109 protein-coding genes (2 of these 109 only partly in view) are annotated in these 112,184 nt (G+C 74.1%); 68 read left to right on the top strand and 41 right to left on the bottom strand.

The genetic code is table 11. From position 1 onward, the window contains the following. Both JQX11_RS09565 and JQX11_RS09560 read left to right on the top strand, forming a co-directional pair. A protein-coding gene (locus tag JQX11_RS09565) for a non-ribosomal peptide synthetase (protein ID WP_204924608.1) crosses the window boundary here: on the top strand, positions 1–2,400 show its 3' portion. Its footprint begins 726 nt before the window's first position; 2,400 of the gene's 3,126 nt are visible here — the last part of the coding sequence; the start codon falls outside the window, past its left edge; its stop codon occupies positions 2,398–2,400. Further along, positions 2,397–7,913: a non-ribosomal peptide synthetase/MFS transporter gene (locus tag JQX11_RS09560; protein ID WP_204924607.1), complete on the top strand. Its 5,517-nt coding sequence runs from the start codon at positions 2,397–2,399 to the stop codon at positions 7,911–7,913. The genes JQX11_RS09565 and JQX11_RS09560 overlap by 4 nt, the downstream gene beginning before the upstream one ends. 170 nt (positions 7,914–8,083) lie before the next feature. Here the strand turns inward: JQX11_RS09560 and JQX11_RS09555 are convergent, their stop codons facing one another. Together JQX11_RS09555 and JQX11_RS09550 are read right to left on the bottom strand one after the other, a co-directional pair. Continuing rightward, a complete protein-coding gene (locus JQX11_RS09555; protein WP_204924606.1) occupies positions 8,084–9,514 on the bottom strand; it encodes a hypothetical protein in 1,431 nt (476 codons plus the stop codon). A gap of 41 nt (positions 9,515–9,555) precedes the next feature. Further along, the gene (locus JQX11_RS09550; RefSeq protein WP_204924605.1) at positions 9,556–10,071 is read right to left on the bottom strand and encodes an NUDIX hydrolase; all 516 of its coding nucleotides are present in this window, start codon (positions 10,069–10,071) and stop codon (positions 9,556–9,558) included. 54 nt (positions 10,072–10,125) lie between these two features. On the opposite strand from JQX11_RS09550, the gene JQX11_RS09545 reads away from it, so the two are divergent. The 4 genes from JQX11_RS09545 to JQX11_RS09530 all read left to right on the top strand — a co-directional run bounded on the left by JQX11_RS09545 (position 10,126) and on the right by JQX11_RS09530 (position 13,231). After that, on the top strand, positions 10,126–10,914 hold the full coding sequence (locus JQX11_RS09545; protein ID WP_204924604.1) for a class I SAM-dependent methyltransferase: 789 nt from the start codon (positions 10,126–10,128) through the stop codon (positions 10,912–10,914). Positions 10,915–11,009: 95 nt separating this feature from the next. Beyond that, positions 11,010–11,429 (top strand): YciI family protein, encoded by a 420-nt coding sequence (locus JQX11_RS09540; protein ID WP_204924603.1) that lies wholly within the window; start codon positions 11,010–11,012, stop codon positions 11,427–11,429. Beyond that, complete coding sequence (locus JQX11_RS09535) at positions 11,402–12,715, top strand: RNA polymerase sigma factor (protein WP_443673935.1); 1,314 nt, start codon at positions 11,402–11,404, stop codon at positions 12,713–12,715. The genes JQX11_RS09540 and JQX11_RS09535 overlap by 28 nt, the downstream gene beginning before the upstream one ends. Positions 12,716–12,745: 30 nt before the next feature. Next, positions 12,746–13,231 carry a type II toxin-antitoxin system PemK/MazF family toxin gene (locus JQX11_RS09530; protein ID WP_088645295.1) on the top strand — a complete coding sequence of 162 codons (486 nt, stop codon included), beginning with the start codon at positions 12,746–12,748 and terminating at the stop codon, positions 13,229–13,231. 48 nt (positions 13,232–13,279) lie between these two features. Here JQX11_RS09530 and JQX11_RS09525 read toward each other — a convergent pair whose 3' ends face one another. Further along, entirely contained in the window at positions 13,280–13,930 is a 651-nt protein-coding gene (locus JQX11_RS09525) for a GGDEF domain-containing protein (protein ID WP_204924602.1), read from the bottom strand. Between the two features lie 265 nt (positions 13,931–14,195). On the opposite strand from JQX11_RS09525, the gene JQX11_RS09520 reads away from it, so the two are divergent. The 3 genes from JQX11_RS09520 to JQX11_RS09510 all read left to right on the top strand — a co-directional run bounded on the left by JQX11_RS09520 (position 14,196) and on the right by JQX11_RS09510 (position 16,417). Further along, positions 14,196–14,435 (top strand): DUF397 domain-containing protein, encoded by a 240-nt coding sequence (locus JQX11_RS09520; protein ID WP_204924601.1) that lies wholly within the window; start codon positions 14,196–14,198, stop codon positions 14,433–14,435. A gap of 148 nt (positions 14,436–14,583) precedes the next feature. After that, the gene (locus tag JQX11_RS09515; RefSeq protein ID WP_232377614.1) at positions 14,584–15,465 is read left to right on the top strand and encodes a Sco1979 family transcriptional regulator; all 882 of its coding nucleotides are present in this window, start codon (positions 14,584–14,586) and stop codon (positions 15,463–15,465) included. Between the two features lie 97 nt (positions 15,466–15,562). Beyond that, a complete protein-coding gene (locus JQX11_RS09510) occupies positions 15,563–16,417 on the top strand; it encodes an SAM-dependent methyltransferase (protein ID WP_204924599.1) in 855 nt (284 codons plus the stop codon). A gap of 46 nt (positions 16,418–16,463) precedes the next feature. Here the strand turns inward: JQX11_RS09510 and JQX11_RS09505 are convergent, their stop codons facing one another. Continuing rightward, positions 16,464–17,282, bottom strand: a complete 819-nt coding sequence (locus tag JQX11_RS09505) for an MOSC domain-containing protein (RefSeq protein WP_307826130.1) — start codon at positions 17,280–17,282, stop codon at positions 16,464–16,466. Positions 17,283–17,352: 70 nt separating this feature from the next. Here JQX11_RS09505 and JQX11_RS09500 point away from each other — a divergent pair, with 70 nt between their 5' ends. The 3 genes from JQX11_RS09500 (at position 17,353) to JQX11_RS09490 (ending at position 20,196) form a co-directional block, all read left to right on the top strand. Further along, positions 17,353–18,159, top strand: coding sequence for a DedA family protein (locus JQX11_RS09500; protein ID WP_204924598.1), 807 nt, complete (start codon positions 17,353–17,355; stop codon positions 18,157–18,159). Between the two features lie 98 nt (positions 18,160–18,257). Next, positions 18,258–19,172, top strand: coding sequence for a cell wall-active antibiotics response protein (locus tag JQX11_RS09495; RefSeq protein ID WP_232377479.1), 915 nt, complete (start codon positions 18,258–18,260; stop codon positions 19,170–19,172). A gap of 49 nt (positions 19,173–19,221) precedes the next feature. Further along, on the top strand, positions 19,222–20,196 hold the full coding sequence (locus JQX11_RS09490) for a pirin family protein (protein ID WP_204924597.1): 975 nt from the start codon (positions 19,222–19,224) through the stop codon (positions 20,194–20,196). A 185-nt stretch (positions 20,197–20,381) separates the two neighbouring features. On the opposite strand, the gene JQX11_RS09485 is transcribed toward JQX11_RS09490, so the two are convergent. Continuing rightward, the gene (locus JQX11_RS09485) at positions 20,382–20,654 is read right to left on the bottom strand and encodes a DUF2795 domain-containing protein (protein WP_204924596.1); all 273 of its coding nucleotides are present in this window, start codon (positions 20,652–20,654) and stop codon (positions 20,382–20,384) included. A gap of 160 nt (positions 20,655–20,814) precedes the next feature. Here JQX11_RS09485 and JQX11_RS09480 point away from each other — a divergent pair, with 160 nt between their 5' ends. From JQX11_RS09480 to JQX11_RS09460, 5 genes are all read left to right on the top strand, one after another. Next, a complete protein-coding gene (locus JQX11_RS09480; RefSeq protein ID WP_204924595.1) occupies positions 20,815–21,228 on the top strand; it encodes a DUF2267 domain-containing protein in 414 nt (137 codons plus the stop codon). Positions 21,229–21,480: 252 nt separating this feature from the next. Beyond that, a complete protein-coding gene (locus JQX11_RS09475; RefSeq protein WP_204924594.1) occupies positions 21,481–22,500 on the top strand; it encodes a TerC/Alx family metal homeostasis membrane protein in 1,020 nt (339 codons plus the stop codon). Between the two features lie 111 nt (positions 22,501–22,611). Beyond that, the gene (locus tag JQX11_RS09470) at positions 22,612–23,202 is read left to right on the top strand and encodes a sulfite oxidase-like oxidoreductase (RefSeq protein WP_435822401.1); all 591 of its coding nucleotides are present in this window, start codon (positions 22,612–22,614) and stop codon (positions 23,200–23,202) included. Position 23,203: 1 nt separating this feature from the next. Beyond that, a complete protein-coding gene (locus JQX11_RS09465; RefSeq protein WP_204924592.1) occupies positions 23,204–23,959 on the top strand; it encodes a ferredoxin reductase in 756 nt (251 codons plus the stop codon). A gap of 16 nt (positions 23,960–23,975) precedes the next feature. Further along, positions 23,976–24,266 (top strand): DUF6510 family protein, encoded by a 291-nt coding sequence (locus JQX11_RS09460; RefSeq protein ID WP_204924591.1) that lies wholly within the window; start codon positions 23,976–23,978, stop codon positions 24,264–24,266. Here the strand turns inward: JQX11_RS09460 and JQX11_RS09455 are convergent, their stop codons facing one another. Both JQX11_RS09455 and JQX11_RS09450 read right to left on the bottom strand, forming a co-directional pair. Further along, the gene (locus JQX11_RS09455; RefSeq protein ID WP_204924590.1) at positions 24,267–25,298 is read right to left on the bottom strand and encodes a LacI family DNA-binding transcriptional regulator; all 1,032 of its coding nucleotides are present in this window, start codon (positions 25,296–25,298) and stop codon (positions 24,267–24,269) included. Positions 25,299–25,501: 203 nt separating this feature from the next. After that, on the bottom strand, positions 25,502–26,587 hold the full coding sequence (locus tag JQX11_RS09450) for a hypothetical protein (protein ID WP_204924589.1): 1,086 nt from the start codon (positions 26,585–26,587) through the stop codon (positions 25,502–25,504). Positions 26,588–26,791: 204 nt separating this feature from the next. Between JQX11_RS09450 and JQX11_RS09445 the strand changes: the two genes are divergently transcribed. Beyond that, positions 26,792–28,093 carry an NAD(P)/FAD-dependent oxidoreductase gene (locus tag JQX11_RS09445; RefSeq protein ID WP_204924588.1) on the top strand — a complete coding sequence of 434 codons (1,302 nt, stop codon included), beginning with the start codon at positions 26,792–26,794 and terminating at the stop codon, positions 28,091–28,093. Positions 28,094–28,257: 164 nt separating this feature from the next. Then, a complete protein-coding gene (locus JQX11_RS09440) occupies positions 28,258–28,593 on the top strand; it encodes a hypothetical protein (RefSeq protein ID WP_232377478.1) in 336 nt (111 codons plus the stop codon). Positions 28,594–28,671: 78 nt separating this feature from the next. Here the strand turns inward: JQX11_RS09440 and JQX11_RS09435 are convergent, their stop codons facing one another. Next, positions 28,672–29,028, bottom strand: coding sequence for an STAS domain-containing protein (locus JQX11_RS09435; RefSeq protein ID WP_204924587.1), 357 nt, complete (start codon positions 29,026–29,028; stop codon positions 28,672–28,674). A gap of 79 nt (positions 29,029–29,107) precedes the next feature. Next, entirely contained in the window at positions 29,108–29,494 is a 387-nt protein-coding gene (locus JQX11_RS09430) for an STAS domain-containing protein (RefSeq protein WP_307826129.1), read from the bottom strand. A 212-nt stretch (positions 29,495–29,706) separates the two neighbouring features. Here JQX11_RS09430 and JQX11_RS09425 point away from each other — a divergent pair, with 212 nt between their 5' ends. The 5 genes from JQX11_RS09425 to JQX11_RS09405 all read left to right on the top strand — a co-directional run bounded on the left by JQX11_RS09425 (position 29,707) and on the right by JQX11_RS09405 (position 34,242). Continuing rightward, the gene (locus JQX11_RS09425) at positions 29,707–31,494 is read left to right on the top strand and encodes a PP2C family protein-serine/threonine phosphatase (RefSeq protein WP_204924586.1); all 1,788 of its coding nucleotides are present in this window, start codon (positions 29,707–29,709) and stop codon (positions 31,492–31,494) included. Continuing rightward, a complete protein-coding gene (locus tag JQX11_RS09420; protein ID WP_204924585.1) occupies positions 31,491–32,537 on the top strand; it encodes a cobalamin B12-binding domain-containing protein in 1,047 nt (348 codons plus the stop codon). The genes JQX11_RS09425 and JQX11_RS09420 overlap by 4 nt, the downstream gene beginning before the upstream one ends. Before the next feature lie 61 nt (positions 32,538–32,598). Further along, a complete protein-coding gene (locus JQX11_RS09415) occupies positions 32,599–32,970 on the top strand; it encodes an STAS domain-containing protein (protein ID WP_307826128.1) in 372 nt (123 codons plus the stop codon). A gap of 128 nt (positions 32,971–33,098) precedes the next feature. Next, complete coding sequence (locus JQX11_RS09410) at positions 33,099–33,545, top strand: response regulator (RefSeq protein WP_088645276.1); 447 nt, start codon at positions 33,099–33,101, stop codon at positions 33,543–33,545. A gap of 169 nt (positions 33,546–33,714) precedes the next feature. Then, positions 33,715–34,242 carry an ATPase gene (locus tag JQX11_RS09405; RefSeq protein ID WP_204924584.1) on the top strand — a complete coding sequence of 176 codons (528 nt, stop codon included), beginning with the start codon at positions 33,715–33,717 and terminating at the stop codon, positions 34,240–34,242. A 66-nt stretch (positions 34,243–34,308) separates the two neighbouring features. Here JQX11_RS09405 and JQX11_RS09400 read toward each other — a convergent pair whose 3' ends face one another. From JQX11_RS09400 to JQX11_RS09390, 3 genes are all read right to left on the bottom strand, one after another. Then, entirely contained in the window at positions 34,309–35,139 is an 831-nt protein-coding gene (locus JQX11_RS09400; RefSeq protein WP_204924583.1) for a hypothetical protein, read from the bottom strand. A gap of 269 nt (positions 35,140–35,408) precedes the next feature. Continuing rightward, a complete protein-coding gene (locus tag JQX11_RS09395) occupies positions 35,409–35,834 on the bottom strand; it encodes an OsmC family protein (protein ID WP_204924582.1) in 426 nt (141 codons plus the stop codon). A 79-nt stretch (positions 35,835–35,913) separates the two neighbouring features. Further along, on the bottom strand, positions 35,914–36,864 hold the full coding sequence (locus JQX11_RS09390; RefSeq protein WP_204924581.1) for a serine/threonine-protein kinase: 951 nt from the start codon (positions 36,862–36,864) through the stop codon (positions 35,914–35,916). Between the two features lie 213 nt (positions 36,865–37,077). On the opposite strand from JQX11_RS09390, the gene JQX11_RS09385 reads away from it, so the two are divergent. The 5 genes from JQX11_RS09385 (at position 37,078) to JQX11_RS09365 (ending at position 43,479) form a co-directional block, all read left to right on the top strand. After that, on the top strand, positions 37,078–37,311 hold the full coding sequence (locus JQX11_RS09385) for a DUF8847 domain-containing protein (protein ID WP_204924580.1): 234 nt from the start codon (positions 37,078–37,080) through the stop codon (positions 37,309–37,311). A gap of 154 nt (positions 37,312–37,465) precedes the next feature. After that, on the top strand, positions 37,466–38,212 hold the full coding sequence (locus JQX11_RS09380) for a response regulator transcription factor (RefSeq protein ID WP_204924579.1): 747 nt from the start codon (positions 37,466–37,468) through the stop codon (positions 38,210–38,212). A 52-nt stretch (positions 38,213–38,264) separates the two neighbouring features. Continuing rightward, positions 38,265–39,797: a sensor histidine kinase gene (locus JQX11_RS09375; protein ID WP_232377607.1), complete on the top strand. Its 1,533-nt coding sequence runs from the start codon at positions 38,265–38,267 to the stop codon at positions 39,795–39,797. Between the two features lie 44 nt (positions 39,798–39,841). Further along, the gene (locus JQX11_RS09370) at positions 39,842–42,256 is read left to right on the top strand and encodes a glycosyltransferase family 39 protein (RefSeq protein WP_204924577.1); all 2,415 of its coding nucleotides are present in this window, start codon (positions 39,842–39,844) and stop codon (positions 42,254–42,256) included. After that, positions 42,253–43,479: a bifunctional glycosyltransferase family 2/GtrA family protein gene (locus JQX11_RS09365; RefSeq protein ID WP_204924576.1), complete on the top strand. Its 1,227-nt coding sequence runs from the start codon at positions 42,253–42,255 to the stop codon at positions 43,477–43,479. The genes JQX11_RS09370 and JQX11_RS09365 overlap by 4 nt, the downstream gene beginning before the upstream one ends. 135 nt (positions 43,480–43,614) lie before the next feature. On the opposite strand, the gene JQX11_RS09360 is transcribed toward JQX11_RS09365, so the two are convergent. Genes JQX11_RS09360 through JQX11_RS09315 form a run of 10 tightly spaced genes read right to left on the bottom strand, consistent with a single transcriptional unit; the run spans position 43,615 to position 53,314 of the window. Continuing rightward, positions 43,615–44,718 carry a LacI family DNA-binding transcriptional regulator gene (locus tag JQX11_RS09360; RefSeq protein ID WP_204924575.1) on the bottom strand — a complete coding sequence of 368 codons (1,104 nt, stop codon included), beginning with the start codon at positions 44,716–44,718 and terminating at the stop codon, positions 43,615–43,617. Between the two features lie 39 nt (positions 44,719–44,757). Further along, positions 44,758–45,420 (bottom strand): SDR family NAD(P)-dependent oxidoreductase, encoded by a 663-nt coding sequence (locus JQX11_RS09355; protein ID WP_204924574.1) that lies wholly within the window; start codon positions 45,418–45,420, stop codon positions 44,758–44,760. Next, positions 45,417–46,199 carry an HpcH/HpaI aldolase family protein gene (locus tag JQX11_RS09350; RefSeq protein ID WP_204924573.1) on the bottom strand — a complete coding sequence of 261 codons (783 nt, stop codon included), beginning with the start codon at positions 46,197–46,199 and terminating at the stop codon, positions 45,417–45,419. Before JQX11_RS09350 ends, JQX11_RS09355 begins: the two co-directional genes overlap by 4 nt. Beyond that, positions 46,199–47,296 (bottom strand): ABC transporter substrate-binding protein, encoded by a 1,098-nt coding sequence (locus JQX11_RS09345; protein ID WP_204924572.1) that lies wholly within the window; start codon positions 47,294–47,296, stop codon positions 46,199–46,201. The genes JQX11_RS09350 and JQX11_RS09345 overlap by 1 nt, the downstream gene beginning before the upstream one ends. Beyond that, positions 47,293–48,153 carry an ABC transporter permease gene (locus tag JQX11_RS09340; RefSeq protein ID WP_204924571.1) on the bottom strand — a complete coding sequence of 287 codons (861 nt, stop codon included), beginning with the start codon at positions 48,151–48,153 and terminating at the stop codon, positions 47,293–47,295. Before JQX11_RS09340 ends, JQX11_RS09345 begins: the two co-directional genes overlap by 4 nt. Continuing rightward, positions 48,150–48,941, bottom strand: a complete 792-nt coding sequence (locus JQX11_RS09335) for an ABC transporter ATP-binding protein (protein WP_232377477.1) — start codon at positions 48,939–48,941, stop codon at positions 48,150–48,152. The genes JQX11_RS09340 and JQX11_RS09335 overlap by 4 nt, the downstream gene beginning before the upstream one ends. 2 nt (positions 48,942–48,943) lie before the next feature. Beyond that, positions 48,944–49,882, bottom strand: a complete 939-nt coding sequence (locus JQX11_RS09330; RefSeq protein WP_204924569.1) for a polysaccharide deacetylase family protein — start codon at positions 49,880–49,882, stop codon at positions 48,944–48,946. Further along, positions 49,876–51,312: an MmgE/PrpD family protein gene (locus JQX11_RS09325; protein WP_204924568.1), complete on the bottom strand. Its 1,437-nt coding sequence runs from the start codon at positions 51,310–51,312 to the stop codon at positions 49,876–49,878. The genes JQX11_RS09330 and JQX11_RS09325 overlap by 7 nt, the downstream gene beginning before the upstream one ends. Next, positions 51,309–52,340 (bottom strand): quinone oxidoreductase family protein, encoded by a 1,032-nt coding sequence (locus JQX11_RS09320; protein WP_204924567.1) that lies wholly within the window; start codon positions 52,338–52,340, stop codon positions 51,309–51,311. Before JQX11_RS09320 ends, JQX11_RS09325 begins: the two co-directional genes overlap by 4 nt. Then, complete coding sequence (locus JQX11_RS09315; RefSeq protein ID WP_204924566.1) at positions 52,337–53,314, bottom strand: asparaginase; 978 nt, start codon at positions 53,312–53,314, stop codon at positions 52,337–52,339. The genes JQX11_RS09320 and JQX11_RS09315 overlap by 4 nt, the downstream gene beginning before the upstream one ends. 231 nt (positions 53,315–53,545) lie before the next feature. Here JQX11_RS09315 and JQX11_RS09310 point away from each other — a divergent pair, with 231 nt between their 5' ends. Further along, complete coding sequence (locus tag JQX11_RS09310) at positions 53,546–54,235, top strand: helix-turn-helix domain-containing protein (protein ID WP_307826127.1); 690 nt, start codon at positions 53,546–53,548, stop codon at positions 54,233–54,235. 489 nt (positions 54,236–54,724) lie between these two features. On the opposite strand, the gene JQX11_RS09305 is transcribed toward JQX11_RS09310, so the two are convergent. Next, positions 54,725–55,180 carry a VOC family protein gene (locus tag JQX11_RS09305; protein WP_204924564.1) on the bottom strand — a complete coding sequence of 152 codons (456 nt, stop codon included), beginning with the start codon at positions 55,178–55,180 and terminating at the stop codon, positions 54,725–54,727. Between the two features lie 190 nt (positions 55,181–55,370). Between JQX11_RS09305 and JQX11_RS09300 the strand changes: the two genes are divergently transcribed. From JQX11_RS09300 to JQX11_RS09285, 4 genes are all read left to right on the top strand, one after another. Then, on the top strand, positions 55,371–55,685 hold the full coding sequence (locus JQX11_RS09300) for a hypothetical protein (RefSeq protein WP_204924667.1): 315 nt from the start codon (positions 55,371–55,373) through the stop codon (positions 55,683–55,685). 14 nt (positions 55,686–55,699) lie between these two features. Next, the gene (locus JQX11_RS09295) at positions 55,700–57,118 is read left to right on the top strand and encodes a methyltransferase (RefSeq protein ID WP_204924563.1); all 1,419 of its coding nucleotides are present in this window, start codon (positions 55,700–55,702) and stop codon (positions 57,116–57,118) included. After that, entirely contained in the window at positions 57,111–59,174 is a 2,064-nt protein-coding gene (locus JQX11_RS09290; RefSeq protein ID WP_204924562.1) for a sulfatase-like hydrolase/transferase, read from the top strand. Before JQX11_RS09295 ends, JQX11_RS09290 begins: the two co-directional genes overlap by 8 nt. A gap of 214 nt (positions 59,175–59,388) precedes the next feature. Beyond that, a complete protein-coding gene (locus JQX11_RS09285) occupies positions 59,389–60,672 on the top strand; it encodes a citrate synthase (RefSeq protein WP_204924561.1) in 1,284 nt (427 codons plus the stop codon). A 68-nt stretch (positions 60,673–60,740) separates the two neighbouring features. Here the strand turns inward: JQX11_RS09285 and JQX11_RS09280 are convergent, their stop codons facing one another. Beyond that, positions 60,741–62,147 carry a glycosyltransferase family 4 protein gene (locus JQX11_RS09280; RefSeq protein ID WP_204924560.1) on the bottom strand — a complete coding sequence of 469 codons (1,407 nt, stop codon included), beginning with the start codon at positions 62,145–62,147 and terminating at the stop codon, positions 60,741–60,743. A 324-nt stretch (positions 62,148–62,471) separates the two neighbouring features. On the opposite strand from JQX11_RS09280, the gene glgX reads away from it, so the two are divergent. Genes glgX through treZ form a run of 3 tightly spaced genes read left to right on the top strand, consistent with a single transcriptional unit; the run spans position 62,472 to position 68,666 of the window. After that, on the top strand, positions 62,472–64,592 hold the full coding sequence (gene glgX, locus JQX11_RS09275) for a glycogen debranching protein GlgX (RefSeq protein WP_204924559.1): 2,121 nt from the start codon (positions 62,472–62,474) through the stop codon (positions 64,590–64,592). Between the two features lies 1 nt (position 64,593). After that, positions 64,594–66,936 carry a malto-oligosyltrehalose synthase gene (treY, locus tag JQX11_RS09270; protein WP_204924558.1) on the top strand — a complete coding sequence of 781 codons (2,343 nt, stop codon included), beginning with the start codon at positions 64,594–64,596 and terminating at the stop codon, positions 66,934–66,936. Beyond that, a complete protein-coding gene (gene treZ / locus JQX11_RS09265) occupies positions 66,933–68,666 on the top strand; it encodes a malto-oligosyltrehalose trehalohydrolase (RefSeq protein WP_204924557.1) in 1,734 nt (577 codons plus the stop codon). Before treY ends, treZ begins: the two co-directional genes overlap by 4 nt. A gap of 243 nt (positions 68,667–68,909) precedes the next feature. On the opposite strand, the gene JQX11_RS09260 is transcribed toward treZ, so the two are convergent. Continuing rightward, the gene (locus JQX11_RS09260; RefSeq protein WP_204924556.1) at positions 68,910–69,146 is read right to left on the bottom strand and encodes a GntR family transcriptional regulator; all 237 of its coding nucleotides are present in this window, start codon (positions 69,144–69,146) and stop codon (positions 68,910–68,912) included. Continuing rightward, positions 69,143–69,376, bottom strand: a complete 234-nt coding sequence (locus JQX11_RS09255) for a GntR family transcriptional regulator (RefSeq protein ID WP_204924555.1) — start codon at positions 69,374–69,376, stop codon at positions 69,143–69,145. Before JQX11_RS09255 ends, JQX11_RS09260 begins: the two co-directional genes overlap by 4 nt. Before the next feature lie 131 nt (positions 69,377–69,507). Here JQX11_RS09255 and JQX11_RS32260 point away from each other — a divergent pair, with 131 nt between their 5' ends. Together JQX11_RS32260 and JQX11_RS09250 are read left to right on the top strand one after the other, a co-directional pair. Next, complete coding sequence (locus JQX11_RS32260; RefSeq protein ID WP_232377476.1) at positions 69,508–69,708, top strand: hypothetical protein; 201 nt, start codon at positions 69,508–69,510, stop codon at positions 69,706–69,708. 49 nt (positions 69,709–69,757) lie between these two features. Beyond that, the gene (locus tag JQX11_RS09250; protein WP_232377600.1) at positions 69,758–70,882 is read left to right on the top strand and encodes a helix-turn-helix domain-containing protein; all 1,125 of its coding nucleotides are present in this window, start codon (positions 69,758–69,760) and stop codon (positions 70,880–70,882) included. A 67-nt stretch (positions 70,883–70,949) separates the two neighbouring features. On the opposite strand, the gene JQX11_RS09245 is transcribed toward JQX11_RS09250, so the two are convergent. Beyond that, positions 70,950–72,581, bottom strand: a complete 1,632-nt coding sequence (locus JQX11_RS09245; RefSeq protein ID WP_204924554.1) for a cellulose-binding domain-containing protein — start codon at positions 72,579–72,581, stop codon at positions 70,950–70,952. A 365-nt stretch (positions 72,582–72,946) separates the two neighbouring features. On the opposite strand from JQX11_RS09245, the gene JQX11_RS09240 reads away from it, so the two are divergent. From JQX11_RS09240 to JQX11_RS09225, 4 genes are all read left to right on the top strand, one after another. Next, positions 72,947–73,876 (top strand): hypothetical protein, encoded by a 930-nt coding sequence (locus tag JQX11_RS09240; RefSeq protein WP_204924553.1) that lies wholly within the window; start codon positions 72,947–72,949, stop codon positions 73,874–73,876. A 54-nt stretch (positions 73,877–73,930) separates the two neighbouring features. Then, the gene (locus tag JQX11_RS09235) at positions 73,931–75,199 is read left to right on the top strand and encodes a sensor histidine kinase (RefSeq protein ID WP_204924552.1); all 1,269 of its coding nucleotides are present in this window, start codon (positions 73,931–73,933) and stop codon (positions 75,197–75,199) included. After that, positions 75,196–75,822, top strand: coding sequence for a response regulator transcription factor (locus JQX11_RS09230; RefSeq protein WP_204924551.1), 627 nt, complete (start codon positions 75,196–75,198; stop codon positions 75,820–75,822). Before JQX11_RS09235 ends, JQX11_RS09230 begins: the two co-directional genes overlap by 4 nt. 124 nt (positions 75,823–75,946) lie before the next feature. After that, a complete protein-coding gene (locus JQX11_RS09225; protein WP_204924550.1) occupies positions 75,947–77,494 on the top strand; it encodes a pentapeptide repeat-containing protein in 1,548 nt (515 codons plus the stop codon). 65 nt (positions 77,495–77,559) lie between these two features. On the opposite strand, the gene JQX11_RS09220 is transcribed toward JQX11_RS09225, so the two are convergent. Next, positions 77,560–78,051: an FBP domain-containing protein gene (locus JQX11_RS09220; RefSeq protein ID WP_204924549.1), complete on the bottom strand. Its 492-nt coding sequence runs from the start codon at positions 78,049–78,051 to the stop codon at positions 77,560–77,562. A 65-nt stretch (positions 78,052–78,116) separates the two neighbouring features. Between JQX11_RS09220 and JQX11_RS09215 the strand changes: the two genes are divergently transcribed. Further along, complete coding sequence (locus tag JQX11_RS09215; protein ID WP_232377475.1) at positions 78,117–78,671, top strand: TetR/AcrR family transcriptional regulator; 555 nt, start codon at positions 78,117–78,119, stop codon at positions 78,669–78,671. 9 nt (positions 78,672–78,680) lie between these two features. Here the strand turns inward: JQX11_RS09215 and JQX11_RS09210 are convergent, their stop codons facing one another. From JQX11_RS09210 to JQX11_RS09195, 4 genes are read right to left on the bottom strand one after another with little or no spacing between them, the layout of a single operon-like run. Continuing rightward, positions 78,681–78,845 (bottom strand): hypothetical protein, encoded by a 165-nt coding sequence (locus tag JQX11_RS09210; RefSeq protein WP_204924547.1) that lies wholly within the window; start codon positions 78,843–78,845, stop codon positions 78,681–78,683. Continuing rightward, complete coding sequence (locus tag JQX11_RS09205; RefSeq protein ID WP_088645242.1) at positions 78,842–79,063, bottom strand: helix-turn-helix domain-containing protein; 222 nt, start codon at positions 79,061–79,063, stop codon at positions 78,842–78,844. Before JQX11_RS09205 ends, JQX11_RS09210 begins: the two co-directional genes overlap by 4 nt. Further along, positions 79,063–79,542, bottom strand: a complete 480-nt coding sequence (locus JQX11_RS09200) for a DUF2975 domain-containing protein (protein WP_204924546.1) — start codon at positions 79,540–79,542, stop codon at positions 79,063–79,065. The genes JQX11_RS09205 and JQX11_RS09200 overlap by 1 nt, the downstream gene beginning before the upstream one ends. A gap of 31 nt (positions 79,543–79,573) precedes the next feature. Further along, positions 79,574–81,055, bottom strand: a complete 1,482-nt coding sequence (locus JQX11_RS09195) for a glutamate-cysteine ligase family protein (protein ID WP_204924545.1) — start codon at positions 81,053–81,055, stop codon at positions 79,574–79,576. Positions 81,056–81,218: 163 nt separating this feature from the next. Here JQX11_RS09195 and JQX11_RS09190 point away from each other — a divergent pair, with 163 nt between their 5' ends. Then, positions 81,219–81,554: a DUF3817 domain-containing protein gene (locus JQX11_RS09190; protein WP_204924544.1), complete on the top strand. Its 336-nt coding sequence runs from the start codon at positions 81,219–81,221 to the stop codon at positions 81,552–81,554. A gap of 79 nt (positions 81,555–81,633) precedes the next feature. Here the strand turns inward: JQX11_RS09190 and JQX11_RS09185 are convergent, their stop codons facing one another. After that, positions 81,634–82,176 (bottom strand): hypothetical protein, encoded by a 543-nt coding sequence (locus JQX11_RS09185; protein WP_204924659.1) that lies wholly within the window; start codon positions 82,174–82,176, stop codon positions 81,634–81,636. A gap of 145 nt (positions 82,177–82,321) precedes the next feature. Between JQX11_RS09185 and JQX11_RS09180 the strand changes: the two genes are divergently transcribed. From JQX11_RS09180 to JQX11_RS09170, 3 genes are read left to right on the top strand one after another with little or no spacing between them, the layout of a single operon-like run. Beyond that, positions 82,322–83,440 carry a baeRF2 domain-containing protein gene (locus tag JQX11_RS09180; RefSeq protein WP_204924543.1) on the top strand — a complete coding sequence of 373 codons (1,119 nt, stop codon included), beginning with the start codon at positions 82,322–82,324 and terminating at the stop codon, positions 83,438–83,440. After that, on the top strand, positions 83,433–85,196 hold the full coding sequence (locus JQX11_RS09175) for a thiamine pyrophosphate-binding protein (protein ID WP_204924542.1): 1,764 nt from the start codon (positions 83,433–83,435) through the stop codon (positions 85,194–85,196). The genes JQX11_RS09180 and JQX11_RS09175 overlap by 8 nt, the downstream gene beginning before the upstream one ends. A gap of 50 nt (positions 85,197–85,246) precedes the next feature. Continuing rightward, positions 85,247–86,353: an iron-containing redox enzyme family protein gene (locus JQX11_RS09170; RefSeq protein ID WP_204924541.1), complete on the top strand. Its 1,107-nt coding sequence runs from the start codon at positions 85,247–85,249 to the stop codon at positions 86,351–86,353. Here JQX11_RS09170 and JQX11_RS09165 read toward each other — a convergent pair. Then, on the bottom strand, positions 86,273–86,494 hold the full coding sequence (locus JQX11_RS09165; protein WP_204924540.1) for a CDGSH iron-sulfur domain-containing protein: 222 nt from the start codon (positions 86,492–86,494) through the stop codon (positions 86,273–86,275). The two genes, JQX11_RS09170 and JQX11_RS09165, sit on opposite strands and share 81 nt — an antisense overlap. A gap of 194 nt (positions 86,495–86,688) precedes the next feature. Here JQX11_RS09165 and JQX11_RS09160 point away from each other — a divergent pair, with 194 nt between their 5' ends. Together JQX11_RS09160 and JQX11_RS09155 are read left to right on the top strand one after the other, a co-directional pair. Further along, on the top strand, positions 86,689–88,071 hold the full coding sequence (locus JQX11_RS09160) for a hypothetical protein (protein ID WP_204924658.1): 1,383 nt from the start codon (positions 86,689–86,691) through the stop codon (positions 88,069–88,071). A 320-nt stretch (positions 88,072–88,391) separates the two neighbouring features. Further along, positions 88,392–89,531 carry a SigB/SigF/SigG family RNA polymerase sigma factor gene (locus tag JQX11_RS09155; RefSeq protein WP_204924539.1) on the top strand — a complete coding sequence of 380 codons (1,140 nt, stop codon included), beginning with the start codon at positions 88,392–88,394 and terminating at the stop codon, positions 89,529–89,531. A 79-nt stretch (positions 89,532–89,610) separates the two neighbouring features. Here JQX11_RS09155 and ctaD read toward each other — a convergent pair whose 3' ends face one another. The 4 genes from ctaD to JQX11_RS09135 form a co-directional block, all read right to left on the bottom strand. Then, positions 89,611–91,617: an aa3-type cytochrome oxidase subunit I gene (gene ctaD, locus JQX11_RS09150; protein WP_204924538.1), complete on the bottom strand. Its 2,007-nt coding sequence runs from the start codon at positions 91,615–91,617 to the stop codon at positions 89,611–89,613. An 88-nt stretch (positions 91,618–91,705) separates the two neighbouring features. Further along, a complete protein-coding gene (locus tag JQX11_RS09145) occupies positions 91,706–92,434 on the bottom strand; it encodes an ATP-binding protein (RefSeq protein WP_204924537.1) in 729 nt (242 codons plus the stop codon). Between the two features lie 129 nt (positions 92,435–92,563). Continuing rightward, a complete protein-coding gene (locus JQX11_RS09140) occupies positions 92,564–93,721 on the bottom strand; it encodes a glycosyltransferase (RefSeq protein ID WP_204924536.1) in 1,158 nt (385 codons plus the stop codon). 88 nt (positions 93,722–93,809) lie between these two features. Further along, complete coding sequence (locus tag JQX11_RS09135; RefSeq protein ID WP_307826132.1) at positions 93,810–94,790, bottom strand: glucosyl-3-phosphoglycerate synthase; 981 nt, start codon at positions 94,788–94,790, stop codon at positions 93,810–93,812. A gap of 252 nt (positions 94,791–95,042) precedes the next feature. Between JQX11_RS09135 and JQX11_RS09130 the strand changes: the two genes are divergently transcribed. Both JQX11_RS09130 and JQX11_RS09125 read left to right on the top strand, forming a co-directional pair. Beyond that, positions 95,043–96,077, top strand: a complete 1,035-nt coding sequence (locus JQX11_RS09130; protein ID WP_204924534.1) for a Gfo/Idh/MocA family protein — start codon at positions 95,043–95,045, stop codon at positions 96,075–96,077. Next, positions 96,070–97,158, top strand: coding sequence for a zinc-dependent alcohol dehydrogenase (locus JQX11_RS09125; protein WP_204924533.1), 1,089 nt, complete (start codon positions 96,070–96,072; stop codon positions 97,156–97,158). Before JQX11_RS09130 ends, JQX11_RS09125 begins: the two co-directional genes overlap by 8 nt. A gap of 110 nt (positions 97,159–97,268) precedes the next feature. Here the strand turns inward: JQX11_RS09125 and JQX11_RS09120 are convergent, their stop codons facing one another. Continuing rightward, on the bottom strand, positions 97,269–97,535 hold the full coding sequence (locus JQX11_RS09120; RefSeq protein WP_204924532.1) for a hypothetical protein: 267 nt from the start codon (positions 97,533–97,535) through the stop codon (positions 97,269–97,271). 778 nt (positions 97,536–98,313) lie between these two features. On the opposite strand from JQX11_RS09120, the gene JQX11_RS09115 reads away from it, so the two are divergent. From JQX11_RS09115 to JQX11_RS09090, 6 genes are all read left to right on the top strand, one after another. Further along, a complete protein-coding gene (locus JQX11_RS09115) occupies positions 98,314–99,081 on the top strand; it encodes a DUF5753 domain-containing protein (protein WP_204924531.1) in 768 nt (255 codons plus the stop codon). Continuing rightward, positions 99,072–99,281: a DUF397 domain-containing protein gene (locus JQX11_RS09110; RefSeq protein WP_204924530.1), complete on the top strand. Its 210-nt coding sequence runs from the start codon at positions 99,072–99,074 to the stop codon at positions 99,279–99,281. Before JQX11_RS09115 ends, JQX11_RS09110 begins: the two co-directional genes overlap by 10 nt. Before the next feature lie 310 nt (positions 99,282–99,591). Continuing rightward, complete coding sequence (gene secA2 / locus JQX11_RS09105) at positions 99,592–101,883, top strand: accessory Sec system translocase SecA2 (RefSeq protein ID WP_204924529.1); 2,292 nt, start codon at positions 99,592–99,594, stop codon at positions 101,881–101,883. A 176-nt stretch (positions 101,884–102,059) separates the two neighbouring features. Further along, a complete protein-coding gene (locus tag JQX11_RS09100; RefSeq protein WP_204924528.1) occupies positions 102,060–102,800 on the top strand; it encodes a GAF and ANTAR domain-containing protein in 741 nt (246 codons plus the stop codon). A 217-nt stretch (positions 102,801–103,017) separates the two neighbouring features. Then, complete coding sequence (locus JQX11_RS09095) at positions 103,018–103,521, top strand: DUF2231 domain-containing protein (RefSeq protein ID WP_204924527.1); 504 nt, start codon at positions 103,018–103,020, stop codon at positions 103,519–103,521. Between the two features lie 109 nt (positions 103,522–103,630). After that, entirely contained in the window at positions 103,631–104,401 is a 771-nt protein-coding gene (locus JQX11_RS09090; protein ID WP_204924526.1) for a class I SAM-dependent methyltransferase, read from the top strand. Positions 104,402–104,475: 74 nt separating this feature from the next. On the opposite strand, the gene JQX11_RS09085 is transcribed toward JQX11_RS09090, so the two are convergent. Next, on the bottom strand, positions 104,476–104,874 hold the full coding sequence (locus JQX11_RS09085; RefSeq protein WP_204924525.1) for an ankyrin repeat domain-containing protein: 399 nt from the start codon (positions 104,872–104,874) through the stop codon (positions 104,476–104,478). Positions 104,875–105,018: 144 nt separating this feature from the next. On the opposite strand from JQX11_RS09085, the gene JQX11_RS09080 reads away from it, so the two are divergent. The 10 genes from JQX11_RS09080 (at position 105,019) to JQX11_RS09035 (ending at position 111,796) form a co-directional block, all read left to right on the top strand. After that, positions 105,019–105,471 (top strand): cysteine dioxygenase, encoded by a 453-nt coding sequence (locus JQX11_RS09080; RefSeq protein ID WP_204924524.1) that lies wholly within the window; start codon positions 105,019–105,021, stop codon positions 105,469–105,471. Positions 105,472–105,524: 53 nt separating this feature from the next. Then, on the top strand, positions 105,525–106,016 hold the full coding sequence (locus JQX11_RS09075; protein ID WP_204924523.1) for a rhodanese-like domain-containing protein: 492 nt from the start codon (positions 105,525–105,527) through the stop codon (positions 106,014–106,016). A gap of 51 nt (positions 106,017–106,067) precedes the next feature. After that, on the top strand, positions 106,068–106,658 hold the full coding sequence (locus JQX11_RS09070; protein ID WP_204924522.1) for a winged helix-turn-helix domain-containing protein: 591 nt from the start codon (positions 106,068–106,070) through the stop codon (positions 106,656–106,658). Positions 106,659–106,943: 285 nt separating this feature from the next. Then, a complete protein-coding gene (locus tag JQX11_RS09065; protein WP_204924521.1) occupies positions 106,944–107,552 on the top strand; it encodes a winged helix-turn-helix domain-containing protein in 609 nt (202 codons plus the stop codon). A gap of 319 nt (positions 107,553–107,871) precedes the next feature. Beyond that, entirely contained in the window at positions 107,872–108,540 is a 669-nt protein-coding gene (locus JQX11_RS09060; protein ID WP_204924520.1) for a nucleoside/nucleotide kinase family protein, read from the top strand. Positions 108,541–108,748: 208 nt separating this feature from the next. After that, entirely contained in the window at positions 108,749–109,147 is a 399-nt protein-coding gene (locus JQX11_RS09055) for a TraR/DksA family transcriptional regulator (protein ID WP_088647439.1), read from the top strand. Between the two features lie 270 nt (positions 109,148–109,417). After that, a complete protein-coding gene (locus tag JQX11_RS09050) occupies positions 109,418–109,609 on the top strand; it encodes a hypothetical protein (protein ID WP_204924519.1) in 192 nt (63 codons plus the stop codon). Between the two features lie 5 nt (positions 109,610–109,614). After that, a complete protein-coding gene (locus JQX11_RS09045) occupies positions 109,615–110,043 on the top strand; it encodes a DUF2267 domain-containing protein (RefSeq protein WP_204924518.1) in 429 nt (142 codons plus the stop codon). 166 nt (positions 110,044–110,209) lie between these two features. Then, positions 110,210–110,515 carry a hypothetical protein gene (locus tag JQX11_RS09040; RefSeq protein WP_204924517.1) on the top strand — a complete coding sequence of 102 codons (306 nt, stop codon included), beginning with the start codon at positions 110,210–110,212 and terminating at the stop codon, positions 110,513–110,515. 9 nt (positions 110,516–110,524) lie between these two features. Further along, entirely contained in the window at positions 110,525–111,796 is a 1,272-nt protein-coding gene (locus JQX11_RS09035; RefSeq protein WP_204924516.1) for a cupin domain-containing protein, read from the top strand. 107 nt (positions 111,797–111,903) lie between these two features. Here the strand turns inward: JQX11_RS09035 and JQX11_RS09030 are convergent, their stop codons facing one another. Further along, positions 111,904–112,184, bottom strand: the 3' end of a protein-coding gene (locus JQX11_RS09030) for a hypothetical protein (protein WP_204924515.1). The gene runs 379 nt beyond the window's last position; only the last 281 of its 660 coding nucleotides appear in the window; its start codon lies off the right edge, out of view; the stop codon is at positions 111,904–111,906.

Raw genomic sequence — 112,184 nt, 5'->3', positions numbered from 1 at the left:
CGGCTGGCCGCCGGGTCGGCGGTCACCCCGTACATGGTGCTGCTTGCCGGTTTCGCGGCGCTGTTGTCGCGGATCTCCGGCGACACCGACGTGGTGGTCGGGGTCTCCACCGCCGGCCGGGAGACCGCCGAGCTGACCCCGCTGATCGGCATGTTCGTCAATCCGGTGGCGCTGCGCTGCGACGTCGGCGGCGACCCGCGCTTCACCGACCTGCTCGGCCGGGTCCGCGACGGGCTGGTCGACGCCCTGGAGCACGGGCAGACCCCGTTCCAGGCGATCGTCGAGGCGGTCGCCCCGGAGCGGGACCCGTCGGTGCAGCCGATCTTCCAGACCGCGCTGAACTTCATCCCCGACTCGGGGCTGGACCCGGTGGAGCTGGGCACCACCAAGGACGACCTGGCCTTCGACATCACCACCGGCGAGAGCCGGCTGGTCTACCGGACCGACCTGTTCGACAGGTCCACCGCCGAGGCGGTCGTGGCCCGCTACGTCCGGCTGCTCGACGCGGCGGTGGCCGACCCGCGCCAGCCGGTCTCCGCGCTGCCGCTGCTCGCCGACGCCGAACGGGACCTGGTGCTCGGCGGCTGGGCCGGGACGGCCACGGCCGGACCGTCGGCCACGGTCGTCGACGAGGTGCAGCGGCAGGTGGCGGCCACCCCGGCCGCCACCGCGCTGGTCTGCGAGGACGTCACGCTGACGTACGCGCAGCTCAACGCCGCCGCGAACCGGCTGGCCCGGGTGCTGGTGGGCCGGGGTGTCGGCCCGGAGTCCCGGGTGGCGTTGGCCCTGCCGCGCGGCCCGGAGCTGCTGGTGGCGATCCTCGCCGTGCTCAAGGCGGGGGGCGCGTACGTGCCGGTGGACACCGGCTATCCGGCGGGCCGGATCGGCTACCTGCTCGCCGACGCCGCGCCGGCGCTGGTGCTGGCCGTGGCGGAGACCGCCACCCTGGTGCCGGGAGACGCGCTGCTGGTCGACGGTGCGGCCGGGCCCGCCGACGACGCCGACGGGGCGGACCTCACCGACGCCGACCGGATCGCCCCGTTGCGCCCGGAGCACCCCGGCTACGTGCTCTACACCTCCGGCTCGACCGGCCGCCCCAAGGGCGTGGTGGTGGAGCACCGGGCGATCGTCGCGTACCTGGCCTGGGCCCGGGACACCTACCCGGGGCTGTCCGGCACCGCCCTGCTGCACTCGCCTGTCTCGTTCGACCTGACGGTGACCGGGCTGCTCGGCCCGCTCACCGCCGGGGGCACCGTCCGGCTGGCCGGGATCGACTCCCCGGCGGCCCGGGTGGGTGGACGGCCGACGTTCCTCAAGGTCACCCCGAGCCACCTGCCGCTGCTGGAGGAGGCGCTGTCGCCCACCACCGACATGGTGATCGGCGGCGAGGCGCTCACCGGGGAGCAGCTCGCCGACTGGCGGGCCGCGCACCCGGAGGCGGCGGTGGTCAACGAGTACGGCCCCACCGAGGCCACCGTCGGCTGTGTCGCCGCCCGGCTCGCCCCCGGGCAGCCGGTGCCCGCCGGCCCGGTGTCGATCGGCCGGCCCACCGCCACCAGCCGGGTGTACCTGCTCGACGCCGCGTTCCAGCCGGTCCCGCCGGGGGTGGTCGGTGAGCTGTACGTCGCCGGCGACCAGCTCGCCCGGGGCTACCTGGGCCGGCCCGGCCTGACCGCCGAGCGGTTCCTGCCCTGCCCGTACGGCCCGCCGGGGCAGCGGATGTACCGCACCGGTGACCTGGCCCGGTGGCGGGCCGACGGCACCCTGGACTACCTGGGTCGCCGCGACGACCAGGTGAAGGTGCGGGGGATGCGCATCGAGCTGGGCGAGATCGAGGCGGCGATGCGGGAGCACCCCGAAGTGCACCAGGCGGCGGTGGCCGTGCGCACCGACTCGGGGGAGCCGACCCTGGTCGGTTACCACGTCGGCACCGCCGAGGAGGCGCACCTCGCCGCCGAGCTGGCCCGGGAGCTGCCGGCGCACCTGGTGCCGGCCGCGTTCGTCCGGCTCGACGCGTTGCCGTTGACCCCGAACGGCAAGCTGGACCGGGCCGCGCTGCCCGCACCGCCGGAGTCCGTGGCCGGCGACGGCTACGTCCCGCCCCGCACCGACGCCGAGACCCTGGTCGCCGAGGTGTACGCCGACATCCTCCAGGTGGAGAAGGTCGGCGCGCTCGATGACTTCTTCGCCCTCGGCGGCAACTCGTTGCGCGGCATGCGGGCGATGGCCCGGATCCGGGCCGAGGTGGACGTCGACCTGCCGATGCGGGCGCTGTTCGGCAGCCCCGTGGTGGCCGACCTGGCCGCCCAGATCGAGGCGCAGATCGCCGCCGAACTGGACGACCTTTCCGAGACCGAGGTCGCCGCGTTGCTGGCGGCGGAGAAGGACACCCCCGCATGACGGACCTGAAGGATTCCCGGGAGGCCGCCCGGGCGGCGTTGATCGCCCAACGGTTGCGCCGACGGCAGGCCACCCCCGCCGCCCGCATCACGCCGCGGCCCGAGGGCGTCGAGGTGCCGCTGTCGTACGCCCAGGAGCGGGTCTGGTTCATGGATCAGCTCGCGCCGGGCGAGGCGGCGTACCACATCGCGGTGCCGTTGCGGGTGCGCGGCCCGCTCGACGTCACGGCGCTGCGCGCCGCCCTGACCGCGCTGACCGCCCGGCACGAGTCGCTGCGCAGCCGGTTCCCCGCCGACGCCGACGGCAAGCCGACCGTGGTGATCGCCGACGCGGTCGAGGTGCCGTTGACCGTGGTCGACGCCCCGGACGAGCGGGCCGCGCAGGAACTGGTGGAGGCGGCCTCGCGCGCGCCGTTCGACCTGGCGGCCGGGCCGCTGCTGCGGGCGTTGCTGATCCGGCTGGCCGCCGACGACCACGTGCTGTTCCTCAGCAAGCACCACATCGTCGGTGACGGCTGGTCGGTCGACGTGCTGCTGCGCGACCTGATCACCGCCTACCGGGGCGGCGAGCTGCCCACCCTGCCGGTGCAGTACGGCGACTTCGCCGTCTGGGAGGCGCAGGAGCTTGGCGGCCCGGCGGCCCGGTCGCACCTGGACTGGTGGAAGTCCCGGCTGGCCGGGATCACCCCGCTGGAGCTGCCGCTGGACCGGCCCCGCCCGGCCACCCAGACCTACCGGGGCGACTTCGTCGAGTTCCGGCTCGACCCGGCGGAGACGGGACGCCTGACGGCGCTGACCCGGGAGTCCGGCGGCACCCTGTTCATGACGCTGCTCGCCGCCTACCAGGTCTTCCTGGCCCGGCACGCCGGCCAGGAGGACTTCGCGGTCGGCGCGTCGGTGGCCGGCCGGTCCGCCCCGGAGCTGGAGAACATCGTCGGCATGTTCATCAACATGCTGCCGTTGCGCGCCGAGCTGGCCGGTGACCCGACCTTCACCGAGCTGCTGGAACGCACCCGGCGCAGCGTGCTGGACGGCTTCGAGCACGCCGAGGTGCCGTTCGCGAAGGTGGTCCACGAACTGGGCCTGCCCCGCGACGTCAGCCGCTCGCCGGTGTTCCAGGCGATGTTCGTGCTGCAGAACTACGAGATGGGCCGGTTCACCGGGGTCTCCGACGCCACCGACGTGACGTTCGACTGGACCCCGATGGAGCTGCGGGCCACCCGGTTCGACTTCGAGCTGCACGCCGTGGAGACCGTCGACGGGCTCTGGGGCAAGCTGGTCTTCAACACCGACCTGTTCGACCGGGACACGGTGACCCGGATGGCCGACCGCTGGTGCGCCCTGCTGCGCGCGGTCGTGGCCACCCCGGACGTGGCGGTCTCGGCGCTGGACCTGCTCCCCGCCGGGGAGCGGGCGCTGCTGGCGTCCTGGAACGACACCACCGCCGACTTCCCGGCCGCCGAGACGCTGCACGGCCCGATCGAGGCGGCAGCGGCGGCGACCCCGGACGCGGTGGCGGTCACCATCGAGGGCGTCTCGACGACGTACGCGCAGCTCAACGCTGCGGCGAACCGGGTGGCGCACCGGCTGCGGGCGGCCGGTGTCGGCCCGGAGACCCTGGTCGGAGTCTGCGCGGAACGCTCCGTGGAGCTGGTCGCCGGCCTGCTCGGGGTGCTCAAGGCCGGTGGGGCGTACCTGCCGCTGGACCCGGAGTACCCGGCCGACCGGTTGGCCTTCATGCTGACCGACGCCGCCGCACCGGTGGTGCTGGTGCAGGAGAGCCTGCGCGACGTCCTGCCGACGGTCGAGGCGACGGTGCTGGCCCTGGACGACCCGGCGGTCTGGGCCGACCAGCCCACCACCGACCCGACCCCGCTGGCCGGCCCGGAACACCTGGCGTACGTGATCTACACCTCCGGGTCGACGGGTCGCCCGAAGGGGGTGCCGAACACCCACCGGGGCATCGTCAACCGGCTCGACTGGATGCAGAAGACCTACCGGCTCGACGCCGACGACGCGGTGCTGCAGAAGACCCCGGCCAGCTTCGACGTGTCGGTGTGGGAGTTCTTCTGGCCGCTGCGTACCGGTGCCCGGCTGGTGCTGGCCAAGCCCGGCGGCCACAAGGACGCCGGCTACCTGCGCGACGTGCTGGTGGCCGAGCGGGTCACCACCGCCCACTTCGTCCCGTCGATGCTGACGGTGTTCCTGGCCGAGGAGGGGGTGGAGGCGGCCACCGCGCTGCGGCGGGTGATCTGCTCCGGCGAGGAGCTGCCGCTGGCCTCGGCGGTCGACTTCACCGCCCGGCTGCCGCACTGCGCACTGCACAACCTGTACGGCCCGACCGAGGCGGCGATCGACGTCAGCGCCTGGCACTGCGACCCGGCGCTGCTGGCCGGGCTGAGCGGCGTGCCGATCGGTGGACCGATCGCCAACCTGCGGCTGCACGTGCTCGACCCGGCCGGTCGGGAGTGCCCGGTCGGGGTGGCCGGTGAGCTGCACATCGGCGGGGTGGGGTTGGCCCGTGGCTACCACCTGCGGCCGGCGCTGACCGCCGAACGCTTCGTGCCGGACCCGTTCTCCGGTGAGCCGGGCGCCCGGCTGTACCGCACCGGTGACCTGGCCCGTTGGGTGCCCGACCCGGCGGGGACGACGACGGGGGCGGACCCGGCCGGGGTGATCGAGTTCCTGGGCCGGATCGACCACCAGGTCAAGCTGCGCGGCCTGCGCATCGAGCTGGGTGAGATCGAGAGCGCCCTGCGCGAGCAGCCCGGGGTGGCCGAGGCGGCGGTGATCGTCCGCGAGGACAGCCCCGGCGACAAGCGGCTCACCGCCTACCTGGTGGGCGCGGCCGAGCACGCCGCGCTGAAGACGGCGCTGAAGGAGACCCTGCCGGAGTACATGGTGCCGGCCGCGTTCGTCACCCTGGACGCGTTGCCGCTGACCCCGAACGGCAAGCTCGACCGCAAGGCGCTGCCCGCGCCGGTGGTCACCCGCGAGGCGTCGGTGGCCCTGGTGGAGCCGCGCGACGACACCGAGCGGTTGCTCGCCGGGATCTGGTCGGAGGTGCTGGGCGTGCCGACGCTCGGCATCGACGACGACTTCTTCGACCTGGGCGGGCACTCGATGCTCGCCACCCAGGTGGTGGCGAAGATCCGCCGGGCCGAGCACGGCGGCCGGGCGGTCGGCGTGATGGACCTGTTCCAGCAGCGCACCATCCGCGAGCTGGCCGCGTTCATGACCGGTGACGCCGAGGCGGCCGGCCCGCGTCGGCTGCTCTACGAGCTGACCAAGCCGATCCCGGCCGGCAAGCGGGTGCTCAGCTACGTCTGCGTCCCGTACGGTGGCGGCAGCGCCATCGTCTACCAGCCGCTGGCCGATGCGCTGCCCGCCGGGCACGCGCTGTGGTCGCTGGCCATCCCCGGCCACGACGTCGGGCTGACCGAGGACGCCCTGCCGTTCGACGAGCTGACCAGCCGGGTGGCCGACGAGATCGTGGAGCGGATCGAGGGTCCGCTGGCCCTCTACGGTCACTGCGGGGTCGGCAGCGCGATCATCGCCGAGGTGGCCCGCAAGGTGGAGGCGGCCGGGCGGGAGCTGGAGGTCGTCTACATCGGGGCGATGTTCCCGTTCGCCCGGCCGAAGGGCGCCTTCGCGGCGTTGCGTAACCGGCTGGAGCAGTTGAGCAGCAACCGGCACTACGCGAGCTGGCTCAAGAGCATGGGGGTGGACACCGACGAGCTGGAGCCGGAGCAGGCCGACCGGATCATCAGCAACATGCGGGCCGACTCCCGCGCGTCGGAGGAGTACTTCACCGGGCTGCTCGACCGGGGCGCGGCGAAGCTGCGTGCGCCGATCGTCTCGGTGGTCGGCTCCGAGGACCCGGTGACCGACTACCACTCCGAGCGGTACGCGGAGTGGCAGTTCCTCAGCGACACCCTCGGCCTGGTGGTGCTCGACCAGGCCGGGCACTTCTTCCTCAAGTACCGGGCCGACGAGCTGGCCGAGATCGTCACCCAGGTGCACCCGGCCGTGCGGGCCGGGGACGTGACGGCGCTCGGCCCGGCGGCCCGGGGTGAGGACGCCGGCTGGGTGGTCGCCGACCACCTGCGCGTCGGCGACGCCGACCGGCCGGCCCCGGCGGTGGTGAAGCCGAGCATGGCCCGCTTCGTCGCGGTCACCGCCGGGCAGCTCGTCTCCACCACCGGCTCGGCGCTGACCGCGTTCGCCCTGCCGATCTGGCTGTTCACCCGGACCGGGTCGGTGGCCGACCTGGGCCTGCTGTGGGCGTTGGCGCTGATCTGCGGGGTGCTGATGCTACCGGTGGCCGGCGCGCTCACCGACCGGGTCAGCAGGCGACGGATCATGATGATCGCGAGCTGCGTGTCGGGCTCCATCCAGCTCGTGCTGGCCGCCCTGCTCTGGACCGACAACCTCGCCCTGTGGCACATCTACGGGCTGGTGGCGCTGAGCCAGGTGGCCGGGTCGTTCCAGCGGATCGCCTTCCAGTCGGCGGTGCCGCAGTTGGTGCCGAAGCGCTACCTGGGGCACGCGATGGGCATCACCCAGCTCTCCAGCGGTTTCGCGATGCTCCTGATGCCGGTCTTCGCGGCCGGTCTGCTCGCCGCGATCGGCCTCAAGGGCATCCTGCTGATCGACGTGGCGAGCTACCTGGTGGCGGTGCTGACGCTGGCCGTGGTCCGCTTCCCCGACCTGCTCGGTTGGCGGCCCCGGGAACGGCTGCTGGTGGCGATCGCCAACGGCCTGCGCTACTCGTGGCGGCACAAGGGCTTCCGGCTGATGCTCGGCTACTTCGCGCTGGGCAACGTCTTCCTCGCCCCGGCGCTGGTGCTCACCACCCCGCTGGTGCTGTCGTTCGGCACCGCCACCCAGGTGGCGCAGGTGGCGCTGGCCGAGGCGATCGGCGCGGTGGCCGGCGGCGTGCTGATGTCGCTGTGGGGCGGGCCCCGGCAGCGGCGGATGATCGGGGTGCTGATCGGCAACCTGGGCACCGCCGTCGGCTGTGTGCTGATCGGCCTGGACGCCTCCGTCGTCATGATCGCCTTCGGGGCGTTCTGGCTGGCCATGGCGATGACCACCGCCCAGTCGATCTACGCCACGATCGTCCAGGTGAAGGTGCCGCAGCGGTTCCACGGCCGGGTGTTCAGCCTGAACCAGACGATCTCCTGGTCGACCCTGCCGATCGGCTTCGCGCTGCTCGCCCCGGGCGCGACCGCGCTGTTCGAGCCGATGCTCGCCGACGGCGGGACGCTCGCCGGTTCGGTGGGCGCGGTGATCGGCACCGGTCCGGGTCGGGGCATCGGCTTCGCGTACGTCTGCTTCGGGCTGGCCCTGGTGCTGATCACGCTCGGCGGGTTCGCGATCCGGATGCTGCGCCGGTTCGACGTCGAGGTGCCCGACTCGCTCCCCGACGACCTGATCGGGGCGCAGGAGCGGCAGCGGCGGCTCGCCGAGCGGGCGAAGGCCCGCCCGGAGCCGGCGTCGGTGGCCGGCTGAACACCCGCGCGGGCACGGCGACACCCGTCGTGCCCGCGCGAGCGCGGGACCCCCGACCGCGGCGGGTCCCCCGGGGACGGTGCCGCCTCGGGGGCGAACGTCGCGGTCGGGCCTGGTCGCCGCCGCCGGACCTCGGCAGCGCGACGCCGGTCAGGGCCGGTCGACCCCGGTCACCAGGACTCGACCGGGTCGACGAGGTCGGTGTCCACCGGTTCCCGGGGCTCGGCCACCCAGGCGGAGAAGACCGGCAGCCCGTGCCACGGCCCGGGTTCGCCGCCCCGGCGGTCGGTGGCCACCGCCAGCACCGCGTACGGGTGCCCGAACCGCAACTCGGCGCTACGGCGTACGCCCTCCGGCGGAAGGCTGGTCAGGGCGAACGCCCCGGTCACGGCGGTGGCCTCGAAGCCGTACCGGCCGTACTGCGCCACCGTCGCCTGCCGGGCCTCGACGCCCACGTCGACGCCGAGCAGCCCACCCAGCGCCCGCCCCACCGCCGCGAACCCCAGCCCGGGGGCGGTCAGGTCGTGCTCGTCGTGGGCCGACCAGCAGGGCAGCACCGCCCGGTGGCGTTCCTCCCGGCCGCCTCGGGCGGCGGTGCGCACCGGCTCCTCGCGCAGCGTGCCGAGGGGACCCGGGCCCAGCGGCAGGTCGAACAGCGACCGGCGGGCCGGCTCGCCGTCCACCGCCGCACCGGCCAGCGCGTAGCCGGCGGCGAGCACGTCGGCCGCAGGGACCGCCGGGTCGGCGAGCACCGAGAGCACCACCAGCCCGGCCCCGTCGCGCTCCACCGCCGCAGCGGCGTGCACGGCGACGTCGCCGGCCGGGCCGGTGGCCGCGATCCAGGCCCGGTGCCCGTGTTCCGGGCTGCGCAACACGCGGGACAGCCGCCCCGCCCAGCCGCCGCCCGACCCGTGCTCCTGGTCCGGCCCCCGTCCCTGGTCCGGCCCCCGTCCCTGGTCCGGCCCCCGTCCCTGGTCCGGCCCCCGTCCCTGGTCCGGCCCCCGTCCCTGGTCCGGCCCCCGTCCCTGGTCCGGTCCGTGCCCCGCGCCCGGCGGGTGGGCGGGTCCGTCGTCCGGTCGGCTCGCGTCGTGCGGGTCGTCGGGGCCGAGCGCCGCGCCGGACACCAGGTCGAACGGGGTGGCCCAGGAGATCCGGGTGGCCAGGGCACTCGCCAGCGCCAGCAGCACCCGGGGGGAGACGGTCAGCGGGAACCGGTCGACCAGCCCGAGGGTGTGCTCACGGGCCCAGGCGTCCAGGCCCGCCCGGTCGGGCAGCGGGCCGGTGGCGGTGCTCCGGGGCAGCCCGTCCCACCAGCCGGCCAGCCGGTCGGGGTCGGTGCCGGGCCGGTGCCAGACGGCGGTGGCCGACGGCACGAGCGGGTGCGGCCGGTCCAGCAGCGCGGTGGCGGCCGCCGCCGCGGTCTCCCCGTCGACACCGAGCACCTCGGCCAGTTCGTCCCGGACCGCGCCGGTGGCGGCCGGCGCGGCGAGCGCCAGCAGCAGCCAGGCCCCGAGCGGGGAGGCGACGTGGTGCCGGTCGCCGAGGTCGGCGTGCAGCCGGGCGGCGTACCGGGTCAGCGGGTCGTACGGGATCGTCGTCATGCCCTCCACTGTGCCCACCGCGCGGGCCGGTGGCACCCCGGTCAGGACCAGAGTTCGAACGGTTCGTCGATCTGCTCGCCGGCCAGGAACGCGGTGAGCAGCGCGGGCAGCCGACCCGGGTAGAACCGGGCGGTGCTGGTCACGATCTCCTCGACCGGCCACCAGCGGAACCCGAAGTAGTCCTCCACCTCGTAGTCGAGGCGGTCCGCGCCGTCGACGTCCGGCGCGGCGGCGTCGAGGCGTACGGTCAGCACCACCTCGTCCTGGACGTGGCGCAACCGGCGGTGGATGAAACTGGCCCGCCGTCGCCAGGTCGGCGGGCCGAGCTGCGCGGCGGTGACCACGAAGCCGGTCTCCTCGCGCAGTTCCCGCAGGGCGGTCTGCGGGTACGTCTCACCGGGGTCGACGCCCCCGCCGGGCAGCTCCCACCAGGTGCCCAGCCGGGGGTGTTCCGGGTCGCGGGTGTGGAACAGCAGGATCAGGCCGTCGGTGTCGCGGACCACCAGCCGCACGGCGGTGCGTTCGATCACCGGCAGGTCCCGGGGCAGTTCGGTCATGGGCCTCCCTCGACGGGGCACCGCCGGGGCGGCGGCGGTGCGACGATGGCGATCATGGTGGAGCTCTTCGGTGAGGTGGCGGACGACTACGACGAGGTCCGACCGGGCTATCCGGCCGCCCTCGCCGACACCATCCTCGCCTATCACGGTGGGCCCCCCGCCCGGCTGGTCGAGGTCGGCGCGGGCACCGGCCTGGCCACCGCGCTGCTGCGTGACCTCGCCCACGCCGACGGGCCGTCCCACCCGCGTCCGGCGGCGGCCGGCACCGTCCCGGCGCGGGTGACCTGCGTCGAGCCGGACGCGCGGATGGCGGCGGTGCTGGCCGCCCGGTTCCCCGACGTCGAGGTGGTGGTCGCCCGGTTCGAGCAGTGGTCGCCGCCGACGGCCGGGGTGCCCCTGCTGGCCTGCGCGTTGGCCTGGCACTGGCTCGATCCGGCCACCCGCGACCGGCGGGCCCACGACGCGCTGACCCCCGGCGGCACCCTGGCCGTCTTCGCCCACCGGTACGACTACGTCGACACGGCCCACTCGGCGGCGATCCGGGCGGCGTTCGAGTCGGTCGACCCGGTGCCGCACCACGACCAGCCGGAGGACTGGTTCCACGCCGACATCACCGGCAGCGGGCTGTTCACCGACGTCCGGTCGTCGGCGTTCCGCCGGTCGGTGCCGCTGACCACGGCGCGGTACCAGCGCCTCGTCGGCACCTTCTCGCCGCAGCTGCGCCGCCCACCGCAGCAGCGGGAGCGGGTCCTCGCGGCGATCGGGGCCGCCGTCGACGGCTTCGGCGGCACCGTCACCCTCGACCTGCGGACCACCCTGGTGCTGGCCCGGCGACCGGCCTGACGAAAATTCACCGGACGGTCGTGTCGATCCGGCCCGGTCCCCGTTCGACCAGAGGGTGAGCGGGTCGAACGGCGACCCGACGACGAGGAGCGACGATGGCCAAGTACATGCTGATCATGCGGAACACGGACGAATCCCTGGCGACGATGATGAAGATCCCCCTCGAGGAGATGCTGGAGACGATGGGGCGGTTCAACGACGAGTTGATCCGCGCGGGCGTGCTGGTGGCCGCCGAGGGCCTGGAGGACCCGGCGCAGGGGGTGGTGGTCGACTACAGCGGGGAGACCCCGGTCGTCACCGACGGCCCGTACGGCGAGACGAAGGAGCTGTTCGGCGGCTTCTACCTGCTCGACGTGGCGTCGAAGGAGGAGGCCGTCGAGTGGGCCCGGCGGATGCCGGCGCTGCCCGGCAGCAGGTGCGAGGTGCGCCGGGTCCCCGGCATCGACGAGTTCCCGCAGGACAACGAGTTCATCGTCAGGGAGCGGGAGTGGCGCGAGCGGACCGGCCAGCTCTGAGCACGGTGCCCACCGACGGCCCGCCGGGCGCCGAGTCGGCCCGGCGGGCCGTCGAGGCGCTCTGGCGCATCGAGTCGGCCCGGATCGTCGGCGCGCTGGCCCGGTACACCGGCGACTTCGCGCTCGCCGAGGACGTCGCCCAGGAGGCGGTGGCGCAGGCCCTGGTCGGTTGGGCGCGCGACGGGGTGCCGGCGAACCCGGTGGGCTGGCTGCTCACCGCCGCCCGGCGGCGGGCGGTCGACGCGTTCCGCCGCCGGGCCGCGCTCGACGACCGCTACGCGGTGCTCGCCGGCCAGCTCGCCGGGCCGGCCGGCGGGTCCGGGGACGGGGACCTGCCGTGGGACCCGGACCGGGTCGACGACGACGTGCTGGCATTGATGTTCGTGGCCTGTCATCCCGTGCTCCCGCCGCCGGCCCGGCTGGCGTTGACGCTGCGGGTGGTCGGCGGCCTGTCCAGCGAGGAGATCGCGCGGGCGCTGCTGGTGCCGGTGCCCACCGTGCAGGCACGGATCACCCGGGCCAAGAAGACGATCGCCGCCGCCCGGGTGCCGTTCGCCCTGCCGGAGCCACCCCAGCGGCGGGAACGCCTCGGCGCGGTGCTGGGCGTGCTCTATGTGATCTTCACCGAGGGGTCGACGGCGACGGCCGGCACCGACCTGCTCCGCCCCGACCTGGCGTACGAGGCGATCCGGTTGGCCCGGACGCTGGCCGCGCTGCTGCCCGCCGAGCCGGAGGTGCACGGCCTGCTCGCCCTGTGTGAGCTGACCGCCGCGCGGTTCCCGGCCCGGGTCGACGCCGACGGCGAGGCGGTGCTGCTGGCGGACCAGGACCGGCGGCGGTGGGACCGGTCGGCGATCCGCCGGGGGACGGCGGCACTGCGCCGGGCCGTGGCGGCGGGGCGCGGCCTCGGGCCGTACGGGTTGCAGGCGTCGATCGCCGCCTGCCACGCCGGTGCCCCGTCGGTGGCGGAGACCGACTGGTCCCGGGTGGTGCTGCTCTACGAGGCGCTCGGCCGGGTGGCGCCGTCGCCGGTCGTCGAGCTGAACCGGGCCGTGGCCGTGGCGATGGCGGACGGTCCGCAGCCGGCGCTGGCCGTGGTGGACGAGGTCGCCGCCACCGGCCGCCTCGCCGGGTCGCACCTGCTGCCGAGCGTCCGTGGTGAGCTGCTCGCCCGGCTCGGCCGGACCGCCGAGGCGCGCGCCGAGCTGGAGGTCGCCGCCAGGCTGTGCCGCAACGTGCGGGAACGGGCGGTGCTGCTGCGCCGGGCTGGCGACCTCGACGGGTGAGCCGGCCCGGCTGGCGGTAGGCTGCCCGCCGTGGCAGGTCTGTTGAGGAACGTGGCGTCCCGGCTCGGCCGGGTGACCGGCGCGCAGCGCGCCACCCCCGGTCCGATCCCGGCGCAGCTGGCCCGGCGGCGTCAGGTCAGTGCCCTGCAACGGCGGGAGCTGTCGTACGCCCCGGAGCCGGACGGTCAGGCCGACCCGGGCGAGATCGTCTGGACCTGGGTGCCCTACGAGGACGACCCGAAGCAGGGCAAGGACCGTCCGGTGCTGGTGGTCGGCCGGTCCAGCCGCACCCTGTTCGGGTTGATGCTGTCCAGCCAGAGCGAGCGGGACGGCCAGCGGCACTGGCTGGCGCTGGGCCCGGGGGAGTGGGACCGTGAGTCCCGTCCGAGCTGGGTTCGGCTGGACCGGGTGCTCACCATGCGCGAGGACGGCATCCGCCGGGAGGGCGCGGTGCTGGACCGGGGGCGCTTCGACCGGGTCGGGCAGGCGCTGCGGGCCGGTTACGGCTGGCGCTGATCCGTCGCACCATCGTCGGGTGGTGCCGCCCCGGCCGGGGCGCGCGGCTCAGCACTCGGCGAGGCGGGCGGCGTCGAGCAGTTGCCGGGGTGACTGCCGGCTGGTGACACCCTTCGCCCGGTACATCGCGGCGTCGGCCCGGCAGAGCGCGTCGGCGAGCTGGGTGGGGCCGGTGACCGGGGCGAGCCCGACCGAGGCGGTGACCCGGACGCTGCACGCGCCCAGCGGGATGGGTGCGGCCATCGCCTCGCAGAGCCGCCGGGTGGCGTGGTCGATCCAGCGCCGGTCGACCGAGGGGCTGGCCAGTAGGCCGGCGAACTCGTCGCCGCCGAGCCGGGCGACCAGGTTGTCGCCGGCGAAGGCGGCCAGCCGTTGGGCGACGCTGATCAGCACCTGGTCGCCGGCGGCGTGCCCGTAGCGGTCGTTGACCTGCTTGAAGTCGTTGAGGTCGAGGACCACCGCGATGAGGGGCTGCCCGCCGGCGTCGGTGAGGAGCGTGGCGGCCAGCCGGTAGAAGGCCCGTCGGTTGGGCAGCCCGGTGAGTGGGTCGTGGCTGGCGGCGTGCCGTTCCGCGGCCAGTTCGGCCTGTAGCTGCTCCAGTTCCGCCTCGGCCTGCAGGGCCCGGCGGCGTAGCTGCCACACCGAGACCAGGGCTCCGGCCGCGGATACGCCGGACGCGACGGTCAACGGATCCGGCACGGGTCCTCCCTCGCAGTGTCGGCGCACGACCCGTGCGGCGGCGCCGTCGTGCCCCGCCGGGTCGTCGTTTGCCCAGGTGAAGCCCTGAGCCTGGTAACCCAAAGTGAACGGATAAGTACCGTCCACGTGCGTTATCATGCTCGCTGTCCGAAGCAGATAATAGCAGATGCACGTGCAGCACGGCCGGATCTGATGTCGCACCGCTCCTTCGACACCGCAACGTCCTCTCGCGACAGTGGTTCCGCACCCCGACAGAAAGACATCCATGCAGCAGCCTGAGAACGGCGTCCCTGTCACCCAGTTGCCTCCGCTGAGGTGGGAGAAGAGCCGCCGCAGCAACCCCAGCGGCAACTGTGTCGAGTTGGCCGAACTGCCCGGCGGGGCCGGCATCGCCGTGCGCAACTCGCGTCATCCCGAGGGGCCCGCCCTGATCTACACGGTGGACGAGATAACGGCCTTCGTCCTCGGTGCCCGCGACGGTGACTTCGACCATCTGATCGGCTGACGCCCGCCGGTCCCGCCCACGGGACCGTATCCGTCCGGAGGATGTTCACCTCACCGTCGGTTCATGGCATGCTTACTCGTCGGTCGGGCGGGGGCCAGGGACCGCGATCGGATACAGGGGCATGCGCGGAGGGGCGGGGCACGTGACGATGGTTGCCGCCGAGGGGGGACCGGCCACCGGCCCCACGGTGTTGCGGATGCTGCTCGGCGCGCAGTTGCGCCGGCTGCGGGAGGCCAAGGGTGTCACGCGGGAGGGCGCAGGCTGGGAGATCCGCTCCTCGGAGTCGAAGATCAGCCGGATGGAGCTGGGCCGGGTCGGCTTCAAGGAACGCGACGTCGCCGACCTGCTCACCCTCTACGGGGTGACCGACGTGCAGGAACGCGACGCGCTGCTCAAGCTGGCCCGCGACGCCAACAGCCCCGGCTGGTGGCACCGCTACGGCGACGTCCTGCCCGGCTGGTTCCAGTCCTACCTGGGCCTGGAGGCCGCCGCCGCGCTGATCCGCAGCTACGAGGTGCAGTTCGTGCCCGGCCTGCTCCAGACCCCGGAGTACGCCCGGTCGGTGGTCCTGCTCGGACACCGGGGCGCCGCCGTCGAGGAGGTCGACCGGCGGGTGGAGCTGCGCATCCAGCGCCAGCAGGTGCTGGACCGGGCCGACCCGCCGCAGCTGTGGGCGGTGATCGACGAGGCCGCCCTGCGCCGGCCGATCGGCGGCCCGCAGGTGATGCACGGGCAGTTGACCGCGCTGATCGAGGCGACCCGCTCGTCGCACGTCCGGTTGCAGATCATCCCGTTCGACGCCGGTGGCCACGCCGCCGCCGGCGGGGCCTTCACCATCCTGCGCTTCGGCGACGACGACCTGCCCGACATCGTCTACATCGAGCAGTTGACCAGCGCCCTCTACCTCGACAAGCGGGAGGACCTGGACTACTACGCCGCCGCGATGGAGCGGCTCTGCGTCGAGGCCACCCCGCCGGAGCAGACCCCCGAGGTGCTCACCCGACTGCGTGACGAGCTGTACCCGCGGTGACGGCCGCACCGGGTCGCCGGCCCCACCAGGGCGGCCACTACGATGACCGACCGGAGACAGTGGACGGACGCCATCGACGACCGGATGGCGCGGAGTCATGGAGGACCCTGTGACCGCCGATGCCCCGACGGGCGCCGCCCCGCACCCCAGTGACCGGATCGACACCTCGGTCGCCCACCCGGCCCGCCGCTACAACTACTGGCTGGGTGGCAAGGACAACTTCCAGGCCGACCGGGAATCCGGCGACGCGATGGCGGCGGCCTTCCCGACCGTGCGTACCGCCGCCCTGGAGAACCGCCGGTTCCTGCGACGCGCGGTCGCCTACCTGGCCGGCGAGGCCGGTGTACGGCAGTTCCTGGACATCGGCACCGGCATCCCCACGGCCGACAACACCCACGACGTGGCCCAGGCGATCACCCCGCAGGCCCGGGTGGTCTACGTCGACAACGACCCGATCGTGCTGGCCCACGCCCGGGCGCTGCTGACCAGCTCGGCCGAGGGCGCCACCGCCTACATCGACGCCGACCTGCGAGACCCCGAGAAGATCCTGCACCACCCCGAACTACGCCGCACCCTCGACCTGGAGCAGCCGGTCGCCCTGATGCTGGTGGCCATCCTGCACTTCGTGACCGACAGGGAGGACCCGTACGGGGTGGTCGGCCGGTTGCTCGCGGCGCTGCCGCCGGGCAGCTACCTGGCCGCGTCGCACGCCACCTACGACTACCTGCCACCCGCCGTGGCCGAGGAGGCCCGGGCGGGCAACCGTAACGGCACCCCACCCGGCATGATCAACCTGCGCAGTCGGGACGAGTTCGCCCGCTTCTTCGACGGCCTCGACCTCGTCGCCCCCGGCATCGCCTCGGTGGCGCAGTGGCGGGCCGAGGCCGAACCGCAGCCCCGGCCCACGGTCGACGAGGTCAGCGTGTACGGCGCGGTCGGCCGCCTGCCCTGAGGCGGAGCCCGGCCGTCCGTGCGCGGCCGGGCACCCGTGCGCGCGGTCAGGCCGGCTCCACCCGGTCCCCGACAGCCACCCGGCCGCCCCGCACCACCACCGCGTACGCCCCGACACAGGGCTGTGGCCCCAGGCCCGGCAGCGGGACCACCCGGTTGCGTTCCGCCGGCCGGCGCAGCGCCTGCGGGGCACGGGGGAGCGGGCCGTGGGCCAGGGTGGGCACCGCGCAACGGGGGGTCGGCGCGAGCACCCGCAGCACCACCTCCGCGCCGATCCGCAGTTCCCGACCCACCCAGTCGTTCTCCACGAAACCCCGGGCGTCGGTCGCGACCACCAGGTTGGGCCGGTAGCGCGGGACCGCGTCCCGGGGCAGGTCGAGCGCGTCCAGGCTGGCCGTGGTGAGCAGGTGCAGCGGCGCGAAGTCGACCAGGCTGCCCGGCGGGGCGACGCCACCGAGCGGGTTGCCGGTCACCGGCACGTCCGCGTCGGCCCCCTCGGCCAGCACCGCGTCCGGGTCGGCCCGGTCCAGCAGGGCGTCGGCGGGCACCGCGTCGGTCAGCGTGACGTCCCGGCCGAGCAGCCGGGACAGTGCGGCGTCCAGGCCGGCGTCGGGATGGTCGAGGACGGTGCCGTCGGGGAGGGCGAGGCGTACCCGGTCGGGGGCGTCGCCGGTGGCGCGGACGCCGAGCAGGGCCGCCCACCGTCGGGGCCGCTTCGCGCTGCCCACCCGGCCGGTGTCGTGGTCGAGCACGGCGAGCCGGCGGTCCCCGGCCACGCCCCGACCGTCCACCGTGGCGTCGGACAGCGCTTCCCCCAGCATCGACTTGACCGGATACCGCCACAGTTCGGTCAGTCGTCCGGGCACCGGCCCAGCGTACCGGCGGATGTCGCCGCCGCGCGTGGTCGATTCGTCGTCCGGCTCGTAACTTTGTCGGATGATCCCACGCTCCCTGGCGCTCAGCCCCCGCACGGTCGTCTCCGCCGAGCCCCCCTCGGACGGGCCGGTGGGGTTCGTCACCGGTCTGGTGGAGCGGCTCGGCGGGCCCGGCGCGGGGCTGGCGGTGGCGCTGGAGAACCTCTTCCCGCCGATCCCCAGCGAGGTGATCCTGCCGCTGGCCGGCTTCGCCGCCGCCCAGGGGCGGATCAGCCTGGTCTCGGCGATCCTCTGGACGACCCTCGGGTCCGTGGTCGGCGCGTGGGTGCTCTACGGCATCGGCGCGGCGCTGGGACGCGACCGGATGCGGGCCATCGCGGCCCGCCTGCCGCTGGTGAAGCTGAGCGACGTGGACCGCACCGAGGCGTGGTTCCTCAAGCACGGCGTCAAGGCGGTGTTCTTCGGCCGGATGATCCCCATCTTCCGCAGCCTGATCTCCATCCCGGCGGGGGTGGAGCGGATGCCGATCATGACGTTCCTGCTCTACACCACGCTGGGCAGCCTGATCTGGAACACCACCTTCGTGATGGCGGGGTTCCTCCTCGGCGACAACTGGCACGTCGTCGAGGAGTACGTCGGGTCGTTCCAGAAGGTCGTCATCGTGGTCTGCGTCGCCGCCGCCGGCTGGTTCGTGGTGAGCCGGGTCCGCCGGGCGCGTGCCGCCCGCGCCGCCGCCCCGACCACCGACGCCTGGTCCGCCGACGCCGCACCCGGGGGTGACGTCGCGGGGCAGCCGGACGTCGCCGACGGCGCGCCCTACCGGGGGACCGTCTACCGGGGCGGACTCTGGGGACGCGACACCGACTGACGGTGCCCCGGGCCCGGCGCGGTCCCGGTCCGGCCGGAATGATCCGTTGCGGCGGCCGGGCCGTACTGCTGTGCGGGGACCGGGACAGGGGAGGCGCGATGGTGGAGCCGGGGCAGGAGCACCGTCCGACGACGGAGGAACGGCGACCGGTCTTCGAGCCGGTGATCGAGGTGACCGGGGAACCGGTCGAGGCGACGGGGGAACCGGAGTACCGCTCCCCCTGGCCCCGCGGCGCGCGGCTGCTGGCGGCCGCCGCGGTGCTGGTGGTCGCGCTCGGTGCGATCGCGGTGGTGGTGACCATGGCGAACCCTGAGCGGCTGGGGATCGTCTCCTCCGGTGACCGCGCCGCGCCCCCGGCGTCGGCGACCGCCGATCCCGGCGGCGCGGGTGCCGCCGAGGCCGCCGGGCGGACCCTGACCGCGCCGGTCGACGGGCTGCGCCGGGCCACCTTCGAGCTGCTGGACGGGGTGACCTCGTTCCGGCTGCGCACCGACGACCTCGGCGCCGACCTGTACCGGATCAGCAGCCCGGCCGACGCCGGACTCACCCCCCGGCCCGAGGTGTCCGGCGAGCGGGTGCAGCTACGGGTGACCCGCCGGGACCGACCCGGCCGGGGCGTCGTCGATGTGACGCTCAACGCACGGCTGACCTGGCGGCTGCGGCTGGTCGGCGGGGTCAGCGAACACGTTCTCGACCTCACCGGCGCGCGGCTGTCCGGGGTGGAGCTGATCGGCGGCGCGGCCCGGATCGACCTGCGGCTGCCGCCGACCACCGGCACCCGCACCGTCCGGATGACCGGTGGGGTCAACCAGTTCGTCGTCCACGCGCCCGACGGCCCCCCGGTCCGGGTCCGCGCCGCTTCCGGCGCGGGCAGCGTCGTCTGGTACGGCGACCGGCGCGACGGGTTGGCCCGGGGCGCGACGGTGGGCTCGCCGAACTGGGACCGGTCACCCGACCGGCTCTACCTCGACCTGGTCGCCGGGGCGAACACGGTCACCGTCGTCGAGGACTGAACCGTCCGGGGCCGGACCGGTGGCGGGCCGGCCGGCATAGAGTCGGGTGGTGGACCGTACCGAATCGTTGCCGGCGCAGACCCGACCACCCGGCGTCGCCGCCGAGGACCCGGGCAGCGTGCTGCTGCCCGGCCACGACGTGCCGCTGGGCCGGTACACCACCGTGCGCCGGCTGCTGCCGCAGCGGGCCCGCCGGATGGTCGGGGCGTGGTGCTTCGTCGACCACTTCGGCCCGGACGACGTGGCGCAGCGTCCCGGCATGGAGGTGCCCCCGCACCCGCACACCGGCCTGCAGACGGTGACCTGGCTGCTCGACGGCGAGATCGTGCACCGGGACAGCCTCGGCAACGTCCAGCCGATCCGCCCCGGCCAGCTCAACGTGATGACCTCCGGGCACGGCATCGCCCACTCCGAGCGGTCCCCGGCCACCCGTCCGCCGCTGATGCACGGGTTGCAGCTGTGGGTGGCGCTGCCCGACCCGGCGCGCGCCGGTGCCGCCGGCTTCGCCCACCACGCCGACCTGCCCCGCTGGCGGTCCGGCGACTGGGAGCACACCCTGCTCGTCGGCGAGCTGGCGGGCGAGGCGTCCCCGGCGGTGGTGCACACCCCGCTGCTCGGCGTGCAACTGGCGGCGCACGGCCCGGCCCCGGCGACGCCGCGGCTGCGACCCCGCTTCGAGTACGCGCTGCTGGCGATGTCCGGCCGGGCCCGGGTGGACGGTGTGTCGCTGGAGCCCGGTGCCCTGCTCTACCTCGGCACCGGGCGGGACGGGGTGGAGCTGACCGCCGAGCCGGGTAGCCGGCTGATGCTGCTCGGCGGCGAGCCGTTCGACGAGCCCCTGGTCATGTGGTGGAACTTCGTCGGCCGCTCGCACGAGGAGGTGGCCGCCGCCCGGGCGGACTGGATGGCCGGCCTGGACCGGTTCGGGCGGGTCACCGACGACCCGGCCCCGCCGCTGCCCGCCCCGCAACTGCCGACCGTCCGGTTGAAGGCCCGGGACCGGCGGGGTGACCTGCACGGTTGACCCGCCCCGTGGTGTGCTCGCCCACAGTATTACCAAAATCAGCCGTACGGGTGATGGCGTGGCCTACGATGATCGTGGCAGCGATGCCCACCCGGTTCGGGTGGCCGCCCGGCGGTTCGCCGGTGAACAGGCACGCGTGCGCCCCAGGTCGCGGTTCGCGACCCGGGGCGCCCGCCTGTCCGGGGTCAGATGCTCCGCAGGTGCTGTGCGACCCGCTGGTGCTGTTTCTCCCTCGCCTGCTGCGCCCGCCGGGTGGGGTCGACCTCGGGGGCGGGGTCGATCCGGGCCGAGCGGGCCACCTCCGCGTCGTTGGCGTAGTCCACCGGCGGCAGCGCCCGCAACGCCCGCAGCACGTCCGGCGGAGCGCCCTCCCGCTCGGCCTGACGCACCACGGCGTCCTTCGCCGCCGGGTAGTCCAGGCTGGACAGGTACCGCAGGACTTCGGTCCGACTGGCCATCGGTGGGCCTCCTCGCCGCCTCGATCCGGTCACGATCGGCGGCGGTTACCCGTCCGGCGGCCGGTCACGCGCAGCCGGCGCGGAAAAGCGGGGCGGGCGGCGTCGTTTCCGGGGCGTCCCGGCGGGTAACCGGGCCGCCTCATGTCGAAGGGAGCCCCGCATGAACTACGACACCTTCGTCGACCAGGTGGCCCGGCGGGTCCGTACCGATCCGGAGCGGGCGGTGGTGCTGGTCCACGCGACGCTGTCGACCCTCGCCGAACGGTTGACCGGGGGTGAGGTGCTCGACCTGGCGACGCAGTTGCCCGCGCCGTTGCGGCTGGCGCTGCGTCCCGGCCCCGGCTCGGAGGCGGCCGAGCAGTTCGGCGCGGCCGAGTTCGTCGCCCGGGTGGCGCGGCGGGCCGAGCTGGACGAGCCGGCCGCCCGGAACGTGGTGCGGGTGGTCTTCGGCACCGTCCACGAGGCGGTCAGCGGCGGCGAGTTCGACGGTCTGGTGACCCGGCTGCCCCGCGACTACCGCGACCTGGTGGAGCCCGCGCTCGCCCCCGGCATGGCCACCGGGCGCCGGGCCTGACCCAACCGGCCGGGCACCGGGGCGGCGGGTCGGGGCACCCAGCCGTTGACCAGGGCAACCACGCCCGGAACGGGAGTCCGCCCTGACTTGGCGAGTCGTCCGGACCTGGCCTAACCTGGTCCGCACGAGGGGAGTACTTCCCACGAACCATTCCGGTCAGTACGGCGCGCCCCGGGTGCGCCTCGGGTGGTTGCCCACGGCGAACGTGGGTGAAGGAGACCTCGAACATGGCACGGTGTTCGAGGAGGCTCCATGACCGATCTGTCGTACTTTGCTGCCGGTGGGTTGTCGTCGGTCGGCACCCCCACCCTGTGGGCGGTGACCATCGTCGGCGTGCTCGCCCTGCTGGTCCTCGACTTCCTGGTCACCCGACGCCCGCACGAGGTGTCGATCCGGGAGGCGCTGGGCTGGTCGGCGTTCTACATCGCGCTGCCGTTGGCCTTCGGCGGCTGGGTCTGGTACCGCTTCGGCTCCCAGCAGGGCGTCGAGTACCTGACCGGCTACCTGGTCGAGAAGTCGCTGTCGGTCGACAACCTCTTCGTGTTCATGCTGCTGCTGGCCGCCTTCGCGGTACCGGCCGTGCTCGCCCAGCGGGTGCTGCTCTACGGCATCGCCGGCGCGCTGGTGCTCCGCGCGGTCTTCATCGCCCTCGGCGCGGCGGCGTTGCAGACCCTCGACTTCGCGTTCCTGATCTTCGCCATCATCCTCATCGCCACCGCCGTCAAGCTGCTGCGCGACGCCCTCTCCGGGCACGAGCAGGAGGTGGACATCAACAAGATGCGGTCGGTGCGGCTGCTGCGCCGGTTCATGCCGGTGGTCGAGGAGTACCACGGCACCCGGATGACGATCCGGCAGCACGGCCGGCGGGCGCTCACCCCGTTCGCCCTGGTGGTGGTCGCGGTGCTCGCCACCGACATCGTCTTCGCGGTCGACTCGGTGCCCGCCGTCTACGGCATCACCGAGGACCCCTACCTCGTCTTCGCCACCAACGCCTTCGCCCTGCTCGGGCTGCGGGCGCTCTACTTCGTGCTGCACGCCGCGCTCAGCCGCCTGGTGCACCTCAGCTACGGTCTGGCGATCATCCTGGCCTTCATCGGCGTCAAGCTCGGCCTGCACTGGGCGCACGGCATCTGGCCGGGCGTGCCGGAGATCCCCACGCTGGCCTCGCTCGGGGTCATCATCGGCGTCCTGGTCGTGGTGACCCTCACCAGCCTGCGGGCCACCCGCGACCGGGAGCCCGGTGACGCCGAGGTGGTCGTCGACAAGCACTGACCGTACGCGACCGGCGGCGTCGGGCGACGGGGCCGCCGCCGGTCGCGGCCCGGTCCGCCGGAACCCTCCCGCCCACGCCCCCTGCGGTGGTAGGACTGACGGGTGGGAATCGTGTCACCGGGCTTCCAGGGCCGCCGTCGGACGAGCGACCCGGCCCTGCCGCCGGGGCAGTACCTGACCGAGGACTTCCCGGTGCTGTCCGCCGGGCCGACCCCCCGGGTCCCGCTGGACCGGTGGGAGTTTGTCCTCAGCACCGAGACCGGCGACGAGGTCCGCTGGTCCTGGGCGGAGCTGATGGAACTGCCCCAGGAGACTCCCACGGTGGACATCCACTGCGTCACCCGGTGGTCGAAGTTCGGCACCAGCTGGCAGGGCGTCTCGCTGGACGTGCTGCTCGACGGTGTGGACACCGCCGCCGACTACGCCCAGGCCCACTCGTACGGCGGCTACACCACCAACCTGCCGCTGGACGACCTGCGCGACGGGCAGGCCTGGGTGGTACACGGCTACGACGGCGAACCGCTGCCCGCCGAACATGGCGGCCCGGCCCGGCTGCTGGTGCCGCACCTCTACTTCTGGAAGTCCGCCAAGTGGGTACGCGGCCTGCGGCTGACCGTCGAGGACGAACCCGGTTTCTGGGAGACCGCCGGCTACCACGACTACGGCGACCCGTGGCGCGAGCAGCGCTACCAGGGCGACTGAGGTGACCGCGGCCGGTGGTCGGCTGGCGCGGCCGCTGGACTGGCGGGTGGCCCGCCTGGCGCAGCGCCGTGTCGAGACGCCCACCGCACAGACCCTCGTGCTGTCGGTGCCCGGCTGGCCGGGGCACCTGCCGGGGCAGCACGTCGACGTCCGGCTCACCGCTCCCGACGGCTACCAGGCGGCCCGCTCGTACTCGCTCGCCGAGCCGGCCGACGGCGACCGGATCGCGCTGACCGTGCAGCGGGTGCCCGACGGCGAGGTGTCGCCGTACCTCACCGACACCTGGGCCGAGGGGGACCCGGTGGAGGTGCGCGGCCCGGTCGGCGGCTGGTTCGTCTGGCGACCCGAGCAGACCGCGCCGGTGCTGCTGGTCGCCGGCGGCTCCGGGGTGGTGCCGCTGATGGCGATGATGCGGGCCCGCCGGGCCGCCGGCAACCGCGCGCCGTTCCGGCTGATCTACTCGGTCCGCACCCCGGCGGACGTGATCTACGCCGACGAGCTGCGCACCCGCGCCCGCGACGACCTCGGCCTCGACGTCAGCTACGTCTACACCCGCGAGGCCCCCGACGGCTGGCGGGGCGAGCCGCACCGGATCGGGCTGGCCGACGTGAACACCCACGGCTGGCCGGCGGACCTGGAGCCGCTCTGTTACGTCTGCGGCCCGACCGGCTTCGTGGAGACCGTCGCGGACCTGCTGGTGGGGCTGGGCCACCCGACCCGGCGGGTCCGCACCGAACGGTTCGGGCCCACCGGCTGACCGGCGAGGAGTTCCAATGACCGAGATGTCCTACCTGGACGGCAACATGCTCGACGGGCCGCTGCGCGAGCTGCTGGCGGTGGACCTGAGCGCGGCGACCGGGCGGTGCGCGTCCTGCGGCATGGTCGGCCCGATGGCCGGCCTGCGCGTCTACGCCCACGCCCCCGGGCTGGTGGGTCGCTGCCCGGCCTGCGCCGAGGTGATGCTGCGGCTGGTCCGGGCCCCCGACCGGGCGTGGCTGGACCTGCGCGGCGCCACCTACCTCCAGGTGCCGGTGCCGCCGACCGGGCCGCCGTCCCTGCGCTGATCAGTGCGGTGCGGCGGCGACCGACGCCCGACGCACCAGCGGGCACGGCAGGGCGACGTGCCGGGCCACCCGACGGCGGGCGCCCTTCGGTCGGTCGAGCAGCTCCACCATGGTCTCGACCGCCCAGGTGCCCATCCCGTGGTGCGGCAACGCCACACTGGTCAGGGCGGGGAACAGTCCGTCGGCGATGACCTCCTGGTTGGCGCAGCCGACCACCGAGAGTTCCTGCGGGACCCGCAGGCCGAGTTCGGCCGCCGCCCGGTAGACACCCATCGCCATCGCGTCGGTGAAACAGAACAGCGCCGTCGGCCGGTCGGCCGTGCCGAGCAGGGCGCGGGCCGCACGGTGCCCACCGGCGGGGTCGCCGACGTCGGCGTGCACCAGTTCCGGCCGGTACGGCACCCCGGCCGCCCACAGCGCCTCCCGGTAGCCGAGCAGCCGACCCCGGGCGGCGGGGACGTCGTCGACGGTGGTGACGAAACCGATCCGCCGGTGCCCGTGGGCGAGCAGCTCCCGTACCGCCGTGGCGGCGCCGCCACGCTCGTCCGGCACCACCGAGGGGAGCGTGGCGTCGGCGCTGCGGGCGTTGAGCAGCACCACCGGCATCGGGCGCAGCTCGTCGGGGACCCGCACCACCCGGTGGTCCATGGTCGCGTAGAGCACGCCGTCGACCCGGTGCCGCGCCAGGGCCCGGATCTCCCGCCGTTCCACCTCGGGGTCACGGCCGGTGGTGAGCAGCAGCACCCATCCGCGCGCCGACGCGGTCTCCTGCGCGCCCAGGACGAGCCGCCCGGCCTGGCCGGTGGCCGCGACGACGTCACCGAGCAACCCCAGGGCGTACGACCGTTGCAGCCGCAGCCCCCGGGCCAGCCCGTTCGCCGCGTAACCGAGCTGACGGGCGACCGTCTCGACCCGCTCCCGGGTCTGGGCGCTGACCCGGGTGCCGGACTTATTGTTCAACACGTGGGACACGGTGGTCACCGAGACACCCGCGGCGGCGGCGACGTCCCGGATGCTCGCCTTCGGACCCATCGGTTCACCTTCGTGTCGCTCGTGTCTCGGCCGTCGGGCGCGACGGTCCGACAACGCTAGCCGACCGCACCCACCGGTGGAGATCACGGAGGGTCCCGCGTACGGGATGGTCGCCCGGCGGTGCCGACGGGTCGCCGGACGGCGGTCCGGACCGTCCACGCGGCACCGCCCGCCGGGCCGACCGGCGGGCGGTGCCGCCCGGTTCAGATCCGGGAGGTGAAGGCGACCAGCACCTGGTTCGGCGCGGGAGTGCCCGTGTTGTCGAAGCAGATCACGTCCACCGGGGCGTCCACCGCGTACGACCACGGCTGGGTCAGGTTGCAGTAGTTCGGCCCGGTGCCCTGCGCGGTGACCTGGGCGTGCGTCTCCTTCTGCCCGAGCTGCTTGAAGGTGACCAGGTAGCGGCCGACCGGCGCGAGCGGCGCGATGGTGTTGACGCCCACCCCGAGCTGGGAGTTGTCGTTGGTGGGGCCGCCCGCCGCGCTGGCCAGGTGACCGAAGAACGTCGGCGGGGCCAGCGACCCGACCACCGAGCGTCCCCGGTGGTAGGAGAGGGTGAAGTCGGTGTTCACCGGCGCGCCGGCCTGGTCGAAGCAGAACACGTAGACCAGCACGTCGGTGCCGGAGGCGCCCCAGCGGGCGACGGTGCACCGGCGCTGGGCGGCGTTCGGCTGGATCGCGGTGGCCTGCACGTTGCCGGCCAGCACCCCGGCCAGCCCGACCCCGGGCAGCTTCACCGACCACTGCCCGACACCCAGCGGGGCCAGCGCGGCGGGGGCCCCGGTGGACACGTACGACTGGACCAGGCCGCTGACCCCGCCCTGGACGTAGGCGTGTGCGGTGCCGGCCGGCAGCACCCCGGAGCTGGCGGTCCACAGCACGGTGAACCGGCTGTCGTCGCGGGTGCCGCCGGGGGCGAAGCACTGCACGTCGACGATCTCGTCGGTGCCCGACTGGAACCAGCGCACCACGGTGCAGTAGTGCCCGGCGCGGTCGACCGGGGTCACGTGCGGCACCCCGCGCGCACCGGCGCCGATCTGCGGGAAGCGCACCTGGAACCGGCCCGGGGCGAGCTTGATGCCGGTGGCCCAGGCGGCCGGGAACGCGGCCTTCCAGGTGCCCCACTGCCGGGTGGTGTCCAGCACGGTCCAGCTGGTGACGGTGGGGTTGTCGACGTAGGCGAAACCCCAGCGGTCCGCGGTGGCCGCCGCGGCGGGTGCGGTCGGCGCGAGCCCCACGGCCGCCAGCAGGGCGGCCAGTGCGACGGCGACGACACGGCGAAGTCTCATCTGTCCCTCCGATTGGTGGTGGTCGAACAGGAACTCAGCGTGGGCGGAAGGCACGCCGAAAGCAACGGTGTCGGCTACGCGGTGTGACTACAGTCGGGAGCCCGTCACTGATGTATCAAATGGCCCGCGACGCCCTCGTCGGCCGCCCGGGTGCCGGGGCGACCCGACACGTTTGTCGCGCTGACCGCCGGGAAGGGAGCGGACATGACGAAACCTCGTGTGGTGATCGTGGGCGCCGGTTTCGCCGGTTACCACGCGGCGAAGACGTTGCGTCGGCTGGCCGGCGGACGGGCCGAGATCGTGCTGCTGAACTCGACCGACTACTTCCTCTACCTGCCGCTGTTGCCCGAGGTGGCCGCCGGGGTGGTCGAACCCACCCGCATCTCGGTCCCGCTGACCGGCACCCTGTCCGGGGTCCGGGTGGTCGTCGGCGAGGCCGACCGGGTCGACCTGCGCCACCGCTGGGTCGGTTTCACCAACCCGGAGGGGGAGCGGGGCCAGCTCGCCTACGACCGGCTGGTGCTCTGCGTCGGCAGCGTCAACAAGCTGCTGCCCATCCCCGGGGTGACCGAGTACGCCCACGGTTTCCGGGGTCTGCCCGAGGCGGTCTACCTGCACGACCACGTGGTCCGCCAGATCGAGCTGGCCGAGCAGGCGCAGGACCCGGCCGAGCAGCAGGCCCGGGCCACCTTCGTCGTGGTGGGCGCGGGCTACACCGGCACCGAGGTCGCCGCGCACGGGCAACTGTTCACCGACGCGCTGCACGCCCAACGTCCCCGGCTGACCGTCCGGCCCCGGTGGATGCTGCTGGACGTCGCCGCCCGGGTGCTGCCGGAGCTGGACGAGCGGATGTCGCGGACCGCCGACCGGGTGCTGCGCCGCCGGGGGGTCGACGTGCGGATGGGCACCTCGGTCGCCGAGGCCACCGCCGACGGGGTGCACCTCACCGACGGCGAGTACGTCCCGACCTGCACGCTGGCCTGGTGCGTCGGGGTACGCCCCGACCCGTTCGTGGCCGAGTTGGGCCTGCGTACCGAGAAGGGCCGGCTGGTGGTCGACGAGTACCTCAACGTCCCCGGCTTCCCCGAGGTGTACGCCTGCGGCGACGCCGCCGCCGTGCCGGACCTGACCCGGCCCGGGCAGCTCTGCACGATGACCGCCCAGCACGCGCAACGGCAGGGCAAGCTCGCGGCGCACAACATCGCCGCCTCCTACGGGCGCGGCAGGCGTCGCCCGTACCAGCACCACGACCTGGGCTGGGTGGTCGACCTGGGAGGAAAGGACGCGGCGGCGAACCCGCTGAAGCTGTCGCTGTCGGGGCTGGCCGCCAAGGCGGTCACCCGGGGCTACCACCTGCTGGCGATGCCCGGCAACCGGGCGCGGGTGAGCGCCGACTGGGTGCTCGACGCCGCGCTGCCCCGCCCGGCGACGCAGCTCGGTCTGGTTCCGGCCCACGCCGTGCCGTTGGAGAGTTCCTCGCCCGAGGTGCCGGTGCGCACCCGCTGAACCGGGGGCACGGGACGCGGGCGGGCGTCGGTGACGCCCTGCGTCCCTGCTTCATTCAGACCTGCCCCGGCTTCACTCCCGTGGGGTGAGGGGTGCTCACCCGCGCGGGACGGACCATCGGGACGACCGGAGGTCTTCCGAGGCACGCGGAAGGGTAGGTCGTCATGAAGAGGATCGTGGAGATCGTCCCGGCCCGTCCCGGCTGGTACTCCCGCTGGCAGGTCGGCCCGGAGGTGACCCGGTGCTACCCGGTGAGCCTCTGGGCCCTGGTGGAGGAGGCCGACGGATCGGGCCGTGAGGTGGTGGGCATGGACTGCGCCGGGCAGTGGCCCGGAGCGGAGGACAACGAGTCGGGCGGGGGGTTCGTCCGTTACCTGTTCCAACTGCCCGATTCCGGTCCTCCGGAGGACGCCGAACCCCCGTCGTCCGCCGCGCCCCGGTCGACCGGGCCGCGCCGGCAACCCGCCGTCGAGGCGCAGGAGATCGTCGTCAGCGCCTGACGGCGAGCCCCCGCCCGGGCCTTCCTCCCGGCCCCCGCCCCTGGGACCAGGGGCGGGGGGCCACCCCGGCCGGACGCCTCAGCCCACCTCGCGGACGTCGTCGGCGGCCCCGGCCGCCGGCTGTTGCTCCACCGCCAGCAGCTCGGCCAGGCCGGTGCGGTCGAGCAACTGCTGGAGCCGGGCGCTGACCCCGGTCAACCGGACCGGACCGGCGCCGCCCTGGCTGAGCACCACGAACGCGCTCAGCCCCGACGAGTCGCACAGACCGACCCCGCCCAGGTCGACGACCAGGGCGCGGTGGCCGTCCGCGCGGACCCCGGCCGCCGCCTCGATCAGCTCCGGGGCGGTGTCGAAGTCGAGGTCACCGGTGAGCCGCAGCCGGGCGGTGCCGGCGTCGAGCCGGGTCACCTCGATGGTCAACAGCTGCGGGCGCATGTCCCCATGTTCCCAGCAACGGATGATCGGGAAACGTCGGGGTTCGGCCGACCCGGTGACCGGGTCCGGGCGGACGGGTTCAGGTGGACGCGGCCGGGCGCTGCGGCACCGGGGCGGACCGCTGCGGCAACTGACGGGCCAGCAGGCCGGTGATCCCGGTCATGTCGAGGATGGTGGTCAGGAAACGGGGGACGGCCCGCAGCCGGACCAGCGTCCCGACCCGTTGCCCCTCCCGCCAGGCGTGCACGATGACCGACAGGCCGGTGCTGTCGATGAAGGTCAGCCCGGAGAAGTCGAAGACGACCACCGCTGGGCGCTCCACCAGCACCCGGTCGACCTCCACCCGCACCGGGCGGGAGGTGGCGTAGGCCAGCTCACCGCCGACCGACAGGACCGGAGCTCCGGGGTCGGAGCGGTCCACCGACATGGTCAACGGGGCGGTCTCGGTTTTCCTTCCAGGGGGCACCACAGCACGCCTTTCCGCAGGGCCGACGGTCGGGCCGGACTACGCCGGATCGTAACAACCCGCCGGTGGGCCCGCAGGGGTGCGGAACCGCGCTCGGGTCGCCGTGCGGTGGCGGTGCCCGCGTTCGGGCGTAGGCTGAGCGGAACAGATTGGAACATACGGCCTACATCCGGGATGTGCCGGATGGCGACAAGGGGAGTGGGGCTCAGCTGGTGAGTGCTGCCGACGTCAGGGGCTTCGACCCGGGCGACGGACGGATCTCCACGCCGAGTGCCGGTCGGGCTGCGGCGCGGTCCGTCGGCGCGCCCCCCGGCCTGCCGCCGTTGGCCCCCGACCGGGCCGGCCCCGATCCCGCCCGCCCCGACCCGGACCGGGTCGACCCGGCCTGGTCCGAGGTCCTCGAACACTTCCGGGAGGGCCTGGTCGTCTGTGACGCCGACGGGGTGGTCCGGCACGTCAGCCCGGTGGCCGAGCGGCTGCTGCCCGAGGTGTCGCCCGGTCGCCCGCTGGCCGCCGCCGGTCTCGCCGTACTGTCCGGGGCCGCTGTCGAGCCCGACGGGTTCGGTCACCACGGCCGGCGACTGCGCATCCGCCGGGTGCCGCTGTCCGGTTCCCGGAGCTGTCTGTACGTCGAGGACGTCACCGACAGCGTCTCCCGGGCCGACGCGCTGCTCGCCGAGCGGGCCCGGTCGGCCTTCCTCGCCGTGGTCGGCGAGAAGCTGGGCAACCCGCTGCACCCGGACCGGGCCGCCGCCGCCGTGGTCCGGCTCACCGTGCCCACCCTGGCCGAGGTGGCGGTGCTGGTGCTCGCCCCCCGCTCCGGGCGGGCCCGGTGGTGGCGGGCGACCCGGGCCGACGACGAGTCACCCACGGTGGACAGCGGTGTGCTGCCCGCCGCCGCGCTGCCCCCGGCGATCGTCGAGGGGCTGTCCGGGGTGGAGCCGCACACGGTGGACTGGTTGGTCGACCAGGCGGTCGAGGCCGGCTGGTTGCCGGGGCTCAGCGCCCGCGAGGTGACCGCCCGGGTGGTCCCGCTGCCCGGCCGGGACGCCCCGGCGGGTGTGCTGCTGGTGGCCCGGCGGACCCGCTGGTACGACGACGCCGACGTGGAGCTGGTCCGGGCCTTCGCCGCCCGGGCCGGCGCGGCGCTCACCACCGCGGTCCTCTACCGCAACCAGGCCGAGGTGGCCGACACCCTGCAGGCCAGCCTGGTGCCGGTGGAACCGGTTGAGGTGGCCGGGGTGCAGTGGGGCACGGCGTACCGGCCCTCCCAGGCGAGCCTGCGTATCGGCGGCGACTTCTACGGCGCGCACCGGCTGGCCGACGGCGGTGCGGTGTTCTTCCTCGGTGACGTCTCCGGCAAGGGGGTGGAGGCGGCGGTCTTCACCGGCCAGCTCCGCCAGTGCCTGCAGGCGCTCTACCGGGTCGAGTCGCGGCCCGGCCGGCTGCTGAAGCTGCTCAACGACGCCCTGCTGGAGACCACCCAGGCGCACGGGCAGGGCCGGTTCGCCACCATGGTGCTCGGGGTGGTGCGCCCGCACCGCGACGGTGGCCTGTCGCTGACCCTGGCCGGTGGCGGGCACCTGCCGCCCTTGGTGCTGCGCGACGGCGGCGAGGTGGAGACGGTGCCGCTGAGCGGGATGCTGATCGGCGTGGTGCCCGACCCGCGCATCGGCGAGGTCACCGTCCGGTTGGCGGTCGGGGAGACCTTGCTGCTTTTCAGTGACGGGGTGACCGAGGCCCGGGGCGGCCGGCGCGGCGACGAGCAGTTCGGTCAGGACCGGCTGGTCCACGCCGTCACCGGCTGCCACCGGATGCCCGCCCCGGCGCTCGCCGAGCGGGTCGAGCAGGTCACCTGCGACTGGCTGGCCCACGGCGACCACGACGACATCGCGGTGCTCGCCCTGCGGGCCACCGGACCGGGTGGCCGCCCCCGGCGGCACCTGCACTCCGTGCCGGCCGTGCCGGGCCAGGCCGAGGAGAGGACGTCCCGACCGTGACCGCCCCGACCGTCCCGGCCGACCCGTACCGGGCCTTCGGCGACTTCCTCGCCTGCCTGGAGGAGGCCGACGAGTACGGCGCGATCGACGTGGCCACCGGGCTGCTCGACGCCGGCGTCCCGGCGGAACGGGTGCTGCTCGACCTGGTCGCCCCGGCGCAGACCGAGGTGGGCGAGCGGTGGGCCCGCAACGAGTGGAGCGTGGCGCAGGAGCACGCCGCGACGCACATCAGCGAACGGGCGGTGGCGGCGATCGCCGGGTACGCCGACCCACGGCCGACCCGGGGGCGGATCGTGGTGGCCTGCATGGACGGTGAGTGGCACGCCCTGCCACCCCGGCTGGTCGCCGAGGTGCTGCGGCTGCGCGGCTGGCAGGTGACGTTCCTGGGCGCCAGCGTGCCGGCCGCCCACCTGGTGTCGTACCTGCACCGGCACGACGCGCACGCGGTCGCGTTGGCCTGCGCCCTGCCGATGCGGTTGCCGCAGGCGCACCGGATGATCGAGGCGTGCCGGCGTTCGGACGTACCCGTGGTGGTCGGTGGGCGTGGGTTCGGCGTGGACGGCCGGTGGGCCCGGCGGCTCGGGGTCGCCTGGGCCCCGGACGCCCCGGGCGCGGCCGACCTGGTCGCCGACGAGCGGGCGCTGCGCCGGGTGCCCCCGGCGGACCTGTCCCACCTCGCCGACGACGAGTACGCCAGCCTGCTGAAGCGGCGCGGCGAGCTGATCGACTCGGCGGTGGCGGACCTGCGGACCCGGATGCCGTCGGTGGCGGATTACACCCCGGCGCAGTGGGACGCCACCACGAGCGACCTGGGATACACGGTGGACTTCCTGGCCGCCGCCGTCTACGTCGACGACGCGGAGCTGTTCACCGACTTCGTGACGTGGCTGGTGGCGATCCTGACCAGCCGGGGGGTGCCCGCCGGGTCGGTCGCCGCCACCCTGGGTCACTACGGGCGCGTCCTGCGTGACTTCCCCCGGGCGGCGCGGTTCCTGGCGCTCGGCGCGGCGGCGACCGTCGCGTCCGGCGGGGTGCGGCACTGACGCGCCGCGCGGGCACCCGGGGGAGCGCTGCGTATACTTGCTGCACTGCAAGGGTCTACCTGTGGTGGGAGCGAGAGGGACGACGTTGACCTTCACCGTGACGCACGCCGAGCGGGACGATGGCGGCGTGTGTCTGCGGCTCGTCGGCGAGCTGGACCTCAGCTCGGCCGGGGCACTCAACACCGAGATCGACCGGCTCGCCGCGAACGGTGAGCGGCACCTGCTGCTCGACCTCACCGGGTTGACCTTCTGCGATTCCACAGGCATCGCGGCCTTCGTCCGGGGGGACAACCTCGCCGCCGCGCGGGGTGGCTGGCTGCGGCTGTACGGGGCGACCGGCCGGGTGGACCGGGTACTGCAGATCACCGGCCTGGCCGACGTGCTGCGCTATCAGCCCGACACCGCCGACCCGCGGTCGCCGTCCGCCCGGTGATGGGCTAAATTTCCCCGCCAGCGGATGACCGCGCCGTTCCCGCTTCGCGGGTGACCGCGTTCGGTCAGGCCGCCAACGGGGTACCGAGACCGTCGTCCCCCGCTCGCCGACACAGACAGGTTGGACCCATGGACCGAGGCGCCACGAACCCCGTCCGCATCCTGGTGGTCGACGACGACCCGGGTGACGTGCTGATGATCGAGGAAGCCCTGGCGGACTCCGGCATCGCCAAGGTCATCGACGTGGTCGGTGACGGTCAGGAGGCGATGGAGTTCCTGCGGCAGGAGGGCCGGCACGTCGACGCCCGGCGACCCGACGTGATCCTGCTCGACCTGAACATGCCGCGGATGGATGGCCGGCAGGTGCTCGGCGAGGTGAAGCAGGACGACGACCTGCGCACCATCCCGATCGTGGTGCTGACCACCTCCAACGCGGACACCGACATCGTGGGCAGCTACAGCCTCCAGGCCAACGCCTACGTCACCAAGCCGATCGACCTGGACGACTTCAACGACGTGGTGCGCCGGATCGACGAGTTCTTCGGTCGGGTCGTGGTGCTGCCCAAGCGTTCCTGACCGCCCGGGGCGTCCCGGCGCGTACCGACGCGTCGGGTCCGCCCCGGTCGTCGGCCCCGGGACCCGCCCCGCAATTGCTGAACATTTTTCTCGAACCGCCCCGGGGGTCGTCGGCTACCGCGAGGATCGAGCTGGGACAGACGTACCAGCTTCCTGGGGGGCGACACGTATGAGGTTCTCCGTCGTTGAGTCCGGCTACGACCGGCGTCAGGTCGATTCCTGCCTGGACGAGCTCGGAGTCCGGTTGACCCGGCTCGCCGCGCGGGCGGAGGTGATCGCCGGCGCGGGGCGGGACTGGGACCAGATCCGCCAGGAGACCACCCTGCTCCTGGCGGTGGTCGACCGGCGGCGGGCCGACGCCGACCGGGGCGCGGCCCGGCCGGCGGCCCCGCGTACGGCAGGCGAGCTGCTGGCCCGGGCCCGCGCCGAGCTGGACGCCGCCCGGGAGGAGGCCCGGCAGTTGCGCGAGCGGGTGTACGCCGAGGCGGTGCAGGCCCGCCGCGAGTTCGAGGCGTCACTGCACGAACGGCGGCACCGGGCGGCCCGGGTCGACCAGCTCCTGACCGGGCTGACCGTCGAGACCGTGCCGGTGGACACCCCGACCGCCGCCGCCGGGGGTGTCCCGGCCACCCGGGTCGCCACCGGCATTGACGAGGTGACTGTGGACCAGCCCGAGCCGGGCACCCGGGTCGCCTGACCGGGCACCCTGCCGGGCGCGACCCGGTCCCGCCGCCGCCCGCCCCGCGGTGCCGGCAGGGCGGGTTCAGAGCAGCGCGTCGACCACGGCGGAGGCCCGGTCCTCGTGCCGCGCGTACGCGCCGGGGTAGGCGGAGATCTGCACGGCCTGCGCGGCGGCGGTGATGCTGAGCTGCCGCCAGCCGGGGACCTCGGCCAGCGCGGAGTAGAACGCCCGCGCCGCGTAGGCGGGGCGCATCAGCTGGGCCACCGTGCCCCAACCGCTGCTCGGGCGCTGCTGGAACAGGCCCACCGAGTCATGGTCCGAGCCGCTGCCCTGGTGCGGGTGGTCGTACGACTCGGGCAGCACGTCGCTGGCGAGGTTGTGCAGGTCGCTCTCCTGCATGGCGGTGGCGACGGCGACCACCAGGCCCCGGCGCGGCACCCCCAGGTCGACGCCGACCTCGACGATCACCTGGGCGTTGTCCATCTGCACCCGGGTGAGCCCGGCGACCGGGCGGGGCCGGGCCGGCTTCTTCGTCGGCTTCGGCGTGGCGCTGTGGGTGGCCGACGGTCGGGGGCTGGCCGGCAGGGGGCTGGCCGGCAGGACGGTCCGCTCCCGGGACCGGGAGGCGCGCTGTTCGTCGGTGGTCCGGTCGGCCAGCACCTCCTGCACCGGTCGGGGTTGCCGGTCGACCCGGTGCGTCCCGGCCAGCGCGACGAGCCCCAGGCAGCAGGTGACGCCACCGGCGAGGGCGATCCGGGCGGGGGTGGAGGCGAGCGCGGCACCGATGCCCCGTCGGGGTGGTTCCGGCGCGCGGTGCCGGCCGATCCTCCGTTCGTCCGAGGCCACCCGGGTCGAAGGGGTGGCCGGGCGGTTCCGGGCCGGCTGCTGCGCGGCGGTCTCGTCGGGGTGCACCCGACGAGGTTAGAGAGGTTTCGGCCGGGAACCGGCGGTGGTATGGGTGGCCTACGCCACAATCGGCCCGAATCCGCCCTGATATTCCGTGTACCGATCTTTAAAAGCCGTGAAACGTACGCAGTGCCTTTGTCGGTTATACCGCTTCTGCGGTCACGAATCGGACGGCCGTCGGCGGTCCCGGGACGGCGGCCGCGACCCGACCGAACGGCGGAGGCGACCCCGCCGGACGGCGGGGTCGCCTCCGCCGGAGGTGGGGCGTCGGCGGCTCAGTGCCGGCCGTTCTCGGCCGCGCTCACCGTCAGCCGGTGCCGGCTGCTGTCGTCGCTGGAGAACGGCCACAGCCGGTCGGCGTACGCGACCAGTTCGGCCAACTGCTCCCGGCTCAACCCGGCCGACGAGATGCTGGCGTGCACGTCGGCCCGGTACCGGCCGTCGTCATCGCGCCCGAGCTTCGCCTCGGCGGTCACCTGCACCGTGTGCGCCTCGTCGGTGATCTCCCCGGCCGCCTCGACCGCCGCGTGGTGCAGGCAGGAGGCGAAGGCGGCGGCGAGCAGTTGCTCCGGGGTCAACCCGGTGCAGTGCGGCGCGAGCGGTGACGCCAGCGCGGTGGAGAGCCCACCGTCGTCGGTGCGTACGTGCCCGCCCGTGGCGGTCGCGCTGGCCTCGTGCAGCCAGGAACTCGGATCCGGCATCGCGTTCCCCCCTCATCCGTCGGCCGGGTTCCCGGCCACGAACGGGTGAAACGCCCGCCCGGCGCGCCGACGGCCCGGATCAGACCGGTCCGGTCCGGGACCAGTCGTGCAGCGCCACCGCCTCGGTCTCCTCGGCGGCCGCCCGTTCGGTCCACGGCGACACCGGCGCGGTGCGCGGCCGGGGCACCGAGGCCAGCATCGGCACGTAGACCCGGGCGTCGACCACCTCCGCCAGCTCCAGCGCCGCCACCAGACTGCTGGGCCGCTCGCACGGGTCGTCGGCGAGACAGCGCCGGCACAGGTCGGCCACCTCGGCCGGGAGTCCCGCGACCGGCGGCAACGGCTCCGGCGTGATCTTCCGCCGGGACCCGACCAGCTGGGTGGCGGTGGTCCCGGCCGCGTACGGCAGCCGTGCGGTGAGGCAGTAGTAGAGCAGGACACCGACGGCGTACATGTCGGCGGCGGGGGTGGCCGGCTGCCTGTCGAACTGCTCCGGGGCCAGGTACGCCGGAGTCCCCATCAGCATGCCGTCCGGGCTGTGGTCGGGTGCGCCGGCCGGGGTCGCGATACCGAAGTCGAGCACCTTCGCCCCCGACGGGGTGAGCATCACGTTGGCCGGTTTGACGTCGCGGTGCACGATCCCGTGGGCGTGCGCCGCCGCGAGCGCGGCGGCCACCTCGGCGCAGACCCGGACCGCGATCCGCCAGTCCAACGGGCCGGCCCGCAGGTGCGCGGCGAGGGTCTCGCCCTCCACCAGCTCCATCACGATGTACGGCATCTCCCGGCCGGGCAGGGCCGTCGAGGTGCCGAAGTCGTGGACGCTGGCGACGTTGGGGTGCACCAGCCGGGCGGCGGACCGGGCCTCGGCCCTGATCCGCTCGACCGAGGTCTGCTCGCCCCGGTGGGCGGGGGACATCAGCTTCACCGCGACCGGCCGGTCCAGGACGACGTCGTGGGCCCGCCAGACCTCCGACATCCCACCCATGCCGATGCGCTGTTCGAGCTGGTACCGCCCGGCCAGCGTCCTCATCGACCCGCTCCTGTCCATGCCGACCGCGTCGCCGGGGTGGCGATGGCGCTGTCGAGCCGGTACCCGGCCGCTGTGCTGGGCAAACCGTGCCCGCCCCGCCCCGTGGACCCGATCCCACGCCGGTGGACACGGTCGGGCCACCCCGGCCCGACCCCTGGTGCGGTAGCTTGCCGTCAGTGGCCCGCGACCGCCGGCCGCCGGAGGGAGGCCCCGATGGGCGAGGTGACCGTACGCTTCGTCGGTGGGCCGGCCCACGACCTGGTCCGGGTCCTGCCGGCCGACCCGGCGGGGGTGCCGCCCGCCCGCTGGGTGCTGCGCCACCCGGACGCCCCGCCGGCCCCCGGCGGGGGCGGTCCCGACCACCTCTACCAGCGGGACCAGCCGGCCGGCGACGACCAGTGGACGATGTCCTTCGTGCACACCTACCCGACCGGCATGAGCCAGTAGCCGCACGCCGAACCGGCCCGTCGGTGGCCGGGCGCGATCCGGGGAACCGCCCCCCGACGCCGCCGGGCCGGGTACGGTCGAGCGGGGCCGCGCGCACAGCGGGCGCACAGGATGCGCACAGGGCAGCGCCAGTAACCGGTCCCACGATGGGGGCATGGTGACCGAGGGGCAGACCGCACCGCACCGGATCGAGTTGCGCCGCCCCGACGGCGAACCCGTCCGGGTACTGGTGGTCGACGACGAACCCACCCTGACCGACCTGCTGTCGATGGCGCTGCGCTACGAGGGGTGGCAGGTGCGCAGCGCGGGCAACGGGATGGCGGCGCTGAGCGCGGCCCGGCAGTTCCAGCCCGACGCGGTGGTGCTCGACGTGATGCTCCCCGACCTGGACGGCTTCCAGGTGCTGCGCCGGCTGCGCGAGCAGACCCCGACCGTGCCGGTGCTCTTCCTGACCGCCCGCGACGCCGTCGAGGAACGGATCGCCGGCCTCACCGTCGGCGGCGACGACTACGTCACCAAGCCGTTCAGCCTGGAGGAGGTCATCGCCCGGCTGCGCGCCCTGCTGCGGCGTACCGGCTTCGCGGTGACCGCCCGGGAGGAGGCCGTGCTCACCGTCGGCGACCTCACCCTCGACGAGGACAGCCACGAGGTACGCCGGGGCGACGACCTGATCACCCTGACCGCCACCGAGTTCGAACTGCTGCGCTACCTGATGCGCAACCCGCGTCGGGTGCTCAGCAAGGCGCAGATCCTCGACCGGGTGTGGAACTACGACTTCGGCGGGCAGGCCAACGTGGTCGAGCTGTACATCTCGTACCTGCGCAAGAAGATCGACGTGGGGCGCGCGCCGATGATCCACACCCTGCGCGGCGCCGGCTATGTCCTCAAACCCGCGCCGTGACCCGGTCGGTCGCCTCCGCCGCCGGCTGGCCGGCGGCCAGCGGCGTCACCGGTTGGCGGGCTGGTCCCTGCGCCGCCGGCTGGTGCTCACCGTGGTCGCGCTGCTGGCGCTGGTCAGCATCGGCATCGGCGGGCTGACCACGGTCGCGCTACGGCACTTCCTGATCAACCAGGTCGACACCCAGCTCGCCGGGGACAACCGCCGCTTCGACAGCCGGCTGCCCTGGGACCGGACCCCGGGCCAGCCCCGCCCCCTCGACCAGGCCACCGGCCGGCAGGGACAACCCGACCCGCCACCGACGTACCCGGTCGGCTCGATCGGGATGCGGACCGTCCCGCAGGAGCAGCCGTCGGCCCGCATCCGCAGCGCCTCCGGCGCGACCGAGGCGCTCGCCGCCGCCGACGTCGCCCCGCTGACCGGGCTGCCCGCCGACAGCAGGCCGCACACCGTCGACCTCGGCGAGCGCGGCGACTACCGGGCGGTGGCCCGCCAGGTTCCCGGCGGCGACACCCTGGTCTTCGCCATCCCGCTGCGCCCCGTGCAGGAGACCGTCTGGTGGATGGTCGTCGCCCAGGCCGGCGTCGCCACCGCCGGCCTGCTCATCGCCGGCAGCCTGGGCGCGCTGATCGTCCGGGCCACGCTGCGCCCGCTGCACCGGGTGGCGGCCACCGCCGGGCGGGTCGCCGAACTGCCCCTGGACCGGGGCGAGGTGGCGCTGTCGGTGCGGGTGCCCGCCGTCGACACCGACCCGCGTACCGAGGTGGGGCAGGTCGGCGCGGCGCTGAACCGGATGCTGGGCCACGTCGCCGCCGCGCTCGCCGCCCGCCAGGCCAGCGAGACCCGGGTACGCCAGTTCGTCGCCGACGCCTCGCACGAGCTGCGGACCCCGCTGGCCGCGATCCGGGGCTACGCCGAGGTGGCCCGGCGGGGCCGGGACCGGGTACCGCCGGACGTGGCCCACGCGCTGCGCCGGGTCGAATCCGCCAGCACCCGGATGACCAGTCTCGTCGACGACCTGCTGCTGCTGGCCCGGCTGGACTCCGGCCGGCCGCTGGCCACCGGGCCGGTCGACCTGACCGCGCTGGTGGTCGACGCGGTCAGCGACGCGCACGTGGCCGGCGACGGACACCGCTGGCAGCTCGACCTGCCCGACGAGGCGGTGGAGGTGCCCGGCGACGCCGTCCGGCTGCACCAGGTGGTGGCGAACCTGCTCGCCAACGCGCGGGTGCACACCCCGCCCGGCACCACCGTCACCACCCGCATCGCCCCGGTACCCGACGCGGTGGAACTCAGCGTCACCGACGACGGCCCCGGGGTGCCCCCGGAGCTGCGCGACGAGGTCTTCGAACGGTTCGCCCGGGGCGACAGCTCACGGTCCCGGCAGCACGGCAGCACCGGCCTCGGCCTGGCCATCGTGGCCGCCGTGGTGGAGGCCCACCACGGCACCGTCGCCCTGGAGAGCCGGCCGGGCCGGACGGTCTTCACCGTCCGGCTGCCGGCCACCCCGACGCCCCCGGACCGCGCCACGCCCGTGCCGCCGCAACCGGTCGCGCCCGCGCCGCCGGATTCCACAGCCCACGCATAGCTCGGTCACGGGGCGGCCCCAACCCGCTGGTCGAGGCTGGCCGCATGGACAGAACCGAGAGCCTGCTGACGACGCCGGCCGACCCGCCGGACGACACCGCGACCGCACCCCCGTCGGGCCCGCGCGCCACCGCGACCGCACCGCCGGCCCGCTCGGCGTCGTCGCACCCGGACGGCGGCGCTGCGACCCGCCGCGACCCGCGCTGGGTCAGGCCCGCGCTGGCGGTACTGCTGCTCGGCACCGGCCTGCTCTACCTGTGGGGCCTGGGGGAGTCCGGCTGGGCGAACTCGTTCTACTCGGCGGCGGTGCAGGCCGGCTCCGAGAGCTGGAAGGCGTTCTTCTACGGCTCCTCCGACGCGGCCAACTCGATCACCGTCGACAAGACGCCGGCCGCGCTGTGGCTGATGGCCCTGTCGGTACGGATCTTCGGATTGAACAGCTGGGCGATCCTGGTGCCGCAGGCGCTGCTCGGCGTCGCCTCGGTCGGCGTCCTGTACGCCACCGTCCGCCGCTGGTACGGCCCGGCCGCCGGGCTGATCGCCGGGACGGTCCTGGCGCTCACCCCGGTCGCCACCCTGATGTTCCGCTTCAACAACCCGGACGCGCTGCTGGTCCTGTTGCTCGTGCTCGGCGCGTACGCCACGGTGCGGGCGGTGGAGACGGCCAGCACCCGGTGGATCGTGCTGGTCGGGGTGCTGGTCGGCTTCGGCTTCCTCACCAAGATGCTCCAGGCGTTCCTGGTGGTCCCGGTCTTCGCCGGGGTCTACCTGCTGGCCGCGCCGACCGGCTTCTGGCGGCGGATCCGGCAGTTGCTGCTGGCCGGCCTGGGGCTGGTCGTCGCCGCCGGCTGGTGGGTGGCCACCGTGGAACTGGTCCCGGCCAGCGCCCGGCCGTACGTCGGCGGGTCGCAGACCAACAGCATCCTGGAGCTGACCCTCGGCTACAACGGCCTCGGCCGGATCACCGGTGACGAGGAGGGCAGCGTCGGCGGCGGCCGGATGGGCGGTGGCGGTGGACCGTTCTCCGGGCAGACCGGCTGGTTGCGGATGTTCGACACCGAGGTCGGCGGCCAGATCTCCTGGCTGCTGCCGGCCGCCCTGATCCTGCTCGTCGCCGGCCTGGTGCTGGCCGGCCGGGCGGCCCGCACCGACCGCCGTCGCGCCGGGCTGCTGCTGTGGGGCGGCTGGCTGCTGGTCACCGGGCTGATCTTCAGCTTCATGTCCGGCATCTTCCACGCGTACTACACCGTCGCCCTGGCCCCGGCGGTCGGCGCGCTGGTCGGCATCGGCACCGTCCTGCTCTGGCGGGAGCGCCGGGCCGCCGTCGGACCCGTCACCCCGGTCACCGGTGCCACGGTGCCCGCCGGGCATATCGCCGCCCCGGGTGTCGACGCCGGGACCGGCCCTGGTGCCGACCCCGCGACCACCGCCGGGACCGGCTCCGCTGCCGACCCCGCGACCACGTCGGCGACCGGCGGTCGCCGGTCCCGCCGGTGGCGGGGGTGGTTCGCCACCGGTGCCCTGGCCGGCGCCCTCGCGGTGACCGCCTGGTGGTCGTGGCGGCTGCTCGGTCGCAGCGTCGACTTCCAGCCCTGGCTACGGTCGGTGGTGCTGGTCGTCGGGCTCGCCGTGGCGGTGCTGATTCTGCTCGCCCGCCGGCTGCCCCGGCGTCTGGTGCCGGTGGTGCTGGCGCTCGGCGCGTCGGCCGCGCTGGCCGGCCCGGCGGCGTACGCGGCGCAGACCGCCGGCACCCCGCACACCGGGTCCATCCCGAGCGCCGGCCCGGCCGTGCAGGGCGGCTTCGGCCCGGGTCGTGGCGGGCCCGGTGGTCGGATGGGCAACGGCATGGAGTTCCCCGGTGGCGGCGGCTTCCCGGGCGGCAACCGGGACGGCGGCACCGGTCGGAACGGTCAGCCCCCCGGCTTCCCCGGCGGTACCGCCAACGGCGGCACCGGCCAGTTCCCCGGCTTCCCCGGCCAGGACGGCGGCCCCGGCCAGGACGGCGGTGCCGGTCCGAACAGCGGAACCGGTCAGGACGGTGGGCGTACGAGGGGTGGCCAGGGACGCATGGCCGGCGGGATGGGCGGCCTGCTCGACTCCCGGGAGCCGAGCGCCGCGCTGAAGGCGCTGCTGACGGCCGACGCCGACGACTACACCTGGATGGCGGCGACCGTCGGCTCCAACAACGCCTCCGGCTACCAGCTCGCCACCGGCCGGCCGGTGATGGCGGTCGGCGGCTTCAACGGCAGCGACCCGTCACCCACCCTGGCCCGGTTCCAGGAGTACGTGGCCGCCGGGAAGATCCACTACTTCGTCGGCGGGGGCGGCTTCCGGGCCAACGGGGGCAGCTCCGCCTCCCAGGAGATCGCCACCTGGGTCACCGAGAACTTCACCGCGCAGACCGTCGACGGGGTCACCGTCTACGACCTGACCGACGCCGGACAGGAGGCACAGGGATGACCACGATCGGCAGCCCCCGGCCCGCCGTGCAGACCCGGACCGGCACCCCGACCGCCGTGCTCGACGTGGTGGTGCCGGTCTACAACGAGGAGGCCGACCTCGGTCCCTGCGTACGTCGGCTGCACGAGCACCTGAGCGCGCACTTCCCGTACCCGTTCCGGATCACCGTGGCGGACAACGCCAGCGTCGACGGCACCCTCGCCGTGGCCGAGGCGCTGGCCGCCGAACTCCCGCACGTCGAGGTACGGCACCTGAGCGCCAAGGGACGCGGCCGGGCGCTGCGGGTCGCCTGGTCGGCGTCGGACGCCCCGGTGCTGGCGTACATGGACGTGGACCTGTCGACCGACCTGGCCGCGTTGCTGCCGCTGGTCGCCCCGCTCATCTCCGGCCACTCGGACCTCGCCATCGGCACCCGGCTGGCCCGGACCTCCCGGGTGGTGCGGGGCGCCAAACGGGAGGTGATCTCCCGGGCCTACAACCTGCTGCTGCGGGGCGCTCTCGCCGCCCGGTTCTCCGACGCGCAGTGCGGCTTCAAGGCCATCCGCGCCGACGTGGCCCGGGAGCTGCTGCCGCTGGTGCAGGACACCGGTTGGTTCTTCGACACCGAGCTGCTGGTGCTCGCCCAGCGCGCCGGACTGCGCATCCACGAGGTGCCGGTGGACTGGGTCGACGACCCGGACAGCCGGGTCGACATCGTGGCCACCGCCCTGGCCGACCTGCGCGGCATCGGCCGGCTGGGGCGGGCCCTGGTCACCGGGGCGTTGCCGCTGGCCGCGCTGCGCGCCCAGTGGGGCCGGGCACCGCTGGCCGCCGCACCGGCGCGGGTGCCGGCCGGGCTGCCCGGCCAGTTGGCCCGGTTCGCCCTGGTCGGCGTGGTCAGCACGGTGGCGTACCTGGTGCTGTTCGTGGCGACCCGGGGGATGCTCGGTGCGCAACCGGCGAACCTGCTGGCGTTGCTGGTGACGGCGGTGGGCAACACGGCGGCGAACCGGCGGCTCACCTTCGGCATCACCGGCCGGCGGTCCGCCGGCCGCCACCACCTGCAGGGGTTGCTCGCCTTCGCCCTCGGCCTGGCGTTGACCAGCGGCGCGCTCGCCGCCCTGCACGCGGTCGGCACCCCGTCCCGGCCGGTCGAACTGGCCGTGCTGGTGGTCGCGAACCTCGCCGCGACGGCGCTGCGGTTCCTGCTGCTGCGCCTGGCGATGCACCACCACCGGGCCTGACCGGCCGGGCGGTGGCGCGTCGCGATCTCCGTGCCCCGCCCGCACGGCCGGACAGCCGGCACGGGCCGTGCGGTGCGGGGCCCGCAGGACCGGTCCGGGCGGCGCGGGGCGGGGACGACCCGGTCCGGGCGGGCCTCAGTTCACCGGTGTGACCACCACGCCTGCGGGATGTTCTCGCGGATGTCCCCCGTGGGGCACCTCGGGCAGCACGACGGTACGCGCCACCGCCTCCGTGACCCCGGGGGAGAAGTCGGCGGTGGTCGCCCGGACGATCAGTTCCGGGTCCAGCCGTACCGACGTGGTGCTGCCCGAACCGAGTAGGGTGAGCAGGGCGTGCAGGGCTTGCGAGCCCATGTCCCGCAGCGGCGTACGGATCGAGGTGAGCGGCACCAGGAGTTGGGCGTCCACGTCGATGTCGTTGTACCCGACCACCGCCACCTCCCGGCCGACCCGCAGGCCGTGGTCGCGCAGGGTGCCCATCGCCCCGATGGCGGCGAAGTCGTTGACCGCGAAGACCCCGTCGGGGCGACCGGTGTCCAGCAGTTCGGCCATCGCCGAGGCCCCACCGGCGACGTCGAAGGTGGACGGTGCAACCCACCGGGGGTCGACCGGCACACCCCGGGCCTTCGCCGTGGCGAGGAAGCCCGCGACCCGGTCGGCGGCGGTGCTGGCGTGCCCGGGACCGGCGATCACCGCCAGCCGCCGGCAGCCCACGTCGATCAGGTGCTCGGCGGCGAGCCGACCACCGAGGCGGTCCCGGCCGGTCACCGACGGGAAACCCCGGGAGGCCCGACTGACCAGCACGAACGGCACCCCGTCGGCGGCCAGCCGGGCCAGCATCGGATCGTTGCGGCGGGCGTCACCGATGATCAGCCCGTCCACCCGTTCCCCGATCAACCGCTGGATGCGCACCGCCCGCGCCTCGTCGTCGTCCCAACTGCTGCTCACCACCGCCTGGTAGCCGGCGGCGGCAGCGGCGGCGTCGATGCCCTCGAAGACGGTGGCCAGCACGATGTCGGTGATCCGGGGGACCAGCACGCCGATCACCCCGGTCTTGCCGCTGCGCAGGCTGGCCGCCCAACGGTCCCGGTGGAACCCGAGCTGCTTGGCGGCCTCCACGATCCGGGTCGCGGTCGCCGGGGCGACCCGCACGTCGTCGCCGCGCAGCACCCGGGAGACCGTGGAGACGTGCACCCCGGTGAGGCTGGCGACATCGCGCAGGGTCACCCGCTTGTTCACTGTGCCTCCCGTGCCGGACCGGTACCCGTACCCGGCAACCTAGCTGAGATGACTGCCCCCGTTCACATCGAAGGTCATGCCGGTGACCGTGGCGCAGGAATCGGAGAGCAGGAACAGCACGATGTCGGCGATCTCCTGCGCCGAGGAGATCCGGCCCAGCGGCATCCGGGCCCGCAACCCCGCCTTCTGCTCGGCGGTGAGCCGGTCGTGCATCGGGGTGGCCACCGGGCCGGGCGCGACGGCGTTGACCCGTACCCCCTGCGGTCCGAAGTCGACGGCCAGGTGCCGCATCAGGCCCAGCACCCCCGCCTTCGCCGCCGCGTACGCCGTGCCCGACAGCCGGGTGCCGCCGTCGCGGGCGTTGAGGCTGCTCATCAGCACCAGCGACCCGCCGCCGGCCGCCGCCATCCGGGGCACCACGGCCTGGGAGACGACGAACGCGGCGGTGAGGTTGTTGCGCAGGGTGCGTTCCCACTCGGCGAGGCTGGTCTGTTCGATGCCACCGGCGCTGACCACCCCGGCCAGGTGGGCCACCCGGCGCGGGGTGCCGATCGCGTCGACGAACTCGCCCACCGCGACCGGGTCGGCGGCGTCCACGCCGGTGGAGACGTCCAGCACGTGCACCGTCTCGCCCCGGGCGCGGGCGGTGGCGACCACCGCCGCGCCGATGCCGCTGGCTCCGCCGGTCACCAGCAGGCTCACGACGTACCGCCGAGGATCTCGTCGCGGGCCCGTCGGTAGGCGTCGGAGAGCAGCATCTCCGGCTGGGAGTAGACGACGAAGCGGACGCCCCGGTCGATCCAGCGGCGGGCCTCCTCGGCGGAGTAGGCCAGCATGCCGGCGACCCGGCCGGCGGCGACGACCCGCTCGACGAAGTCGACCGCGTGCTTCTCCACCTCCGGGTGGGTGGGCTGGTAGCCCAGGCCCAGCTTGACCGACAGGTCGGCCCGGCCGAGCATCAGCACGTCGAGGTCGGCGGCGAGGATGTCGTCGAGGTTGGCCAGGCCGGTGGGGGTCTCGACCAGGGCGACGACGGTGGTGTTCTGCCCGGCCCAGGTCAGGTAGCGGTCGAAGTCGCCCCGGGCGGTGCCGTGCCCGGCGGCCCGCGCCGCCGAGCACAGCGTCCGGTCACCGACCGGCGGGTAGTGGGTCAACCGGGCCGCCTCGACGGCCTGCGCGCCGGTCTCCACCAGCGGCAGCACCACCCCGCCGGCGCCGCTGTCCAGGGACCAGAGCAGGTCCTTCTCCTCGATCCGGCGTAGCCGGACCAGCGGGGTGGTCCCCGCCGAGCCGGCCGCCCGGACCATCGCCAGCACGCTCTGCTCGTCGGCCGCGGCGTGCTCGGTGTCGACGACCAGGAAGTCGTAGCCGAGGACGCCGAGGATCTCGCCGATCGCCGGTTCCTGGAGCAGGGTCAGGCTGCCGAGGGCGACGCCACCGTCGCGCAGCACCTCGGCCAGCCGGCTCGGACGGGGAAACATCAGGACTCCAGCTTCTGGACGCTGCCGCAGTCGCGGTTGGCCGGCACCTCGCCGACGATCTTCAGGGCGGCGTCGACGACGGAACCGTCGTGCCACTCGCCGACCTCCGGCAGCTTCTCGATGATCTTGTTGTCGAGCAGCCACTTGCCGTCCTCGGCGACCACCGTGGCGGTGTCCACCCGACCGTTCGGGTCCATGTACGGCCACTGGTCGGTGCCGTACAGCTTGGTGATCGTCTCCGCCGGCACCTTGGTCCGCTCGGCCACGATCTTGATCACGTCGTCCTTGTTGGCCGGGTCCTGGTAGTAGCGCACGCCCTCCAGCCAGCCGGCCATCCACCGGGCCGCGACCTCGGGCCGCTTGCTGATGAAGTCCTGCGACATGGTGATCAGGCCCTGCTCCTGGTTCGGGGCCACCTCGTTCATCGCCAGCACCCGCTTGGCCTGCCCGTCGGTGATGAGCTGGTACGCCAGCGGCTGCACCACGAAGCCGGCGTCCACCGCACCGCTCTTGAGCGCGTTGGCCGTGTCCGGGTAGCTCAGGGTGACGATCTGCCCCAGGTCGGACTGCTTCAACCCGACCTCACCCAGCGCCCGGTCCAGCCAGTACTCGGTGGTCGAACCCTTGGCCAGGATGGCGACCTTCTTGCCCTTGAGGTCGGCCACGCTCTTCAGCCCGCCGTCGAAGGCCTGGGTCCGGGCCAGCAGGAGGTTGTCCGAGGCGCACCGGTACTGCTGCCGGTCGGCCACCGCCCGCACCCGCAGCCCCTGGTTGACCGCGTTGAACAGCGCGCCACCGGTGCCCGGGATGTTCACGTCCAGCTTGCCCTGACCCTGCACCGCGAGCCGGGAGTAGATGTCCGCGTTGCTGAACTCCACCTCGACCTTGTGCTTGCCGAAGAAGCCCTTCGCGTCGGCCACCATCATCGGGGCCAGCGAGAGGATCTCCAGCGAGTTGACCGTCACCTTGTCGGTGCCGCCGGCTCCCGTCGACTCCGCGTCGTCACCGCAGGCCGCGGTGCCGAGCAGCAGGCTCGCCCCCAACAGCGCGGCGATGACACCTTTTTGCTTGATTGTCGTGATCCGCTTGATTGTCATGATTGGCCCTCCGTCCAGCTGAAGAAGCGCCGCTGCACGCGCAGCGTCACCGTGGTGAGGAAAAAGCCCATCGCCGCGATCACCGCGAGCGTGGCGTACATGTTGTCGATCTGATAGATCTGCCAGTAACGCCAGGTCATCGACCCGACGCCGTCGCTGGCGGCGAGGAACTCACCGGCGATGGTGCCCAGCAGGGCGAGCCCCGCGGCCAGCCGGATACCGGCGAAGATGGACGGCAGGGCGCCCGGCAGGACGATCTTCCAGAGGATCTGCTGCCGGCCGGCACCCAGGTTGCGGGCCATCAGGATCAGCCGCTCGTCGACCTGGAGCACCCCGGACATCGCGTTCACCACCGCCGGGAAGAACGAGATGATGCCGGCGAGCACCACGATCGGCCGTCCGCCGGTACCGAAGATGACCAGCAGCAGCGGCAGGATCGCCACCACCGGGATCGGGTACGTGATGGCGATCAGCGGATCGATCAGCACCCGCACCCACCGCGACCGTCCCATCGCGATGCCCAGCAGCGTCGCCGGGATCACGCCGAGCAGGAAACCGAGCAGGATGCGCTGGGCGGTGATCCCGATGTTCGGCAGCAGCTCCCCGGAGGAGAACAGGTCGACCAGCGCCTGCACGCACTCCGACGGGGCCGGGAAGAAGGTCTTGTCGATCAGCCCGGCCATGCTGCCGCCCTGCCACAGCGCCAGCACCACGACCACCGGCACCATGCTGCCCAGCCCGCTGCTGAGCAGCTTGAAGCCGCGACCCGGCGGGCGTTCCGCGCGGGGGTCCACCGCGTAGCGGACCACGGGTTCGTCGGTCGCCCGCTCCCGGGTCGGCACGCTCTGCTCGCTCATCGGTCCCCCTTCGCTTCCGCCCACTCGGCCGCCAGGGTGGCGTCCCGCAACTGCGCCCACAGGTGGCGTTTCAACTCGGTGAACCGCGGGTCCAACTCGACGTCGCGGGTACGCGGCCGGGGGAACGGCACCCGGATCTCCTCGACGACCCGGGTCGGCCGGGGCCCGAGCACGATGATCCGGTCCGCCAGCAGCAGCGCCTCCTCGATGCTGTGCGTGATGAACAGGACCGTCTTGCGGTGCTTCGACCAGACCTGGAGCAGCTCGTCCTGCAGCAGCGTGCGGGTCTGGGCGTCCACCGCCGCGAACGGTTCGTCCATCAGCAGGACCTCGGGGTCGCTGGCCAGGGCCCGGGCGATCCCGGCCCGCTGGCGCATGCCGCCTGACAACTCGTGCGGCTTGTTGTCGGCGAACGCCTCGATGCCCATCATCGTCAGGTGCTCCCGGGCGACCTCCCGCCGCCGGGCGGCGGGCACCCCGCGCAGCTCCAGCCCGAAGCCGACGTTGTCGGCGATGGACCGCCACGGGATCAGCGCGTAGTCCTGCCAGACGATCGAGGTGAGCGGGCCGGCGGCGGTGCGCTCGCCGACGAAGCGGATCTCCCCGTCGTCCGGTCGGCGCAGCCCGCCGAGCAGGCCGAGCAGCGTCGACTTGCCGCATCCGCTCGGCCCGATCACGCAGACGAACTCCTGCGCCTCGATCGTGGTGCTGAGGCTGCCGACCACCGACAGTCGGCTCCCGTCGGCCCGGGGATACCCCTTGGCCACGTTGTCGATCTCGATGCGCATGGTCACTGCCCTCCGTGGGCCGGCAGGTCGGAGTAGTTGTGGTGCCACCAGTCGGCGATGTCGCGCCGCCTGGCGAACCAGACGCCGGGCAGGTCCTGGGCCCAGGCGATGAGGTCCCGCAGCGCGGAGGCCCGCCCGGCCTGGCCGATCAGCCGGGCGTGCAGCCCGATCGAGATCATCTTGGGGGAGGTCTCGCCCTCCTCCCACAGGTACTCGATGCCCCGCCGGCAGTTCTCGAAGAAGTCCGTCGGGTTGCCGTAGCCGGGGCTGAAGGCGAACCGGCCGTCGTTGTACGTGTGCGTGTACGGCACCACCAGGTGCCGCTGGTCGGCCACCTGCACCCAGTACGGCAGGTCGTCGTTGTAGGCGTTGGAGTCGTACCGGAAGCCGCCTTCTTCGACCAGCAGCCGGCGGGTCCGGTCCGACGGGGCGTACCGGGAGTACCAGCCGACCGGGCGTTCCCCGCACAGCTCGGTGATCGTCGCCACCGCCTGCCGGATCTCGGCGCGTTCCTCGTCCTCGGTCATCCCCGACGGCTCCCGCCAGCGCAGGCCGTGCGAGCAGATCTCGTGCCCGGCGTCGACGAACGCCCTGGTCAGCGGCCGGTTACGGGCCAGCGCCTCGGCGCAGCCGTAGACGGTCACCGGGGTCTGCGTGCGGTCGAACAGCCGCAGCAGCCGCCATGCGCCGGCCCGGCTGCCGTACTCGTAGACCGACTCCTGGGACAGGTCCCGGTGCTCGGCGCTGGTCGGCGTGTACGAGATCTCACCGACCCACTCGTTGACGCTGTCACCGTCGAGGAGGCTGTGTTCGGCGCCCTCCTCGTAGTTGAGGCACAGGCTCACCGCCACCCGGGCGCCACCGGGCCACTCGACGCGGGGCAGGTCCCCGCCGTAGCCGATGAAGTCCCGCTCGGTGCCGGGTTCGACTCTGATCACCATGTCGTCGTGTCCTTTCTGCCGGATCGGCCGGCCCCAGCGGGAACCGGCGGCGGACCGCCGTTCGGATTCGGTGCCCCGCCGCGCACGAGCGCGGTGAGGTCTCGCAGTCGGGTCGCCCCGGGCGCGCGGGCCAGCCCGTGCAGCAGCTCGGCCGCCCCCGCCGGCACCCCCGGGGTGCGCAGCAGCGCGGCGTCGACGGCGGCCAGGTCGTCGGCCGTCATCGGGTCCTCCCGGTCGCCGTGGTGGAACCGGGCCCGCCCGCCCAGCCGGGCACCGCCGTGGGTCGTCACCTCCACCACCGCCGGCCGACCCGCCGGATATCCCTGGTCCAGCCCGGGGTCGTGGCGTACGGTGACCCGCTCGGCGAGCCGGGCGGCGCGGGTCTGCCAGTCGTCCGCCGTCCCGTCCGGGGCGCCCGGGTCGGTGCCGAGCAGTCCGCAGGCCACCACCCACGGGATGCTGAACTGGCGGGCCAGCCGGCCGGCCGGCCGCCGCTCGGCGAGTAGGGCCGCCCCCGCGTAGGTGTGCACGGTCACCGCCGCCACCTCGTCGGCGGGCAGGTCCCGGGCCATGGCGCGGGCCACCGTCCAGGCGGTCAGGGTGTGCGCGCACACCCCGACCGGCTTGAAGTACACGTCGGGCAGCAGCGGCCGGGACAGCAGCGCGGCGTCCACCGGCCGGTCGGTGCCGCCCTGGTGGACGGTCCGGCCGAGGTGGGGCAGCGCCGGGCCGGTGGCCGGGAACCCGGCGTCGGCGAGCCGGGCGACGGTCAGCCCGTTGGCGGTGCCGAGGGCGGGCAGCAGGTAGTGGGCGGCATGCCCCCGCCGGGTGTCGGCCTCCGGCCCGGCCAGCGCCACGGTCAGCGCCAGGTTCACCGTCGCGGCCAGTCCGGCGGCGTCCTGCCCGGCGACGGTCCCGGCGGCGGCCGCCGCCGCGCCGACGCCCCACCCACCGTGCGGGTGCACCCCGGGGCGGGGCGCGCCGAGCAGCAGCCCGAGTCGGGCACCCACCTCCCAGCCGACCGCCAGCGCCCGCAGGAACACCCGCAGGCTGCGGTCGTCGACCTCGGCGGCGGCCAGGGCGGCGGCGTACGCGTGCAGCCCCGGGTGCCCCCGGGATTCGCGCAGCCCCTCGTCGCACTGGCTGACGGTGATCGCCGCCGCCGTCACCGCGGCGGCCCGCGCCGGCTCGTCCGTCCCGCCCGGCGCGGCCAGCAGGCTGCACGGGCCGTCCGGGTCGCCGGCGGTGTCCAGCCCGGCGGGCAGGTGCCCGTGGGCCGCGACGGCGTTGGCGGTCAGCCGGGCCGCCACCTGCCGCACCAGCACCTGCCCGGTGCCGGTGGCCAGCAGTGTGTCGGCGGCCTCGACGGCACCGGCGACGAGCGTGGCCAGCACGTCGTCGTGGGCGTCGGACCGCCGGTGCCCGGTCACGGCGCGATCACCTGCTTGCCGAGCACCCGCCGGTCGGCGAGCGCCTGGTGGGCCCGGCCGGCGTCGGCCAACGACAGGACCGCGTCGACCCGGGGGGCGAGCTGTCCCGCCGCGACCAGCCCCAGCACCCGGGCGATCTCGTCGGGACGCTGGCTGCGCGAGCCGCGCAGCTCGTACTCGTTGCGGAAGGTCTCGATGAGGTCGAGGTGCGGGTGCTCCCCGGCGTGGCCGCCGCCGACGATCAGCCGGCCGGTGGGGGCGAGGGTGCCCAGCGCGGCCTCGAAGACGTCGCCGCCGATGTGTTCGACGATCACGTCGAAGCCCGCGCCCCCGGTGATCTCCCGGGCCTCGGCGGCCCAGTCGGGATTCCGGGTGCTCAGCACCGCGTCCGCGCCGAGCGAGGAGACGAAGTCGGCCTTCGCCGGGTCGCCGATGAGGCCGACCACCCGGGCGCCGCCGAGCTTGGCGAGCTGCACCACCGCGTGCCCGAGCCCACCGGCGGCGCCGGGGGCGAGGACCCACTCGCCGGGGGCGAGCCGACCGATGGAGTACAGGGTGCGCCAGGCGGTGCCGAAGGAGATCGGGGTGGCGGCGGCGACCACCGGGTCGAGGTCGCCGATGTCCAGCAGGCCGCGCGCCGGGGCCACCGCGTGCCGGGCGTACCCGCCCCACCTGGTGATGCCGGGCATGTCGGCGTTCGGGCAGAGGTTGGCCCGCCCGGTCAGGCAGCGGGGGCAGCTCCCGCAGGGCGTGTTGGGCAGCACCAGCACGCGGTCGCCCGGGGCCCGGCCGGTGACCCGGGAGCCGAGCCGTTCCACCACGCCGACGACCTCGCGGCCGAGCACGTGCGGCAGCCGCAGCGGCATCCGGGACACCCCGCTGCGCAGGTCGGCGTCGAGGTGGTTGACGGCGACCGCGAGCACCCGCAGCAGGACCTCGTCGGGGCCGGGTTCGGGCAGGTCGACCTCGGTGAGGGTGAGCGTCTCGGGGCCGCCGTACCCGTTCATGGTCACTGCTTCGGTCTTCACGCGCGACGTCCTTCCACCATGGTGCGCAGGGCTTCCGGCACGGCGCCGGGTTCTTCGACGGCCAGGGCGAGGGCCAACGCGACCCGGGCCTGGGTGCCGGTGAGGTCACCGGCGAACAGCGCGCCGGCGCGGGCGAGGGTCGCCCCGCCGCCGGCGTAGACCGGGCGGACCCGGCCCGCCCCGGTCCGGCTGGTGATGACCACGGGTACGCCGCGTCGGCCGGCCTCCGCGATGGCCTCGGCGACCGCGGGTGGGGCGTTGCCCGCGCCGAACGCCTCGACCACGATGCCGGCGGCACCGGCGTGCAGCGACGCGCGCAGGTGGGTGCCGTCCGCGCCCGCGACGAGCTTGACCAGGTCCACCCGGGGCAGTCGGGTGGGGATCGGCAGGTGGGCGTAGTGCCCGCCCCGGGTGGCGGTGGAGACCCGCAGCACGCCGTCCGGGTCGACCAGGGCCAGCACGCCGGCGGTACCGCCGGAGAACGCCGACACCGCCGAGGTGTGCACCTTGCGGCTCTCCACCGCGGCGTACGCGACGCCGCCCATGACCGTCGCCGCGCCGAGCGGCCGGGGTGCGGTGACCACCCGGATCGCGTCGGCGAGGTTGCGTCCGGCGTCGGAGTCGGGCTCGTCGGCGCCGCGCTGGGCCCCGGTCAGCACGACCCGGGCGTCGGGGCCGGTGAACTGCCCGGTCAGGTAGGCGGCCTCCTCCAGCGTGTCGGTGCCGTGGGTGACGACCACGCCGGTGAACCCGTCGTCGAGCTTGGCCCGTACCGCCCGGACGGTGGTCAGCATGTCGTCCAGGGAGAGCGTGAAGCTCGGCCGGCAGGACAGGTCGAAGCCGTGGATCTCCGCGTCGGTCGTGCCCAGGACGTTCTTCAGCAGGTCCGTGACGGAGTCGGTCACGGCCAGGCCCTCGTCGGGGTCCCACCGCGACGCGATCGTCCCACCGGTTGCCAGAACCGCGATCCGCACCGGCCACACCCCCTTTGCGCAAACGATTGCTCAATCGAGGTGATGACAGTTGCACAAACGTTCGCCCTGCACAAGAGCTGCGAGAACGTGAACCCGAGGATGTTATGGATTGGTGGCCGCGTCGATGACGTACGGATGTCGGGCCTGTTGCGGTGTCCGTCGTCGTCCGGTTCCCGGGTCGCCACGGTGTCGCGGCGCGGCGGGCGGCCGGTGGCGTGGCAGGCTGGGACCGTGTACCGGGAACGACCCGCCGGGGTGATCGACGCAGCGGTGCTCTGGGCCAGCGAGAGCCGCCCGGACGCCCCGCCGACCCGGGTGCTGCCCGACGGTTGTCTCGACCTGCTCTGGTCCAGCCGCTCGGGGCTGCTGGTCGCCGGCCCGGACCGCACGGCGCAGCTCAGCGTGTCGGCACCCGGAGAACGGTGGCGCGGGGTCCGGCTGCCGCCCGGGGTGGGCCCGGCCGTCTTCGGCGTCCCCGCCGACGAACTGCGGGACCGCCGGGTGCCCCTCGACGCCCTCTGGGGGCGGGACGCCGTCCGGCTCACCGAGCAGCTCGGCGCGTCGCCCACCGCCGCCGCGCTGGCCGCGATCGCCGTCGACCGGCTCGCCCGGGGAGGCGGCGTCGACCCGCTCGGCCCCCGGGTGGCCGCGCTGCTCGCCGCCGGCGCCACGGTCACCGCGACCGCCGCCGAGGTCGACCTCGGCCCGCGCGCCCTGCACCGGCGCAGCCGGACCCTCTTCGGGTACGGCCCCAAGACCCTCGCCCGGATCCTGCGGTTGCACCGCGCCCTGGCGCTGGCCCGTCGCGGCGTCGGCCTGGCCGAGGTGGCCGCCCGTGCCGGTTACGCCGACCAGGCCCACTTCACCCGCGACGTCCGGGACCTGGCCGGCGTCGCACCGACCACCCTGCTCGCCCGCTGACCACCCGCGTCACCCCGGAGCGGCCGGGTTCCCGAGTCCCCCGTGACCGGGCCCGACGGGCGCGAGGGCCGGCGTTTCGATGATGCCTGCGATCCGGAGGTGGCTACGGGCTGCGGGCTGCGCTGGTGGCCCGGGGCCGCCGTGGTGCTCTCGGGGTCGTCCCGGGTCACGGCGGTGGTCCCGAGGTTCGCCGCCGACAGCGTGGTGACGTGACCGTCGGGCCGACCCCGGCCACCTCGGTCCACCCCACCCGTTGCCCGTCCCGATGGGCGCGGCGAGGGGGTGGGGTTGTGCAGTGCGGACCCTTTCGAGCTGATGGCGTCAACGAATCGCGCCCGTGCGCGGCCGGCCGGGAGCCCGCCGGTCCTCGGTGCAGGGTGGGTGCGCTTACCCGGATCGATGCGGCTCTGGCGAGGTCGCCCCGACCCTGGCCGACGCCGCGCCCGGGTGCGGCGTCGGCTCCGTGCCCGGGAAGGGGTGGCCGGTGGGTCAGCTCGGTCCGGGGGATGCGGTGTCGGGCGTGCCGGCGGGGGGCGCGGCGTCGAGGGGCGTGGCGTCGAGGGGCGCGAAGAGGTCCACGCCGTTGCCGTCCGGGTCGTGCAGGATCGCGTACCGCTGGCCCCAGACCGCGTCCCACGGGGCGACCTCGCCGTGGAAACCCGCCTCGGTGAGCGCGGTCCAGTACCGGTCCACCTCGGCCGGGTCGGCGCACAGAAAGGCGAGGCTGGCGCGCGGGCTGCCGCTGGGCGGCGTCCAGTCGGGGTGGAAACCGCACAGCATCGTCACGGTGTCCCAGGCCAGCCGCAGCCCACCGGGCAGGGTGACCTCGACGTGGTCCTCGTGGTCGGCGTCGGCGGGGATGTCCAGCCCGAGCCGGCGGTAGAAGTCCAGGGTGCGGGCCATGTCGTTGACCGCGGTGCCGATGAGGTCGAAGCGGGGCGTCATGTGGCCAGGGTAGGGCGGACGCCGCCGCGGGGTCTTGAACGGAACGGACCGGGCCGAGGAAACCATGTCCCCCTCGCGGCAGGACCGGACGACGTACGGTGTCAGGGGAGCAAACCGTCTTTAAGGTGTAAATGCCTCATGTGGCGTACCTGGCGGCGGTCCATTGACGGCGAAGGAAGGGAGCGGGCCGATGATGCACCTGGCCTACCTGGACGCGGGGTCCGGCAGCCTGATCGTGCAGGCGGTGGTCGGCGGGACAGCGGGCGCGGCGGTCGCCGCGAAGCTCTACTGGCGGCGGGTGGCGGCCCGGTTCCGGCGCGGGTCCGCCGAGCCCACCGAGGCCCCCGCGTCCGGCCAGCCCGGCGGCCAGGCCGCAGCCCCCGCGTCCGGCCAGCCCGGCGCCACCGTGACCGACCAGACCGCCACCGTGACCGACCGGCCCGCCACGGCACCGGCCGAGGCGGCCCGGGCCGACCGGCAGCCGCGCCAGCCGGCCGGCAACTGACCGGGAGCGTACCGATGACCGCCGCCGACCTGCGCATCCGGCCGGAACCCGGCTCCTTCCGCGACCCCGCCAACCGGGTCTTCCACCTGGGCGACCAGGTGCTGCGCGGCCTCGGCCCGCAGGGTGCCGCCGATTGGCAGGCGCTCTCCGGCAGCGGGTTCTTCGCCGCGCTGCTCGCCGAGGGCAAGGTCTGCGGCACCGCCCCGGTCGACCCGGCGACGCTACCGGACACCGGGTGGACGACGGTGCTGCGGCACGAGCGCATCCCGTTCGTCTCGCACCCCTACGAGTGGTCGTTCGGCATGCTGCGCGACGCCGCCCTGCTGCACCTGGAGATCCTGCGCCGGGCCCTCGAGGCGGGGTTCACCACCAAGGACGGGTCGGCCTACAACCTCCAGTGGCGCGGCGCCACCCCGGTCTTCATCGACGTCGGCTCGTTCGCGCCGCTGACCGAGGGCGAACCGTGGGCCGGCTACCGGCAGTTCTGCCAGACCCTGCTCTACCCGCTGCTGCTCCAGGCCCACCTCGGCGTGAACTTCCAGCCCTGGCTGCGGGCCCGGGTCGACGGCATCGAGGCCGACCAGCTCCGCCCGCTGTTCCGGGGCGTCCGCCGGCTGCTGCCCGGGGTGCCGACGCACGTGCACCTGCACGGCGCGATGCAGGCCCGGCACGCCGGGGCCAGCAGCAGCGCCGTCGCCGCCCAGCTGCGCGACGCCGGCTACTCGCGGGACCTGGCGCTGGCCACCGTACGCCGGTTGGCGCGGTTGGTCCGCCGGCTGGACCGTCGGGTCGACGGCGGCCACTGGGTCGACTACCAGCGCACCTGTGGCTACACCACGGCGGACCGGGCGGCCAAGGAGGGTTTTGTCGAGGCGGCGGTGGCGGGTGTCGACGCCGGGCTGGTGCTCGACCTCGGCGCCAACGACGGCCGGTACGCGCGGATCGCCGCCCGGCACGCCGCCCGGGTGGTCGCCGTCGAGCAGGACCCGGCCGTGGTGGACGCCCTCTACCGGGCGCTGCGCGCCGAGGGCGACCAGCGCATCCTGCCGCTGGTGATGGACCTCGCCGACCCGTCGCCCGGCGGCGGCTGGCGGGGCGTGGAACGGGCCGGGTTCGCCGACCGCGCCCACGCCGACGTGGTGCTCGCCCTCGCCGTGGTGCACCATCTGGCGATCGGCCGCAACGTGCCGCTGGCCGAGGTGATCGGGCAACTGGCCGGCTACGTCCGACCCGGTGGACGGCTGGTGGTGGAGTTCGTCCACCCGCAGGACCCGATGGCGCGGCGGCTGTTGGCGAACAAACCGGCCGGGCTCTTCCCCGACTACCACCGCGACGAGTTCGCCCGGCTGCTCGCCGCCCGCTGCCGCGTCGAACGCCAGCAGGAACTGCCCTGCGGCACCCGGACGCTCTACCAGGCGGTGGTGGATGGCTGAGCCTTCCCCGACCGGCACCGCGCTCCGGCGGCCGACGCCCACCGCGCCGCCGGTACCGGACCGCCCGCCCGCCCCGGGCGGCTGGCGGGTGGAGCTGCGCCGGGCGTACGAGGTGATGGCCCTGGTCGGTCTGGTGGTCACCCAGCCCCTGCTCGACGTGCTCGGGCGCAGCCCCGACTTCTTCCTGTTCCACCGGGCCACCAGCGGGGACGTCCTGGCGCTGGTGGCGGTGGTGGCGCTGGTGCCCGGTGCGGCGGTGGTGCTGCTCGGGGCGGCTACCCGGCTGGCCGGCGTCCGGGTCCGGGCGGGCGCCCACACGGTGTTGGTCGGGCTGCTGCTGGCCGCGTTGGCGGTGCAGGCGGGCCGGCAGGTGACGCCGCTGCGGGGCGTACCGCTGCTGGTGGTGGCGGCGCTGGTCGGGGCGGGTGGGGCGGTGGCGTACCGGCGCTGGTCGGTGCTCGGCCGGGTGTTGCGGGTGGCGGCCCTCGGGCCGCTGGTCTTCGTCGGGTTGTTCCTGTTCGCCTCACCGGCCTCGGCAGTGGTGCTGCCCCGCGCGCACGAGGGCGCCGCCGGGGTGGCCGGGCCGGGTTCCCACCCGCCGGTCGTCATGATCGTCCTTGACGAGTTGCCGCTGGTCTCGCTGCTCGGCCCGGACGGGCGGATCGACGCGACCCGCTACCCGAACTTCGCCGAGCTGGCCGGCGGGTCGACCTGGTACCGCAACGCCACCGGGGTCAGCGGGTGGACGCCGTACGCGCTGCCGGCGATGCTGACCGGACGGTACCCGTCGACCCCGTCGGCCCCGCACTACTCGCACTACCCGGACAACCTCTTCACCGCCCTCGGCGGCCTGTACGACATCCGCGCCCAGGAGAGCATCACCCGGCTCTGCCCGCCCAGTCGGTGCGACCAGCCGGTCGCCCCCGAGCAGGGGCTCGGGGTGCTGGTACGGGAGAGCGGCGCGCTGCTGGGCCGGATCGCCGCCCCGGTGGACAGCCGCATCGACCCGCAGGAGTCCTACCGGGAGCAGACCGCCGCCGAGGTGGGCCTGGACGCCGCCGAGCCGGTCCCCGCCGACCCGAAGTTCCGCTGGGACAGCCTGAACGACAACCAGCCGGCCCGGTTCACCAGCTTCCTCGCCGGGCTGCGCCCGTCCGACCGGCCGACCCTGCACTTCCTGCACCTGCTGATGCCGCACCCGCCGTGGGCGTACCTGCCGTCCGGGGCGCGCTACGACGCGCCGGACGACCTGCCCAACGACGGTGCCGGCTGGGTGGAGCTGGCCCGGGCCCGGCACCTGGCCCAGCTGCGGTACACCGACAGGCTGCTCGGCGAGACGCTGCGCACGCTGCGCGCCACCGGCCTGTACGACAGGTCGCTGGTCGTGCTCACTGCCGACCACGGGGTGAGTTTCACCCGGGACTGGCAGGGCCGGGGGATGGACGCGATCACGCATGCGCCCGGCGAGGTGGCCTGGGTGCCGCTGTTCGTCAAGCAGCCCGGCCAGCGCGCCGGCCGGGTCGACGACCGCAACTGGGAGCACGTGGACCTGCTGCCCACCATCGCCGACGAGGTGCACGTGCGGGTCCCGTGGCGGCTCGACGGGCGTTCGGCGCAGCAGCCGCCCCGGGAGCGGACCGAGAAGTACTTCTACGACCGGCCCGGTGAGCGGGTGGTCCTTCCCGGCGGGGTGCCCGCCCGGCCCGCGCCGCCCGCCCCGCATCCGCTGGTGGGTACGACGGTGGGGGAGAAGCCGTCGGGTGGCACCGCCTCGGTGGCGCACCTGGGCGCGTTCGACCACGTCGATCCGGCGGCGGGCGAGCTACCGGCCCTGGTGTGGGGTTCCGTGCCCCCGCAGGTGCCGGACGGCACGCTGCTCGCCGTCGCCGTCAACGGCCGGATCGGCGCGGTCGTCCCGGTGGTTACCCCGGACCCGGGGGGTCGCCGGTTCGCCGCGTTCCTCCCCGACGACCATCTGTTCCGGGCCGGCGCGAACCGGTTGGACATCTACCGGGTGGGTCCGGGCGACACGCTGCGCCGGTTGACCCTTTCCTGAGCTTTCATCGGACTTCGCCGCTTTCTGCCACGCCGTTCCCGGCGTCCGGTCGCGGGTGACCGCCCGCGCCGGCACGGGTTTCCGCGCCGCCGGGCCGGGAAACGGGTGACGCATACCTCACCGCAGAACCACGGCGGGCGGTATCCCCGCGACCGCGATTACGGTAAAAGCGAAGGCAATTCAACGAAGATTCGCCGGCGAAGCGAGGAACCACATGACGGAAGTCAAGCTCGACCACCCCGGTGGGCAGCTTTCGATGCCGGTGCAGGGCGCGGTCGAGGGCCCTGCGGGCATCGGGGTCAGCAAGTTGCTCAAGGAAACCGGAATGACAACATACGACCCCGGTTTCGTGAACACCGCCTCCTGCTCTTCCGCGATCACCTACATCGACGGTGACGCGGGCATCCTGAGGTACCGCGGTTACCCGATCGACCAGCTGGCCGAGAAGTCCTCCTTCCTGGAGGTCTCGTACCTGCTCATCTACGGTGAGCTGCCGACCCAGCAGCAGCTGGGCGAGTTCAGCGAGCGGATCCGACGGCACTCCCTGCTGCACGAGGAGATGCGCCGGTTCTTCGACGGCTTCCCCCGGGACGCCCACCCGATGGCCGTGCTGTCCTCGGCGGTCAGCGCCATCTCCACCTTCTACCAGGACAGCCTGGACCCGTTCGACTCCGAGCACGTGGAGATGTCGACGGTCCGGCTGATGGCGAAGGTCCCCACCATCGCCTCGTACGCCTACAAGAAGTCCATCGGTCAGCCGCTGCTGTACCCGGACAACTCGCTGGGCTACGTGGACAACTTCCTACGGATGACCTTCGGCGTGCCCGCCGAGCCGTACGAGGTCGACCCGGTGGTGGCCCGGGTGCTGGACATGCTGTTCGTCCTGCACGCCGACCACGAGCAGAACTGCTCGACCTCCACCGTCCGGCTGGTCGGCTCCAGCAACGCCAACCTCTTCGCCTCGGTCTCGGCCGGGGTGAACGCCCTGTTCGGCCCGCTGCACGGCGGGGCGAACCAGGCCGTGCTGGAGATGCTGGAGAAGATCGACGCCGACGGCGGCGACGTCGCGTCCTTCGTCCGCAAGGTCAAGGACAAGCAGGACGGCGTGAAGCTGATGGGCTTCGGCCACCGGGTCTACAAGAACTACGACCCGCGGGCCGCCATCGTCAAGAAGGCCGCCCAGGACGTGCTCAACCGGATGGCCAAGCCGGACCCGCTGCTGGACCTGGCCATGCAGCTGGAGGAGATCGCGCTCGCCGACGACTTCTTCGTGTCCCGCCGGCTCTACCCGAACGTGGACTTCTACACCGGCCTGATCTACAAGGCCATGGGCTTCCCCACGAAGATGTTCACGGTGCTGTTCGCGCTCGGCCGGCTGCCCGGCTGGATCGCCCAGTGGCGCGAGATGATCAGCGACCCGGAGACGAAGATCGGCCGCCCCCGGCAGATCTACACCGGTGCGCCCGAGCGGGAGTTCACCGCGATCGCGCAGCGCTGACCCCGGTCACGACGAAGGCCGCCGACCCCGCTGGGGGTCGGCGGCCTTCGCGTGTCACGCCGGGCCGGTCAGCGCAGGCCGGCGGCGACGAGCAGGTTGCCCGCCGGGATCGGGGCGGTGACCCGGCCGGTCGCCATCCGCTGCTCGGCGCGCTGCGCGGTGAACGCGGCGTCCCCGGCGATCGCCGTGGCGTACGCCGTCGCGGTGCGCGCGGCGATCGCCGACCAGCCGTACTGCTCGTGGACCATGGCGCGGGCCCGACGGGCGAGCACCCGGGCACGCTCCCGGTCGGACAGCACCGCGTGCACGGCCTCGGTGAGGTCGGCCGGGTCCTCCGGGGCGAAGGTCACCCCGGTCACCCCCGGCTCGACGATCTCGGCCAGCCCGCCGGTCTCGGCGACCGCGAGCGGCGCGCCGGCCGCCGCTCCCTCCAGGGCGACCATCCCGAACGGCTCGTAGATGCTGGGCACCGCGAAGCAGTCCGAGGCGGCCATCACGGCCGGCAGGTCGGTGCCGCCGAGGAAGCCGGGCATGGCGACCGTGTCGCCCAGCCCGAGCCGGTGCACCTCGGCCTCCAGTTGGGCCTTGTACGGCCCGTCGCCGACGATCACGGCGCGCAGGCCGGGGTGCCGCTCGCGCAGCCGGGGCAGGCCGGCGAGCAGGTGCTGGACGCCCTTCTCATAGACCAGCCGGCCGGCGAAGGTGACCAGCGGGCCGTCCCCGGCGAACCGGGCGCGGGCCGAGGTGACCGCCGAGGCCGGCACCTTCCACCGGTGCGGCTCGACCCCGTTGGGCACCACGTCGACCCGGCCGATCGGCACGTCGAACAGCGCGTTGACCTCGTCGCGCATGTACCCGGAGCAGACGATCACCCGGCCGGACTCGGCGGCCAACCACTGCTCCACCCCGTGGATGGTGCGGTTCATCTCGCCCGGCAGCCAGCCCTGGTGCCGGCCGGCCTCGGTGGCGTGGATGGTGCTGACCAGCGGCACGTCCAGGTGGGCGCGCAGCGTCATGGCGGTGTGCGCGACGAGCCAGTCATGGGCGTGGATCACGTCGTACGCGCCGGACTCGGTGGCCCGCAGAGCGGCCCGGGTCAGGGTGTGGTTGAACGCCATCGTCCAGGCCAGCAACGAGTCGGTGGCCAGCGGGAAGGTCACCGGGTCCTCGGCCGCCCGGACGATCCGCACGCCGTCGGCGTACTCCTCCAGCGGCGCGCCGTCGGTGTGCCGGGTGACCACGGTGACCTCGTGCCCGGCGGCGGCCAGCGCCACCGACAGGGCGTGCACGTGCCGGCCGAGCCCGCCCACCAGCACCGGCGGATACTCCCAGGACAGCATCAGGATGCGCCGGGTGCGCGGGGGCACGCCGGAGCCGCCGCCCTGCTGGGGGACCGTGGGCCGGAAGGTGGGGGTGGGCCGGCAGGTCCGGTCCACAGCGGTCGCGAGCTGGTCGCTGACCCGCAGGGTGGTCACATCAATCTCCGTCCATGCGCACGCGATCACGCCGGCAGCGGTGACGGCGGGAGGGGGCGGTGGTGGGGTGGCCGAGGGCCGAGTGGTGACGTTCCCGCGTGGGCGCGTCGCGTCTAGCAAAGGGCATCGGGCGGCCCGGCGCATCTCGAAAGGGCCTATCGTGACGGACGACACCCGACGGTGCGTGTCCCCTCGGACGGGCGGATGTCGGACGTCGTCCGAACGGGTGGGTTGGCCGGACCGGCCGCGGGGCATTAGCGGCGTGCGCACCGGCGGTCTCCCGACCCGGCCGGTGTGCTCATGATCATGGGCCTAAGGAGCGACATGCAGGTCTGGCCGGGTGAGCGTTACCCCCTGGGCGCCACCTATGACGGGATGGGCACCAACTTCGCGATCTTCTCGGAGGTCGCCGAGAAGATCGAGTTGTGCCTCTTCGACGAGTGGGACATCGGCACCGAGCGGCGGGTGGAGCTGCGCGAGGTCGACGCCTACGTCTGGCACGCCTACATCCCCGGCGTCGAGCCCGGTCAGCGCTACGGCTTCCGGGTGCACGGGCCGTGGAACCCGGCCGAGGGACTGCGCTGCAACCCGCACAAGCTGTTGCTCGACCCGTACGCCAAGGCGGTCGACGGGGAGGTCAGCTGGAACCCGGCGGTCTACGACTACGAGCTGGGCGGCGACCCGGACCGGATGTCGCAGACCGACTCGGCCCCGTTCATGCCCAAGTCGGTGGTGGTGAACCCGTACTTCGACTGGGGCAACGACCGGCCGCCGCGCACCCCGTACCACCACTCGGTGATCTACGAGGCGCACGTGCGCGGGCTGACCATGCGCCACCCCGGCATCCCGGAGGAGCTGCGCGGCACCTACGCGGCGATCGCCTCCCCGGTGATGATCGACTACTTCCGGCAGCTCGGGGTGACCGCCATCGAGCTGATGCCGGTGCACGAGTTCGTGCACGACCACCGGCTGGCCGACCTGGGCCTGCGCAACTACTGGGGTTACAACAGCATCGGCTTCTTCGCCCCGCACCACGGCTACTCGGCGCTCGGTCGCCTCGGCCAGCAGGTGCAGGAGTTCCGGGGCATGGTCAAGGCGCTGCACGCCGCCGGGATCGAGGTCATCCTCGACGTGGTCTACAACCACACCGCCGAGGGCAACCACCTGGGGCCCACGCTGAGCTTCAAGGGCGTCGACGCGCCCAGCTACTACCGGCTGTCCGAAGAGGACCGCCGGTACTTCGTCGACTACACCGGCACCGGCAACAGCCTCAACGTGCGTAGCCCGCACTCGCTGCAGCTGATCATGGATTCGCTGCGGTACTGGGTGACCGAGATGCACGTCGACGGCTTCCGGTTCGACCTCGCCGCCACCCTGGCCCGCGAGTTCTACGAGGTCGACCGGCTGTCCACGTTCTTCGAGGTGGTGCAGCAGGACCCGGTGGTCAGCCAGGTCAAGCTGATCGCCGAGCCGTGGGACGTCGGCCCCGGCGGCTACCAGGTCGGCAACTTCCCGCCCCTGTGGACGGAGTGGAACGGCAAGTACCGCGACACGGTCCGTGACTTCTGGCGCGGCGAGCCGGCCACCCTGGCCGAGTTCGCCTCCCGCATCTCCGGCTCGGCCGACCTCTACCAGGACGACGGCCGCCGCCCCTTCCACAGCATCAACTTCGTCACCTGCCACGACGGATTCACCCTCAACGACCTGGTGTCCTACAACGACAAGCACAACGAGGCCAACGGGGAGGAGAACCGCGACGGCGAGGGCCACAACCGGTCGTGGAACTGCGGCGTCGAGGGGGAGACCGACGACCCCGGCGTCACCGCGCTGCGGGCCCGGCAACGACGCAACTTCCTGGCCACCCTGATGCTCTCCCAGGGCGTGCCGATGCTCGGCCACGGCGACGAGCTGGGCCGCACCCAACGCGGCAACAACAACGCCTACTGCCAGGACAGCGAGCTGGCCTGGGTGGACTGGGAGCACGCCGACGACGAGCTGCTCGACTTCGTCCGGCGGCTCACCGACTTCCGCAACCGGCACCAGGTGTTCCGCCGCCGCCGGTTCTTCACCGGCCTGCCGGTGGGGGGCCGCACCGCCGAGGCGGGGCTGCCGGACCTGGCCTGGTACACCCCCGACGGCCGGGAGATGACCGGCGAGGACTGGGGCAACGACTTCGGCCGCTCGGTGGCCCTGTTCGTCAACGGCGACGGCATCCCCGAGCGCGGCCAGTACGGCCAGCGGCACCGGGACTCCTCGTTCCTGCTCTGCTTCAACGCCCACGACGCGCCGCTGGACTTCACCCTGCCCGGCGAGGAGTTCGGCCAACGTTGGGAGCTGGTGATCAGCACCGCGGAACCGCAACCGGAGAAACCGACGGTGGTCGAGGCGGGCGGCGCGGTCTGCGTGCCGGACCGCTCCCTGGTGGTCCTGGAGAGGACGGTCTGACATGCCCGCACAGCCCCGACCCGACTCGACGGCGACGATCGGGTCGACCTACCGCGTCCAGGTCCGACCCGGGTTCGACCTCGACACCACCGCCGCGCTGGCCGACTGGCTCGCCGACCTGGGCGTCACCCACCTCTACACCGCGCCGCTGCTCACCGCCGCCCCCGGCTCCGCGCACGGCTACGACGTCGTCGACCACCGCGCCACCAACCCGGAACTTGGCGGGGAGGCCGGCCGGCAGCGGCTGGTCCGGGCGTTGCGGGCGGCCGGGCTGGGCCTGGTCGTCGACATCGTGCCCAACCACGCCGGGGTCGCCCAACCGGCGGCGAACCCGGCCTGGTGGGACGTGCTGCGCCGGGGCCGGGCGTCGGCGTACGCCGACTGGTTCGACATCGACTGGGAGCGGGGCCGGCTGCTGCTGCCGGTGCTCGCCGACACCCCCGACGCCGTCGACGACCTCAAGCTGGTCGACGGGGAGCTGCGCTACCACGAGCACCGGTTCCCGGTCGCCGACGGCACCGCCGACGGCAGCCCCCGCGAGGTGCACGACCGGCAGCACTACGAGCTGGTCTCCTGGCGGCGCGGCGACGCCGAGCTGACGTACCGCCGGTTCTTCGCCGTGTCCGACCTGGCCGGGCTGCGGGTGGAGGACCCGGCGGTCTTCGACGCCACCCACGCCGAGGTGCTGCGCTGGGTGGCCGCCGGTGAGGTCGACGGCATCCGGGTCGACCACCCCGACGGCCTGCGCGACCCGGCCGGCTACCTGGCCCGGTTGCGCGCCGCCGCCCCGGAGGCCTGGCTGGTGGTGGAGAAGATCCTGGAGTACGGCGAGGAGCTGCCGGACTGGCCGGTCGACGGCACCACCGGCTACGACGCGCTGGCCGCGGTCTGCGGGCTGTTCGTCGACGGGCGCGCCGAGGGCGACTTCACCGCCCTCGACGCCCGGCTCACCGGCCGGCACACCTCGTGGCAGGACCTCACCCACGCCACCAAGCTGGCGGCCGCCACCCGGCTGCTCGCCGCCGAGCTGGGCCGGCTCGCCGCCCTCGCCCCCGAGCTCGACCGGGACGCCACCCGGGCGGCCCTGGCGGAGCTGGCCGCCTGCTTCCCGGTCTACCGGGGTTACCCGCCGCACGGTGCCCGGCACCTGGCCGCCGCCCGCGCCGAGGCGGGCCGCCGCCGGCCCGACCTCACCGCCACCCTCGACGCGGTGACCGCGCTGCTGCGGCGTCCCGAACACGAGCTGGCCGCCCGGTTCCCGCAGCTCACCGGCGCGGTGATGGCCAAGGGGGTGGAGGACACCGCCTACTACCGGTGGAGCCGGTTCGTCGCGCTGAACGAGGTCGGCGGCTCGCCCGCCCACTTCGGGGTGCCGCCGGCGGAGTTCCACCGGTTCGCCGCCGCCCGGCAGGTCCGTTGGCCGGCCAGTATGACCACGCTGTCGACCCACGACACCAAGCGTGGTGAGGACGTCCGGGCCCGGCTCGCCGTGCTCGCCGAGCTGCCGGCACGTTGGGCGGAGCAGGTCGGCGCCTGGACGGCCCGTGCGCCGCTGTCCGATCCGGCGTTCGCCCACCTGGTGTGGCAGACCGCCGTGGGCGCCTGGCCGATCGACCGGGAGCGGCTGCACGCGTACGTGGAGAAGGCGGCCCGGGAGGCGTCGGTGTCGACGAGCTGGGCCGACCCCGACCCGACCTTCGAACGCGACCTGCACGCCCTGGTCGACCGGATGTACGACGACCCGCAACTGCACGCCGAGATCACCGGGTTCGTCGACCGGATCACCCCGGCCGGCTGGTCCAACGCGCTCGGGCAGAAGCTGGTGCAGCTCGCCATGCCCGGGGTGCCCGACACCTACCAGGGCACCGAGCTGTGGGAGAACTCCCTGGTCGACCCGGACAACCGCCGCCCGGTCGACTTCGCCGTACGCCGGGAGCTGCTGGCCCGGCTCGACGCCGGCTGGCAGCCGGCGGTGGCCGCCGACGGCGCGGCCAAGCTGCTGGTGGTCTCCCGCACGCTGCGGCTGCGCCGCGACCACCCGGAGCTGTTCGCCGGCTACCGGCCGGTGGCCGCGCACGGGCCGGCCGCCGCGCACGTGGTCGCCTTCGACCGGGGTGGTGTGATCGCGGCGGCCACCCGGCTTCCGGTGGGGCTGGCCCGCGACGGCGGCTGGCGCGACACCCGCCTGTCGATGCCCGGCAACAGTGTTACCGACGTGTTCACCGGACAGGTCTACAGTGGGTCTGAGCTGCTCCTTCATGATCTGCTGAACACCTATCCGGTGGCTCTGCTCGCGCCCACCGCCCTGCTGGCTCCCACCGACCCCGTGGAGGCTGCCGCATGACCGAGTTCACCGTCTGGGCGCCCGACGTCGCCCGGCTCCGGCTGCGCCTGCCCGGCGTCGCCGACCACGACATGCGGGCCGGACCGGACGGCTGGTGGCGGGTCGAGGTGCCCGACGCCGGCCCCGGCACCGACTACGCGTTCCTGCTCGACGACGAGGACACCCCGCTGCCCGACCCGCGCTCGGCGTGGCAGCCCGCCGGGGTGCACGGGCCGAGCCGGCGCTACGACCACGCCGCCTTCGCCTGGACCGACCAGGGCTGGACGGGCCGGCAGCTGCCCGGCAGCATCCTCTACGAGCTGCACGTCGGCACGTTCACCCCGGAGGGCACCTTCGACGCGGCGATCGACCGCCTCGACCACCTGGTCGACCTCGGCGTCGACCTGATCGAGCTGCTCCCGGTCAACGCGTTCAACGGCGAGCACAACTGGGGCTACGACGGGGTCTGCTGGTTCGCCCCGCACGAACCCTACGGCGGGCCGGACGGGCTGAAACGGCTGGTGGACGCCGCCCACGCCAAGGGTCTGGGGGTGATCCTCGACGTCGTCTACAACCATTTCGGGCCCTCCGGGGCCTACGCGCCGAGCTTCGCGCCCTATCTGAGCGAGCAGAGCAACCCGTGGGGTCGCACGGTCAACCTGGACGGCCCGCACTCCGACGGGGTACGCCGCTACATCATCGACTCGGTGCTGATGTGGCTGCGCGACTACCACGTCGACGGCCTGCGGCTCGACGCCGTGCACGCGATGCCCGACTCCCGGGCCACCCACGTGCTGGAACAGGTGGCGGTCGAGGTGGAGTCACTCGCCACCCACCTGGGCCGGCCGCTGTCGCTGATCGCCGAGTCCGACCTCAACGACCCCCGGCTGATCACCGCCCGGGAGGCCGGCGGTTACGGCCTGCACGCGCAGTGGAACGACGACGCCCACCACGCCCTGCACACCCTGCTCACCGGGGAACGGCAGGGCTACTACGGCGACTTCGGCTCGCTGGAGTGCCTGACCGACGTGCTGACCGGGGCGTTCTTCCACGCCGGCACCTGGTCCAGCTTCCGTAACCGCACCCACGGCCGCCCGGTGGACCGGCACACCGTCCCCGGGCACCGGTTCGTGGCATACCTGCAGAACCACGACCAGGTCGGCAACCGCGCCACCGGCGACCGGATCTCCGCCGGGTTGTCGCCCGCGCTGCTGCGGGTCGGGGCGATGCTGCTGCTGACCGCGCCGTTCACCCCGATGCTGTTCATGGGGGAGGAGTGGGCGGCCAGCACCCCGTGGCAGTTCTTCACCAGTCACCCGGAGCCGGAGCTGGCGGCGGCGGTGGCCACCGGCCGGCGGCGGGAGTTCGCCGCGCACGGCTGGCCGCCCGGCGAGGTGCCCGACCCGCAGGACCCGCAGACCTTCCTACGCTCCCGGCTCGACTGGGCCGAGCTGGACAAACCCGAACACCGCGAGATGTACGAGTTCTACCGGCGGCTGATCGCGCTGCGCAAGAGCCGGGCCGACCTGTCCGACCCCCGCCTGCACCGGATGGAGGTACGCCACGGCGACCAGTTCCTGGTGGTCCGCCGGGGCGAGTGCCTGGTGGTGGCGAACCTCGCCGGCCGGCCGCAGCGGGTCACCCTGCCCGGGGTGGCCCGTCGGGTGCTGCTCACCACCGGGGAGGGTGTCACGGTGATGCGTGACCGGGTGGAGCTGCCGGCGGAGACGGCGGCGATCGTGGCGCTCTGACCGCGGCGGCGTTTCGCGGCCCGGTCCCGTGTCGGGCGCGCGTGGTGTTCGGCCTGGTGTCGGCTGCCTGTCCCGCGACCGGTCGTCACGCTGGGTCACAGGCGCGGCGGATCGCAATACGGGTGGGAGGGGTATTCCTGTCAGGCATATTTATGCCTGTGTGTCATAAGCCTGAGTGCACACATGTGCTCCCCAGGCCCGACCTCGTGCCGGCGACGAGCCCCCGCAGCGTAGGCGGTCCGCTCAGGACCCTTCGAACAGCTTCCCGGTCACGTATGTGCCCTTGCCTTGTCGCCCCTGAAGCTCCCCGGTGATCTGGAGATGCTCGATCGCCCGCCGCACCGTGCCGATGGAGCAGTCGTACTGCTGGGCGAGTTCAGGCAGTGAGGGGAGCTTGTCGCCCTCCTTCAGTTGCCCCGAGGCGATCGACTTCCGGATGTCGTTGATGACCACCCGGAAGGTCGGGACGTAGCCGTTCACGAGCGATCGACGACGTAGGTGCCACGACCGGTGAAGGTCACCACCAGTCCTCGGTCGCGCAACAGCCTGATGGCGGCCCGTACGGTGCCCCTGCTGACGCCGTACTCCTGTTGAAGGTGACTTTCGCTGGGAAGCGGCTGGCGGGGCTTGAGTCTGCCCGCGTCGATCTCCTTGGTGAGGAGGTCTGCGAGCTGAACGTAGAACGCCACCGGAGACATCTCGTCAACCATGCGCGGACCTTATGGATAGCCAGCCCGACCATGAGCGTCAAGTACGGGCAACCCGTATAGGACGGGCTGTACAGGTAAGACAGGTTGGCTTACCCTGGGTGAGTCTCCGTAAACCTGCGCGAGGGAGTGGCATGCCCTGGTGGAAGTGGTACCAGCGTCCGGTGGATTCGGGTGGGGAAGGCGTCAGCCGGGCGGATCGCGGCGAACAGCTCGATGAGGCCGAGCGGGAGGCGGCCCGCCGTCGACTGCTCGCGCAGGCCGAGGCGGAGCGGATACCCGTGGCGGACACGACCCGTGCCGTGCCGGATCGGCGGTGGCGGCGTGGGCGGTGACGACCTTCCGGTCGGGCGGCGGGTGGCGCGCTGGCGGGTGCGCCGTCGGATGAGCCAGCAGGTCTTCGCCGACCGGCTCGGCAAGTCGAAGAGTTGGGTGGACAAGGTCGAACGTGGGGTCCGCACGCTGGACCGGTACTCGGTGATCCAGGAGATCGCCGAGGTGCTGGGGGTCGATCCGGCGCTGCTGCTCGGCACCCGGCTGCCGTCGTCGGGCCAGATCGCCGAGCTGGACGGGGTGGACGGGCTGCGCGCCGCCCTCGCCCGCTACGACCACACGGCGGCCGTGGTGCCGTCGGCGGTCCTGGAACGGCACGTCGCACACGCCTGGCTGACCTACCAGCACGGGCACTACGCGCAGGTGGTGCGGGCGCTGCCGGGGTTGCTCGACGCCACCAGCAGCCGGCACGCGACAGCACCCGGGGGAGCGGCGGAACTGCTGGTGCAGACGTACCGGATCACCTCGGCGGTGCTGGTGAAGCTCGGTGAGGCCGACCTCGGGTGGTTGGCCGCCGACCGGGCGGTGGCCGTGGCCGGCGACGACCCGGCGCTGGCCGGGACGGCGGCGGTGGCGGTCGGGCAGGCGCTGCGTGCGCTGGGCCGTGGGCGGTTGGCGCTCGCGGTGACGGTGACGGCCGCGCGCCGGGTCGCCCCGAGGCCGGTACGCGACGCTCCGGCGGCACGGCAGGCGCTCTGCGGGACGTTGCTGCTCCAGGCCGCTCTGGCCGCTGCCGAGCACGGTGACCTCCGCCGGGCCGACGAGTTGATCGACCTGGCCGCCGGTATCGCCGCCCGGGTCGGGGCCGGCGACGACCCGCACCACTGTGGTTTCGGGCCGGTCGCCGTCGAGCTGGCCCGGATGGTGGCGGCGATCGAGGTGGGCGACGCCGGCGAGGCGGTCCACCGGCACGAGCAGGTGGTCCGTCGGGATGGCTGGCGGCTCCTGCCGGCCGAGTACCGCGCTGCCGGCCTGGTCGATGCCGCGCGGGCGTACCTCCAGGTCGGCGACCTGTTCGGGGCCGGTCGGGTGCTGATCGAGGCGGACGGCATCGCGCCGGCCGAGGTGCGGTGTCGACCGGTGGCCCGTACGGTGATCGCCGAACTGGCCCGGGGGCGACCGACGGTGGCCGGCGTCGCGCGACTGGCCACGCTGGTCGGCCTCACCCCGCGCTGAACATGAGTTGCCTTCAGGGGTGGCCCGGCCGGTCCGACCGGCCGGGCCACCACCCCGAGAAAGGCGGTTACAGGGTGACCTGCCGGCCGCCGAGGGTCACCACGAGCCGCCCGTCGCTGGCGAAGGACCATCCGATGGCCCCGGTGTACGACGCACAACGCGAGCCGTTGCTGCCGGTCCAGAACTGGTTGGAGCTGTCGCTGTTGCCGACGATCTTGTCGTTCGAACCGCTGCCGCTGCGGCACGAGGTGTTGCTCCGGAACACCGAGCTGCCGCCGTCGAACGAGAAGTTGCGCTCGGTGTTGTCGATGCCGAGGTTGTTCGAGACGGTCATCGTGCCGAGGTTGCGGTTGTAGGTGAAGCCGTGCTTGCCGTTGCGGAAGGCGATGTTGCGCCGCACGATGTGGTTGACGCCGATGTCCTCGCCGCCGAGCTTGTAGCCGTTGCGGTCACCGTTGCCGTTCTGCGTGCCGTTGCTGAGCGTCCCGTTGTTGTAGGCCAGGGAGTCCTCGATGGTCACCGGGCCGATCGGGCCGGTGTCGGTCTTGGTGTAGAGGTCCCACCCGTCGTCGATGTTGTTGTGCGACACCGCGTACCGGAAGATGTTGCCGGTGCCGACGGTGAGTTTCGCGGCGAAGCCGTCGGCGTCCTCACCGTCGGAGTCGGCGTTGTCGTGCGACTCGGCGCTGAGCACCAGGTTGTTGGCCGGCCACTGGTCGCGGGGCGTACTGGAGGCGATCCGGGAGAGCTGGAGGCCGCTGTCCCGGTTGAACCGGGTCACCGTCCGCTCGATGATGTTGTTGCTGCCGCCGACGAAGATCCCGTTGTCGCCGGCCCGCTCCACGATCAGGCCCTGGACGTGCCAGTACGACCCGTTCAGCGCCAGCCCCCGGTTGGCCGGGTCCTCGCTCATCGCCGAGAAGTTCAGCACCGGCTTCTCGCCGGGGTAGGCGAACAGCTTCTTGCGGGCGCTGGCGGTGCCGTTGTTGCCCGGCTCGATGGTGACGGTCTGCGCGAGCTGGTAGGTCCCGGCCCGCACGTAGATCGTCCCGCCGGCGGGGATGCGGGTGATGGCGGCGGCGAGGGTGGTCGGGTTCGCCTGGGTGCCGGCCGCGCCGGCGCTGCCGTTGGTCGCCACGTACAGGGTGCTGCCGCTCGGCGGCGGGGTCGTGGGTGGCGGGGTGGTCGGCGGGGGCGTGGTGGGCGGCGGGGTGGTCGGGGGTGCGGTGGTCGGGGGCGGCGTGGTGGGTGGCGTCGTCGGGGGCGCGGTGGTGGGGGTGGTGCCGCCGCAGGCCACCCCGTTGACCGCGAAACCCGTCGGGGTCGGGTTGCTGCCGGTCCAGGTGCCGTTGAAGCCGAACGTGACCGTGCCGTTGGTGCCGACGGTGCCGTTGTAGTCGGCGTTCGCCGCGCTGACGGTGTCGCCGCTCTGGCTGAACGTGGCGTTCCAGCCCTGGTCGACGCGCTGCCCGGCGGTGAACGACCAGGTGGCCGCCCAGGAGCTGATCGGGTCACCGAGGTTGGTGAGGGTGACGCTCGCGGTGAAGCCGCCGGACCACTGGCTGGCCACCGTGTAGTCGACCCGGCAGCCGGCGGCGGCCTGGGCCGCGTTCGCGGTGACCACCGCGCCGGCGGTGGTGAGCGCAGTCGCGGTGACCGCGGAGATCCACCACGCCGTACGGCGCTGGCGAAGGATCATGGTTCTCTCCTGTGGATGTGGTGAGGGAGCCCGCGCGCAGGATCGGCGACACCGGTGCCCGGCGGGGGCGGGGCGGGCGGGCCCGCCCTACAGGCCCGTCACGGGAGGGATCGCTCGCGCCGGATCAGCCCGGATCGTCGGACGCGAGGTGTTGCCGGCGGGAAGACCGGGGTCGTTCCCGACGCGCTGACCAGTCAGTTCCAATAGGTAAGCGCTTTCTTTGCACGGTACTGACCGTTCTCGATGCCGTCAATCAGGCGGCGGTCCGCCTCCACCCTGGGGAGGAGGCGGCCTCCGACCGGAGGCCGCGACCGGGCCCCCTGGTCGGACGCGGTCGGGCCGCCCGCCGACGAACGTCTACAGGCATGACTGACGTGATGTCCCGGGCGGCCCGACGGCACCGCCCCCTGGTTCTGCTCACCGCCGCGATGGCGGTGCTCGCCGTGGTCACCGCCGTCGGCATGCTCGCCGATCCACGGGTGCTCACCGGCGCGCCGATCTGGCTCAAGCCGTTCAAGTTCTCGGTGTCCTTCGCGCTCTACGCGGCCACCCTCGCCTGGATGCTGGCCCAGCTGCCCCGCCGCAGCCGGGTCGGGGAGTGGGCGGCCGGCGTGGTGGTGGCCACCGCCCTGATCGAGATGGTGGTGATCGTCGGACAGGTGCTGCGCGGCACGACCAGCCACTACAACGAGACCAGCCCGTTCAACGCCGCGCTCTGGCAGGTGATGGGCGCGGCCGTCATGGTGCTGTTCGTCGCGCACGTCGTCGTCGCCGTCACCCTGCTGGTACGGCGGGCCGGGGACCGGGCCACCCGGTGGGCGATGGGATTCGGGCTCGGCGTGTCCGCGTTGGGCATGCTGGTGGCGGTGCCGATGACCCAGCCCGGCCAGGCACCGGCCGACGCCGGGATCAGCGGGGCGCACAGCGTCGGGGTGCCCGACGGCGGGCCGGGGCTGCCGATCCTCGGCTGGAGCACCACCGGGGGCGACCTGCGGATCGGGCACTTCGTCGGGCTGCACGCCCTGCAGGCGCTGCCGATCCTGGCCTTCCTGCTGCGCCGCTACCTGGGCGGCTGGCTCGACGAGCGGGACCGGGTCCGGCTGCTGGCCGTCGCGGGCACCGGGTACGGCGTACTCACGCTGCTGTTGACCTGGCAGGCGCTGCGCGGGCAGCCGCTGCTGCGGCCGGACCTGACCACGCTGGCCGCGCTGGCCGCCCTGCTGGCCGCGACCGCGCTCGCCGTGGCGGCGGTGGTGGCGTCCCGGCGTCGCCCGGAACTGGCGCTGGCCGCGTGACCACCACCCACCCGGCGGGCCCCGCGCCGGCCCCCGTTCCGTAGGCTGACCGGCGTGGCCTGGCTGGGACGGCTGTTCGACACGCGGGACACGCTGGTACGGATGGTCCTGCTCGACCTCAGCGGCCTGTGCTACCTCCTGTTCGGCAGCAAGACCGGTCAGCCGCCGACGGGCCGGCAGTGGGCGCTCGCGGTGGCCGCCTTCGCCGTCGCGCTGCTGGCCCACCGCCGGCCGCTGCTCAACCTGACGGCGCAGACGGCGCTCCTGGCCGCGGCGATCGTCGTCCTCGACGACACCACGATCAACCAGGTCGGGGCGAGCTGGGCTCTGCTGGAGCTGACCATGCGGTCCCGACGTCCCCGTACCGGCTGGTGGGCGGCCGTGGGGTTGACCGTGGTCGCCGCGTTCGACCCGTCCGGGCACACCGGCCGGGGGGTCGCCGGCACGGTGTTCGGGCTGCTGGTGGACGTCGGCCTGCCGCTGCTGATCGGCACCGTGGTGCGGACCAACCGGGAACTCGGCCGGCAGGCCGACGAACGGGACCGGGCCGAGCACCTGCACCGCGAGTCGGAGCAGCGGGCGGCACGCGCCGACGAACGCAGCGCCATCGCCCGGGAGTTGCACGACGTGGTGGCCCACCACGTGGCCTCGATGGTGCTGCGCGTCGGCGTGGCCCGGCACGTCCTCACCGACCTCGACCCCCGGGTGGGTGCCGTCTTCGACGACGTGCACGCCACCGGGACGGCGGCGCTGGCGGACCTGCGTGGGCTGGTCGCGGTGCTGCGGGATCCCGAGGTGGCACACGGCGACGCGACGTTGACCGCGATCGAGCCGTCGGCGCTGCCGGCCGCGCTCGGGGCGGCGGTCGACCGGGCCCGGCAGGCCGGGGTGACGGTGGGGGCGGACGTCGCCCCGGCGGTGGGCACCCTCGACGCGGTACGCGGGCTGGCGGTGCTGCGGTTGACCCAGGAGGCACTGACCAACGTGGTGAAGCACGCCGGAACGTCCGCGCGGGCGCGGCTGACCGTGTCGGTTGTCGACGACGCCGTGCACTGGGAGGTGGCCGACGACGGGCGGGGCTGGGCACCGACGGCGGTGCCGCCCGGTGGGGGACACGGCCTCACCGGCATGCGGGAACGGGTCGAGGTGCTCGGCGGGCGGCTGGACGCCGGCCCCGCCGGCACCGGGTGGCGGGTCCGCACGGTGCTGCCCGCCGTGGCGTCGACCGACGCCGGCCCGTCCCCGGCCGCCGGCCCACCCCCGCGCGGGACGACCACCCCGCCGCCCGGTTCGGGCGGCCCGTACCCGGCGCGGCGGTCGTGATCCGGGTGCTGCTGGTCGACGACCAGCACCTCATCCGCGCGGGCCTGCGCATGCTCTGTGACGCGCAGCCGGACATCGAGGTGGTCGGCGAGGCCGACAACGGCCGCGACGCGGTCACCCTGGCCGCCCGGCTCGTCCCCGACGTGGTGGTGATGGACCTGCGGATGCCCGGCGTCGACGGGATCACCGCGACCGGCCGCATCCTCGCCGACCGGCCGGCGACGCGGGTGCTGGTGCTGACCACGTTCGGCGACGACGACCACCTCTATCCCGCGCTCACCGCCGGGGCCTGCGGGTTCCTGCTCAAGGACGCCCCGCCCGGCGACCTGGTCGACGGGGTGCGCCGGGCCGCCGCCGGGGGTAGCCCGTTCAGCGAGGAGGTGCTGCAACGGCTGGTCCGGCGGGCGGTGCACGCCCGCGCCGAGCCGCCCCGGCCGGTGGCCGGGCTGACCGCCCGCGAACAGGACGTGCTCACCCTGGTGGCCGAGGGGCTGTCGAACACCGAGATCGCCGACCGGCTGCACATCGGCGTGACCACGGTCAAGACCCACATCACCAGCCTGATGACCAAGACGGACAGCCCGAACCGGGTACGCCTGGCGCTGTTCGCCCGGGGCGGCTGACCGCACACGCCCGCGCCGCCCGCCCGGGGCGGGCGTCGGTCGGCCCGGCTATCCTGCGCGACGCCGGGGCGTCCCCGGCGGGCTCGGGTGGGAGGTCGGGGTGACGGTCGGGGAGTCGGACCCGGTGGCGTTTCAGGGAGCCGTCCGCGCGGTGGCGCAGGAGACGGGCACGGGCCGCATCGCCGCCCTGCGTGACCTCGGTGAGCTGGTGGCCGGGAGTCCCGGGCTGCGCCCCGGGGCGGTCGCGGCGCTCGCCGACGGGCTGCGGGCACCGGTGGGGGCCGACGGGTGGGACGCCGACGCCCGGCGGGAGGCGGGCCGGGTGCTGGCCACGCTGCTGCGCCCGGCGGCGCAGACCCCGGCCGGGTCGGCGGACCCGGCCGTCGACCCGGAACCGCCGCCCGCCGTCGACCTCGACCTGCGGGCGGCCACCCTGGTGGATCTCGACCTCGCAGGCGCGGTGCTGGGTGCGGCCCGGTTCGCCGACGCCCGGTTCCTCGGGGCCACCTCGTTCGCCGACGTCCGGTTCACCGGTGTCGCCGACTTCGCCCGCGCCGTCTGGCGCGGCCCGGTCCGGTTCACCCGGGCCCGGTTCCTCGACCATGCCGCATTCGGTCGGGCCCGGTTCCGCGCCGACGCCGACTTCACCGAGGCCCGGTTCGCCGCGTTCGCCTGGTTCGGTCGGGGTGAGGACGAGCTGTGGGAGGACGACCCGGCCTGGGAGAACATCGAGGAGACCTCGCCCGCCCCCTGGGACGAGCCGAACGAGGACGACCCGCACTGGCCGGTCGCCGTGCTGATGGGTGACTACCAGGAGTGGAGCGAGGGCGGCGACGGCACCCGGTTCGTCGGGCCGGTGTCGTTCCGGCAGGCCCGGTTCGCCGGTCCGGCCTGGTTCTTCAAGGCGCGGTTCGCCGCCGCCGCGTCGTTCCGGTCGGCCCGGTTCGCCGGTCCGGTCCACCTCGACCAGCCCACCGTGGACCTCGCCGGCGCGACCTGGGTCGACACTGCCGACGACGGCCCGGTGTGCTGGCCGCTGGGCTGGACGCCGGCATCGGCCGGGCTGGACGGGGCGCAGCTGGTGCCCGACGACTCCGTCCGGCCGTACGCGGGCCAGCTCGCCGACGCCGACCCGGACGTGCGCCGGGCCGGGCTGGCGGTCCTCGCCGACCTCGGCGATGCCCGCCCGGAGCTGCGACAACGGGTGGTGGACACGATCTGCGGCTACCTGCGGATGCCCCTGTCGTTCGATCTGGCCGCCGCCCGCACCGACGGGCAGGCCGCCGAGCTGGAGCTACGGCGCACCGCCCAGCGGCTGCTCGCGGCGCGGCTGCGTCCGTCGACGCCCGCCCCGGGCGGGCCGCCGCACTGGGCGGGGATGGACCTCATGCTCTGCGGGGCCACCCTGGTCGATCTCGACCTCGGCGGTTGCCACGTCGGCCACGCCGATTTCACCGGCGTCCAGTTCCACGGCGACACCAGGTTCGCGGGGAGCGTCTTCACCGGTGCAGCCTTCCGGCTCGCCAGCGGCGACGGGCGGGCGTCGTTCCACGGCCCGGTCAGCTTCGCCGGGGCGCGGCTCGACGGTCGGCGCGGTGTGCGCGAGGTCCTCGGCGAGGTGTCGGGTCGGGCCGGAACAGTGCTCGACGAGGCGGTGTCACCCCCGGGGTGAGCGTCGTCGCGTAGCCCGGTGCGCAGCGGGCCGGTTGTCGTGCGGTCGCGTCGTCCCCGTCGGGGTCAGCCGGTCACCCGGGCGACGAACGCGGCGACGTTCGTCGTCAGCCGCTGGACCTTCTCGGCCGTGGTGAGCGACTCCTGCATCCGGGCACCGGGGCCGGGGTCCTTGCGTCCGCGTACGTAGAGCGGGCAGGCGAGGTCGGTACAGAGGTAGGTGCCGACCGAGTTGCCCTGCTGCCCGGCTTTGCCGGCCCTCGGCGCGACCATCAGGCTGACGCCACCGGCGGGGGAGGTCAGGCAGATCGCGCACAGGCCGCGCGGCGGCTGCCGGGTGGTCGGGGTGGGGCAGCGCAGCACCAGGGCGGTCCGCCGGCCGTCCACCTCGGTGACCAGGTAGGCGCGGTCGGGGGCGCGGGGGTCGCGCCAGCCGAGGTAGTCCAGCTCGGGCCAGGGGCGGTCGGCCAGGTCGCGGGGGACGTACAGCCGCCTGCTCTCACCTTTGGTGCAGTTGACGAACGCGGACCGGATCTCCTGCTCGGTCAGTGGTTCCATGACGGCAACGGTAATTTGCCTAAACTCTTTAGGCAAACCCATAATGAGTTATGGCACGTGCGGGCTTGACCACCGACCGACTCACCCGGGCCGGCGCGGAGCTGGCCGACGAGGTCGGCTTCGACCGGGTGACCCTCTCGGCGCTCGCCCGCCGCTTCGACGTGCAGGTCGCGAGCCTCTACGCACACGTGCGCAACTCCCAGGATCTGCGGACCCGGATCGCCCTGCTCGCCCTCGACGAGCTGGCCGTCCGGGCCGCCGACGCGCTCGCCGGGCGGGCCGGCCGGGACGCGCTGGCCGCCCTCGGCGGCGTCTACCGCGACTACGCCCGCGCGCACCCGGGCCGGTGGGCCGCCGCCCAGCTCAGGCTCGACCCGGCCACCGCCGCCGCCAGCGCCGGCAGTCGGCACGCCGAGCTGACCCGGGCCATCCTGCGCGGCTACGACCTGCGCGAACCCGACCAGACCCACGCGGTACGGCTGCTAGGCAGCGTCTTCAACGGCTACGTCAACCTCGAACTGGGCGGCAGCTTCGACCACAGCGCCCCCGACACCGGGCAGAGCTGGACCCGGGTCCTCGACGCCCTCGACGCCCTGCTGCGCCACTGGCCGGCACCCTGAACCCCGGCGCTAGCGTCGGGCCCGCAGGACCCGTACACCGATGGCGACCGCGCCGATGACCAGCAGTCCGCCCAGCAGTTGGAGCCCGGGGGAGTCGTCGGACTCGCCGAGCACGACGCCGGCCACCCCGGCGGTCAGGAGCACGGCGGCGGCGAGGGCGAGCAGGTGCCTCACGGCGTCGGCTCCCCGTCGTCGACGAATTCGAGCAGGTCGCCCGGCTGGCAGTCGAGCACCCGGCAGATCGCCTCCAGCGTGCTGAACCGCACCGCCTTGGCCCGGCCGTTCTTCAGCACGGCCACGTTCGCCGGGGTCAGCCCGACCCGCTCGGCGAACTCACCGACGCTCATCTTGCGTTTGGCCAGCTCGACGTCGATGCGTACGACGATGGGCATCAGATCACCGCTTCCATGTCGGAGCGCAGCGTGGTGGCCTGGCGCAGCAGCGCCCGCATCACCACCATCAGCAGTCCGAGCACGGTGGCCCCGACGGACAGCAGGAACAGCAGCATCGGCAGGCCGGGGTCGTCGGCGTGGAACCCGACGTAGAGGAACACGCCCACCAGCGTCAGCCAGCCGGCGGCGACCGCCCAGACGATGGCGTCCACCCAGACCAGCGCGGGTTCGCTGAAGATCCGGTCGTTGCGGACCAGGGTGAGCAGCCGCCAGGTGGCGACGATCACCACCTGGACGCAGAGCACCCAGAACACCGTCACGGCGGTGGCCGGCCAGCGCAGGTACGCCTGCTCGGGTGCTTCGCGCGCCAGGTGGGCGAACTGGCCGGGCAGCGACATGGTCTGGAACAGCACCAGCACCGCGAACAGGACCACGAGAAAGACTCTGAGGGCGGTGACCGCCCAGCGTGCCGTCGTCATGTATCGACTATCGCTCGCAACCTATCGAAAGTCAATCGGTTACCGGCCACTCGTGGACCGGCAGGTTGCTGTGCATCAGCTCGACGTACTGGCGGACCACCTCGCGCAACGCCTCCGGCCGGTCGAGATGGTCGGCCGACTCCAGCCGGTGCAACGTCGCCACCTGCCAGCTCGCTCCGTTGCGCCCGGTCAGGCAGCGCTGCTCGATGATGCCCAGCAGCCGGTCACGTTCGGCCGGGTCCACCCCCCACCGGTCCAACCCCTGGTGGGCCAACGGGAGCAGCCGGCGCAGCACCAGCTCGGTCGCCGGCAGGTAACCCAGCCCCGGCCAGTACACCTGCGCGTCGATGCCGTGCCGGGCGCCGCTGGTGAAGTTCTCCTCCGCCGCGCTGAACGACATCTGCGACCACAGTGGCCGGTCGGACTCTGCCAGCGCCCGGACCAGCCCGAAATAGAAGGCGCCGTTGGCGATCGTGTCCACCACCGTCGGCCCGGCCGGCAGCACCCGGTTCTCCACCCGCAGGTGCGGACGGCCCTTCCACACGTCGTACACCGGGCGGTTCCAGCGGTAGATGGTGCCGTTGTGCAACCGCAGCTCGGCCAGCCGGGGCACGCCACCGGCGGCCAGCGTCTGCGCCGGGTCCTCCGGGTCGCACACCGGCAGCAGCGCCGGGAAGTACCGCACGTTCTCCTCGAACAGGTCGAACACGCTGGTGATCCACCGCTCCCCGAACCAGACCCGTGGCCGTACCCCCTGGGCCTTGATCTCCTCGGAGCGGGTGTCGGTGGCCTGCTGGAACAGCGGCACCCGGGTCTCGCGCCACAGCTCCCGGCCGAAGAACAACGGCGAGTTCGCGCCCAGCGCCACCTGGACCCCGGCGATCGCCTGGGCGGCGTTCCAGTAGCCGGCGAAGTCGGCCGGGCTGACCTGGAGGTGGAACTGTGTGCTGGTGCAGGCCGCCTCCGGGGTGATGGTGTCGGCCGTGGTCGCCAGCCGCTCCACCCCGGTGATCGCGATCCGCAGGTCCTCGCCCCGGGCGGCGAAGATCTGCTCGTTGAGCAGCGCGTAGCGCGGGTTCGCCGACAGCGCCCCGGCGGTCAGGTGCCCCGGCTCCAGGGTGGGCAGGATGCCGATCATCACCATGTGGGCGTCGACCGTGCGGGCCTTCTCCTCCGCGGCGTTCAGACTGGCCCGTACGTGAGACTCGAACTCGGCCGTACCGGTGCCGACGAGCCGCCGGGGCGCGACGTTGATCTCCACGTTGAACTGGCCCAGCTCGGTCTGGAAACTGGGATCGGCGACGGCGGCGAGCACGTCGGCGTTGCGCATCGTCGGCCGGGAGTCGTCGTCGACCAGGTTCAGCTCGATCTCCAGGCCGGTCATCGGCCGCTCCACGTCGAACCGGGACTCCCGCAGCATCTCGGCGAAGACGTCCAGACACCGGCGGACCTTCTCCCGGTAGCGGGCCCGGTCCTCCCGACTGAACGTGCGCGCTCCGACTTCCTCGCCCATGGCCACCGCCCTGTCACCGTTGGTCCCGACAAACCTCGCACGTCCCCGGCGAACCGGGAAGACCCGAAGGACCCCTTAGGTACCCACCGGCGACCCGGGTGATCCCCGTCGCCCGCCGCCCGTCGCGGGACGTGCGGCGACGGTGGCTGGATAGCATGGCGCGATGCGCGAGAAGACGACCCGGCTGTTCGTGGCGGCGGCGATCGCCGAGGCCTGCTCCTGGCTGGCCCTGCTGGTCGGCATGGCGGTCAAGTACGGCCCGCCGGGCAACGAGATCGGCGTGCAGGTCTTCGGGCCGGTCCACGGCGCGCTCTTCGTCGCGTACGGCCTGCTGGTGCTCGCCGTGGCCCGGCTGCACCGGTGGTCGCTCGGGGTCACCTTCGTGGCCCTGGTCTGCGCGGTGCCGCCGTTCGCCACCCTGCTCTTCGAACGCTGGGCGGCCCGCCGGGGCCTGCTGCGCAGCACCGCGCCGCAGCGCCCGCTGACCCCGGTCGGCTGACCGCCCCGGGTGGCCCACGGCCGCCCGCCGCCGGCCCGGCCCCGGACCGTCGGGTCGGGTGGCGGCCGGCCGGGTGGCGTCAGGTGAGCACCACGGCGGCGGCGACCAGCAGCACCAGCACCGCGCCCAGCACCGCCTGGATCAGCAGCGGCGGGCCCAGGTGGCTCCACACCGTGGCGGTACGCGGGGTGAGCACCTGCGCGGTGGTCAGGTTGACGATCCGTTCGATGCGCGGCGGCAGGTCGACGTCCTGCGGGCGCAGGGTGAGCTGCACCCAGTCGGACGGGTGCACGGCGCTCTGCGCCAGGTGCCCGTGCAGCTCCACCTCGTAGAGCTGGCCGTTGTCGTCGCGCAGCCGGACCGGGGTGACCAGGAACTCCGGCCCCTTCTTCAGGTCCTTCCAGGTGCGGCGGGTGCCGCCGCCGCCGTGCGAGAGCGCCGCCCGCACCAGCAGCACCAGCAGGCCCGCCACGCTCGCCGCGGTCAGCACCGCCACCAGCACCGGCTGGCCGATCCTGACCTCGCGGGTGTAGCCGTCCATGAACCGGACCACCCGCCCGGTGAATATCCGCTGCGTGGGGCGTATCACCCGATTGCGGAGATCGCTGTCCATGTTCACCACCGAGAGTCCCGTTCCGTTCACTGATGGTATCCGTCTTCCGGGTCGAATGACATGAATGAACCGGCGGTCACGTCACCCGGCCCGGTCGAGGTGACATCCCCGGCGGCGCGGGTAAGCGGGCGGCCGAGCCGGAAAGGGGTCGAGCATGCAGCTGTCCTTCCTGCACCAGCTCTACGACCGTCCCGGGCCGTGGTGCTCGGTCTACCTGGACGCCTCCCGGGACACCCAGGACGCGCGTCCGGCGCTGGACCTGCGCTGGCGGGGCCTGGCCGGGCAACTCGCCGCCGACGGCGCGGACGAGCCGACCATCGCGGCGCTGGACCGGGTGGTCCGCGGCCACGACCCGCTGCCGGGCGACTACGGACTCGCCGCGTTCGCCACCCGGGGCCGGGTGGTGCTCGCCGAGTACCTCGCCGCGCCGCCCCTGCGTGACCTGGCCGCGTACGCCCCGCTGCCGCACGTCATGCCGTTGCTCGCCCAACGCGGGGAACAGGTCGCCTGGGTCCGGGTGCTCGCCGACCGGACCGGCGCGGACGCGGTCGCGGTCAGCGCCGGCGGGGTGCCCCGACGGGCCCACGTCACCGGCCGGCAGAGCTACCCGCTGCGCCGGGTGCAGCCCGGCGGCTGGTCCCAGTCCCGCTACCAGCGGGCCGCGATGGAGGCCTGGCACCACAACGCCGGGGACGCCGCCGCGGCCACCGCCGAACTGGCCGACCGGGTCGGCGCGGACGTGGTCGTGGTCGCCGGGGACGTCCGGGCCACCGGGATGATCGCCGCCCAGCTACCGGCCCGCTGGCAGGACGTGGTGGTCCGCACCGACGCCGGCTCCCGGGCCGGCGGCGCCGACCCGGCGGCGATGGACGACATCACCGTGCAGACCATCGCCGAGGTCGCCGACCAGCACGTCACCGCCACGCTGGACCGGTTCGGCACCCAGGAGGACGTGGGCGCCGGGCTGGACGCCGTGGTGGCGGCCCTGCAACGCAACCAGGTCGACACCATGCTGTTGGTCGACGACCCGTCGGCCGTCGGCGAGCTGTGGATCGGACCCCGGGCCACCGACATCGCCACCGCACCCGACCAGCTCGCCGCCGTGTCCGACCCGCAACGGGTCCGGGCCGACGCGGCCCTGGTCCGGGCGCTGGTCGGTACCGACGCCGACCTGACCGTCCTCGGCCCCGACGAGGCACCCGACCTGGCCGACGGTGTCGGCGCGGTGCTGCGCTACGTCGACCCGGCCACCCCGGGACGCGACCGTGGCTGACCGCACGGTCGCGCACCTGGTGGTGGAGCGGCTGCGGGCCTGGCGGGTGCCCCGCGCCTTCGGCTGCCCGGGGGAGGCGATCGCCCCCGTGGTCGAGGCGCTGGACGCGGCGGGCGGGGACCCGGAGTTCGTCCCCGCCCGGCACGAGGAGAGCGCCGCCTTCATGGCCACCGGGCACGCCAAGTTCACCGGCGGCATCGGGGTCTGCCTGGCCACCCAGGGCCCCAGCGCGGTGCACCTGCTCAACGGCCTGTACGACGCGAAGCTGGACAGCAAACCGGTGGTGGCGATCGTCGGCGAGGACGTCACCGGGCCGCTCGGCGAGGTGCACGAGGAGATCGGACTGACCCGGCTCTTCGGCGACGTGTGCCACCAGTTCGTCCGCTACGGGCGTACCCCGGAACAGGTGCCGGCCCTGCTCGACCAGGCGTTCCGGACGGCCGCGGCGACCCGTAGCCCGACCTGTGTGGTGCTGCCCCGGGCGTTGCAGGAGGCGGCCGTGCCGCAGCTTCAACCGCACGCGGCCGGGGTGCTCACCGCGACGCCCGGGGAACCGCTGGCCCGGGTACTGCCGCACCAGGCGGACCTGGACGCCGCCGCGACGCTGCTCACCGTCGGCCACCGGGTGGCGATCCTGGTCGGGCAGGGCGGCCGGGGCGCGGCGGACCAGATCGTGGCGCTGGCCGACCGGCTGGGTGCCGGGGTGGCCGCCTCGCTGCTGGGCAAGCCGGTGCTCGACGAGCGGCTGCCGTTCCACACCGGGGTGCTCGGCGAGGTCGGTTCCACGGCCGCCGCGCAGCTCATGGGCGGCGCGGACACCCTGCTGATGGTGGGCACGAACGACCCGTGGACCGACTACCTCCCGATGCCCGGCCAGGCCCGCACCATCCAGATCGACATCGACGGGCGACGCATCGGCACCCGGTACCCGGTGGACGTGCCGCTGGTCGGCGACGCCACCGAAACCCTGCGCGCGCTGCTGGGCCAGGTCGCCGACCGCCCCGACCGGCAGTGGCGGGCCACCGTCGAGGGCGCCGTCGACAGGTGGCGCGCGGAGGCCGCCGGGCACGCCGCCGCGCCGGCCGAACCGGTCAACCCGCAACTGGTCCTGCGGGAGCTGTCGGCCCGGCTGCCGTACGCCGCTTCGGTCGCCGTCGACGTCGGTTCGGTGCTCTCCTGGTACGCCCGCCACCTGCAACTGCCGCCCGGGGTCGACGCGCAGCTCTGCGGTGCCCTCGGCTCACTCGGCTGCGCCCTGCCGTACGCGCTCGCCGCGAAGCTCGCCCGCCCGGACGTCCCGGTGCTCGCCCTGCTCGGCGACGCCGCGATGCAGCTCAACGGGCTCGCCGAGCTGATCACCGTGGCCCACCGCTGGCAGGACTGGGCCGATCCCCGGCTGGTGGTGCTGGTGCTCAACAACCGCGACCACTCCGGGCTCGGCGACGGCCGCTGGACGCCGGGCGTGGCCGGTCGGCGCGCCGACGTGCCGTACGCCGGCTGGGCCCGACTGCTCGGCCTGCACGGCGTCCGGGTGGACCGGCCGGAGCTGGTGGGTGCCGCCTGGGACGAGGCGCTGGCCGCCGACCGGCCGTGTGTGCTGGAGGCGGTGGTGGACCCGGCGGTGGCCCCGACCGCGCCGGAGCCGGCCCTGGCCGACCTGCGGAGTCTCTTCGCCGACGGGCACGCCACCCGACGCATCCGGGACCGGATGATGGCGGCCGAGCGGCAGATCGTCGAGGCCGAGGACCTCGTTTAGCGCCGCAGCCCCAGGGCATCCCTGAGCTCAGCATTCACCAGGGAGGCGCGATGTCCGTACCCACCGACCGCCGTTACGGTCCGGCGTCGCTGCCGACGCCACGCGGCCCGGTCTCCGGCGCGCTGGTGGCGGCGCTGCACCGGCCGCCGCACGACCTGCCGGACGGGCTCGCCGGGCCGCTGGCCGGCGACGTCGGCGACGGCCACCCGGACCCGCTGACCGACGAGGACCGGCAGCTCACCCTCTTCCTCTGCTATGAACTGCACTACCGGGGCTGGGCCGGGGTCGACGAGGACTGGGAGTGGCAGCCGTCCCTGCTGGCGCTGCGCGCCGCGGCCGAGCGGCCGTTCGAGGCGGCGGTGCGCCGCCTGGTCGGCCCGCAGCCGACGGTGCTGCCGGCCGGCGTCCCCGCCGCGCTGGCCGCCCTGGTCGCCGCCGCCGCCGGACCGTCGCTGGCCCGGACCCTGCACCGGCAGGCCACCCTGGCCCAGTTCCGCGAGTTCGTCACCCACCGCTCGATCTACCACCTGCGCGAGGCCGACCCGCACAGCTGGGCCCTGCCCCGCCTCGGCGGACCGGCCAAGGCGGCCCTGGTCGAGATCCAGATGGACGAGTACGGCAACGGCCGGTGCGACCGGATGCACGCCGAACTGTTCCGGGTGACCCTGGGCCGGCTCGGCCTGGACACCGACTACGCCGCCCACCTGGACCGGGTGCCGGCGGTCACGCTGGCCGTCAACAACCTGATCTCGCTGTTCGGTCTGCACCGGCGGCTGCGCGGCGCGCTGCTGGGCCACCTGGCCGCCTACGAGATGACCTCCTCGCTGCCCAACCGCCGCTACGGCAACGGGCTGCGCCGCCTCGGTCTCGACGCGGCGGCCACCCGCTTCTACGACGAGCACGTGGAGGCCGACGCGGTGCACGAGCAGATCGCCGCGCACGACCTGTGCGGCGGCCTGGTCCGCACCGAACCGGCCCTCGCCGGCGACGTCCTGTTCGGGGCCGCCGCCGCGCTGGCCACCGACCGGCTCTTCGCCGTCCACCTGCTGGACAGTTGGGCCGCGGGCACGTCCTCGCTACGCCTGCGAGCGGAAACCGACGGCCCGGTGGGTGCCGTCGCAGAACGGTTTGCGCCCCGAACGCCCGCAGCGGCATAGCGCCACCGCGCCCCGGCGGGTCCCGATGGCCCGCCCGTCGGGGGTCACCAGCGCGAAGTCGCCCCGGACCAGCAGCGGGCCGTCCGGATAGGCGGTGATGGTGGCCGCCGCGTCGGCGGTCTGTTCGGGCTCGGTGCTCATCGTCCGGATGTGCCCCGCCCGGTCCCCGCGAAACCCGCACCGGCCCGGCTGGGCGGTCACCGACCGGCGGACACCGGTAGGGCGTACCGGCGGGCGGGGCGGGATCGCCCCCGTCGGGACGCGATGCCCCGTTTAGACCCCGAAGGGGCGGGAAGCCGGGCCGCGTGGTGAGCGAACGAGGCGGGGTGGAGCCGGTGCGGACGGCACCGGCCGGGCCGACGGCCCAGGGTGCGGGACTGGCCGGCGACCGGGTCGTCGCGGCCGGCAGCACCGCGCGGGTGCTGGTCGCCGCGGCCGCCCGCGCGCTGCGCGGGGTGGACTGCGCCGACCTGGGGCATGCGCCGTCGTCGTCGCCGTTCACCGTGGCGCGCAACGCCGGCCGGGTGGCGCTCACCGCCGCCCAGGCCGCCGAGGTGGACGGGGAACGGGTGGCCGGTTGGATCGTCGACCAGTACCCCCGGGAGCGGTATCCGGCGGTGGTGCTGGGCGCGCCGCACGCCGCCGCCGTGCACCTGGCCGTGGCGCTCGGGGTGCCCTGGCTACCCACCGGCTTCGAGATGACCGCGCACTGGACGCACGGCGCGGTGGATCGTCCCGCCGCCGCGCTCGACCAGGGGGCCGCGTTCGCCGCCCGCATCCTCGCCGGCAACCCCGGGCTGCACATCCGTCAGGTGCACTGCCCGGCGAGCCGGGGCGCGCTGGCCGGCACGGCGATCACCCTGGTGGGCCGCTTTCGGGCGCTGCCGGTGGCGTACGCCCGGTTCCTGGCCGACCGGCTGGCCGACCGGGCGGCGCTGCTGCTGGTCGACGACGCGCGCCGTTGGCCGGTGTCCGACTCCGGGCAGGGGCACAGCTTCCAGCTCGGCTGCCCGGCCAGCGGCCTGCGGCCGGTGGACTTCCACCCGGACTCGCCCGCCCTGCGTCAGGTGTTGCGGGCCGCCGGGGCGACCGGGGACGGGTGGGAACCCCCGCCGGTCACCGCCGCCGGGGAGTCCGCCGAACACGGGGTGGAGCCGGGGTTCGTCCGGGCGCTGGGGCACTGGGCCGGCGGTCGGGGCCACGAGTTGCGTCAGGTGCGGGTGCCGTACCCGGGGGCGCTCAGCGCGGCCACCGCCGACCTGTACCGCCGGTGGCTGCGCCGGGCCGGCAAGACGGGCGACCGGTTGGTGGTGGAGTGCGGTCGGGTGTTCGATCCGTGGCAGGTGGTGCGGGCGGGGCTGGTGCCGTACTGGTGCGAGAACGCGACCCGGCGCAGCGTCGAGGAGGTGGAGTGGTGGCTCGCCGGCAGCGAGCCGTTCAGTTCGGTGGACGTGCTGCCCGAGTCGCCGGGGTTGCGGTCGCCGGCCGTGGCGGGGCTGCCGCAGTGGCTGGCGGTGGCGGCGTTCGGCCGTCGCCGCCGGGCCCTGGACCGGACCGCCGCCCGCGGCTACCCGGTGGCGTCGGTGGCCACCCGGCGGGCCACCGAGGTGCTGCGCGGCCAGCCGTACGACCTGCCGACGCCGCCGCCGCTGAGCGTCGGTGACGCGCTGGCCGGGCTGCGCGAGGCGGGCGCGCCACTGGGGCTCACCGTGTCCTGACCGGCCCCGGCCCCACGGCGCGGCCGGGCCGAAGACGGCCGGCCGGTCGCCCGGAAAGGGGACGCCGGGGGTGTCCGCGCCGCCCGGCCGGACCCGGCACGCCGAAACATCCTCGCGAACCCGGGGACGCGTGATTGAGTACCTGGGGAGCGGGAGGACCGCCCGCCGCGACGGTCCGCCGCGTGGCGACCGGTCGTCGCCCGCCCGCGTCCGGTGATCCCGGCGCGGCACGTGAAACCCCACTTCCGACCCGGTGCGTGGTGCCACCACGCGCCCGACCGGCCCGATCCGGGCGGGGGACCTTCCTGAGGGAGGCGCGGATGTTCGGACAGACCACCACGACCACACCACCTCCGACCGAGCGGGGCCTGGAGGACCTGGACGCCGCCGCACTGGCGTACGCCGCGCGGATCGCCGGCCTGCCACCGGAGCGCCGGGGGGAGGCCCGTGAGGACCTGGTCCGGTTCGCCCTGCCGTTCGCCGGCCGGCTGGCCCGCCGCTACCGGGGGCGGGGTGAACCGTTGGAGGACCTGGAGCAGGTGGCCCGGCTCGGCCTGGTCAACGCCGTCGACCGCTACGACCCCGAGCGGGGTTCGTTCACCGCGTACGCGGCGATCACCATCGTCGGGGAGATCAAGCGGCACTTCCGGGACCGCACCTGGGGGGTGCACGTGCCTCGCCGGCTGCGGGACCTGATCCTGGAGGTCGGGCAGGCCACCTCGGCGTTGACCAGTGAGCTGTCCCGCGCGCCGAGCGTGGCCGAGCTGGCGGCCCGGCTGGAGACGCCGGAGGAGGAGATCCTCGCCGCCCTGGAGTCGGCGGCCGGCTACAGCCCCGCCTCGCTCAACGCGCCGGTGGGCGGGGAGAGTTCCGCCGAGTTCGGTGACCTGGTCGGCGAGTCGGACAACGCGTTGGAGTCGGTGGACGACCGGGTGACGGTCAGCGGGCTGCTGCACCGGCTGCCCTGGCGGGAGCGGCGCATCCTGGCGATGCGCTTCTACGGCAACCAGACCCAGGCGGAGATCGCCGCCCGGTTCGGCATCTCCCAGATGCACGTGTCCCGGCTGCTGTCGCGGGCGTTGACCTGGCTGCGTCAGGCGATGCTCGCCGACACCCCGCCGCCGTGGTGCAACGGCACCGCCGAGGCGGACACCGGCCGGAACCGGATCGCGGTCAAACGCACCGCCGAACGGACGGTCGTCGAGGTCGGGGGCGAGATCGACCGCGACGGCGCGGACCAGTTGCGCCGGATGATGCTGGAGGCGGTCGCCGGGCAGCCCCGCGAACTGGTGGTGGACCTGGACGGCGCGGGCGGCGTGGACGCCGGTGGCATCGCCGCGCTGGTGGCCGGCCGGGACGCCGCCCTGCGCACCGGGGTGCCGCTGCGGCTGACCCGGGTCCAGCCGGCGGTACGCCGTTCGCTGGCCGCCGCCGGCCTGCCCGCCACCGTGGACGCCTGACCCCGGCTCCGGTCGGCGGGAGGACGAACGTCGGGCCGGCACCCCCGCACGGGGGTGCCGGCCCGAGAGCCGTCCCGGGTCAGCGTCGTCCGGGGTCGTCGTCGTCCGTGCCGTGCGGGTGCCGCCACCGTTCGGGGGTGTCGGGGTTCGCGCCGCCCGGGCCGTCGTCCTGCGGGGCGTCGGAGTGCGCGAAGCCGGGGCGGCGGACCTGCTCCGGTTCGGGCACCACCACCGGGCGGGCACCCGACTGCGGGGCGGGTTGGTACTCCACCGCCTCCCGGGCCCCGTGCGCGCCCTCGGCCGCCGGCGACTCGGGGACGTGCCGTTCGTGGCGCAGCTCGTCGTGCAACTCCTGCGGCGGCCGGGTGGTGCGTTGCGGCAGGTCCCGGCCGAGGTCGGCGACCAGCGGGCCGTACTTGGCGTCGAAGGCGGGGCGTTCGGAGCGGATCCGGGGCATCCGGTCGAAGTTGCGCAGCGGCGGCGGGCAGGTGGTGGCCCACTCCAGGGAGTTGCCGAACCCCCACGGGTCGTCGACGGTCACCAGCGCGCCGTACCGCCAGGACTTCCACACGTTGTAGAGGAAGAACAGGGTGGACGCGCCGAGCACGAACGAGCCGACCGTGGAGATCATGTTGAGCGTGGTGAAGCCGTCGCCGGGCAGGTAGTCGGCGTACCGGCGGGGCATCCCCTCGTCGCCCAGCCAGTGCTGCACCAGGAAGGTGGCGTGGAAGCCGACGAACATGGTCCAGAAGTGCAGCTTGCCGAGCCGTTCGTCGAGCAGTCGGCCGGTCATCTTGGGAAACCAGAAGTAGACCCCGCCGAAGGCGGCGAAGACGATGGTGCCGAACAGCACGTAGTGGAAGTGCGCCACCACGAAGTACGAGTCGGTGACGTGGAAGTCCACCGGCGGGCTGGCCAGCAGCACCCCGGTGAGGCCGCCGAGCAGGAAGGTCACCAGGAACCCGATGGCGAACAGCATCGGCGTCTCGAAGGTGAGCTGCCCCTTCCACATGGTGCCGATCCAGTTGAAGAACTTCACCCCGGTGGGCACCGCGATCAGGTAGCTCAGGAAACTGAAGAACGGCAGCAGCACCTGGCCGGTGGCGAACATGTGGTGCGCCCACACGGTCATCGACAGCACGGTGATCGCGACCGTGGCCAGCACCAGCCCGGTGTAACCGAAGATCGGCTTGCGGCTGAACACCGGGATGATCTCGGTGATGATGCCGAAGAACGGCAGCGCCACGATGTAGACCTCGGGATGGCCGAAGAACCAGAACAGGTGCTGCCACAGCATCGGCCCGCCGGTGCCCGCGTCGTAGACGTGCGCGTCGAGCAGCCGGTCCGCCCCCAGTGCCAGCAGCGCGGCGGCCAGCAGCGGGAAGACCAGGATCACCAGGACGGCGGTGAGCAGCATGTTCCATGTGAAGATCGGCATCCGGAACATGGTCATGCCGGGGGCGCGCAGGGTCAGCGTGGTGGTGATCAGGTTGACCGCGCCGAGGATGGTGCCCAGTCCGGAGACGACCAGCCCGACCACCCACAGGTTCGCCCCGACGCCGGGGGAGTGGGTCGTGTCGCTGAGCGGGTTGTACGCCGTCCAGCCGAAGTCGGCCGCGCCGCCGGGGGTGAGGTAGCCGCCGACGACCATGGTCCCGCCGAACAGGTACAGCCAGTACGCGAACGCGTTGAGCCGGGGGAACGCCACGTCCGGGGCGCCGATCTGCAACGGGACGATGTAGTTGCCGAAGGCGAACACCAGCGGGGTGGCGAAGAGCAGCAGCATGATCGTGCCGTGCATGGTGAACGCCTGGTTGTACTGCTCGGGGGAGAGGAACTGCATTCCCGGCCGGGCCAGCTCGGCCCGGATGAGCAGGGCCAGCACCCCGCCGATCAGGAAGAACACGAACGACGTGGCCAGGTAGAGCAGGCCGATCTGCTTGGCGTCGGTGGTGCCGAGCAGCCGGAGCAGCTTGTTGCCGGGCAGCGCCGGGCGGACCGGCCCGGGAAAGCCGCCGAACCGGGCCGGGGCGAGGATGGCCGGCCCCCGGTCTCGTGCGGGCTCCGTGGTTACCCGTCTGGGCATGGCTCTCTCACCCCGTCGTGACGACAGAAAGGACGGGCGCGACTACCCGCCCTCCGCCCATGTAACCAGGCGACAGGGGTAATTTCGGTCAATTCGCCGGCAGGAGTGCCCACACCACCTTGCCGTCGGCCAGCGGGGAGCTGCCCCAGCGCTGCGCCATCTCCCGGATCAGCAGCAGCCCCCGGCCGCCCTCGGCGGACAGGTCCGGACTGGCCGCGCGGGCCGCCGTCCGGCTGCCGTCGGCCACGGCCACCCGCAGGTACGGCTGGTGCAGGGTCAACGTGATCCGCATCGGGGTGTGGGCGTGCCGCACCACGTTGCCGACCAGCTCGCTGAGCACCAGCGACGCCGGCTCCACCAGGTGCGGCACGTTCCACCGGGAACACGCGTCGCCGACCAGCTCACGGGCCCGCCGGCAGGCCCCCGCCGCCGGCTCCAACCGGGCCCGCAACCGGGGCGCGGCGCTCGCCCCGGCCCACCGGGTGGCCTCCGCGCAGTCCTGCCGCACCGGCACCACCCGGCAGGTGGTGGAGGTGGCCAACCAGGCCGCGGCGTCCGGCGGGGGAGAGCAGAGCACCATCGGCACGGCCGGCCAGTCGGCGGCCTGCCGGGCGGTGGCGGCGAACACCGACAGCGCCAGCCGGTCGGCGACGGTCACCCCGCCCAGGTCGACCACCAGCGCGTCCGGCAGCGTGGTCAGGCAGCGGTCCAACACGGTGTGCACGGTGCGCATGGTGCCCAGGTCGAGCGCGCCGGCGAGGCGTACGACGGTCACCGGTGACGCGTCGCTGACCTCGCAGGTGATCCGGCTGACCATCGGCCCCTCGATTCCGTTCGTGGTGCTGGGGAGAACCGCCAGGTACCCGGGGCCCGGTGGGACGAAACCGGGACCGTGGGCGGTGTCGCCCACGGTCCCGGTGCCGGGCCGTCCCCGGGCCCGGCCGGCTCAGGCGGCCCGCAGCTCGGGCACCCGGGCGGCGGCGCGGACCGTCTCGTAGAGGGCGACGTAGCGCTGCGCCATCACCGCCGGGGTGAACCGGGCGGCGGCCTCCCGGCGGCACTCGTCGGGATCGAGCCGTCGCGCCGCCAGCAGCAGCTCACCCAGCTCGTCCTCGTCGTCGGTGAGCAGGCCGGTCCGCCCGTGGTCGACCAACTCGGGCAGGCAGCCCCGGGCGGTCGCCACCACCGGCGTGCCCAGCGCCAGCGACTCCACCACGGCCGTCCCGCCGGGCTCCTCCCACCGCAGCGGGAACAGCGCCGCCCGCGCTCCGGCCAGCAGGTCGTCGCGTTCCCGACCGGCCACGGTGCCGACCCAGCGGACCAGGTCCCCGTCGACGTGCGGGGCGACCTCGTCGTAGAAGAACCGCACGTCCGGGTTCTGCCGGGCCCCGTCGCCCGCCGCCGCCAGGTCCGCCGGGCGGTGGTACGGCCCGACCGGGCCGGCGAGCACCAGTGGCACCCCGGTGCGCCGGGCCAGCCGGGCACCGACGTCCTGCCCCTTGCCCGGGTTGATCCGGCCCAGGATGACCGTGTGGTCGCCCTTCACCGGCCGGGGTGCCCGGTCGGCGTGCACCGCCAGCGGGGTCGCCAGATGCACGTGCCCGACCGCGTGCTCGCGCAGCGCCCGGGGCGCGCGGGCCAACTGGGCGGCGGAGACGCCGTTGACCCGTACCCGCGCCCCGCCGTCGAGGGTGCCGTACAGCTCGGGGTGCTTGGCCAGGTCCCAGTGCAGGGTGTGCAGCACCGGCGGGGCGTCCGGCCCCATCGCGGCGAGGGTGGCCAGCCCGACCGCCTCCACGTGGTCGTGCACCAGATCGACGTCGTCGCGGCCGTGCAGCTGCCGGACCACCCCGGCCAGGTGTGCCTGGGACACCCCGCACACCTGGTTGTACGGCCGTTGCAGCGCCGCGAACTGCCCGTCGTCGAAGACCGAGAACTTCTCGTCCACCGGCAGGGTGCTCGACCCCACCGAGGCGAGCACCACCCGCACCCCGAGCCGGCGCAGCTCCGGCACCAGGGTGGCGACGACGTTCTCGATGCCGCCGTAGCCGGGTGGCGGCACGGACAGCCACGGGCCGGCGTTCATCAGCACTGTGAGGCTCATGGTCGGGACTTCCTCTCGGGACGGACGGGGTCCCGGGCGGGTCTCGACCCCGCGCGTCGGGTGGCGCAGCCGCCGGCGCGACGCCTCGTCACGCGGCGACCCGCCGGCGTGGCAGCCGGGGCCGCAGCTCGGCCAGGGGCGGGCGTTCCTGCACCGAGACGTCGTTGACGACGACCTCCCGGTCGAGATTCGGCAGCGCCTCCGAGCCGCCCCGACGGAACTGGGTGAGCAGGGCACCCGGGCTGGTGCCCGGGGCGGCCCAGCCCCGCCGCTGCAACCGCGCCCAGGCGGTGTGCATGATCTGCGCGGACATCCGGCCCAGGGCCGCGGTGTCCTGGTGCCGGTGCTTGCGTTCGCCCAGGTCGACCTGGGCCAGCGCGTCCAGGCCGACCAGTTCCAGCAGGTCGATCAGCATGGCCGTCTCGACCCCGTAACCGGTGACGAACGGCACCCGCTCCAGCACCTCGCGCCGGCCGGCGTACTCGCCCGCGAGGGGCTGCACGAAACCGGCCAGCTCCGGCCAGAACAGGTTCAGCAGCGGCCGGGCCATCAGCTCCGTCACCCGCCCGCCGCCGTCGGTCTCCACGCTGGTCGCGCCGACCAGCGGCCGGTGGTAGAAGCCCTTCACGAACTCCACCGACGGGTCGACCAGCAGCGGGCCGATCAGCCCGGTCACGAAGTGCGGCCGAAACTCCCGCAGGTCGGCGTCGACGAACGCGACGACGTCGCCCTCGGCGGCGGCCAGGCCGGCCCAGAGCGCGTCGCCCTTGCCGGTCAGCCGGGGCAGCCCCCGGGTCATCTCGTCCTGGCCGACCACCTCCGCGCCGGCGGCCCGGGCCACCTGCGCGGTCCGGTCGGTCGACCGCGAGTCGACCACGATCAACTCGTCGACCAGGGGGACGCGGTCCATCAGGTGTTCCCGGATCGTCGAGACGATCGCCCCGACGGTGGCTTCCTCGTTTCGGGCGGGCAGCACCACGCTGACCCGGTTCTCCCCCTTGGCTCTGATCAGCCGTCGCGTGGGCCAGTCCTGCGCCGACGTCGTCCGGTAGGTGGCCCATGCCTCCACGACAGGGGAGACGATCGGTTCTGTGTCCCGCACTGGCAAACCCCCAGATCCATGGCGGAAAACGCAGACTTGGTTTTCCCGTCTCTGCACATTCGTTAACTGGATATTCCCTAACAGCTTGATCACGGCGGCTCCACCGGCCGGTTCCCGGCAGATGAACGCTGTGTTGCGGTGACCGCCGGGGTTTCGCCCCGCCGCGCCGGGGCAGTGCTGTGCGCGGTGGTGGTTGACCGCGTCGAGAGGGCCGAGGGTATGCGTACGTGTCGGGTGGGGCTGGTCGGGGCCGGTGGGGTGGCGCAACGTCACGCCCGCGTGCTGGGGAGTTTCGCCGACGTCGAACTGGTCGGGGTCACCGACGTGACCCGGTCCGCCGCCGCCCGGCTGGCCGACACGCACTCGACCCGGGCCTTCGCCGACGTCGACGACCTGCTGGCCGCCGGCCCCGACGCGGTCTACGTCTGCGTGCCGCCGTTCGCCCACGGGCCGGTGGAGGAGGCCGTCGTCGCCGCCGGGGTGCCGATGTTCGTGGAGAAGCCGGTCGCGGTCGACCTGGACACCGCCGAACGGATCGCCGCCCTGGTCGAGCAGCGGCGACTGCTCACCGCCGTCGGGCACCACTGGCGCTACCTGCACGTGGTGTCGCAGGCCCGTGAACTGCTCGCCGACCGTCCGGTGCGGATGATCAACGGGGCCTGGCTGGACAAGGTGCCCCCGGTGGCCTGGTGGGCGGTGCGGGACCGCTCCGGCGGCCCGGTGGTCGAGCAGGCCGCCCACGTCCTGGACCTGACCCGGGTGCTGGTCGGCGAGGCCGTCGAGGTGACCGCCTACGGCGACGGCAACCCACCCCCGGTCGACGACGCCGACATCGACTCGGTGACCGCCGCCACGCTGCGCTTCGCCTCCGGTGCGGTGGGCACCCTCGCCGCCGCCTGCGTGCTCGGCTGGAAGCACCGGGCCGGACTGGAGATCCTCGCCGACGGACTGGCCCTCTCACTGACGGAGGACGGCCTGACCGTCCGGGACACCGACGGGGAACGCCACCTCCCGGCCGATCCCGACGCCGCCCGGGTCGCCGTCGACCGGGCCTTCGTCGACGCGGTGACCGGGGTCGGCGACGACATCCGGGTGCCGTACGCGGAGGCGCTGCGCACCCAACGCCTGGCGGTCGCGCTCGCGCAGAGCGCCCGGACCGGTCGCGGCGTCAGCCTGCCCACCGGCCCGGCCGCGCTCGCGCCGACCACCGACGGCCGGCCCGGCGCGCCCACGGGGGTGGGCGTCGATGCGTGACACGGTGGTCGTGGTCGACGGCCCGGGGCGCGTCGCGTTGGCCGAGCAGGACGCCGGTGAGCTGCGCGAGGGCATGATCCGGGTGCGGACCCGCTACAGCGGGGTCTCCGCCGGGACGGAGCTGAGCTTCGTCAAGGGCACCAACCCCCACCTCGCCGTCACCTTCGACCCCGGCCTCGGCCTGTTCCGGCCGGGCACCGCCGGCACCCCGTACCCGGTCACCCGGCTCGGCTACATGCAGGTCGCCGAGGTGGTGCAGAGCCGCACCCCGGCGATCGCCGTCGGCGCCGTCGGCGCGATGACGTACGGCCACCGCAGCGGGTACGTCGCCGACCCGCTCGCCGAACGGTTCGTGCCGCTGCCCGACGACCTCGACCCGATGCTCGGCGTCTACGTGGCGCACATGGGCCCGATCTGCGCCAACGGGCTGCTGCACGCCGCCGCCGACCTGTACGGCACCGGCGTGCGCACCCTCGGCGACGGGGTGCGCGGCCGACGGGTGGCGGTCGTCGGCGGCGGCGTGGTCGCCCTGCTCACCGCCCTGTTCGCCCGCCGTCACGAGGCCGCCTCGGTGGTGGTGGTCGACCCCACGCCGCAGCGCCGGCAGGTCGCCGAGGACCTCGGGCTGGAGACCCTGGACCCGAGCGCCGACGACGCGGCGGTGGTCCTCAAGACCCGGTGGAACCACGGCGCCGGGGACCGGGGCGCCGACGTGGTGTTCCAGTGCCGGGGCCAGGACCACGCGCTGCACCTGGCGCTGCGCCTGCTGCGCCCCCAGGGCACGGTGGTCGACCTGGCCTTCTACCCGGGCGGCGCGGACGCCGTCCGGCTCGGCGAGGAGTTCCACCACAACGGGCTGACGCTGCGCTGCGCCCAGATCGGCCGGGTGCCGCGCGGTCTCGCCCCGACCTGGGACCGGGAACGGCTCTCCGCCGAGACGATCGACCTGCTGCGCCGGCACGGCGACCTGGTCCGCGCGCACCTGATCTCGGCCGTGGTCCCGTTCGCGGACGCCCCCGCGCTCCTCACCGACCTGGCCGGACGTCGCCGCCACGAGCTCCAGGTCGTCCTCACCCCCTGACCACCCCGCACCGCCGCCCTGCCTCGCCCGCCTAGCCCTCGCCCTGCCCTGCCCCGGTGATCAAGAGGTTTGCGTCATGGTGGAGCGGATTTTTGACGTAAACCTCTTGATCACCGGGGTGAAGGGGCGGCTGGTGGGGGCGGCCAGGCCAGGAAACGGCGGGTCAGGTCGGTCTGGCGGCCACTGTCGAGTGAGGTCAGGTGCTGTTCCGCCTCGACCTTCATGGTCGCCAGGAGGTTGAGCAGTTCGGCCCGGTTGTTGGCGTACTCGGTGAGCAGGGCGAGTTTGGCGGGTCCGCAGGGCCAGGGGTGGGCGTCGATCCGGCAGAGCCAGGTCGGCCGCAATGGAGTGTGTCGGCCCGGTAGCTGGCTGGTCATGAGAACACCGCAGGTGGTCGGCACGGGGATGGCGTCGCTCTTCCCGCGCCCTGCCGGTGCGGTCGAGGCGCTGCTGGTGCTGCCGGTCCTGGCGGCGATGTCGGTGCTGTCGGGCGTCGGGTCGGGGACGGGGGGTCGGCGCGGCGCGTCGTCGGCATCGCGGTCAACCAGCGCAGGCCGTCGCGTCGGAGGTACAACTCACGGTGTCGGACCGCGTCCCCGGCGGCGTTCAGCTGGTACGCGGTGATCCACACCCATCCGTCGTACGTGTGCTGGTCGACCAGCTCGCGGATGGCTCGTACGGTTATGGGCCTGGTGAACTGGGGCGAGGCGGCGCGGGTCAGGTGCAGCAGGTCGCCCGGCCTGATCGGGCGGTGCCTCATCGCGCCGGCCCCCGGTTCCGGCCGGTGCTCCACTGTGCCGGCGGAGCGACGTTGAAGATTCGGCCCGGTCCCCGGTAGGGCGGGACGAACGGGCCGATCGGAGCGGGCACGATCGGCGGCGCGGGCGGTGGGGGAGGCGTCGGCGTCGGGTTGCCCGGTTTCGGCGCGAGCTTCGGTCGGTCGTCCTTCGTCATGGTGGCTTCCTGTCCCTCGGCGGTGTGGAGGGTGGGGCCGCCCGCCCTTCTCGAACGGCCCCACCCGACGTACGCGACCGCTGGTGTGGGACCGGAGCGGCGGCGTCGTCCTGCCACCCACCTTGCCGAGGGTTGTCAGGCAATCACACAGCGTTGTGTAATCTTCTCCGGACGGTTGCTTTGTTCGGGGAGGAAATGGGCATGAATCATGCATTTGTCAAGGCAATCGCCGAGGCGGGCTACACGGCCGAGAGTCTCGCGGGCAGGCTCGGTCTGCACCCCAAGACCGTTGCTCGGTGGGCAAATCCTGGGCACATTCCGCAGAGCCGCCACCGGGCCACCGTCGCAGAGTTGCTGGAGCGAGATGTCGACGCCCTCTGGCCGGACATCGTCAAGCGGCGCGAGCCGGTCTGGTTCCGGCCCTGGGTCGACATCGAGCGGGAGGCCACGACCTTACGAGCTTTTGAGCTGACCTGGGTGCCCGGCCTGCTCCAGACCGAGGCGTACGCGCGGGCGACGCTGGCCGGCGGAACGTTGACGGCCGAGATGATGGACGAGCTGACCGGCGCGCGGCTCGGCCGACAGGCGATCCTGCACCGTGAGCGCAGCCCCCTGCTGGTCGCCGTCCTGGACGAGGGCGTCCTGCGTCGACGGGTCGGTGGCAGCCGGGCGCTGATGGCGGCCCAGCTCGCGCACCTCCTCGCCTGCGCCGAGTTGCCGAACGTGCAGTTGCACGTTGTCCCGGCCGACGCGCCGAGCTATCCGGGGCTCGACGGGCCATTCGTGATCGCCGACCTGTCGGAGGGGGCGAGAGTGGCGCATGTCGATGGTCCGGCGCAGGCGCAGATCCTGGACAAGCCCTCTGACCTTGTTAACCTTGAGCGGCGGTGGGAGCGTATCCGTGGGGAGGCGCTCCCTCGTGGACGGACCCTGGATCTCCTGAGAGAAGCGGCTGCATCATGGACCTGACCGCTGCGCGGTGGCACAAGAGCACGAAGAGCGGCGGCAACGGCGGCAACTGTGTCGAGGTCGCGGGCAACCTTCCCGGTGTAGTCCTGGTGCGGGACAGCAAGGACCGGGACGGCGGGGTGCTCACGTTCGCCCCGGCGGCGTGGCGTGGCTTCGTCGACTTCGCGAGTCGGGCGGCGTCGGCTCGTGCGGCAGAGTGAACCGCAACCAGGAAGTTGATCTATAGCGCCCCAGCTCAGTAAGGCTGCGTCGCCGCGCACGCGGGGGGTGACGGCCCGCCGGGCACCGACCGGCGGCGCGATCGCCTGCGTCCCCGCGCACGCGGGGCCGGCCTCGCTGATCATCGACGACCGTCAGCCTGCGTCCCGGTCGACCAGCTGCCCGCCACCTGCCGGTGGGCCGCCGGCACACCTCGCTGACCTGCCCGGATGGGCCGGGAATCGGACAGCGGGATCGCAACGTGCGGACCGGGCAGCCTTTTCCGCCCGGGTTCGCGTACCGTTGCCGCTCATGGGTGTGTCGCAACGGTTGAAGAGCAGGTTCCGCCGGTTCCTCCAGCGCCCGGGGACGACGGTCGACCTGGCTCCGCTGGAGAAGCTGCTGCCGCGGGTCGCCGCGCGTGAGGAAGAGCTGTCGGCGCTCGACGACGACGCGCTGACCGAGGCCGCCGGGGCCGCCACGGAGTACGTGGACATCTGCGCCGTCGGCCGCGAGGCCGCCCGCCGGGGCCTCGACCAGCGGCCGTACGACGTGCAGCTGCTCGGCGCGATGGCGCTGCTGTCCGGCAAGGTCGCCGAGATGGCCACCGGTGAGGGCAAGACGCTCACCGCCACCATCGCCGCCTACGGGCACGTCCGGCTGGGCAACGGGCCGGTGCACGTGCTCACCGTCAACGACTACCTGGCCCGCCGGGACGCCGAGTGGATGACGCCGGTCTACCGGCTGCTCGGGCTGACCGTGGGCTGGGTCAACGAGGCCTCCACCCCGGCCGAGCGGCGGGCCGCGTACGGCTGCGACGTCACCTACGTCTCGGTCAGCGAGGCCGGCTTCGACTTCCTGCGCGACCAGCTCGTCACCGACATCGCCGACCGGGTCCAGCCGCCGCTTGCCACCGCCATCGTCGACGAGGCCGACTCGATCCTGATCGACGAGGCCCGGGTGCCGATGGTGCTGGCCGGCTCGACCACCGGCGAGCAGGACCCGGTGCACGCCTCCGCCGCGCTCGTGCGCGGCCTGCGCAAGGGCCGGCACTACACGGTCGCCGAGGACGGCCGCAGCGTCGCCTTCACCACCGAGGGGCTGGCCGCCGTCGAGGCCAAGCTGGGCGGCATCGACCTGTACGACACCGAGCACGTCGGCCAGCTCTCCGCGGTGAACGTGGCGCTGCACGCGCACGCCCTGCTGCACCGCGACGTCGACTACATCGTCCGTGACGGCTCGGTGGAGCTGATCGACGAGATGCGCGGCCGGGTCGCCCAGCGCCGTCGCTGGCCCGACGGCCTGCAGGCCGCCGTGGAGGCGAAGGAGGGGTTGGACGCCACCGCCGAGGGCGAGGTGCTGGGCACCATCGCCGTGCAGGCGTACATCGCGCTCTACCCCAAGCTGTGCGGCATGACGGCGACCGCGGTGCTGGTCGGCGACCAGCTCCGCGAGTTCTTCGGCCTCGAGGTGGCGGTGATCCCGCCGAACACCCCCTGCGTCCGCGAGGACGAGCCGGACCGGATCTACGCGACCCGGGCCGAGAAGGAGGAGGCGCTGATCGACGAGATCCGGCGCTGCCACGAGGCGGGCCGCCCGGTGCTGGTCGGCACCCTCGACGTGAAGGAGTCCGAGGGGCTCGCCGCCGGCCTGCAGGCCGCCGGGGTGCCGTGCGTGGTGCTCAACGCCAAGAACGACGACGAGGAGGCGGCGATCATCGCCGAGGCCGGCGCGTACGGCGCGGTGACCGTCTCCACCCAGATGGCCGGCCGGGGCGTGGACATCCGGCTCGGCGGCAGCGAGCAGGTCGACCAGGAGCGGGTGGCCGAACTCGGCGGCCTCTACGTGATCGGCAGCGGCCGGCACGACAGCCGCCGGGTCGACGACCAGCTGCGTGGTCGGGCCGGCCGGCAGGGCGACCCGGGCGGTTCGGTCTTCTTCGTCAGCCTGGAGGACGACCTGGTCGTGCGGCACGCCGGCGACACCGTCCCGGCCTCGCCCCGGATGAACGCCGACGGCCTGGTCACCGACGAGCAGGTCGACTACGCGGTGGAGCACGCCCAGCGGGTCGCCGAGGGCGTCAACCACGAGATCCACCGCAACACCTGGCGCTACAGCGTGGTCATCGAGCAGCAGCGGATCGCCCTGGCCGAGCGTCGGGAGCGGCTGCTCACCTCGGACGTGGCCGCGCTGATGCTGCTCGACCGGATGCCCGACAAGGCCGGCGAGATGGACGAGGACCTGCTGGCCCGGGTGGCCCGCTCCATCGCGCTCTACCACACCGACCGGCTCTGGGCGGAGCATCTGGCCGAGCTGTCCGAGGTCCGCGAGGGCGTGCACCTGCGGGCGCTGGGCCGGCTCGACCCGCTCGACGAGTTCCACCGGGCGGCGGTGCCGGCGTTCACCAACCTCATCCCCGAGATCGAGACGCGGACCCTGGCGACCTTCGAGGAGACCGAGTTCGCCGAGGACTGGGAGCCGGACACCGCCAAGCTGGTGCGGCCCAGCGCCACCTGGACGTACCTGGTGCACGACAACCCGTTCGGTTCGGAACTGGACCGGCTCATCGCCTCCGTCGGCCGCCGGCTCGCCGCCGCCCGCTGAGCGGTCCGGGAACCCCTCCGGCGCGAAATGCGCCGGAGGGGTTCCTTTACGCGGTTTCGATCCGGTTTTGCCAGGGTAGTAGCCCGGGGCCCACGACTCGGGAGAGAGATCATCACGATGACACAGGCAACGACGCCGGTGCCGGACGGCAGGTGTACGACGGAGCCTGCGGGCCGGTGAACCTGGACATGCGGGAGCTGACCATCGACACGCTCGGGGTACTGGAGACGGCCGCCCTGCTGCGGGAGTTGACCGCGGGGCTGATCGCGGTCGACGACTTCGACGAGGCACTGACCGAGCTGGTCCGGATCGCCGCGGACGCCGTCCCGGGGGTGCTCTGGTGCGGTTTCACCGCGCTGCGGGCCGGCGAGCCCGCCGGGGTGGCCGCGTCGGACCCCCGGCTGGCCGAGCTGGACGACCTGGGGCACGGTGCGGAGTCACCCGCGATGAGCGCCATCCGCCGCCGCGAGATGATCATCGCGACGGATCTGACCGTCGAGGACCGGTGGGCGCCCTGGACCGACCGCGCCCGTCGGCTGGGCGTGTGCGGGGTGATCTCCGCCCCGGTGGACGTGGACGAGCGGGCGGTGGGCTCGATCAACCTGTACGCCGGCCGGCACAACACGCTGGGCACCCGGCACCAGCTCACCGCGATGCTGCTCGCCGAGCACGCGGGCCTGCTGCTGGCCGCCGTACGGGACCGGGCCAGGCGGGCCGAGCGGGACAGCGAACGTGACGGCGCGCTGCTCGGGGAGAACATCGTCGGCCAGGCCGTCGGGGTGATCATGACCCAGCGGGGCTGCCCGGCGCCGGAGGCCCTCGACGTGCTGCGCAGCGCGGCGTCGTCACTGGACATCCCGCTGCGGGAGGTGGCCGAACGGCTGGTCACCACCGTCTCCCGCCCCCGCGAGTCCTGACGGCCGCCCGGTCCGGTCGACCCGCTCATCGGGGTCGACGGTGACGGCATCGGCGGGTGGCGATGCCGCTACGTCGCCGACCCTGGTCCCGGTACGACGTCGGCCGACGGGTGTCGTTTCTCCCCGGACCCGCGAATCACGGCCCGATCGTTTCGTCGAAGCGACCCGCGGGTAGCACCCTGGACCGGTGAGCTGAGCCGATCCCGGGGAGGAAACGATGGAGAGCCGCCTGAGGGTGCAGGGGCATCCCATCCAACCGATGCTGGTGACGTTCCCGTTCGGGCTCTTCGTCAGTGCCACCGTGTTCGACCTCGCCGACGTCGCGGGCGGCCCGGCGTTCCTCGGCGAGGTCGGCTACTGGACGGCGATCGCCGCGCTGGTGGCCGCCGGGCTCGCCGCTGTCGCCGGCATGATCGACCTGTGGGACGTACGGCCGGGGCCGCACCGTCGCACCATGGTCACCTTCAACATGGTCAACGCCGGGATGGCCGCGCTCTTCCTGCTGTCCTGCCTGGTCCGGGCGGATGCTCCGCAGCGCGGTACGAGCGGGGTGCTGCTGGTGACCGAGCTGGTCGCGCTGCTCGTCGGTGCGGTCGGCGTCGGGTTGGGCACCCGGCTGATGCGGCAGTTCGAGTCGGGTCGCCGTGAGCCCACCGGGTTCGACACCCTCGACGGTGTCCCCGCCGGCTCCACCGTGGAGATCCTCCGCCCCGCCCCCTGATCACGTCCCGCCCCTGACCACCGTCGCGGCGTCCGGCCGGGGTCGCGGGGTCCGCGCCGGCCACGGTAATCGGGTTGCCGACCGTGCGGAGCTGCCCCAGGGTGGGCGCATGGTCGAGCCGAGCTGTGCGGAGTTGATCGCCGAGGCCGCCGCCGCGCCCGTCGACGGCTGGGGCTTCGGCTGGCTGGACGGACGGGCCACCGAGGAGCGTCCACCGTGGGGCTACGCCCGGCAGGTGGCCGCGCGGATGGCGACGGTCACGACCGCGCTGGACATCGACACCGGTGGGGGAGAGGTGCTCGCCGAGCTGCCCCAACCGCCGCCGCTGCTGGTGGCCACCGAGGCATGGCCGCCCAACGTGGCGGTCGCCCGGCGTACGCTGCGGCGGGTCGGCGGCCGGGTGGTGCAGATCGCTCCCGCCTCCCGGCTGCCGTTCCGGGCGGCCGCCTTCGACCTGGTGACCAGCCGCCACCCGGTGGACACCGGGTGGGCGGAGATCGCCCGGGTGCTGCGCCCCGGAGGGCGCTTCCTGTCCCAGCAGATCGGCGCCGGCACCATGCGGGAGCTGAGCGAGGCGGTGCTGGGCCCGTTGCCGCCGCCGGCCACCCGGCACACCGCCCAGGCGGTGGCCGCCGCCCGGGCCGCCGGCCTGCACGTGGTACGGCTGGAACGGGCCACCCTGCGGGCGGTGTTCCACGACGTCGGCGCGGTGGTCTGGTTCCTGCGTAAGGTGGTGTGGACCGTGCCGGACTTCGACGTCGACCGGTACCGCCCGCAGCTCGAACGGCTGCACGCCACCATCCGTGCCGAGGGCGCCTTCGTGGCCCACTCCCGACGCTTCCTGATCGAGGCCGTCAAGCCGGCCGACGGGCCCGTCTGAAGGGCCGGTCATGATGCGCGACGGTGCGGCTTCCCGGCGCGGGGGGACGGCGCACCGTCGGCCCCGACGGTTGATCAGGTTTGCCGGGTGGTGAGCAGGGTGAGCATCTCCGGCAGGTCGAAGAAACGGGCCGTCTCCACCGCCGAGGGGGTCCCGTGGTCGGGGTCGGCCCCGGCGTCGAGCAGGGCGCGTACCGCCTCGGCGTCGCGCCGGAACACCGCCGCAGCGAGTGCGGTCTGCCCCCGGTCGTTGACCCGGGTGTGGTCGGCGCCCCGGGTCAGCAGGGCCGTGACGGTCTCCGGACGGGCGTGGTAGGCGGCCAGGATGAGCAGCGTGTCGCCCTTGTCGTTGGTCAGGTTCACCGGCAGCCCGGCGTCGACGTGGCCACCGAGTTCCGTGGCCTCGCCCGCGCGGGCGAGGTCGAACATCCGGTGGGCGAAGGCCAGCGTCTCGGCGTCGAACTCCTCGGTCATCCGCTCAGCCTAGAGGCCCGTGCCCCGGTGGCCGCGGGTGACGGGAACCGGCTCGCCCGGCGCGTCCCAGCATTCGGTATTACCTACTAAACCTATAGGCTTTACAGTCTAGAGTGTCGGGGGACGCATCACACGGGAGAAGCCATGACCAGCATCCACGCCACCGACCTGCTCACCGTCGCCGCCCGGTACGCCGACCCGACCACCTGGGCGGTGCCGCTGCGGTTCGACCGCACCGAGCGCTGGTACGCCCGGCTCGCCTCGGCCGACGACCACGAGGTCTGGGCGTTGAGCTGGCTGCCCGGCCAGGGCACCGACCTGCACGACCACGGTGGTTCCTCGGGGGCCTTCCTGGTCGTCGCCGGCGAGCTGACCGAGCAGACGGTCTCCGGTGGACGGTTGCGCCCGCACCGCCTCGCCGCCGGCTCCGGTCGCCGGTTCGGCCCCCGACACGTGCACGTGGTGACCAACCGCGGCGACCAGCCGGCGGTCAGCGTGCACGTCTACCTCCCCGCGCTGCGTCACATGACCCGCTACCACCTCGTCGACGGGCGGCTCCGGGTCGCCGAGATCGCCCACGCCGGCGTCTCCTGGTGACGCTGCCCGCCGTTTCCCCCACCCGTCGGCCCGCCCCTGGAAGGACCGCGACGATGCCGCAACACGCCACCCTCACCGAGAGCTGTCCGGCCCCACCACCGGGTTCGCGCGGCATCGACGAGATCCTCGCCGAAGCCCGCACCCGACTGCGTCGGCTCGACCCCGAACAGGCGCACCTGGCCTGCCGGGGCGGGGCGATCATGGTCGACATCCGGCCGGCCGCCCAGCGGGCCGCCCACGGCACCGTGCCGGGCGCACTGGTGATCGAGCGCAACGTCCTGGAGTGGCGGCTCGATCCGCGCTGCCCCGCCCGGCTGCCCGAGGCGGTCGACTACGACCTGCCGGTGCTGGTGATCTGCCAGGAGGGCTACACCTCGTCGCTGGCCGCCGCCGCGTTGCAGGACATCGGCCTGCACCGGGCCACCGACGTGGTGGGCGGCTTCGTCGCCTGGCGGATCGCCGGGCTGCCGGCCCTGGGCCCGACGTCGACGCACCGTACCCCGTCCTTCGCGCCGCCGGTGACCGCCGGCCGGACGCCGCACTGACCGTCGCGCCCCACCGGGCGTGGCGGACGCACCGCCACACAGGAGGCTCCCATGTCCCTCGTCGCCCTCACCGCGCGTCCGCACCCGCCGGGCCGTCCCGACCGGGTGATCGCGGGTCGGCCCCGCTCCACGCCCTCGCTGACCATCACCCTCGACCTGACCGCCGGGCCGCTGACGCCCCGGCTGGCCCGCCTGGTCGACCTGCTCGGCGAGTTGGCCGAGGCGGGGGAGGGGGTGGTCCGGCTGAGCGAGTCGACCGCGCCGCGCCTGCTGTCGTCGCTGCCGGCCCCCCGGCCGAGGCCGGTGGTCGGGGAGCCCGCGTCGACCGACGACCACCCGGAGACCCTACGGATCTTCGCCGGCACCCGGGTGGTACGTCAGGGCGACCGGGAGATCCCGCTCACCCGCATCGAGTTCGACCTGCTGCTGTTCCTGGCCGAGCACCCGCACCAGGTCTTCACCCGGCTGCAACTGCTCGCCAACGTCTGGGGGTACGAACACGCCGTCGCCCGTACCGTGGACGTGCACATCCGGCGGCTGCGCGCCAAGCTCGGCGCGGACACCCCCCTGGTGACCACCGTGTACGGGGTGGGCTACCGACTCGCCGACGAGGCGAGGGTGCGCGTCGACCGGTTCCGCTGACCCGGTCGACCAATCCCGGACGCACCCGGCTCCCCCCGAGCCGGGTGCGTCGCCGCGTGCCGGCCGTGATCCAACCGGCGGGCACCCCCCGTACCCGGGCGCGTCGACGCTTCTGCTGTAATCATCTGGCTCGTACGCAGAGCGAGGGAACGGCTGCGAACTGTTCGTCAATTGTCACATTCATGCAACGCGGTCGCCCCTTGACCCCCGTCCAGGGGCCGGGAAGCATCGATGCAGCGGCGTCCCGGGCCGTGGGGAGATACCCGGACCAGCCCAAGGAGGACCATGTCGGTCAGCCCCGCATCGTCGCGCGCCGGATGGCATACGTCCCAGCCGTCGGTCCCCGGCCGGCCTCCCGGTGGTCAGCGCCGCCCGGCCAACGCCGTCACCCCCGTGCTCACCGTGACCCTCTCCATCCCGCTGGTCAACGAGGAGTCGCTCACCCCGCCGGCCCGCCGGTTGCTCGAGGCGGCCCGGGAGATGCTGGAACGCGGCGAGTGCACCATCGCGACCACCGGCGTTCCCACCGAACGGCGACCCGAGCAGGCCCCGGCCGGCCGGTCGGCGGGGCGTTCCCTCGCCGCCACCATCCCGATGCTGCACATCCTGGCCTCCTCCCGCTCGGTGCTGCGCGACGGCGAGCCGCTGCCGCTGACCCGGCTGGAGTTCGACCTGCTGCTGCACCTGGTGGCCCACCCCCGCCGGGTGTTCACCCGGCTGCAACTTCTCAACGCCGTCTGGGGCTACGAGCACGCCGGGGTGCGCACGGTGGACGTGCACGTGCGTCGGCTGCGCGGCAAGGTCGGCGTCGACGTCCCACTGGTCACCACGGTCTACGGAGTGGGCTACCGGCTCGCCGACGACGCCCGGGTCACCGTCGACCGTACCGGCTGAACGGTCCCGGCCGGGCCGCTGCCACCGCCCGGCGGCACCGCCGCGCGCAGCCCCACCGGACCGCCTCCACGGTGCCGTGCCGCCGGCCGGATCCGGCGAACGGTCTGAATCACCCGATCCGCGGCGTCGCTGTCGGCAAAATTTCGTCGCCCCCAGTCCCGTCGACCGGACCGACGGTCGGTGCCGCCGGGCCCCGCTGTCGGGTCGACGGCGGACCCGGCGTGGTGACCCGACCGGCGTGTCCGGGGCGGGGACGGACACCACTGCCCGGTGTGTGGGCCGCCGGGCCGGTCGCCGGCCCACGGGGCACGATGGTCGGATGCGTGTCCGTCCGATCTCACCCGACCGGCTCGTCACCGAGCTGACCGAACGGCTCCTCACGGTCGCGTCCGGGCCGGCCGCCGACGGGTCCACGCCGCCGGCCCACCTCCGGGTCGCGGTGGACGGTCCCCCCGCCGCCGCCCCGGACCGGCTCGCCGACGCGCTGATCGACCCGCTGCGTGCCGGGGGACGCCCGGCGCTGCACCTGCACGCCGGGGACTTCCTGCGGCCCGCCTCCGTCCGCTTCGAGTTCGGTCGGACCAACCCGGACGCCTACTACGAGGGCTGGATCGACGAGGCCGGCCTGCGCCGGGAGGTGCTCGACCCGGCCGGCCCCGGCGGCACCGGGCGGGTGCTGCCCTCTCTCTGGGACGCCCGGACCGACCGGGCCAGCCGGGCGGCCTACCAGGAGCTGTCGCCCGGCACGGTGCTGCTGGTCAGCGGGGCGTTGCTGCTCGGCGGGGGACTGCCGTTCGACGTCGCAGTGCACCTGGTGCTCTCGCCGGCCGCGTTGGCCCGACGTACCGACCCGGCGCAGCGGTGGACCCTGCCCGCCTTCGCCCGGTACGCCGACGAGGTCGCCCCGCAGTCCTTCGCCGATGTGGTCCTGCGCGTCGACGACCCCCGGCACCCGGCCCTGGTGCAGCGGGCCGACGGGGCCGGCTGAGGCCCTGCCGTGACGGTGGACGCAAGCGGGTCGCACCGGGCGGCGCGACGGCCCGCTCCGCCCGTCGTGACGACGGCGAAACCGGTGGTTTGGCGGTACCGGGCGGTGGGTACTCGCCGGACTCACACGGTACGGATGATCTCACCGTGCCCACCGAGCCCGGAACGTGCCCCTGGGGCCGCCCCGGTCTAAGGAAAGGCAGGCAGCGATGCTCGTCCACGACACCGTCGGTACCGCCCGCACCACGGCGGAGGCCGACCAGATCCGGGCCTCCCTGCGGGCCCGCTACGACGAGCTGTCCGCGGAGTACGAGCAGGCGGTCGCGCAGAGCCAGGTGCTGCGGCTGGTGGAGGTCGGTGACACCGCCGGCGACGACCAGGCCGACAGTGGCACCAAGACCGCCGAGCGGGACACCGCCCAGTCCCTGCTGCGCACCATCCTCGACCGGCGGGCCCAGTTCGAGCATGCCCTGACCCGGCTGGACGAGGGCACCTACGGCTTCTGCGAGGGCTGCACCGCGCCCATCCCGGTGGAGCGGCTGGAGATCTTCCCGTCCGCCACCTCCTGCGTCGGCTGCAAGCAGACCCGGGAGCGGCGGGCCGCCTGACCGGGCCACCGCGTCCAACCCGCACCGCTGATCAACTCCAGGGAGTCGATGTGGCGGCATCCCGACCAGGGGGATGCCGCCACATCGGCGCCGTTGCGCCGGTCACCCGGCGGCCGCACCTCACCCTGGTCGGGTGAGGGCGGGTCACCCCGCCGACGGGCAGCCTCGATGGTGCCGGCCGCGCCCGCGGCCGGAGCACGTCCCGGTCGGGCCGACGGCCCGGCGGGGCAGCGGTCGGGAAGACCGGACACGGGTACGGAGGTGACCGAGATGACGGCACGGGTGGTGGCGGATCCCCGACGTGGTGCGGTGCTGCACGTCGTCGGCACGGGTGGCGACACCCGTCGACCGGAGCGGCCCGGACGGTTCGGCAGCCCGGCCCGGCAGGGGCGGGGCCCGTCGGGGCCACCCCGACGCGCCGACGACCGCCGGTGGGGCGGCGAACCGAAGGACGGGGGGTGACCCCGATGGCCGAGCAGCTGATGTCGGCGATCGAGTCCTCGGTGGACAAGACCAACCTGATCCTCAAGGACATCGAGGACGCGTACGGATGGCCCCGGACGCGACGCAACCAGTCGTACGCGGCGCTGCGTACGGTGCTGCACCTGCTGCGCGACCGGATGACCGTCCAGGAGTGCGCGGAGTTCTCCGCCCAGCTCCCGGTGCTGGTCCGCGGCATCTACTTCGACGGATGGCGGCCGGAGGACGTGCCGGTCAAACTCAACCGGGACGACTTCCTCTACGAGGTCCGGCAGGGCTTCCCCTACGACGTCGAGGGCGGGCCCGAGCGGGTGGCCCGGGTGGTGCTGGACGCCCTGCGCCGGCACGTCACCCAGGGCGAGTGGCAGGACGTGAAGGCCGGCATGCCCCGTGACCTGCAACGGTTGATTCCCTGACCCGACCGGCCCTGGGTCGGCGAGCCCGTGCGGCCCGGGGCCGGCGATCGGTCCCGCGCGTCGGACGGGCCGTCTACGGTGTGGTTAGAGAAGATCGTGTGGGGGGTACCACCCGCGTACGACAGACCCCGCCCTGCGGCGGGGCGGCACACCCGAGGGAGCACCCATGGCACTGAACGACGACGACATGCAGACCACCAGCGGCGGCGGCCTGGAGGGTCCGGCCGACGGTGGCGCGACCCCGGGTCAGCACGATGGTGGTGCGGACGGCAGCGCGGAGGGTCCGGCCGACGGCGGCGCGACGCCCGGTCAGCACGACGGTGGCGCCGACGGCGGCGCGGAGGGTCCGGCCGACGGCGGGGCGACCCCGGGTCAGCACGATGGTGGTGCGGACGGCGGCGCGGAGGGTCCGGCCGACGGCGGGGCGACCCCGGGTCAGCACGACGGTGGCGCCGACGGCAGCGCCCGCTGACCGACACCCATGACGACCATCGACCCGCCGGGCGGCCACGGCCGCCCGGCGGTCCCGTCGGCCGCGACGCGGGCGCTGGAGCGCTGCGTCAGCGTCGAACCGGCCAAGTTCGCCGCCGCCCACTGGGGCCGCGCGCCACTGTTGTCGCGGGCCGCCGAGCTGCCCAACCCTGACGGGTTCACCGATCTGCTCAGCCCGGCCGACGCCGACGAGCTGCTCAGCCGGCGCGGGCTGCGTACCCCGTTCCTGCGGGTGGCCCGCGACGGCCAGTTGGTGCCGGCGGCCCGGTTCACCGGCGGCGGCGGCGCGGGCGCGGAGATCGGCGACCAGGTCCTCGACGAACGGATCCTGGAGCTGTACGCCGGGGGCGCGACGCTGGTGCTGCAGGGGCTGCACCGGCTCTGGCCCGCCCTGATCGACTTCGCCCGTGACCTGGGTACCGCCCTGAGCCAGCCGTTACAGGTCAACGCCTACCTCACCCCGCCGGGCAACCAGGGTTTCGCCACCCACTACGACACCCACGACGTGTTCGTGCTCCAGGTCGACGGCCGCAAGCACTGGCGGATCCACCCGCCGGTGCTGATCGACCCGCTGGAGAAGCAGCCCTGGGGCGGTCGGGCCGACGAGGTGTCCGCCACCGCCGACGGGCCGGCGGCGCTGGACGTGGTCCTCGAACCGGGCGACGCGCTCTACCTGCCGCGCGGCTGGCTGCACAGCGCCCAGGCCCAGGAGACCAGCTCGCTGCACCTGACCGTCGGCATCCGCGCGTTGACCCGGTACGCCCTGGTCGAGGAGCTGCTGGCACTGGCCGCCGAGGATCCCCGGCTGCGGGCCGGGCTGCCGTTCGGCACCGACGTGGCCGACCCGGACGCCATCGAACCCGAGCTGACCGAGACGGTGGAGGCGCTGCGCGACTGGCTGCTGCGGGCCGATCCGGCCGCCGTGGCCGCCCGGCTGCGGAGCCGGGCCTGGCCGGCCGCCCGGCCGGCCCCGATCCGGCCGCTGGCGCAGGCCGCCGCGCTCACCGCGCTCACCGCCGACAGCCGGATCGCTCCCCGCCCGGGCCTGCGCTGGCAGCTCAGCCCGGCCGCCGACGGCCGGGTGGCGCTGCGGTTGGTCGACCGCACCGTCACCCTGCCCGACCAGTGCGCACCGGCCCTGCACGCCCTGCTCGGCTCCACCGGGCTGCGGGTGGACGACCTGCCCGGCCTGGACGACGACGCCGACCGGCTGGTGCTGGCCCGCCGGCTGCTGCGCGAGGCGGTCGCCGTCCCGGCGTGAAGCACCGTCGCCGTTCCGGCGTGAAGCCCCGGTCCCCGTGCCGGCGTGAGTCACGGTCGCAGGCCCGGCGTGAGCCACCTGACCGCCCCGGGCGTCGCCCGGGGCGGTCAGCGGGCCGACACCAGCAGCAGCACCGTGGTCAGCACCCCGGCGGCCAGCACGATCGCCAGCGGGCGGGGGCCGAGCAGGGCGTGCCGGCGGTCCGCCAACCGTTTCGCCGGAGCCAGCCCGGCCACCGGGCCGAGCAACGTCACCACCAGCGCCAGCACCGGCATACCCACCGCCAGGTCACCGCCGTAACGCTCGCCCACCGCGCGGGCGGCGGCCCCCAGGGCGTACGCGACGACCGCGCCGGCCACCCCGCACAGCGCCAGCAGCGGGTTCACCG

It is taken from the genome of Micromonospora humida, assembly GCF_016901255.1.
Lineage (GTDB): Bacteria > Actinomycetota > Actinomycetes > Mycobacteriales > Micromonosporaceae > Micromonospora > Micromonospora wenchangensis.
Note: the sequence above shows the minus strand (reverse complement) of the source record. Positions and strands in the feature narration are given on the sequence as shown.

Bases quoted from the DNA above. Each gene is read 5' to 3' on its own strand.
- JQX11_RS09560 (WP_204924607.1), top strand. From the start codon at position 2,397: ATGACGGACCTGAAGGATTCCCGGGAGGCCGCCCGGGCGGCGTTGATC.
- JQX11_RS09555 (WP_204924606.1), bottom strand. From the start codon at position 9,514: ATGACGACGATCCCGTACGACCCGCTGACCCGGTACGCCGCCCGGCTG.
- JQX11_RS09550 (WP_204924605.1), bottom strand. From the start codon at position 10,071: ATGACCGAACTGCCCCGGGACCTGCCGGTGATCGAACGCACCGCCGTG.
- JQX11_RS09545 (WP_204924604.1), top strand. From the start codon at position 10,126: ATGGTGGAGCTCTTCGGTGAGGTGGCGGACGACTACGACGAGGTCCGA.
- JQX11_RS09540 (WP_204924603.1), top strand. From the start codon at position 11,010: ATGGCCAAGTACATGCTGATCATGCGGAACACGGACGAATCCCTGGCG.
- JQX11_RS09520 (WP_204924601.1), top strand. From the start codon at position 14,196: ATGCAGCAGCCTGAGAACGGCGTCCCTGTCACCCAGTTGCCTCCGCTG.
- JQX11_RS09515 (WP_232377614.1), top strand. From the start codon at position 14,584: ATGGTTGCCGCCGAGGGGGGACCGGCCACCGGCCCCACGGTGTTGCGG.
- JQX11_RS09510 (WP_204924599.1), top strand. From the start codon at position 15,563: ATGGAGGACCCTGTGACCGCCGATGCCCCGACGGGCGCCGCCCCGCAC.
- JQX11_RS09500 (WP_204924598.1), top strand. From the start codon at position 17,353: ATGATCCCACGCTCCCTGGCGCTCAGCCCCCGCACGGTCGTCTCCGCC.
- JQX11_RS09495 (WP_232377479.1), top strand. From the start codon at position 18,258: ATGGTGGAGCCGGGGCAGGAGCACCGTCCGACGACGGAGGAACGGCGA.
- JQX11_RS09485 (WP_204924596.1), bottom strand. From the start codon at position 20,654: ATGGCCAGTCGGACCGAAGTCCTGCGGTACCTGTCCAGCCTGGACTAC.
- JQX11_RS09480 (WP_204924595.1), top strand. From the start codon at position 20,815: ATGAACTACGACACCTTCGTCGACCAGGTGGCCCGGCGGGTCCGTACC.
- JQX11_RS09475 (WP_204924594.1), top strand. From the start codon at position 21,481: ATGACCGATCTGTCGTACTTTGCTGCCGGTGGGTTGTCGTCGGTCGGC.
- JQX11_RS09460 (WP_204924591.1), top strand. From the start codon at position 23,976: ATGACCGAGATGTCCTACCTGGACGGCAACATGCTCGACGGGCCGCTG.
- JQX11_RS09455 (WP_204924590.1), bottom strand. From the start codon at position 25,298: ATGGGTCCGAAGGCGAGCATCCGGGACGTCGCCGCCGCCGCGGGTGTC.
- JQX11_RS09450 (WP_204924589.1), bottom strand. From the start codon at position 26,587: ATGAGACTTCGCCGTGTCGTCGCCGTCGCACTGGCCGCCCTGCTGGCG.
- JQX11_RS09445 (WP_204924588.1), top strand. From the start codon at position 26,792: ATGACGAAACCTCGTGTGGTGATCGTGGGCGCCGGTTTCGCCGGTTAC.
- JQX11_RS09440 (WP_232377478.1), top strand. From the start codon at position 28,258: ATGAAGAGGATCGTGGAGATCGTCCCGGCCCGTCCCGGCTGGTACTCC.
- JQX11_RS09435 (WP_204924587.1), bottom strand. From the start codon at position 29,028: ATGCGCCCGCAGCTGTTGACCATCGAGGTGACCCGGCTCGACGCCGGC.
- JQX11_RS09410 (WP_088645276.1), top strand. From the start codon at position 33,099: ATGGACCGAGGCGCCACGAACCCCGTCCGCATCCTGGTGGTCGACGAC.
- JQX11_RS09405 (WP_204924584.1), top strand. From the start codon at position 33,715: ATGAGGTTCTCCGTCGTTGAGTCCGGCTACGACCGGCGTCAGGTCGAT.
- JQX11_RS09395 (WP_204924582.1), bottom strand. From the start codon at position 35,834: ATGCCGGATCCGAGTTCCTGGCTGCACGAGGCCAGCGCGACCGCCACG.
- JQX11_RS09390 (WP_204924581.1), bottom strand. From the start codon at position 36,864: ATGAGGACGCTGGCCGGGCGGTACCAGCTCGAACAGCGCATCGGCATG.
- JQX11_RS09385 (WP_204924580.1), top strand. From the start codon at position 37,078: ATGGGCGAGGTGACCGTACGCTTCGTCGGTGGGCCGGCCCACGACCTG.
- JQX11_RS09380 (WP_204924579.1), top strand. From the start codon at position 37,466: ATGGTGACCGAGGGGCAGACCGCACCGCACCGGATCGAGTTGCGCCGC.
- JQX11_RS09370 (WP_204924577.1), top strand. From the start codon at position 39,842: ATGGACAGAACCGAGAGCCTGCTGACGACGCCGGCCGACCCGCCGGAC.
- JQX11_RS09365 (WP_204924576.1), top strand. From the start codon at position 42,253: ATGACCACGATCGGCAGCCCCCGGCCCGCCGTGCAGACCCGGACCGGC.
- JQX11_RS09350 (WP_204924573.1), bottom strand. From the start codon at position 46,199: ATGTTTCCCCGTCCGAGCCGGCTGGCCGAGGTGCTGCGCGACGGTGGC.
- JQX11_RS09345 (WP_204924572.1), bottom strand. From the start codon at position 47,296: ATGACAATCAAGCGGATCACGACAATCAAGCAAAAAGGTGTCATCGCC.
- JQX11_RS09340 (WP_204924571.1), bottom strand. From the start codon at position 48,153: ATGAGCGAGCAGAGCGTGCCGACCCGGGAGCGGGCGACCGACGAACCC.
- JQX11_RS09335 (WP_232377477.1), bottom strand. From the start codon at position 48,941: ATGCGCATCGAGATCGACAACGTGGCCAAGGGGTATCCCCGGGCCGAC.
- JQX11_RS09330 (WP_204924569.1), bottom strand. From the start codon at position 49,882: ATGGTGATCAGAGTCGAACCCGGCACCGAGCGGGACTTCATCGGCTAC.
- JQX11_RS09305 (WP_204924564.1), bottom strand. From the start codon at position 55,180: ATGACGCCCCGCTTCGACCTCATCGGCACCGCGGTCAACGACATGGCC.
- JQX11_RS09300 (WP_204924667.1), top strand. From the start codon at position 55,371: ATGATGCACCTGGCCTACCTGGACGCGGGGTCCGGCAGCCTGATCGTG.
- JQX11_RS09295 (WP_204924563.1), top strand. From the start codon at position 55,700: ATGACCGCCGCCGACCTGCGCATCCGGCCGGAACCCGGCTCCTTCCGC.
- JQX11_RS09290 (WP_204924562.1), top strand. From the start codon at position 57,111: ATGGCTGAGCCTTCCCCGACCGGCACCGCGCTCCGGCGGCCGACGCCC.
- JQX11_RS09285 (WP_204924561.1), top strand. From the start codon at position 59,389: ATGACGGAAGTCAAGCTCGACCACCCCGGTGGGCAGCTTTCGATGCCG.
- glgX (WP_204924559.1), top strand. From the start codon at position 62,472: ATGCAGGTCTGGCCGGGTGAGCGTTACCCCCTGGGCGCCACCTATGAC.
- treY (WP_204924558.1), top strand. From the start codon at position 64,594: ATGCCCGCACAGCCCCGACCCGACTCGACGGCGACGATCGGGTCGACC.
- treZ (WP_204924557.1), top strand. From the start codon at position 66,933: ATGACCGAGTTCACCGTCTGGGCGCCCGACGTCGCCCGGCTCCGGCTG.
- JQX11_RS09255 (WP_204924555.1), bottom strand. From the start codon at position 69,376: ATGGTTGACGAGATGTCTCCGGTGGCGTTCTACGTTCAGCTCGCAGAC.
- JQX11_RS32260 (WP_232377476.1), top strand. From the start codon at position 69,508: ATGCCCTGGTGGAAGTGGTACCAGCGTCCGGTGGATTCGGGTGGGGAA.
- JQX11_RS09250 (WP_232377600.1), top strand. From the start codon at position 69,758: ATGAGCCAGCAGGTCTTCGCCGACCGGCTCGGCAAGTCGAAGAGTTGG.
- JQX11_RS09245 (WP_204924554.1), bottom strand. From the start codon at position 72,581: ATGATCCTTCGCCAGCGCCGTACGGCGTGGTGGATCTCCGCGGTCACC.
- JQX11_RS09240 (WP_204924553.1), top strand. From the start codon at position 72,947: ATGACTGACGTGATGTCCCGGGCGGCCCGACGGCACCGCCCCCTGGTT.
- JQX11_RS09220 (WP_204924549.1), bottom strand. From the start codon at position 78,051: ATGGAACCACTGACCGAGCAGGAGATCCGGTCCGCGTTCGTCAACTGC.
- JQX11_RS09205 (WP_088645242.1), bottom strand. From the start codon at position 79,063: ATGCCCATCGTCGTACGCATCGACGTCGAGCTGGCCAAACGCAAGATG.
- JQX11_RS09200 (WP_204924546.1), bottom strand. From the start codon at position 79,542: ATGACGACGGCACGCTGGGCGGTCACCGCCCTCAGAGTCTTTCTCGTG.
- JQX11_RS09195 (WP_204924545.1), bottom strand. From the start codon at position 81,055: ATGGGCGAGGAAGTCGGAGCGCGCACGTTCAGTCGGGAGGACCGGGCC.
- JQX11_RS09190 (WP_204924544.1), top strand. From the start codon at position 81,219: ATGCGCGAGAAGACGACCCGGCTGTTCGTGGCGGCGGCGATCGCCGAG.
- JQX11_RS09180 (WP_204924543.1), top strand. From the start codon at position 82,322: ATGCAGCTGTCCTTCCTGCACCAGCTCTACGACCGTCCCGGGCCGTGG.
- JQX11_RS09170 (WP_204924541.1), top strand. From the start codon at position 85,247: ATGTCCGTACCCACCGACCGCCGTTACGGTCCGGCGTCGCTGCCGACG.
- JQX11_RS09165 (WP_204924540.1), bottom strand. From the start codon at position 86,494: ATGAGCACCGAGCCCGAACAGACCGCCGACGCGGCGGCCACCATCACC.
- JQX11_RS09155 (WP_204924539.1), top strand. From the start codon at position 88,392: ATGTTCGGACAGACCACCACGACCACACCACCTCCGACCGAGCGGGGC.
- ctaD (WP_204924538.1), bottom strand. From the start codon at position 91,617: ATGCCCAGACGGGTAACCACGGAGCCCGCACGAGACCGGGGGCCGGCC.
- JQX11_RS09145 (WP_204924537.1), bottom strand. From the start codon at position 92,434: ATGGTCAGCCGGATCACCTGCGAGGTCAGCGACGCGTCACCGGTGACC.
- JQX11_RS09140 (WP_204924536.1), bottom strand. From the start codon at position 93,721: ATGAGCCTCACAGTGCTGATGAACGCCGGCCCGTGGCTGTCCGTGCCG.
- JQX11_RS09130 (WP_204924534.1), top strand. From the start codon at position 95,043: ATGCGTACGTGTCGGGTGGGGCTGGTCGGGGCCGGTGGGGTGGCGCAA.
- JQX11_RS09125 (WP_204924533.1), top strand. From the start codon at position 96,070: ATGCGTGACACGGTGGTCGTGGTCGACGGCCCGGGGCGCGTCGCGTTG.
- JQX11_RS09120 (WP_204924532.1), bottom strand. From the start codon at position 97,535: ATGACCAGCCAGCTACCGGGCCGACACACTCCATTGCGGCCGACCTGG.
- JQX11_RS09115 (WP_204924531.1), top strand. From the start codon at position 98,314: ATGAATCATGCATTTGTCAAGGCAATCGCCGAGGCGGGCTACACGGCC.
- JQX11_RS09110 (WP_204924530.1), top strand. From the start codon at position 99,072: ATGGACCTGACCGCTGCGCGGTGGCACAAGAGCACGAAGAGCGGCGGC.
- secA2 (WP_204924529.1), top strand. From the start codon at position 99,592: ATGGGTGTGTCGCAACGGTTGAAGAGCAGGTTCCGCCGGTTCCTCCAG.
- JQX11_RS09095 (WP_204924527.1), top strand. From the start codon at position 103,018: ATGGAGAGCCGCCTGAGGGTGCAGGGGCATCCCATCCAACCGATGCTG.
- JQX11_RS09090 (WP_204924526.1), top strand. From the start codon at position 103,631: ATGGTCGAGCCGAGCTGTGCGGAGTTGATCGCCGAGGCCGCCGCCGCG.
- JQX11_RS09085 (WP_204924525.1), bottom strand. From the start codon at position 104,874: ATGACCGAGGAGTTCGACGCCGAGACGCTGGCCTTCGCCCACCGGATG.
- JQX11_RS09080 (WP_204924524.1), top strand. From the start codon at position 105,019: ATGACCAGCATCCACGCCACCGACCTGCTCACCGTCGCCGCCCGGTAC.
- JQX11_RS09075 (WP_204924523.1), top strand. From the start codon at position 105,525: ATGCCGCAACACGCCACCCTCACCGAGAGCTGTCCGGCCCCACCACCG.
- JQX11_RS09070 (WP_204924522.1), top strand. From the start codon at position 106,068: ATGTCCCTCGTCGCCCTCACCGCGCGTCCGCACCCGCCGGGCCGTCCC.
- JQX11_RS09065 (WP_204924521.1), top strand. From the start codon at position 106,944: ATGTCGGTCAGCCCCGCATCGTCGCGCGCCGGATGGCATACGTCCCAG.
- JQX11_RS09060 (WP_204924520.1), top strand. From the start codon at position 107,872: ATGCGTGTCCGTCCGATCTCACCCGACCGGCTCGTCACCGAGCTGACC.
- JQX11_RS09055 (WP_088647439.1), top strand. From the start codon at position 108,749: ATGCTCGTCCACGACACCGTCGGTACCGCCCGCACCACGGCGGAGGCC.
- JQX11_RS09050 (WP_204924519.1), top strand. From the start codon at position 109,418: ATGACGGCACGGGTGGTGGCGGATCCCCGACGTGGTGCGGTGCTGCAC.
- JQX11_RS09045 (WP_204924518.1), top strand. From the start codon at position 109,615: ATGGCCGAGCAGCTGATGTCGGCGATCGAGTCCTCGGTGGACAAGACC.
- JQX11_RS09040 (WP_204924517.1), top strand. From the start codon at position 110,210: ATGGCACTGAACGACGACGACATGCAGACCACCAGCGGCGGCGGCCTG.
- JQX11_RS09035 (WP_204924516.1), top strand. From the start codon at position 110,525: ATGACGACCATCGACCCGCCGGGCGGCCACGGCCGCCCGGCGGTCCCG.